Raw genomic sequence first — 115,343 nt, forward strand, 5'->3', positions numbered from 1 at the left:
ATGACTAAAACTGCTCAATCGGTATGGGAAAACTGTTTGTCCTTTATAAAAGACAATATTCAAGATCAAGCCTATAAAACTTGGTTCGAACCAATCAAATCAGTTGAGCTAACCGACAACGCGTTATATATTCAAGTACCAAGTAAATTTTTCTACGAATGGTTAGAAGAACACTACGTAAAATTATTGAAAGTTGCGCTTACCAAAGAACTGGGAAAAAACGCAAAGTTACTCTATAAAATTAAAATGGAGAACACTTATGGAAATAAACAGCCTTTTACCGAGCAGCTGCCAAGTTCCAACAGAGTTCCTATGAAACCGCAAGAGGTTGATGCTCCGTTTAAAAACCTGAATCCTGAACTTAAGAATCCTTTTGTAATTCCGGGAATCCGAAATTTAAAAATTGAATCTCAGTTAAATCCTAATTATAGTTTTGACAATTTCCTTGAAGGAGACTCTAACCGTTTAGCGCGTTCTGCAGGTATGGCAGTTGCCAATAAGCCTGGAGGAACATCATTTAACCCTTTATTGATTTTTGGTGGAGTTGGTTTAGGGAAAACACACCTGGCACATGCTATTGGTGTCGAAGTAAAAGACAAATATCCTGAGAAAACGGTTTTATATATTTCTGCCGAGATTTTCACACAACAATATATTGATTCGGTTAAAAAGAACAATCGTAATGATTTCATTCACTTTTACCAATTAATCGACGTTTTGATTATTGATGACGTTCAGTTTTTATCTGGAAAATCAGGAACTCAGGATGTGTTTTTCCATATTTTCAACTATTTGCACCAAAACGGAAAACAGGTAATTTTGACTTCGGACAAAGCTCCTGTTGACATGCAGGATATCGAACAACGTTTGTTGTCCCGTTTTAAATGGGGATTATCTGCTGAATTGCACCAGCCAGATTATGAAACCAGAATTTCGATCTTAAAAAATATTCTATATCGTGACGGTGTTGAGATGCCGGAAGATATTATTGAATATGTTGCCCGCAACATTAAATCGAATGTGAGAGAACTTGAAGGCGCAATCATTTCGCTAATCGCACAATCTTCTTTCAACAAAAAAGAAGTTACAATCGAGTTGGCTAAAAGTGTTGTAGAAAAATTTGTTAAAAACGTAAAGAGAGAAATCTCTATCGATTATATTCAAAAAATTGTGTCTGATTATTTCCAGTTGGATATTGAAACACTTCAATCTAAAACCAGAAAGAGGCACGTGGTTCAGGCAAGACAATTGGCTATGTTTTTTGCAAAGAAATTTACTAAAGCTTCTTTGGCAAACATTGGTTCACAAATTGGAGATCGCGATCACGCTACTGTTTTGCACGCCTGTAAAACTGTTGACAATTTAGTTTCTACAGACAAACAATTCAAGAAATTTGTCGAAGACATCAACAAAAAATTAACGCTATAAACGCGAATCATGCCAGTAAAAATTTTAATGGTTTGCTTGGGAAATATTTGCAGATCACCTTTAGCCGAAGGTATTTTAGCATCAAAATTACCTAAAAACTTTATAGTTGATTCTGCAGGAACCGGATCATGGCACGTGGGTCATTCACCTGACAAACGTTCGATTGCAGTAGCCCAAAAAAATGGCCTGTGTATTGACGGTCAAAAAGGCAGACAATTTAAAACAGCTGATTTTGACGAATTTGATTATATCTATGTTATGGATAGTTCAAATTACCGGGACGTCATTCAGTTAGCCAAAACTCCGGAACACAAAAACAAAGTACATCTTATTCTAAACGAATTATTTCCGGATGAAAATGTAGATGTTCCAGATCCTTATTACGGAGCTGTAAATGGTTTCGACAACGTTTATCAAATGTTAGACGAAGCTGCCGAAATAATCGCAAAAAAACTTATCGAAAAGCATTCATAATTTTAATGTATTTTAATTACTTAATTGATAATTGAAGTACATTTTTCTTTTAATATTAAACCATCACAAATGAAACTTCTAGGAAAATTATATTTAATTCCAACCACAATGGGCGAAAGCGATCCGATGGATGTTTTGCCACAAACCGTAAAAAGAAGTATCGATTTTATAGATCATTATATTGTTGAAAACGAAAAAACGGCCAGAAAATCAATAAAAGCAGTTTCTCCTGAGAAAAAACAATCAGAACTTATACTTTTTACTCTTAATAAACGAACAGAACCAAGCGAACATTTAGACTTTATAAAACCTTTATTAGAAGGAAAAAATGTCGGATTAATGAGCGAAGCGGGTTGTCCGGGCGTTGCAGATCCGGGTGCTGTAATTGTAAAATTGGCACACGAAAAAGGAATTCAGGTTGTACCTTTAGTAGGACCATCTTCTATTTTATTAGCGATGATGGCTTCTGGAATGAACGGTCAGAGTTTTACTTTCAACGGTTATTTACCTATTGATAAAGACGAGAAAAAATCGGCTTTAAAACATTTTGAAAAATTATCTCAGGATAAAAATCAATCTCAAATTTTTATTGAAACACCTTATAGAAATAATAAATTAGTTGAAGATCTTTTACAAATTCTTAATCCTTCAACACATCTTTGTATTGCGACTGATATTACATTGCCAACAGAATTTATTAAAACAATGCGTGTTAATGACTGGAAAAAATTAAAAGTTGATTTGCATAATCGACCTACGATTTTTATTATTCATAAAATGTAAACTAACTTTAAACCATTATAGAATGAAAAAATTTCTAATTCTTATCTTGATTTGCTTTGCACAAAATACATTTTCGCAAACTATTAAAAAAGATGACATTCTTACCATAGACGAACCTAATAATACCCCTCCACCTCAAGGAGCTATCCCTAATGATGATAATAGCATTTACAACACAGCAGGAATAGATGTAAGACCAGAATTTCCAGGAGGGATAGCTGTATTTGATAAATTTATTGAACAGAATTTTAAAATCCCACAGGAAAACCTCCAACTTAAAGGAAAAGTCTACGTAAGTTTTATAGTTGAAAAAGATGGATCATTAAATGATATAAAAATTTTAAGAGATATTGGTGCAGGAACAGGTGCTGAAGCCATTCGTGTTCTCAAAACATCTCCAAAATGGAGTCCTGGCAAAAAAAGTAATAAGCTTGTAAGAGTACTTTATTCACTACCTATATCTATAAATACTTCTAAAAAATAGATTACATCCAGTATTCAGCTCACAAGTTTTCCCCTAATCAAACTTCATCATGAGTAAACTTCCAAACGTAACGACAAGCATTTTTACTGTAATGTCAAAAATGGCGTCGGAATACAACGCAATTAATCTTTCGCAGGGATTTCCTAACTTCCCGGTTGATGAAAGATTAACAGATATTCTGGCAAGATTATCTAAGGAAAATGTACATCAATACACACCAATGGCCGGTTTTCCGCCTTTGATGAATCAAATTGCAAAACTGGTTCAGAGTTCATACAACAGAACTATTCTTCCCGAAACAGAAATTTTGGTTACTGCAGGCGCAACTCAAGGAATTTTCACTACGATTTTAGCCTTGGTAAAAACCGGCGACGAAGTAGTTATTCTGGATCCAAGTTATGATTCTTATGAATCTCCCGTTTTACTTTGTAATGCAAATCCTGTTCGTGTAGCTTTAAACGATGATTATACGCCAAATTGGGAAATTGTCGAAAAAGCGTGTTCTTCGAAAACAAAAATGATTATAATTAATAATCCACATAATCCGACAGGCAAGATTTTGACGGAAAATGATTTTTTGGAATTAGAAAAATTGATTTCAAAATATCCTGAGATTATAGTTTTATCTGATGAAGTTTACGAATACATTACTTTCGAAGAAAAACATATATCTGCACATACTAAAGATTTCCTTCTGAATCGTTGCATTATGGTTTCTTCCTTCGGAAAATCATTTCATATTACAGGCTGGAAAATTGGTTACACCGTTGCACCAGAACATTTAATGAAAGAAATCAAAAAAGTACATCAGTTTTTGGTTTTTAGCGTTAATAGTATTTCGCAAGCTGCCGTAAGTGAATATTTAAATGTTGTTGATGTCAATTTGCTTGGAAAATTCTATCAGGAAAAACGAGACTACTTCCAGAAACTGCTTCAAAATAGCCGTTTTGAACTAAAACCTTGCGAGGGAACTTACTTTCAGGTTGCTTCTTACGCCAACATTTCAAATGAAGATGATGTTACTTTTTGCAAAAAACTAATTACAGATCATGGCGTTGCTGCAATTCCAATTTCTACTTTTTATTCTGATCATAAAGACCAAAAATTAATACGTTTTTGCTTTGCTAAGGACAATTTTACATTAGAATCTGCAGCAAAAAAATTATGTGATATATAAAGTTTATTAAAATTTTATAACATTATTATGCGTGCATCCTATTTATTTAATTAATATTGTAATAAAAAGAAAAAAATATGAGCTATACAGATAAAATGTTAAGAGATGACGCTTTAAAAGGTAAAGTCATAGTAGTAACAGGTGGCGGAAGCGGTTTAGGAAAAGCAATGACCAAATATTTCTTAGAATTAGGCGCTCAGGTAGCCATTACTTCCAGAGATTTAGAAAAGCTAAAAAATACGGCCACCGAACTTGAAACTGAAACCGGAGGAAAATGTTTACCACTTCAATGTGACGTTCGTCATTATGAAGAAGTAGAAAATATGCTTCAGGAAGTTCTAAAAGCTTTTGGAAAAGTGGATGTTCTTTTAAACAACGCTGCCGGAAATTTCATTTCTCCAACTGAGCGTTTATCTGCAAATGCATTTGATACTGTTATAGATATCGTATTAAAAGGTTCTAAAAACTGTACGCTGGCTTTTGGGAAACACTGGATCGATACCAAACAAAAGTCTTCTACAATATTAAATATCGTTACCACTTACGCATGGACAGGATCAGCTTATGTTGTACCAAGTGCCACTGCAAAAGCTGGAGTTTTAGCTATGACACGCAGTTTAGCTGTAGAATGGGCAAAATACGGAATTCGTTCTAATGCTATTGCGCCGGGACCATTCCCTACAAAAGGTGCCTGGGACAGATTATTACCCGGAGATCTTGCCGAAAAATTCGACATGGCTAAAAAAGTGCCATTGAAACGTGTAGGAGATCATCAGGAATTGGCCAATTTAGCTGCTTATTTAGTTTCTGATTTTTCTGCTTATGTAAATGGCGAAGTAATCACGATTGATGGCGGCGAATGGCTAAAAGGCGCAGGACAATTTAATTTATTAGAAGCCATTCCGGAAGAACTTTGGGATCAGCTTGAAATGATGATAAAAGCAAAAAAGAATAAATAATTACAAGTGCTTACTAAATTCAGAATATTTTATTAAAACTATACTGATTGCACTAAATCCCGATGACAATGTTATCGGGATTTTTTTATTTTTTTTTACCATATAAGTCACAATCTTTTAACCATATAAGTGATATAACTTCAGTTAAGTAGCATTTTGTTTAAAAATCTTGTTACTTACATTTACTTATATCGCTTATATGGTTTAAATAAATAATATGTTCATTCAATTCACTTAAATTATTATTTTTGCCAAAACAAATAATAAAAAAAAAATATGCTCATTATTGGAATTGCAGGAGGAACAGGAAGTGGAAAAACAACAGTAGTACATCAAATTATGAACGAATTACCAGAAACTGAAGTTGGCGTAATTTCTCAGGATTCCTACTATAAAGAAACCCATAATTTGTCGTTCGATGAAAGAGCATTAATCAATTTTGATCATCCGCGCGCGATCGATTTTGAGTTATTGGTAAAACATTTAAAAGCATTAAAAGAAGGCGAAACTATCGATCAGCCCGTTTATTCTTTCATACAACATAACAGAACTGATGATACAGTTTCGACGCATCCAAGAAAAGTGATGATTGTCGAAGGAATTTTAATTTTGACAAATCCGGAGCTTCGTGATCTTTTTGATGTTAAAGTTTTCGTTCATGCCGACTCTGACGAAAGATTAATTCGTCGTTTAAAACGTGATATTTCAGAACGAGGACGTGATATCGACGAGGTTTTAACCCGTTATCAAAACACCTTAAAACCTATGCACGAGCAATTTATCGAGCCATCTAAAGCTTTTGCAGATATCATTATCCCTAACGATAAATACAATACGGTAGCCATCGATGTAGTTCGCGCTGTAATTAATCAACGAATTTCATAATTTTTATCGTAAATTTATTCCATAATCCCGATAGCTATCGGAACCCGCTTTCGCCTCTATCTTTTTATGTCCGCCGCGGCTGATATAAAAGGATAGAGGCTCAAACGAAGTTCACTGAATACAAATGAAAACAGTAAACTAAGTGAAATAATCGGGGCTAGAACACCAATCGAAATTAAAAGAAATAATCAGTTGAAAGAGAAAATGAAATTTAAAAACCCATATAAAGGCAAACGCTGGTTTAAATTACTGAGCAATAAATATGTTTGGGTTTTACTCTTTTTTGTAGTCTGGATGTTATTTCTGGACAATTACTCTTATTTTGATCATCGTTTTCTGGACGGGCAGATTAACGAACTACAAGACAACAAAAAATATTATCAGGACGAAATAAAAAAAGATCAGGAACAGATCAAACAGCTTAAAAATCCTGAACAAATAGAAAAATATGCCCGAGAAAAGTACTTCATGAAAAAAGACAGCGAAGATATTTACATCATTCAATTTGAAGGAGATACTATTCAAGACACACAAGAATAACCAGAAAAAAGTAAAAAAAACCAATGGCTACTACCCTATTCGACGATTTTAATCCGATTTCATCCAAACAATGGAAACAAAAAATTCAGTTTGAATTAGATGGAGCAGATTATAACGAAACCGTAATTTGGAATTCTCCAGAAGACATTCAGGTTAAACCGTTTTATCATATAGATGAATTTTCTAAGGCTGCTTCTGTTAAAACCCAAGCGTCCAATTTTAAAATTTGTCAAAACATCTTTGTATACGACATTGATAAATCGATTCAAAGAGCTATAAACACTATCGAAAGAGGTGCCGAAAGTTTACGTTTTACTATCGAAAACGAAAAAATCGATGTTCAAAAATTATTAGAAAATCTTCCTTTAGAAAACAGAACCGTTTACTTTAATTTGAAATTTATTTCAATCGATTTCGTAAAAGTATTAGACACCATTTCGATTCACAAAAAAGCTATTTTTTATTGCAATATGGATCCTATTGGTCATTTTGCAAGAGAAGGAAACTGGTTTACTACAGCTGATAAAAATAATTTCGAAGCGATCGAAAAAATTGCAAAAGCTACTACAAACCTGACACTTTTAAGTGTCGATTCAGGTTTGTATCAAAATGCCGGAGCTAACATTACACAACAAATTGCCTACAGTTTAGCGCACGCAAACGAATATTTGAATCGTTTACCAACAATTACAAAACCGTTTGTATTTCAAATATCAGTAGGAACAAATTATTTTTTTGAAATTGCAAAACTTCGTGCTTTACGAATGCTTTTCGAATTAATTGCTGCAGAATATCATCCGGAATTAGAATGCCATTTTCTGGTAACACCAACTAAACGCAATAAAACGATTTACGATTATAATGTAAATATGTTACGTACCACAACCGAATGCATGTCGGCAATATTGGGTGGCGCAGATGGTGTGGCAAATTTACCGTATGATTCCTTATACCATAAAGACAACGAATTTGGCGACCGAATAGCGCGCAATCAATTGTTGGTTTTAAAACATGAAAGTTATTTTGATAAAGTAAATAATCCGGCAGACGGAAGTTATTACATAGAAAGTCTGACCATGCAATTGGCTGAAAAAAGTTTGGCTTTATTTAAAGATATTGAAGCAAATGGAGGTTTCTTAAAACTTCTAAACGACGGAACTATCAAAAAGAAGATTCAGGAGAGCGCTGCAAAAGAACAGGAATTGTTCGATTCTAAAAAAGAAGTTTTGTTGGGAACGAATAAATACCCCAACAAAGAGGACAGAATGAAACACGATTTAGAATTGTTTCCTTTCGTAAAAATAAAACCAAGAAAAACATTAATTACACCCATAATTGAAAAACGATTGGCCGAAAAACTGGAACAAGAACGATTAGATCTTGAGTAATCATTTTTCAAAGTAATTAATAAACTACTCAAAAGAGTATTTCCATGATAAGAAAAGACCTTAAACATATTAAGTTAGAAGTTAAAAGTGAGAAGTTAGACGTACTGACAAATAATTCAGAACCTATAACTGAAAATTTTTACACAGCAGAAGGCATCGAGCTCAAAAAAACTTATTCTGAAAAAGATATCGAGGATTTAGAGTTTCTTGATTTTGGAGCAGGTTTTGCTCCCAATTTGAGAGGCCCTTACGCTACTATGTATGTGAAACGCCCGTGGACAATTCGACAATATGCCGGATTTTCTACAGCAGAAGAAAGCAATGCCTTTTACAGAAGAAATCTGGCAGCAGGACAAAAAGGACTTTCTATCGCTTTTGATTTGCCCACGCATCGTGGTTATGATTCTGATCATGAAAGAGTTGTTGGTGATGTCGGAAAAGCCGGAGTTGCAATCGATTCTGTCGAAGACATGAAAGTTTTATTTGATCAGATTCCGCTAGACGAAATGTCGGTTTCAATGACCATGAATGGTGCAGTTTTGCCTATTATGGCCTTTTATATTGTGGCAGCTGAAGAACAAGGTGTAGCAATTGAAAAATTATCAGGAACGATCCAGAATGATATTCTAAAAGAATTTATGGTTCGTAATACTTATATCTATCCGCCAACACCTTCTATGAAGATTATTGCAGATATTTTTGAATTTACGAGCAAGAAAATGCCGAAATTCAATTCGATCTCTATTTCAGGATATCATATGCAGGAAGCAGGAGCAACAGCCGATATAGAATTGGCGTATACTTTGGCCGATGGTTTAGAATATATTCGAACCGGACTTTCTACCGGAATGACAATCGATGAATTTGCTCCCCGCCTGTCTTTCTTTTGGGCAATTGGAATGAATCACTTTATGGAAATTGCTAAAATGCGCGCCGGAAGAATGATCTGGGCAAAATTAGTGCAGCAATTTAATCCTAAAAGCGATAAATCTTTGGCTTTACGAACACATTGCCAGACAAGTGGCTGGAGTCTAACAGAACAAGATCCTTTTAATAATGTCGCCAGAACTTGTATCGAAGCCACTGCAGCCACCTTTGGAGGAACTCAATCCTTACATACTAATGCATTGGACGAAGCTATTGCATTACCAACCGACTTTTCGGCAAGGATTGCCCGTAATACACAGATTTTTTTACAGGAAGAGACTAAAATTACAAAAACTGTTGATCCTTGGGGAGGAAGTTATTACGTTGAAAGCCTAACAAATGAAATTTTAGAAAGTACCTGGAAACTAATAGAAGAAGTAGAAGAATTGGGCGGGATGACAAAAGCGATTGAAGCCGGAATTCCGAAACTAAGAATTGAAGAAGCCGCAGCCAGAAAACAAGCAAGAATTGATAGCGGACAGGATATTATTGTGGGAGTAAACCAATATCGCCTGGAAAAAGAAGATCCATTGCATATTTTGGATGTGGACAACCAAATGGTCCGCAAACAACAATTAGAGCAACTTGAACAAATAAAAGCAACAAGAGATACTGAAAAAGTAAATCAATCACTCGAAAAATTAATACTTTGTGCCAAAACCGGACAAGGAAACTTATTGGAAATTGCTATCGAAGCCGCTCGGAACAGAGCAACATTAGGCGAAATTAGCGATGCTCTGGAAAGTATTTTTGGCCGATATAAAGCCCAAATTAAATCCTTTAGCGGTGTGTATAGTGCAGCAATAAAAAACGACGAGAATTTTGAAAAGGCAAAACAATTAGCAGATGCCTTTGCAAAGCAAGAAGGAAGACGCCCCAGAATTATGATTGCCAAAATGGGACAGGACGGTCATGATCGCGGTGCAAAAGTAGTTGCCACCGGATATGCCGATGTAGGTTTTGATGTCGACATAGGTCCACTTTTTCAAACCCCTGCCGAGGCTGCCAAACAAGCGGTTGAAAATGACGTACATATTTTAGGCGTTTCATCATTAGCCGCAGGACATAAAACACTTGTACCGCAAGTTATAGAAGAACTTAAAAAACACGGACGCGACGATATCATGGTTATTGTAGGCGGAGTAATTCCTGCGCAAGACTATCAATTTTTATTTGATGCAGGAGCTATTGCGGTTTTCGGACCGGGAACTAAAATTAGCGAAGCGGCTATTAAAATTCTGGAAATTTTAATTGACTAAAAAGCATAAAAAAATCCCGAATTGTATCGGGATTTTTTTTGCTTATGCAAATTTTAAATTTGATCGTGTATTGTAGCATCACTATCAGCTTCGATACGAGAAAGATCATAACCTCCAAAGGCTTTCATATAACTTTTTAATGAAGTTCCGTAAGCATCTCTAAAATGCCTGTTCCTATTTTTAAAAAAGTTTTTTACTGAACCAGCTCCTCCAAGGTGTGCGGCGGCTAAAATTCCCGATTCGGTAATTTCAATACCATTGATAATCTTTCCTTCATACTTTTCTATTTCATTACGTAAAATCCATTTGTTTTTGGACAGTAATGCAATAAATGCTTTTTCTTGTAATGCAGGATCTTTTAAAAAGGCTTTGTTGTTTTTAACGCCAACCGCCCTTAATGCTTTAGAACCAAATTGGTATTTTCCCATATAACCTAACGAATTTACCAATCGGTATTTTCCCTGAGATTCTTTAAAGGCTACCGCTTCTTTAAAACTGATAAGGCGCTTTTCTGTAAATACAACATTTACCTTTTTGACTGTAGGATAATCATCCTCTTCCAGCGATGGAAACAAGTATTCAGATCCATCTGTTTTTTCTATTAGAAACCAAGGTTTAGTTTCCAGATTAAAGGGTTTAAAACCCAAACTTAAAAATGTAATAATAACGATCAAACTCGTATAAAAATACCACTTCTTTATCATAAATTGTTTTTCTTCAAATCCCTGTCACCTCTTTGAAATTTCTACGGTGCAAAGATAAGAAATACAAAATAACCCTGTAAATCAATAAGTTACATATTTTTAGAAATATAAATATAGCTACTAATCCCTTTATTGATGCAGATTACGAGGCGAAAACCAAGGTTTTAATTTAGCTTCAAAAGCGCCAAAATATAAATCTGAAAAATGCAATTTTTATCAATTTTTTAGCAAATTAGTTAAAATAGCAAGATTAAACCTACCAAACACTTATGATTTTTAAAGATAATTTATGGCATTTAAATTTGGTTTTTTCATTAAATTTATGTAAACTAGAATATAATATTTTGTAAATTTTAGTTTTTCAGATTAAATAAATTGAGAATTATGATCTGTATTTTTTAATTATTATTTTAAAATTAGAATGAAAAATGAGTAAAAATATTGAATAAAGAATCTTCCTAAATTTCTAGAAAATTATTTATTTTAAATAGTAGTACAACATAAGTAAATAAAAAAACCGAAGAGTAAGTCTTCGGTTTCTTTGTCTTATTTTAATCATTAATAGTGAATAAAATTATCTTGTCACTCCCTGACTAGCGATCCAGTCAGAATATTTTTTTGCATTTATTTGATGCTGCTCATAAGTTGATGCAAATTCATGATAGCCAAAACGATCTATACTTGCACAGAAATAAATATAATCGTTCTTTTCAGGATTTAAAACCGCATCAACAGCTGTGATATCAGGCATTGCGATTGGTCCTGGAGGAAGTCCAATATTTACATAGGTATTGTATGGAGATCTCATAACCAAATCATTATAAAAAACTCTCTTGATAACCTGATCAAAATTATTATCTCTCAATTTTAAGGCATAAATAACAGTTGGATCTGCTTGCAAAGGCATTTCTAAACGCAAACGATTCAAATATACACCCGCAATACGAGGTCTTTCATCTTTTTTAACCGATTCTTTATGAACGATAGAAGCTAAAATGGTAGCCTGAACCGGAGTTAAGCCTTGTTTTTTTGCTTTTTCGATTCTTTCAGCCGTCCAGAAATTATGATATTCCTTAATCATTTTATCGCGAAATTTCTCTGCAGAAGTATTCCAATAAATCTCATAGGTATTTGGGATAAACATCGCAAAAACATTTTCTTCATTAAAACCATTTTCTTTTAGAAAAGCCGGATCTTTAATTGCCTTCATTAAAGATAAACTGTCCGCTTCGATCTCAGCACCCACTCTTCCAGCAAAGTTTTCTAAGCGTTCCTGATTATTAAAAGATAATTTTACAGGAATATTGGCTCTCATTGCGCGAACCAAATCGATATTATTCATGTCTTTTTTAAGTAAAAAGCGACCTGATTTTACATTTTCAGGATAGCTTCTTTTACTGGCTACCATTTCAAAATTGTCGAAATTTTTAATGTAAGGCGCTAATATTTTCTTTACATCTGTATAATTTGCATTTGTAGGAACGTATACATATAGTTCCTTTTCGTCAAATTTAGTATTGGCACTGAATATTTTACTAATTAAAATAAATCCGTAAATCATTAAAACTGAAATTACGGCTACAGCAGTTATTGTGATGATTTTTTTTAAGCTCAAAGTATAAAGTTTAAATTTGTTTATTAATTAACTGAAAAATTGCTTCGTCCTGATAGTGGTTATTAAGCAAAATCCAATCCTTTTTGATTCCTATTTTCTCAAAGCCAAATTTAGTAAAAAGAGCTATACTTGCTACATTTCCTACAGCAATATTTGCATACAGCTGATGTAAATTTAAATTATGAAAAGAATACTTGATTAAAAGTTCTAAAGCCTCAGAACCAATATTTTGATTTCTGTTTTCACCTTTCTGAATAACAATTCCAACACCTGCCCTGTTATTTTTAGGATCAAATTCGAATAAATCAATTAACCCAATCGCCGGAAAATCCTGATCCTGACAGATTGCCAAACGCAATTGTTTGGCTTCGTAAATATCCTGTTGCGCATTTTCGAGATACTGGCGAACTAAAAACCGGCTATAAGGTGTTTGTGTATTACTGACTTCCCAAATGCTTTCATCATTCTCCATTGCATAAACAAACTCCAGATCATTAGGTTCTAATGCTCGCAGATAAATATTTTCTCCTTTTAGTGTAATCATTGTTGATTTAGATTGCAGATTTTAGTCTACAAATTTTGGAATTTGGACTCGAGCTTTAGCGAACAGGCGAAGCAATTTAAAAATTGCATTTTATACCTCTATTGTACCCTTAAAAACAAATTTGGCAGGACCGGTTAGGAAAACATTCGTAAAATGATCTCCCAATTTATCAAAAGAAACAACTAGTTTTCCGCCTTCAACATTTAAGTTAATCGAAGTTTTATCTGTTTGACCTATAGCGTTCATTGCAATTGCAACTGCTGTTGCTCCCGTTCCGCAAGCCAGAGTTTCATCTTCAACACCTCTTTCATAAGTACGAAGTGAAAAAGTACCATCGTCAACCTTTTTTACAAAATTGATATTGCTTCCTTTTTCGCCATACAACTCTCCATAACGAATTGCAGCGCCATTCTCTTTTACATTATAATGTTCTAAATCATCAACAATTTGTACGTGATGCGGAGAACCGGTATCTAAAAAAGTATATGAATCTTTCTTTTGTACTTCATCAACATCAATCATTTGCAGAGAAATAATAGCATCATCACCTACAGAAGCGTGATGCAAACCGTCTGTTGCTATAAATGTAGCTTCATCCTTAATCACTCCTAATTGGTTGGCAAAAGCCACTAAGCAACGTCCGCCGTTTCCGCACATTGAACTCTGATTCCCGTCTGAGTTATAATACACCATTCTAAAGTCAGTTTCGGTATCATTTTCTAATAAAATAAGCCCATCTGCTCCAATTCCGAAACGTCTGTCACACAGGCGTTCAATCAATTTAATATTATCTTTTGGAAAGAAATCTGAACGATTATCAATCATTACAAAATCGTTTCCGGTACCCTGATATTTATAAAATTCTATTTGCATTTTTTTTCCATTAATAATACAAAAGTACGAACAAATAATTAATGAAATGTTAATCAATGTTAAAGAGCGTTAAACCATTTTATTCGTTAATTTTTTGAATTATTTTTACGTGAAATTACATAAACATAAATTATAACAACTTAAACATATAATATAACTATGAAAAGACTTTCAACCTTATTTTTGGTTTCACTACTTAGCGGTGCTACTACACTTGGTGCTTACAAGTTATTATTTGAAAGCAACAATTCTTTTTTTGGAAGACAAAATTCTGTTGTAACTCTTGCCCCTAATTCGTTTGGAAAAAATGTTGCTTTATCTGCTGAAACGGTCGATTTTACAGCTGCTGCAGATAAAACAATTCACACTGTTGTTCACGTAAAAAATGTTTCGCGAAGAACGGTTAGCAATCCTATGTTAGAATTTTTCTATGGCTACGGTGGCCAACAGCAGCAAGAACAAGTTGGAACCGGATCTGGTGTCATTATTTCTGAAGACGGATATATTGTCACGAACAATCACGTTATAAAAGATGCCACAGAAATCGAAATTACATTAAACAACAAAAAATCATACAAAGCAAAATTAATTGGAACGGATTCTAAAATGGACATCGCGTTACTCAAAATTGATGCTGATGAAAAATTACCTTACACCGCTTTTGCCAATTCAGATTCTGTAAAAATTGGCGAATGGGTTTTGGCAGTTGGAAATCCGTATAACTTAACTTCGACTGTAACTGCCGGAATTGTTTCGGCGAAAGCCAGAAATTTAGACACTAACGGAATTCAGTCTTTTATTCAGACTGATGCTGCCGTAAACCCAGGTAATAGTGGTGGTGCACTAGTTAACACGAGAGGAGAATTAATTGGTATTAATACCATGATTTCATCTATGACAGGTTCTTATGTAGGTTATTCATTTGCTGTTCCTTCAAATATCGCCCGAAAAATTATCGAAGATATTATGGAATTTGGAAATGTTCAAAGAGGAATTCTAGGCGTCGAAGGTGGAGAATTAAATAGTACTGCCTCCAAAGAATTAGGTGTTACCGAAACTCAGGGTTTTTACATTAGTAAAGTTTCTAAAAATTCAGGTGCAGAAAAAGCCGGTTTGGGTAAAGGAGATATTATTGTAAAACTTGACGATCAGAATATTGCAACTTATGCTGATCTTTCAGGATATATCAATACAAAACGACCAAATGATGTTGTTAAAGTAACTTATATAAAAGAAGGAAAAACTAAAACAGTTCCCGTAACTTTAAGCAAAAACGAATTTTATAGTACCGAATTTAAAGGAATTGAATTAGAAAACATTGATGCTGCCGACAAAAAGAAATTCAGAATTGATTATGGTGTAAAAATCAGAAATATCAACAATGAAAACTTAATGCAATATCAAAACGAATTACAAGGTAATATTATCCTGAGTATCGATAATGTAAAAGCAACAAATATCGAGACGGTTGCCAAACTTTTAAACAGAAAAGATGAAGCACAAAGTGTTCGTCTGGAAATGATCAATAAAAATGGAGAAATCCTTAGAATTATTATTTAATCACAGTTTACAGTTACAGTATTCAGTCGCAAAAAACTGAACACTTAAACTGACATTGAAAACTCAAAAAAAGCCATCTTAGAAATAAGGTGGCTTTTTATTTTTTTAAAAAAATAAATCACAAAATACTTTACGAAATCGATTGAAATGGATACTTTTGCGCAAAATTTAAAAATATTCGTGTATTTATTTTTTCAATTTAATCAATTATGAGCAAAAAAACATTGTACCAAAAAGAGGTATCATTACAAGTCGACCGAAGAAGAGCTGGTGTCGAATTAATTAAAATCATAAGCGATTTATGGTATGACAAATCCATTGAAATGGTCTTATTCAAAAATCAATTATTGGATAAAAATGTCAGCGATATTATCAATTTACATCAATATGCAGGTGAATTTGTAGGCAAACCTATCACCATTTTTGATTCGGTTGAAATCGCAAAAGTTGTTTTATCTTTAGATCTTCCTCCTGCAAAATTAGATCTTGGAAAACTAACTTATGAATATCGTTTAGAAGATGAAAAATATCCCGATGCGAGATATTTTGTAATCGACAAATTGAAAAAAGCAAAATCATCAGAAGAAATTCAGCCAAAAGATGTTGTATTATATGGATTTGGAAGAATCGGACGTTTATTGGCAAGAGAATTAATGTCTAAAACGGGAAAAGGAAATCAATTGCGTTTGAGAGCAATTGTAACCCGTGATAAAAATGACGCAATTACTTTAGAGAAACGAGCTTCTCTTTTGCGATATGATTCTATTCACGGAGATTTTCAAGGATCTGTGATTGCTGACCCAAAAAACAATGCGCTGATTATCAACGGAACTACTGTACATATCATCACAGCAAATTCCCCGGAAGAAATTGATTATACCCAATACGGAATCAATGATGCGTTAGTGATTGATAATACCGGAGCTTTTACTACCGAGGAAGCTTTAAAAAGACATTTAACATCTCCAGGTACTAGTAAAGTTTTATTGACAGCACCCGGAAAAGGAGTTCCTAATATTGTACATGGCGTAAATCACAATGAATATAATCCTGACGAAATAAATATTTTTTCAGCTGCTTCCTGCACTACAAATGCCATAACTCCTGTTTTAAAAGCTATTGAAGATACCCTAGGAGTTGTAAAAGGGCACTTAGAAACCATTCACGCTTATACAAACGATCAAAATCTGGTCGATAATATGCATAAAAAATACCGTCGTGGAAGAGCTGCAGCTTTAAATATGGTTATCACCGAAACTGGTGCCGGAAGTGCTGTTGCAAAAGCATTACCCTCACTAGAAGGAAAATTAACTTCAAATGCTATTAGAGTACCTGTCCCAAATGGTTCTTTAGTTGTTTTGAATTTAGAAGTTAAAAAAGCGACTTCGATTTCGGCTATCAATAAAATCATGAAAAAATACGCTCTTGAAGGCGAATTGGTTGAACAAATAAAATATTCATTAAATAATGAACTTGTTTCATCTGATATTATTGGTACATCTGCCCCATCTATTTATGACAGTAATGCCACAATAGTATCTCAAGACGGAAAAAACATTGTATTATATATTTGGTATGATAACGAATATGGTTACAGTCATCAGGTAATTAGATTAGCAAAATACATTGCCAAAGTAAGACGTTTTACTTACTATTAATATAAAACCAAAACCAACCATTTATCTAAAACCATCAGGCATTGTCTGGTGGTTTTTTCTTAGGAAATATTCAACAAGATCTGAATCGTTTAAAATAGAATAAAAATTGTCGAATTATATTGGTAAAACAGTTGTACTCTTTACTTCAGAAATTACAAAAACAGTATTGATAAGGGAAACCTCCGGTAATACCGATAATTTTTTTTGATGAAACTGATGATAACTTTCCATATCAGGAATGATAATTTTTAGCATATAATCAAAATTTCCCGAAACATAATTACACTCTACGACTTCAGGCAAATTCAAAATAGATTGATTAAATCCTTCTGATGTGTCATAAGTTTGCTTTGTTAAGGTAACCTGACAATAAACCGTAAGATTATTGCCGAGTTTTTTCTTATTCAAAATCGAAACATATTTCTCAATAACTCCATCTTTTTCAAGACGTTTTACCCGATCATGAACAGGGGTTAAAGACAAATTTATTTTGTTTGCGATGTCTTTTAGCGTGTAGTGCGCATTTTCCTGTAAAAGACGTAAGATTTTTTTGTCAATTTCATCTAAAGCCATAACGAAAACGTTTTCTGTAATTAATAAAAATAAGTCATTTTTTCTTTTTGGACGAGTATAAACACTCTTAAATAGAATATTTTTCTGTAAAAGTATTAAATAAAATAATATTTTCTTATTTATAGGTCCTTAATCCATAATAAATTCTCTATCTGTAGTTTTGTAAAAGAATCTCAACAAAAACAAAAAAATCCAACAAAAATGATAATAGGTGTTCCAAAAGAAATAAAAAATAACGAAAACCGTGTAGCTTTAACTCCTGCAGGTGTTTCTGAAATGAAAAAACATGGACATGTAGTTTATGTTCAGGCAACTGCTGGTTTAGGCAGCGGTTTTAGTGACGAAGAATATGCAACTGCAGGTGCAGTAGTTTTGGCTACTATCGAAGAAGTGTATGCTGTTGCTGAAATGATCATCAAAGTAAAAGAACCAATTGCATCTGAATATCCATTAATTAAAAAAGATCAATTATTATTTACTTACTTCCATTTTGCTTCATCAGAGCCATTAACTCATGCAATGCTTGAAAAAGGTGCTGTATGTTTAGCTTACGAAACAGTAGAAAAAGCAGATCGTAGTTTACCATTATTGGTGCCAATGTCTGAAGTTGCAGGTCGTATGGCTATTCAACAAGGAGCTAAATATCTTGAAAAACCATTAAAAGGAAGAGGAATTCTTTTAGGTGGTGTTCCAGGTGTACCTCCTGCTAAAGTTTTAGTTTTAGGTGGAGGAATCGTTGGAACTCAAGCTGCAAAAATGGCTGCAGGTTTAGGTGCTCAGGTAACCATTATGGATTTAAGTTTGCCACGTTTACGTTATTTAGATGACATTATGCCAGCAAACGTAAATACAGAAATGTCTAATCACTACAATATTACAAAAGCAATTAAAGACGCAGATCTAATTGTTGGAGCTGTTTTAATTCCAGGAGCAAAAGCACCTCACTTAATTACTCGTGACATGCTTAAATTAATGCGTCCGGGAACTGTTGTTGTTGACGTTGCAGTTGATCAGGGAGGATGTATCGAAACTTGTACTCCTACAACACATGAAAATCCAACTTTTATTATTGATGACATTGTTCACTACTGTGTAGCAAATATGCCAGGTGCTGTTCCTTACACATCTACTTTAGCCTTAACTAATGCTACTTTGCCTTATGCAGTGCAATTAGCAAACAAAGGATGGGAAAAAGCTTGCAGCGAAAACGAAGAATTGAAAAAAGGATTAAATATTGCTAACGGAAAAATTCTTTATAAAGGAGTTGCTGAAGCTTGGAATCTTCCTTTTAACGAAGAGTTAGTGTTAGCAAACGCATAGTGCTAACATTAAAATAAGTGCTTACTAAAACACTATTTAAAGGCTTTTCTTAATTGAAAAGTCTTTTTTTTAGACATAAAAAAACCTGTCATGAATTTTGACAGGTTTTTATTTTCATATCAAAAAATGAAAACTATTTTTTCTCATCTAATACTTCTTGTAACACTTTTGCTTCAGTCCCATTTGGGAAAGTAACTTTAATTTTCTGTGCTATTGTTGGAGCAATTTCAGTGATAGCTTTCTTATCGTAAGATTCTCCTTTTTTAATATGCCATCCGTAAAAAATAGCTGGCACATGAGTATCATAGCTATAAGGTGTTCCGTGTGATGTTCCTGTAGTTGAATATTCTATATCACCAGGCTTATCAATAATAACCAAATCGCCATTTTGAGTTACATCAAAACCTTTTGCAACAAAATTTAAATAATAGTCATTTCCTGAATTAGCCAATATTTCTTCTTCAGTGTAAACCTTTTTAACTTGTGGCTGCGAAATTAAAAACTCTTTAAAAGCTTGTTTTACTTTTACCAAGTCTAACCTCTTATCTTTAATAATTTGCTTATTAAAGAAAACATTGAAATTGGAATAATTTAAAATTAAATCAACTCCAAATGTTTTAGTTGAGAAATCCTGTAAACTCTTTTTAACATCTTTAGACGGATAATTATCTACATTATATTTACGGTCTTTCAAATAAATTACATTTTCAGCACCAGCATGATCAGCAGTTAAGAAAAGTAAATAATTTCCTTTTCCAACAGTTTTATCTAAATAGGCCAAGAAATCGGCAATAGTTTGGTCCAGCCTTAAATAAGTATCCTGTAGTTCCATCGAACGTGGCCCAAGTAAGTGACCTACATAATCAGTAGAAGAAAAACTTACAGTTAAAAAGTCTGTAATATTATCTTTTCCTAATTCTTCTTTTTCAATAGCTTTCTTAGCAAATTCAGCCAGCAAATCATTTCCAAAAGGAGTCGCCCTTAAAATCCCTGCATCATTCTTCTCATACATTGACTTTAAATCATATGGGAAAACTGGAGCTGCACTTCCGTACAACTTACCCTCGTAAGGATTATTATCCGGTAAACTTTCGTTATAAGTAGAAGCTGGCTTGTACAAATCCCAACCTTTATTAATGTAAGGCATATAATGTTTCTCATTATTAAACTCAGTAACCCATTCAGGCAATTTTTCTCCGTAAAAAGTACTGGAAATAAAAGACCCGGTTTTACTATACCAAAAAGCCCAATTAGCAAAATGACCTGCTGGTAAAATTGCGCCACGATCTTTAAGGCTAATTCCAATAACTTTTCCTTCAAAATTAGTAGCCATTCTTACTTCGTCAGTAATAGTAGTACTTTGTAAATTCTTAGGAGACATTGCGCCTTCTTCAACTGTGCCATCCCCTACAGTTTTTACACCTGCATCATCTGTGCAATACATTTCCTTACCAAGGGCCCTGCTAAACCATTCATTCCCCACAATTCCATGTGTCGCCGGAGTAGTTCCAGTATAAATAGACGCATGTCCAGGAGCTGTATAAGTAGGCATATAATTATAATGCATATTCTGAAAAGTATATCCATTATTCATTAGTCTCTTAAATCCGTTTGGTGAAAAATCATCTGAAAAGCGATACAAATATTCCATTTTCATCTGATCTACTACAATACCTACCACCAACTTAGGTCGCTGTTGAGCACTTAAATTTGAGATAACAAACAATGTCAACAATACAATACTTTTTTTCATACTTCAATTATAATATTTGATACAAAAATACAGATTAGCATTTAGATAGGCTAGCGCACTATAATTTAAAACTTAAAAACGATTATAATTTAACAGAAAAATAGATTTTAAATTATATGGGCGTTTCCCTCCGGGCCGGGTCCGGGCCGGGCTGTCCGCTAAATCTTTTGCGAGAGAGGTTTTAGGCTGCTTTGCCGGAAGTGTAGTGTGTCGCAAAAGGATATCGCTCCCATCCCTAACGCAGTTTACGGTAAAAAGGAAGTATTATTTTCAAAAGAAATTCCAACTTTTAAAATCCCAAATTCCAGTCCATAGAACCTCATAGTTTTTACTTTCAGAAGAGATCATGTAAATAAACTGTTATTTAACCGCAAAGAACGCAAGGGATTACGCAAAGTGCGCAACGAACAGCCTTTGCGACCTTAATAAAGACAGCAGTACAGACGATAAAAAAAACCTTTGCGTACTTTGCGGTAAATTTCACAAAGTGATATAAACAAAAAATCCCTCCCGATAAATTGGGAAGGATTCTTAAAAGAAAGGCGACGACATACTCTCCCACATAACTGCAGTACCATCTGCGCAGGCGGGCTTAACTACTCTGTTCGGGATGGGAAGAGGTGAGCCCCGCCGCAATAACCACCTTAAGGTCGTTTTGCAATGGGTATTCCGATTTATCGGAACAACATTACAGAATATCTTAACATACTGAGATAAAGAAAAGTATTTTATATTTAGAAAGTTTCTTCTCCCGACCGGAGTCGGGAGAAAAGGGTGTACATAAGCTTACGGATTATTAGTACTACTCGACTATGACATTACTGCCTTTACATCTATAGCCTATCAACGTGGTCATCTTCCACGATCCTTAAAAGAAATCTCATCTTGTGGTGGGTTTCGCGCTTATATGCTTTCAGCGCTTATCCCTTCCAAACGTAGCTACTCTGCGGTGCCCCTGGCGGGACAACAGATACACTAGAGGTTTGTCCAATTCGGTCCTCTCGTACTAGAATCAGATCCACTCAAATTTCTAACGCCCACAGTAGATAGAGACCGAACTGTCTCACGACGTTCTGAACCCAGCTCGCGTGCCACTTTAATGGGCGAACAGCCCAACCCTTGGGACCTTCTCCAGCCCCAGGATGTGACGAGCCGACATCGAGGTGCCAAACCCCCCCGTCGATATGAGCTCTTGGGGGAGATCAGCCTGTTATCCCCGGCGTACCTTTTATCCTTTGAGCGATGGCCCTTCCATGCGGAACCACCGGATCACTATGCTCTACTTTCGTACCTGATCGACCTGTATGTCTCTCAGTCAAGCTCCCTTATGCCATTGCACTCTACGCACGGTTACCAAGCGTACTGAGGGAACCTTTAGAAGCCTCCGTTACTCTTTTGGAGGCGACCACCCCAGTCAAACTACCCACCAAGCAATGTCCCCCGCAAAACGGGGTTAGGCCTCAGATAAACAAAGGGTTGTATTTCAACAATGACTCCACAACGCCTGGCGACGCCGCTTCATAGTCTCCAACCTATCCTACACATCATTTATCCAAGGTCAATACTAAGCTATAGTAAAGGTGCACAGGGTCTTTTCGTCCCACTGCGGGTAAACGGCATCTTCACCGTTACTACAATTTCACCGAGCTCATGGCTGAGACAGTGTCCAGATCGTTACACCATTCGTGCAGGTCGGAACTTACCCGACAAGGAATTTCGCTACCTTAGGACCGTTATAGTTACGGCCGCCGTTTACTGGGGCTTCAATTCAATGCTTCTCCGAAGATAACATCTCCTCTTAACCTTCCAGCACCGGGCAGGTGTCAGGCCCTATACTTCATCTTACGATTTTGCAGAGCCCTGTGTTTTTGATAAACAGTCGCCTGGACCTCTTCACTGCGGCCCCCATTGCTGGGGGCGACCTTTCTCCCGAAGTTACAGGTCTATTTTGCCTAATTCCTTAGCCATGAATCTCTCGAGCACCTTAGGATTCTCTCCTCAACTACCTGTGTCGGTTTACGGTACTGGTACTAATTACCTGAAGTTTAGAGGTTTTTCTTGGAAGCCCTTAGGCGCACTATCTCTTTGTCCGAAGACTCCGAGTACTATCGTATTTCCCCAAGCCGCGTGGATTTGCCTGCGCAGCTTATAGGTAGGTACTTCAACGAACTATTCCGTCAGTTCGCGGCGCTTTCATCACTCCGTCACCCCATCACAGTAATTAGTAGTACGGGAATATTAACCCGTTAGCCATCGACTGTCCCTTTCGGGTTCGCCTTAGGACCAGACTAACCCACAGCTGATTAGCATAGCTGTGGAAACCTTAGTTTTTCGGTGTGCGGGTTTCTCGCCCGCATTATCGTTACTTATGCCTACATTTTCTTTTCCAGCCAGTCCAGCATACCTTACGATACACCTTCAACCCTGCTGGAATGCTCCCCTACCACTTAGAGTAAACTCTAAATCCATAGCTTCGGTAATACACTTATGCCCGATTATTATCCATGCTCGTCCGCTCGACTAGTGAGCTGTTACGCACTCTTTAAATGAATGGCTGCTTCCAAGCCAACATCCTAGCTGTCTGGGCAGACAAACCTCGTTCTTTCAACTTAGTGTATATTTGGGGACCTTAGCTGATGGTCTGGGTTCTTTCCCTCTCGGACTTGGACCTTAGCACCCAAGCCCTCACTGTTAGTGAACATTATATAGCATTCGGAGTTTGTCAGGAATTGGTAGGCGGTGAAGCCCCCGCATCCAATCAGTAGCTCTACCTCTATATAACTTTATAACTAACGCTGCACCTAAATGCATTTCGGGGAGTACGAGCTATTTCCGAGTTTGATTGGCCTTTCACCCCTACCCACAGGTCATCCGAAGACTTTTCAACGTCAACCGGTTCGGACCTCCACTGTGTGTTACCACAGCTTCATCCTGCCCATGGGTAGATCACACGGTTTCGCGTCTAACACTACTGACTAAAGCGCCCTATTCAGACTCGCTTTCGCTACGGATCCGTGGCTTAACCACTTAACCTTGCCAGCAACGTTAACTCGTAGGCTCATTATGCAAAAGGCACGCCGTCACCCCACGAAAGGGCTCCGACCGCTTGTAAGCGTATGGTTTCAGGATCTATTTCACTCCGTTATTCACGGTTCTTTTCACCTTTCCCTCACGGTACTGGTTCACTATCGGTCTCTCAGGAGTATTTAGCCTTAGCGGATGGTCCCGCCAAATTCAGACAGGGTTTCACGTGCCCCGCCCTACTCAGGATACCACTATCTATTACACTCGTTACCCATACGGGGCTATCACCCTCTTTGGCGTCACTTTCCAGTAACTTCCGGTTCCTTGTGCATAAAATCTCGTGGTCCTACAACCCCAATCTTGCCGTAACAACATTGGTTTGGGCTAATCCGCGTTCGCTCGCCACTACTTACGGAATCACTTTTGTTTTCTTCTCCTCCGCCTACTTAGATGTTTCAGTTCAGCGGGTTTGCCCACCTATCGGTGTACTATGTCTTCAACATAGTGGGTTGCCCCATTCAGGTATCTGCGGATCAATCGGTGTGTGCCCGTCCCCGCAGCTTTTCGCAGCTTATCACGCCTTTCATCGCCTCTGAGAGCCAAGGCATCCCCCATACGCCCTTATTTTGCTTATTGTACCAATCATAAAATCAATTATGACCGTTTTTTTTTGTCTTTTATTATTTGTATTGCTACTTATAACAAAAAACGCTTTCTACTTTTTATTATTTTCTTATCTCAATATGTCAATGAACTTTTATTTACTATCTTTATAGTAAACCAGTGGAGAATAACGGAGTCGAACCGTTGACCTCCTGCGTGCAAGGCAGGCGCTCTAGCCAGCTGAGCTAATCCCCCAATCTAATTATGAATTGTGAATTATGAATTATGAATTATTATTCATAACGCCTCAACTCTAGAATTTCCTTTTCAAGTTTACAGTCTCTTTATTTTGTCTTTTTATAATTTACAATTCATAATTTATAATTAACAATTTAAAAAGTAGTCCCGGGCAGACTCGAACTGCCGACCCCTACATTATCAGTGTAGTACTCTAACCAGCTGAGCTACGAGACTCTGTTTTACTTAAAATTTATTATTTGAACTAACAGCAAGAGTAATTGAACTTTAAAATTCAGATCCTTTAGATAAACATCTTTTTTCCCCATCGTGTATTACTACTAACAATTGGGGCTCTAGAAAGGAGGTGTTCCAGCCGCACCTTCCGGTACGGCTACCTTGTTACGACTTAGCCCTAGTTACCAGTTTTACCCTAGGCAGCTCCTTGCGGTCACCGACTTCAGGCACCCCCAGCTTCCATGGCTTGACGGGCGGTGTGTACAAGGCCCGGGAACGTATTCACCGGATCATGGCTGATATCCGATTACTAGCGATTCCAGCTTCACGGAGTCGAGTTGCAGACTCCGATCCGAACTGTGACCGGTTTTATAGATTCGCTCCTGGTCGCCCAGTGGCTGCTCTCTGTACCGGCCATTGTAGCACGTGTGTAGCCCAAGGCGTAAGGGCCGTGATGATTTGACGTCATCCCCACCTTCCTCACAGTTTGCACTGGCAGTCTTGTTAGAGTTCCCGACTTGACTCGCTGGCAACTAACAACAGGGGTTGCGCTCGTTATAGGACTTAACCTGACACCTCACGGCACGAGCTGACGACAACCATGCAGCACCTTGTAAATTGTCTTGCGAAAGATCTGTTTCCAAACCGGTCAATCTACATTTAAGCCTTGGTAAGGTTCCTCGCGTATCATCGAATTAAACCACATGCTCCACCGCTTGTGCGGGCCCCCGTCAATTCCTTTGAGTTTCATTCTTGCGAACGTACTCCCCAGGTGGGATACTTATCACTTTCGCTTAGCCACTGAAATTGCTTCCAACAGCTAGTATCCATCGTTTACGGCGTGGACTACCAGGGTATCTAATCCTGTTCGCTACCCACGCTTTCGTCCATCAGCGTCAATCAATTAGTAGTAACCTGCCTTCGCAATTGGTATTCCATGTAATCTCTAAGCATTTCACCGCTACACTACATATTCTAGTTACTTCCTAATAATTCAAGTCTAACAGTATCAATGGCCGTTCCACCGTTGAGCGATGGGCTTTCACCACTGACTTATTAAACCGCCTACGGACCCTTTAAACCCAATGATTCCGGATAACGCTTGGATCCTCCGTATTACCGCGGCTGCTGGCACGGAGTTAGCCGATCCTTATTCTTACGATACCGTCAAGTCCCGACACGTCGGGATGTTTCTTCTCGTATAAAAGCAGTTTACAATCCATAGGACCGTCATCCTGCACGCGGCATGGCTGGATCAGGCTTGCGCCCATTGTCCAATATTCCTCACTGCTGCCTCCCGTAGGAGTCTGGTCCGTGTCTCAGTACCAGTGTGGGGGATCTCCCTCTCAGGACCCCTACCCATCGTAGCCTTGGTAAGCCGTTACCTTACCAACTAGCTAATGGGACGCATGCTCATCTTTTACCGTTGTGACTTTAATATAATCCTGATGCCAGGGCTATATACTATGAGGTATTAATCCAAATTTCTCTGGGCTATCCCTCTGTAAAAGGTAGATTGCATACGCGTTACGCACCCGTGCGCCGGTCTCTAGTTCCGAAGAACTATACCCCTCGACTTGCATGTGTTAAGCCTGCCGCTAGCGTTCATCCTGAGCCAGGATCAAACTCTTCATCGTATATTGTTTGTCTTAATTACTTAAGACTAATTATTATTCGACGTTTTCTCTATCGGTTTTTCAAATCTCTCGATTCCATTACTCTTATTCTTTTGTTCTAACATCTCTGTTAAAACGGCTGTCAATTCAATATGTCTACGAACGTGTTTCAATTTTGTTTCGCTTGTTTCTCAAAGCGGGTGCAAAAGTAGAAAACTTATTTCAAACCGGCAAATGTTTTTTGAAGTTTTTTTTAAGAAAATTTACTTTCCTTTTTCCTTCCAAACCTTACCAATCTCTCAATGAACTTTCCGTGTTTTGCGGGGTGCAAATGTAACTTCTGTTTTTAAATCTCACAAGCTTTTCTTAATCTTTTTTTGAAAATAAATTTTCAGTTTGATTCGTAATGCTTGTCAGTATTTTAAAGAACGTCTGTCGCTGTTGCGGGTGCAAAAGTAGACCCTTTATTTACATTTACAAGCCTTTTTATTATATATTTTCCATCTTTTTTAAAACTTTTTCTTAACACTCTGATAACACAAAACTTAGCTTTTGATGTTTTTTACCATTTATAGGATTTTACTGTAGTGATTGCACTTGTCTCAATTATTTTATTTAAGAATATGCCATTTTTATGGACTTCACACCGAAATACATTCTTTCCTGAGAACTTTATAACGTACTTATCACTCTCTTTTTTCCTTTGCCACGAAAACACCAAGACAAAAAGACTCTTTCTCCTGCTTTCCTGCCCCACAAAGTTTCTTTCTTTACTTATATATAAGAAGACACCTATTGAAAACAACTACCCTAGCCCCGACAGTAGAAGAAAAGATTGTAGCGGATAGCGGGAAACAGCTCCTTATTAAAATACTAATTCTTCTCTAGAGAGCCCTTCTTACACATTATGGTCCCATTTACCTGCTTAATATATATGTATAAAAAAGCATCAACTTTAGAATAACATTAATTCACTACATATATAATAGTATAAACATGCATATATATATTGTATGTATTTTAGTAATGCGCTATATTTGCATTCACAAAATTATAAACAATGATTAAGATTACTTTACCCGACGGGTCAATTAGAGAGTTTGCTTCAGGTGTAACTCCGATGGAGGTTGCTAAGAGCATTAGTGAAGGATTTGCAAGAAATGTGATTTCTGCGTCTTTTAATGGTACAACAATAGAAACCGAAACTCCATTGACGACCGACGGTAGTCTTATTTTATATACTTGGAATGATGCGGAAGGTAAAAAAGCTTTCTGGCACTCGACTTCGCATGTAATGGCGCAAGCGCTTGAGGAATTGTATCCTGGAATTAAATTAACTCTTGGACCTGCAATTTCTAACGGTTTTTATTATGATGTGGATTTTGAAGATCAAAAGATCACTGATGCTGACTTTAAAAAGATTGAAGATCGTGTTCTTGAAATTTCAAGAGGAAAACATGAATTTAAAATGCGTCCGGTTAGTAAAGCTGATGCTTTAGAACTATATAAAGATAACGTTTACAAGACTGAATTGATTTCGAATCTTGAAGACGGAACTATTACTTTTTGTGATCATGCTACTTTTACTGATTTATGTAGAGGTGGACATATCCCAAATACTGGTATCATCAAGGCTTTTAAAATCATGAGTGTTGCAGGTGCTTACTGGAGAGGTGATGAAAAAAACAAACAGTTGACTCGTGTTTACGGAACTTCTTTCCCTAAACAAAAAGATTTGACTGAATATCTTGAACTTCTGGAAGAGGCCAAACGTCGTGATCACCGTAAATTAGGTAAAGAACTTGAATTGTTTGCTTTCTCTCAGAAAGTTGGACAAGGACTTCCTTTATGGTTACCAAAAGGTGCTGCACTTAGAGATCGTTTAGAGCAGTTTTTAAAAAAAGCACAAAAGAAAGCAGGGTACGAACAAGTTGTTACTCCACATATTGGTCAAAAAGAACTTTATGTAACTTCTGGTCACTATGCGAAATATGGCGCTGATAGTTTTCAGCCAATACATACTCCTGCCGAAGGTGAAGAGTTTTTATTGAAACCGATGAACTGTCCTCACCACTGTGAGATCTACAATGTAAGACCTTGGTCGTATAAAGATTTACCTAAGCGTTATGCTGAATTTGGTACCGTATACAGATATGAACAATCTGGTGAATTGCATGGTTTAACTCGTGTAAGAGGGTTTACTCAGGATGATGCGCATATTTTTTGTACTCCGGAGCAATTAGACGAAGAATTCAAAAAGGTAATTGACCTGGTACTTTATGTATTTGGATCATTAGGTTTTGAAGACTTTACTGCTCAGATTTCGTTGAGAGACAAAGAGAACAGAGATAAGTATATAGGTACTGATGAAAACTGGGAAAAAGCCGAAAATGCAATTATCAATGCTGCTGCTGACAAAGGACTGAATACTGTTGTAGAATATGGCGAGGCTGCTTTTTATGGTCCGAAGCTTGACTTTATGGTTAAGGATGCCCTAGGAAGACAATGGCAATTGGGAACTATTCAGGTTGATTATAATCTTCCGGAACGTTTTGAATTAACTTATAAAGGCGCTGATAATGAATTACATCGCCCTGTTATGATTCACAGAGCTCCTTTTGGATCAATGGAACGTTTTATCGCAATTTTGCTAGAGCACACAGCAGGAAATTTCCCACTTTGGCTTATGCCGGAACAGGCTATAATCTTGTCTTTGAGCGAGAAATACGAAATATATGCTAAAAAAGTTTTAGATTTGCTAGAAAATCACGAAATTCGCGCCCTAATTGACAACCGAAGCGAGACTATTGGTAAGAAAATTAGAGATGCTGAAATGCAAAAAATACCGTTTATGCTTATTGTAGGTGAGGAAGAGGAGAAAAACGGAACTATTTCGATCCGTCGTCACGGGCAAGAAGGAAAAGGGAATATTACAGTTACAATTGATGAATTTGTCGCTATTGTAAACGAAGAAATAAAAAAGACATTAAAAGTTTTTACAGTTTAACTTAAATTATAAAGTCATAGCAATAAGAAGCAACAGAGGTTACCAACCTCGAGTAGAAAAAAAAGATGCACACAGAATAAATAACCTTATTCGTGGTGTACAAGAAGTAAGACTAGTAGGCGAAAACATCGAACCAGGTGTATTTAAGCTTGCAGAAGCTTTACGTTTAGCGGATCAGTTCGAATTGGATTTGGTTGAAATTTCGCCAAACGCTGAGCCGCCGGTTTGTAAAATCATGGATTACAAGAAATTTGTTTACGAACAAAAGAAACGTGATAAGGTATTAAAAGCTAAATCAACGCAAGTTGTAGTAAAAGAGATTAGATTTGGTCCTCAGACAGATGAGCATGATTACGAATTTAAAAGAAAAAATGCTGAGAAGTTCCTAAAAGAAGGTGCTAAACTTAAAGCTTTTGTTTTCTTTAAAGGTCGTTCTATTATCTATAAAGATCAGGGACAAATTTTATTACTACGTTTGGCTACAGATTTAGAAGAGTACGGTAAAGTGGAAGCGATGCCGGTTTTGGAAGGAAAGAGAATGATTATGTTCATTGCTCCTAAGAAGAAAAAATAGTCTCAGTTTATAGTTTCAGTATTCAGTATCTGAGCCTGAAACTTTAAACTTGAAACAAAGATATAAGTAAGTAAGAATAAATTAAAACACTAGGAAAAATGCCTAAAATGAAAACAAAATCTAGCGCCAAGAAACGTTTCAAAGTTACTGGTTCTGGAAAGATTAAAAGAAAGCATGCTTTTAAAAGTCACATCTTGACTAAAAAATCTAAAAAACGTAAATTAGCTTTGACTCACTCAGCGCTAGTTCACAAAACAGATATGAAAAGCATCAAACAACAATTAAGAATTATCTAATAATTCTTTAGGTTAAAAATTATTTATATAACCTTGGAGTATGGCTTTTAAGTTCCTTTGATTTAATTCGGGACGCCTGCTACAAAAACACATTAAAATTATGCCAAGAGCAGTAAATTCAGTTGCCAAAAGAGCAAGAAGAAAAAAAATAATGAAGCAAGCCAAAGGTTTCTTTGGTAGACGTAAAAACGTTTGGACAGTTGCTAAGAATGCAGTAGAGAAAGCAATGTGCTACGCTTACCGCGATAGAAAACAAAACAAAAGAAATTTCCGTGCATTATGGATTCAACGTATCAACGCTGGAGCTAGATTGGAAGGAATGTCTTATTCTCAATTCATGGGTAAAGTAAAAGCTAACGGAATCGAATTGAACCGTAAAGTTCTTGCAGATTTAGCAATGAATCACCCTGAAGCTTTCAAAGCAATACTTAACAAAGTAAAATAAACGTTTTATAAACTCAATTTAGATTACTTACTTATCATAGAAAAACCATCCGCCACGGCGGATGGTTTTTTGCTTTTACGATCATTTTAGTTCCCGTTTTTACGAATTAAATTTAAAAAGTACATTTGTACAGAATCACACATAACATGCACAAGTCACTTTTACAACATATTGAAAAGATCGTAGAACTAGAACCTATAGAAATTGACATACTGGCTTCTTGCTTAAGTGTATCTACTATTAAAAGAAAAGAACTTGTATTAGAAGAGGGTCAGATTTGCAATAAAATTTATTTTATAGTTAAAGGCTGTATGAGGCAGTATATTATTAATACTAAGGGAACAGAACAAACGCTTCAATTTGGCATTGAGAATTGGTGGATTACCGATTACTTAAGCTACCACAACTATATTCCCTCTCATTTTTACATACAGGCTGTAGAGCAATCAGAGGTAATTGCTATAGATAAATCAACTTTAGAATCTATTCTATTTCAGATCCCGAAACTGGAACGCTATTTTAGAATTGTAGCGCAAAAATCCTTTGGCGCTGCACAAATGCGAATCAAGTTTTTATTTACCATGTCGGCAGAAGAAAGGTATCATCACTTTAATGGTTTGTATCCTGAATTTGTTCAACGCGTTCCGCAATACATGCTTGCCTCCTATCTGGATTTCTCTGCTGAATTTATGAGTAAAATTAGAGCAGGCAAAATCTAGATTCATTTCTTGAAGTACTTCAAGTTTTTTAAAACATACATACAAGATCTTTGTATCAAACTTTAAAAACAAGAAAAATGAAACCAAGAATCGTTATCCCAACAGTTGCTCCTGAAGCGTATGAAGCTTTAGTGAATTTAGAAAAATATAATGCAACTACCTCTGTAACTCCCATACAAAAAGAGCTAATAAAAATTCGTGCCTCGCAAATAAACGGCTGTGCATTTTGCCTTAACATGCATACTGCAGATGCGAGAAAATATGGCGAAACGGAAAAACGTATTTATCTCATTAGTGCCTGGCGTGAAGCCGATGTATTTACCGAAGAAGAAAAGGCAATACTAGCCTTAACAGAACAAATTACAATGATTACGAATCATGTTTCTGACGAAGTTTATCAGAATGCTGCACGCCTTTTTGATGACAAATATTTAGCAGAAATCATTATGATCATTATCACTATTAACTCCTGGAACAGATTGGCTATTGCAACAGGAATGAGAGCTGTGTAATTTAAAGAATTTCAATTTTGCATTATATATACGAACAATACCACAAATTAGATTGTATTGTTCGTATATACTTAAAAATCAACAAAAAGAAAGTTTTACAAATTAAACAAAATACCGTATTTCTACTCTTTTTTAAGAACTAAAATTCTTTATTTTTGGCGCATGATACCACGAATGATGCGGAACTTTTTTTTTATTATTTTTACTTTTCTATTTCTTTTTTCCTGCCAAAAGAAAACCAATACAACTCCAAAACAAAAAAGCACAAAACTTCAAATTGAAAAGTTAACTAAAGTTGCTGATAACTTCTATAACACAAATAATTTTGATAGTGCTTTCTATTACTACAACAAAGTAAAATTTATCTGCAACCCCGTAACTGATGCTTTAGATTATGTAAGCACTTTAAACAGAATGGCCGACATTCAGCAAAGTCAAGGTGATTATACGGGTAGTGAATCTACAGTTACTGAAGCATTACTTTATTTAAAATATATAAAAAACCAGCAATATGCATGGAACAGTTATGTCATTTTAAGTATTAATTACTTAAACACATACGACTATAAAAATGCAATATTATACAACCAAAAGGCTTTACAGTTGAAAACAGAGCCATGGAGAAATCTAGCCGCTAAAAATAATATCGCAGTGATTTTGATTGAAGAAGAAAAATACAAAGAGTCGCTCGAAATCTTCCTTTCTTTAATTACAAAAGAAGAAGTAATAAGCGATGATCTGTTTTATGCTAAAGCACTTGATAACGTTGGCTTCTGTTATTTTAAAATAAACCAACCCAAAAAAGCACTTTACTATTTAAATAAAAGCCTTAAAATAAGACAAAAGAAAGGTGATCCTTTTGATTTAGGAAAAAGCTATCTTCATTTGGCAAAATTCTATGAAAAAAGAAATTCTTCTCTGGCAAAAAAATATATGCTGCTAAGCTATAATCAATTTATCATTGCAAATAATACTGATGAAAGATTAACGTCACTAAAACTAATCATTCAGAATAGTTCTGACATAGCATTAAAAAAATATTCTACCAAATATGTCAATCTCGTTGACAGCATTTTTGAAGTGAGACAGAAAGTCAAAAATCAATTTGCACGTGTAAAATACGACTCTAAAAGAGAAAAGAACGAAAATTTAAAACTGAAAACCCATAAGGCCGAAAACGAACTACAACTGGAAAAACAGAAAAATCGAAATATAATTTCGTATATTATTATTGCCATCAGTTTGACTTTAATAATTGTACTCTATTTATACCTGACTTCCAGAGGTAAGAAAGAAAAAATTGAAGCGACTTACAAAAGTGAGACCCGAATTGCAAAAAAACTACATGATGAACTTGCTAACGATATTTACCATACAATGGCATTTGTTGAAAACAAAAACCTTGCGCTAACAGAAAACAAGGAGCAGTTATTAAACAATCTTGATATTATATACTCCAGAACCAGAGACATATCGAAAGAAAATTGCGCTATTATTACCAACGAAAATTATGTTTTAGGTCTAAAAGAAATGATTTTAGAATTTAATACTTCTAACACTAGTATTATTCTAAATGATTTAGAAACAGTTTCGTGGAATACGCTGGATCGAAGTAAAAAAACAACTGTATACAGAGTGCTTCAGGAATTACTTGTAAATATGAAGAAACATAGTAATGCCAATTTAGGCGTAATCAATTTTAAAGAAACGGACAAAAACATTACTATAAATTATAGTGATAACGGAAATGGAGCTGATTTGACACAATTATCTTTTAAAAACGGACTTCATAATGTTGAGAATAGAATTCAATCCATAAAAGGAAATGTCGAAATAGATTCACACCCCGGAAAAGGTTTTAAGGTCTTAATAAAAATCCCTTTATGATGATGAAAAAGATTTTCAGATTATTTCAGAATAAAACGGTTTTAAAATATCTTATGTCCATTCTCATTTTTTTAATAATAGGATGCGTGATTTATTTATTCAAATCTCCAAAATACGAGCCTACTATTAAAAAAAAACATAACAAATCTGAGATAAGAAAAGTTCTCAATAAAGCAGATATCCTTTTTGATTCCTACGAACTCAATAATTCATATGATTACTTTAATAAAGCACAATTGCTTTGCGATACTGATATATATTACATCGAGTATGTTTATGCAATTACCTGCATGGCTGCAATTGAACAAATGCAGGGTGATTTTGTTGCCAGTGAAATATTATTAACAAAGACACTTCCACATTTAAAAAAAATAAAAAAACCAAGGTTCGCAGCAAATGTCTACGAACAATTTGGTGCCAATTATTATTATACTTACGATTACAAAAACTCACTTTTATACTATCAAAAAGCATTACATCTTAAAACCAGTACGTTTAGAAAAATAGTCGTTCTTAATAGTATTTCTCAAATATACCTGAAGCAGAACAAAGTAAAACTGGCAGAAAGCATATTAATTCCCTTATCAAAAATTAAAACGATCTGCAAAGAAAATAAAAACGTAAATGATTATGAATATGCGCGAATATTAGATGATTTAGGATTGTGTTATCATCAACAGGAAAAACCTGAAGCGATTAATTACTATAAAAAAGCTTTGGCAATACAACTAAGATTAAAAAATAACTATGCTCTTTTATATACTTATTTGCACATTGCCGAATATTTTCAATTAAGCAATCCACAAAAAGCACAGCCTTATGCAAAGAAAGCTTACTTTTTATCTAATGAATTAAATGATGCATCGAACAAACTTCAGAGCTTAAAATTACTAACAAAGACTAGCGATGGCCAAAACTTAAAAGTATACACTACTCAATTTATCCAACTTTCTGATAGTATTGAGAAGATCAGAACGACGGCTAAAAATCAATTTGCCAGAATTAAATACTATTCTAAAAAAGATAAAGATGAAAACCTTCAATACAAAGCCGAAAAAGTAAAAAATGAGCTGCAGTTAGAAAGACAAAAAAATCGTAATATAATTTCTTACATCATTCTTTTTTTTACAGCTATATTCAGTTTATTTCTTTTTTGTTATTTAAGTATTAAGGGACGAAAAGAAAAAAATGATGCGATACTTAAAAGTGAGATACGAATTTCGAAAAAATTAAGTGCCGAGTTGGCTCATGATGTTTACAAAACATTAACCTTTGCAGAAAATATTGATCTGACAAAAGAAGATAATAAAGAAAAATTACTGAATAACCTTGATGCAATTTATGCAAGAACAAGAAATATTTCTAAAGAAAATTGCACTATTACTACTGGAAAACAGTATGCAAGCGATTTAAAAGAAATGATTTCCGGCTTTAAAACTCCTGAACTGAACATTTTATTAAATGGTTTTGATTTGATTTTATGGGATGATATTGAAAAAAATAAAAAAATAGTGCTTTACAGGATTTTACAGGAGCTATTTGTCAATATGAAAAAGCATAGAGAATCAACCTTGGTAAGTATTACTTTTAAAATAACCGAAAAAAATCTTATAATCATTTATAATGATAACGGGATTGGAACGAAAAATAGTACACCAAATTTAAAAAATGGATTGCAAAATGTGGAAAACCGTATTAAAACTATAAATGGAAATATTATTTTTGACAACAATTCAGAAAAAGGATTTAGATTAAGTTTTACCTTTCCTTTGTAAACACCATTATATGTACAAAAAAGTTTTAGTTGCCGAAGATTTAGACAGTATAAGCATAGCCGTTATTCAAGTGCTTGAAGATTTACAAGTTCAAACAATTGATCATGTGAAATATTGTGATGATGGTTTATTAAAAATAAAAAAAGCATTGCTCGAAAACGAACCTTATGACTTACTCATAAGCGATCTATCTTTTAAGTCTGATCACCGTAATGTAACTCTTTCCAGCGGTGAAGAACTTATTGAAGCAGCAAATGAAGTTCAGCCTAAATTAAAAAAAATAGTTTTTTCTATTGAAGATAAATCCTATCGTATAAAATCTCTTTTTTACGATTTAAGTATTAATGCCTATGTTTCAAAAGGAAGAAACAGTATTACTGAATTAAGAAAAGCAATTGAAGGTACTTTTAGAAATGAAGAAAAAATACTCTCTTCAGATTTATCTTTTAGTTTTAATGATAAAGCTTTGATTGAAATTGAATCTTATGATATTTCGATTTTAAAACTTTTGGCTAAAGGTTATATCTTGGAAAATATCTCGAGCGAGTTTAAAGCTTCTTCAATAACCCCAAACGGTACCAGCAGTATTGAGAAACGCATCAATAAATTAAAAATATATTTTAAAGCTAATAATAACGTACACCTAATTGCAATTGCAAAAGATTTTGGTTTGGTGTAAATTTTATAACTTTTTTACGGAATCCCGTAAGGAAATGACTTTTTATAGATTTAAGTTTGTGTAGAATTTATTAACCACCTAATGAAAGCTAAATATAAAATTAATTCAGGGAAACGTTTGCAGCAAATGTTTATCTCAAAAATTAATACCACTCAAAATAAAATCGTTATGAAAACTATGCTACTTTGTCTTTTTCTATCATTAAGTTTTGCATTCATTTCTGAAAAAACAGGCTGGCTCGAGATAGACTGGAAAATTATTTTCATACCAGCTCTTCTTGTTTTGCAAATAATCATCATAGGAACTGCTCTAAAGAACAGGTATAAAAAAGAATAATTTGTATTTTATTTAGCCATACAAAATAAGTTTTTTCATCTAAATAAACATCTCGTCTAAAAATTTTAAATGCTTATATTTGAATTTTTATCTTTAGCATGAAATATATTTTAAGTTTTTTTCTTTTATTTTTTACTGTTCTCACCTTTTCACAAACCAAAATTCTATCCTGGAATTTAGAAAACTTTGGAAAATCTAAATCTGAATCTGAATTAAATTTTATTGCCAACACTCTTTTAGAGTATGATATTGTAGCAATTCAGGAAGTTGTTGCAGGTTACGGTGGCGCACAAGCTGTCGCTAAACTTGCCATGTTACTAAACGAAAAAGGAACTAAATGGGATTATTGTATTAGTAATCCAACAAGTGGTACCAGTTACAAAACAGAACGTTATGCTTTTCTTTGGAAAACCAGTAGAATCCAACTAAAAGGAAATCCTTGGTTAGAAAAACAATATCATCTTGAAATTGACAGGGAACCCTATTTTGCTACTTTTGAAATAAATAAAAAAACGGTTACACTGGTTAATTTCCATGCTATTACCAAAAGTAAGCAACCAGAAACCGAAATTAAGTACTTTAAGTTTCTGCCACTCGAATATCCTGCTCTAAATTTAGTATTTCTAGGCGATTTTAATTGCCCTCAATCCCACACGGTATTTAATCCTTTAAAGAAAATGGGCTACTCTCCTATTTTACAAAATCAAAAAACTACATTAAAACAGCAATGCAAAAGCAATATCTGTCTCGCATCTGAATTTGATAATATGTTTTACAAAGCAAGTGCTTTAGAATTTATTAATTCAGGTATACTTCCGTTTCACAAAAATTTTAATTCGCTAAAAGAAGCCAGAAGAATATCGGATCATATCCCTATTTGGTTCGAATTTTATTTGAAGTAATTATGTTTTTAATTTTTTCTTTTTTGCTGCAGGAAATAAAACATTATTCAGGATCAGGCGATATCCCGGGGAGTTGGGGTGCAGGTCTAAAACTGTAGGAGGATCTCCAACCTGATGCTGAAAATCTTCTGGATCATGGCCGCCAAAAAAAGTAAACATCCCTTTTCCTTTTTCGCCATGAATGTATCTTGATTCACCGTTAAGTTCACAGGTTCCCATTACTAAAACATTTGATTTTATTAATGCTGTATCAAATGATGTTGTTTGTCCCATAAAACCTTTTACTAATTGTGTATGATTTTGGCATAACATACTTGGAATTGGATCCCATTTTGCAGAAAATTCCATTAAAGAAAAATAATCTTTTTCCATCGGAATTCTGCGTTTATTGGTCATATCAATATCTGAAAACTCGTATACCTCAGGTTTTCTTTCTAATGTAAAATTTTTAAAAGCAAATGAGTTGCCGTAATCTAATTTAGACTGATAATTAGACTCACTCGCATCTCCATCAAACATAGCTTCGCAAATATCAACACCATCTGCCGAAAGTGCAATATCAAAGCTATCAGTTGCAGAGCACATAGCAAACATAAATCCACCGCCAATAACAAAATCCCGGATCTTTTTCGCAACTGCTCCTTTTTCTTGTGATACTTTGCTATAACCTAATTTTGCAGCAAGAGCTTCGGCATCCCTTTTTTGATCTATGTACCAGGGTGTATTTTTATATGCAGCATAAAATTTACCATATTGTCCCGTAAAATCTTCGTGATGCAAATGCAGCCAATCGTATAGCAGCAATTGATCACTTAAAACTTCTTCATCATAAATTGGTGTAAAAGGAATTTCGGCGTAGGTTAAAACCAATGTCACGGCATCATCCCAAGGCTGTTTTCCTTTTGGTGTATAAACGGCAATTTTAGGTGCTTTTTCAAGAATAACCGATTCCATATTTTGTGACGGACTTGAGATTTCGTTTAAAATCGAAGCTTCTTCAGTATCCGAAAGCACTTCAAAGCTTACTCCCCGAATCTTGCATTCTTTACGAATTTCGTCAGCATCAGGCAACAAAAAAGAGCCTCCACGATAATTAAGCAACCAACTTGCCTTATAATCTTTACTTAAACACCAATAGGTTATTCCGTATGCTTTTAGATGATTTTGCTGTGTGGTTTCGTCCATCGGAATTAAGATAAACGAAGCTTTTGCTGTTAATGAAAGTAGGAATATGAAAATATAAACTAAACTCTTATTCATTATAAAATTATTTTAGTAAAGATATAAAGTAAGCATTTAAAAACACAACAGATACGCTTGTTTTATATTTTTTTAAATATTAATTATGAATTTATGGCAAGCTAATTTCAATTGCAGTTTTCTCAAAATCAGGTAGAAACACCTATTTCATGAAAAATTATTATCATTACATTTGCTTTCCCGAATCATCAAACTAATCAATGAAAAAACCAAAAACCATGAAGTTTAATGATCATAAGAACCAACCAAAGGGAATGAATGTAATGCAAAAAATAGCCTTGTGCTTACTTGTAGTAACGATAGTATTGTACTATGTACTTTCAATTCAGTTTTTAACAAGTTGAATTTTTAAATTGTCAAAACTGCTATTTCGTTTTGAATAGCATATACTACTAATCCTGCAATATTTCTGGACTCTGTTTTTAGCAATAAATTGTTACGATGTCCCTCTACGGTTCGCGGGCTCAAATAAAGATGCTCGGCAATTTCTGTAGTCGTTTTTTGCAGGCAAATAAGCTGAAGAATTTCTATTTCGCGAGGCGATAGAAAACTTGTTTCTAAATTTCCTTTTGAATTTTTAGTAGAAATAATTGTTTCCTGAATTGTTTTCAGAACATTATCACAATAATAAAAACCTTTTTTTGAAACTTGGTTAATGGTGTGAATTAAATCCTTTGGTGTTGTATTCTTGATTAAGTAAGCAACAGCACCAACCTGAATCATATTTGCAATAAACGATTTTGTATCATAACTTGTTAAAGCAATTATTTTAATTTCGGGAAATAATTTTCGGATTATTTTTGTGGCTTCAACACCATTAAGAATAGGCATTTTCAAATCCATAATAATAATATCGGGTTTGATAATACTGTCATTTAAATTAGACAGAAGTTCTTCTCCGTTTGATGCTTCAAAAATAATATCGATATTATCTTCTCTTTGCAATAAAAAAGATATTCCTTTACGGAATAAAACTTCGTCATCTACTAAAGCAATTTTAATAGCGGCACTCATTTTTTATTTGATTTTGGTCGTTTGGTTCGTCGAAATTACAAAATCTCAAACGAAAACAGCCTCAGAATCTTAACATATTAAGCAAAAAGCGTGTTTGTTTATCAATTTTAACTTAAAAAGTGAAAATTACGGCAACTCCATTACCCTTTTCAGAGTTCATTTTTATCGTTCCATTCAAAAAAGAAATTCGGCTGTCGATATTTTTCATTCCTAATCCTTTCTGATTTTCAACATTTTCACTATCAAGTCCTACCCCGTTATCCTGATAATTGCAAGTAATAATCCCGTTTATATTTTTAAACGCAATGTATATTTCGGTCGCTTTTCCGTGACGTAAAGAATTATTCATCAATTCCTGCAAAATTCTAAACACATGCAAATGACGATCTATCTCTTTCTCATCAAAATCAACTTCATTCTCGTATTTTACTTTTACCGATTTACTGCTTTCAAATTCTTCACACAACTCTTCAATACCCGCATTAAGTCCAAATTTCTCAAAAACCGGAGGCAGTAAATTGTGGGCAATTTTTCTGGAATTCTCCAAAGCTTTTGCCGTTAGATTGATAATATTATCTGTAATTTCTTTTGTCTCAGCTTCTGTTAAATTAGGAGCAGAAAGTAAATGTGTATTTAATGAAACAATATTAAGTTTAGAACTGATATCATCGTGTAAATCCTGAGCAATTCTTTTTCGTTCTTCTTCCTGAGTAAAAATCACAGCGTGCAATTGTTCTTTTTGATATTGTAATATTAAATCTCTTTTCTCTAATTCTTTTTGGATAATTTTTTTCCTCGAGAGATAAAAAAATGCAACTAAAAAGACCGCAACCACCATAAAAAAACACGACGTATACAGAATTATGGCGACAATTTCTTTTTCATAAACCGGACTTCCATTCATATTCAAATATTAATTTTATTTTTAGAACTAAAGCTAACTTTCCATTGAAATAAAATAAAAAGATAATACGCCAAAAGCAAAAAAGCATTTAAAGTCCAACTCATCAACTTGAATTCATTACTCAAACCAATAGTTAAATTACCTACCAAAAATAATATTGTGCTAGTCAATAAATAAAAAACTACACCAATTGTAAAATAGTAATACTCTTTATTACTGGTAAGCATATTATAAAAGTGCAATAAGGCATACACAACAATTAATAGTGAAGTAATGCTAATCGCGAACAAATTGAATTTTAAAAACTGAGTAAAATCAATGCAAAACTGAATTCCTAAAATCAAAAGAGTTACCACAAGACTCCATGTTACAAAAGTTTTTTGCTGTCTGTATTTTAAGATGGATCTATAAAACAAACCAAGCAAAATTATTTGGCCAATAAAAAAGATATTAATGGCAAATAAATTATTCATTGCAAAACGATACATCAACTCTAAACTAAATTGCATTATAAAAACAAATGCAAGATAAAAAACAAAAAAAACATTAGCTTTTTCCAAACGGAAAAAGCTATATGTATACAGCACTAAGTTTATTAATAAAACAAAATAGGCCGAATATATTACAAGATCAACCATTATAGAGGACCTGTTGGATCTCCAAAAGGAGGGCATGGCCTAGCTCCATCATACAAAACTGCTGTAACTAAATCACCATCTAAAAAGACGTCTTCATAGATACCTGTTTTTTCATTTAATTTAGCTCCTACAAACATTAAAGTTTGTTCTCCAAGTTCATTAATTCCTTTATAAGCTCTGGTCGCATCAATTTTTAAAGATTCTTTAAGTTTCAAAATTGCTTCTAAGCTTTCTAAAGGTACTAAGTAAGCGTCTACTGAATCTTTTTCTCTACCCTCTGGAGAATCTTTGTACTTTTTTGACCATTCCTGACCAACAGCTAAACTGATTTCAATTTTACCTGGAAATTTTTCTTGTGACATAATCTAAATTTGTTTTTGGTTGTTAATTAATATGCAATTGTTGGAATCAATTGTTTGGCTAAACTACTCAATTTTATCAAAAAAGTTAACATTTAGGTGTAAAAAAAGCCTCATAAAAGAGGCTTAAATATTTTATTAAAACGGAACATCACTGTCATCATCATCGTCATTTAAGTTACTGCCAAATGCTTCATTAGGCGAAGGTAAATTTTTGGTTATGAATGGATTATCTTCATGATTCATTTTTGATGGTAAATCGTCATAACTACCAGAGAAATCATCAAGGTTATCAAACTTACCCAAGTGTCCTATAAATTTCAATCGAATGTTTTCGATACCACCATTACGGTGTTTAGCGATCATGATTTCTGCCTGACCAGCAGTTGGCGACGCCTCATCATCATCCCATTCTTCAATTTTGTAATATTCAGGTCGGTATAAGAACGAAACAATATCGGCATCCTGCTCAATCGCTCCAGATTCACGAAGATCCGATAGTAACGGACGTTTACTGGAACCACGCGTTTCGACCGCACGTGATAACTGTGACAGGGCAATTACCGGTACATTTAACTCTTTTGCCAGGGCTTTTAAGTTTCGGGAAATTGTCGAGATTTCCTGCTCACGGTTTCCTCCTCCTTTATTATTTCCACCGGCAGTCATCAATTGCAAATAATCGATAATGATAATCTTGATACCGTGCTGCGAAACTAAACGACGACATTTTGCTCTTAAATCGAAAATAGAAAGAGAGGGTGTATCATCAATAAACAAAGGCGCTTTTTCTAAGTTTTTTACTTTGGTACTCAGCATTTCCCATTCGTGAGGTTCTAATTTACCAGTACGCAATTTCTCTGATGAAAGTCCTGTTTCTGATGAAATTAACCTGGTAATCAACTGAACTGACGCCATCTCAAGAGAGAACAAAGCCACTCCATGCCCGTACTGAATAGCGATATTTCTCGCCATCGAAAGTACAAAGGCCGTTTTTCCCATCGCAGGTCTCGCTGCGATAATAATTAAATCCGAAGGCTGCCATCCCGAAGTTAGTTTATCCAGATTATGAAAACCTGTTTCAACACCACTTAAACCTTCTTGTTTTGCAATTTCTTCAATCTTCTTTTTAGCCTGAAGTACTAAACTCTGAGCAGTTTCAGAACTACGTTTGATATTTCCTTGCGTTACTTCATATAATTTAGATTCGGCCTGATCAAGCAAATCAAATACATCCGCAGTTTCATCATAAGATGCTTCGATAATTTCAGTCGAAATACGAATCAAACTTCTTTGAATAAACTTTTGAAGAATGATACGCGAGTGAAATTCGATATGCGCCGAAGATGCTATTTTTTGTGTAAGCTGAATTAAATAAAAATCTCCTCCGGCTAATTCTAATTTTCCATTTTTTTTCAACTGAGTCGAAACCGTCAACAAGTCAATTGGCTGCGTTTCTGTAAAAAGCTGAACGATTGCCTCAAAAATATATTTATGTGCTTCTTTATAAAAAGCATCCCCTTGCAAAATATCAATTACATCATCAACTCCTTTTTTATCAATCATCATCGCCCCAAGCACAGCTTCTTCTAAATCAAGAACTTGCGGAGGAAGTTTTCCTTTTTCTAAATTAATAATTGAGGGTTTATTTACCTTTGCGGGGTTTACACTTTTGAAATTTTCCATATGGCGAAAGTAGCGAAATTTAAAAAAAGATCGCTATTGAGTTATAACTATTAATTGTTTATAAATAAGATCATTTTGTTGATAACCAAAAAAAAATCCGAAACTGTAAGGCTTCGGATTTTAAATCGTTTTACATGAATTTACTCTTTATACTCGCCCATATTACTGTATTTGTCCATTCTTTGGGCAATTAAGTCGGCTGTTGATAAGTCTTTCAATTCATTATATCCTTTGGTGATGTATTCTGCTACTGTTTTAAAAGTAGTTTCGCGATCGTAATGCGCTCCACCCAGCGGTTCTGGTATTACATCATCCACTAATTTTTGTTTTTTCATATCAGATGAAGTCAATTTTAAAGCATCTGCAGCACGTTCTTTGTACTCCCAGCTTTTCCATAAAATAGACGAACACGATTCTGGCGAAATTACCGAGTACCATGTATTTTCTAACATGTAAACTTTATCACCAACACCAATTCCTAAAGCTCCTCCAGAAGCACCTTCACCAACGATAATGGTGATAATTGGCACTTGTAAACGAACCATTTCGAAAATGTTTCTGGCAATAGCTTCTCCTTGTCCTCTTTCTTCGGCTTCAAGTCCTGGGTATGCACCCGGAGTATCAACTAAAGTTAAAACCGGAATTCCGAATTTCTCTGCCATTTTCATCAAACGCAAAGCTTTACGGTATCCCTCCGGATTTGCCATACCAAAATTACGGTACTGACGTGTTTTTGTATTAAAACCTTTTTGCTGACCCACGATCATAAACGATTGTCCGTTTACTTTTCCCAGACCGCCCACCATCGCTTTATCATCTTTAAAATTTCTGTCTCCATGAAGTTCTAAAAATGTATCTCCGCAAATTGCTCTGATATAATCTAAAGTATAAGGTCTGTTTGGATGCCTTGATAGCTGAACTCGTTGCCAAGCCGTAAGGTTTTTGTATATTTCTTTCTTAGTTTCTTCTAATTTTTTGTTGATTTCCTTGCAGGTCGGTGTTACATCAACATCAGATTCTTTTCCAATTATAACACACTTTTCTAACTGTTCTTCAAGTTCTTTTATTGGAAGCTCAAAATCTAAATATTCCATGGATTTTTGAATTTTGTTTGTAAATCGAACCGCAAATATAAAAATATTATATCATTGGTGTGATTAAATCGTATTTAAAATGTAAAAATGTAATTTAAAAATAAGGAAATTATTACACTTCTTTCTTATTTTTATAATGTTTAAAAACGCCGTTTAAGATAACTGTAATTACAATTATCAGAGCGCCAATATAAAATTCCGTACTCATTTTTTCCTTTCCGCCCAAGATAAAATAGGCCAGAATAATTCCGTAAACAGGCTCTAAATTAGTCGTTAACATTACGGTATAAGGCGTTAGTTTCTGCATTACTTTTACAGATGCCGTAAATGCATAAGCAGTACAAACTGATGCCAAAACCAATAGCAAAATCCAGTTGTTTAATGACATCGTAAAGAAATCAGCATTGAATTTTCCTTGTATTAAAAAATAAACTGAAATAAAGAAAACTCCTGCTCCAAACTCATAAAACGTAATTACCGACGGTTCATGATCAGAAATTAACTTACCATTCATTAAGGTAAACAAAACTCCCAGAATAATAGAAGCCAGGGCATAATACATTCCTTCCAGGTATTTTACTTCTACGCGCATTATTAATGCTAAACCTGCTATAATAATTAACCCGAAGAAAACTTCATAAAATAAAATTTTTCTTCCGTAAAAAAGTGGTTCCAGTAAAGACGCAAAAAAAGCACCCAACGAAAATATCGAAAGTGTTATTGAAACATTCGAAACATGAATGGCCTTGAAAAAGAAAATCCAATGCATTGCAATTAGCAATCCAACAAAAATTAATTTAGCAAAGGACGTGGCCGAAATCACAAAAGATTGCTTCTTGTAAACTATAAAAGCAGCGAGAAAAACACCTGCAAGAAGCATTCTAAACCATACTAAATTTTCGGCATCAATAGTGATCAAAGCGCCAAGAACAGCCGTAAAGCCCCAAATAAAAACAATTAAATGAAGATTTAAATAACTTTTTAAATTATCGTTTCGCATTACGTAATAGGTAAACTGCCAGAATTCCGAAAACAATATTCGGGAACCAGACAGCAAATAAAGGTGAGAAAGTAGATTTTTCGGCAAGGGTACCGAATATTTTATCAAAAAACACAAATGAAAATGCAATTGCAATACCAATTGCAAGATTGGTTCCCATACCACCGCGTCGTTTCATAGACGAAACCGCTACGGCAATAATCGTTAGAATAAAAGCAGAAACCGGTACGCTGTATTTTTTATATAGTACGACTAAATAAGTATTAATATTTCCTGAACCTCTTTTACGTTCTTTCTCGATAAAATCAATCAGCTTGCCTAACGGAAGCGTCTCGGCAATATAAACCACTGGAGTTAAATCGGCCAGTTCAAATTTGAAAGCCACATTTTTCTCAGGTACTTTTTCTATTTTATCATTCAGTTCGCCAAGAGTTCTTTTGATATAATCGTACAGAATATAGATTTTCTTTTTAGGATCCCATTTAATACGACTTGCAGTAATTTTATATGTTAACTGCTCTTTTTCAAAATGTTCCAATGTAAAATTAAAAGCCGTTTTAGACTCTTCATTAAAACTATTTACAAAAATAAAATCGTTGTCATTAATTTGCCTGTACACATTGGTATTCTCTCCACGCATCAGCTGTTTTCCGTTTCCTTTTAGATAGGTATACCTAAAATTATTAAAACCTTCACTGGCAGCCGGAACAATGAAAAAACCCATTAAAAGCACAAAAACCGATACGATAGAAGCACCAATAATATAAGGACGAAGAAAACGCGTAAATGAAATTCCCGAACTTAAAATCGCAATAATCTCAGTATTATTAGCCAATTTTGAGGTAAACCAAATTACCGATAAAAACAAGAATATCGGAAATAGAGAGTTCGCAAAATAAATCGTAAAATTGTAATAATAGACCGCAATTGCAGTAAAAGGAATCTTGTTCTCCAACATTTTATTCACCTTTTCAGAGACGTCAATTACAATTCCAATCGGAATAAATAATAAGATCATCACTGAGAAAGTGGCTAAATATCTTTTTAAAATATACTTATCTATTATCGTTAACATAGATTTTTAGTTTCAATTTTAACGCTCAGGTTTCAGGTTTCAGGTTTCAAGTTCTATACGGAACCTGAAACCTGAAACTAAAAAAACTTGAAACTTTTTTATAGTCTTTGGCTCATGTTTTTAACCATCATTTCTTTCCATGGTCTAAAATCTCCTGCTAAGATATGTTTTCTGGCTTCACGAACCAACCACATATAAAAGCCAAGGTTATGAATCGTAGCAATTTGTTTTCCTAAATATTCGTTGGCAGCAAATAAATGGCGTAAATAGGCTTTCGTATATTCAGTATCTACAAAAGTATGTCCCATTTCGTCGATTGGCGAAAAATCAGCTTCCCATTTTTTATTTTTAATGTTGATTGTTCCGTTTGCCGTAAACAACATACCGTTTCTGGCATTACGAGTTGGCATCACACAATCGAACATATCAATACCTAACGCAATATTTTCTAAAATATTAATTGGAGTTCCCACTCCCATTAAATAACGAGGTTTGTCTTCGGGTAAAATTTCGCAAACCACTTCAGTCATCGCATACATTTCCTCGGCAGGTTCCCCTACTGACAATCCACCAATTGCATTTCCTTGTTGACCTGAATTGGCAATATATTCTGCAGATTGCTGACGTAAATCTTTGTAAGTACTTCCCTGAACAATTGGGAAAAAAGTTTGCTCATAACCATATTTATAAGGCACTTTATCCAAATGGTTGATACAACGATCTAACCAACGATGCGTCATGTGCATCGAACGTTGTGCGTACCTGTAATCGCAAGGATAAGGCGTACATTCATCAAAAGCCATAATGATATCAGCCCCAATTGTACGTTGAATTTCCATTACGCTTTCCGGTGAAAAAAAGTGGTAGGAACCATCAATATGCGATTTAAACTTTACTCCTTCTTCTTTAATTTTTCTGTTATTCGAAAGAGAATACACCTGATATCCACCAGAATCAGTCAAAATATTACGATCCCAATTCATAAATTTATGCAATCCACCCGCTTTTTCAAGAATTTCAGTCTGCGGACGTAAATATAAATGATAGGTATTCCCAAGGATAATATCCGGATTAATATCTTCTTTTAGCTCGCGCTGGTGTACTCCTTTTACAGATGCAACCGTCCCGACAGGCATAAAAATAGGCGTTTCGATTACGCCGTGATCTGTAGTAATACTTCCCGCTCTCGCTTTAGATTGCGGATCTTTTTTCAATAAATCAAACTTCATCTGTTTCTTTTTTCAGTCGGCAAAGATAGGTTAATTTGAGGAAAATTTAATTAATTAGATAATTTGTCGATTATATAATTAGATAATGATTTTTACTTGCCTAAAAGTTTGAAATTTGGAATTTACAAAAATTGGAATTTATTCTTTTTGGGCGTTCCCTTCGGTCGGGCTATTCGCTACAAGTCCTCGCACTTCCTTCGTCAGGCTCCGGGCTTTTCACTTCTATCCCTAACGCAAATATGCAGCAGCTTTTCGATAAATAACACAAATGTAAAAGTTACAACAATCGCATTATCAAAATGTAACATACCACGCACATTAGTTTCTTAACTTTAATCCTACATTAAAATGAAATTTATAACAATTAAAATATAGTCATCATGATAAATTCAGAAGAAAAAACTCCCGTAGATCTAGATCAAATTAAAGATGATCAGATTGAAAAAAATCTTGAAAATTTAGATTATCCTGCAAACGAAGATATTTACAATCAGGAAGAAAAACTGGAAGACATCGATCCGGAAGGGATTTCAGGTGAAAGAACAGTCATTCAAAACGATAACAACGACAATGAATGGAAACAAAATAGTGACAAACTCGGAAACGATTTAGATATTCCAGGCTCAGAACTTGATGATGAGCAGGAAGAAATTGGTTCTGAAGATGAAGAAAATAATTTTTATAGCGAAGGCGATACGGAATAAGCCCTTTTTTGTCCCAAATTACAAGAATTACAATAGATTTTTGCCACAGATTTCAAGTTAATAGATTTTTCTAAATCAATTTAATCTTGTAATCTGTGGCATTTTTTATGCAAAATGTTATTTTTTTCAACAAATAAGTGGATTGATATTTGGATTTTTTTTCAAATGATTTTAATCGTTTCAACTTCTAACAAACTTTTTTCTTTCAAGAAGTTTTCTTTTTTTTCTAAATCAACAAAAAAAGGTTCAAAATTTAACAATTTCAGCAAACTAAACCCAAAAATCATTTGTCAGCCCGCAAAATAAAAATTACTTTTGCACCAGTTTAACTTTTACACATAAAATGAAGCCTAACACACAACAATTAAGCGATTTAACTATCCAAGTAAGAAGAGATATTCTTCGAATGGTACATGCTGTCAACTCAGGTCACCCAGGTGGTTCACTAGGTTGTACTGAATTTTTGGTAACACTATACCAAAACATTATGGAGCGTAAAGAAGGTTTTGATATGGACGGAATTGGAGAAGACATTTTCTTCCTTTCAAACGGACACATTTCTCCTGTATTTTATAGCGTACTAGCACGTAGCGGTTATTTCCCTGTTTCAGAACTTGCAACTTTTAGATTATTAAACTCTCGTTTACAAGGGCACCCAACAACTCACGAAGGATTGCCTGGAATTCGTATGGCTTCTGGTTCATTAGGACAAGGTTTATCTGTAGCTCTTGGTGCTGCACAAGCAAAAAAATTAAACGGTGATAATCACTTAATCTATACTTTACATGGAGATGGTGAATTACAAGAAGGTCAAAACTGGGAAGCGATCATGTATGCTTCTGCTAAAAAAGTAGACAACCTTATTGCAACTGTTGACGTTAACGGAAAACAAATTGATGGTACAACTGACGAAGTTTTAGCAATGGGAAGTATCCGTGCAAAATTTGAAGCTTTTGACTGGGACGTTCTTGAAATTAAAGAAGGAAACAATATCGATGCTATCATTGCAGGTTTAACAGATGCAAAATCAAGAACAGGAAAAGGAAAACCAGTTTGTATTTTACTATATACTGAAATGGGTAACGGAGTTGATTTTATGATGCACACTCACGCATGGCATGGTAAAGCACCTAACAATGACCAATTAGAAAGTGCTTTGGCTCAAAACTATTCTGCAGATCAAATCGACTATTAAAAAAGTGTTCAGTCTCAGTGCACAGATTTCAGTTTAAACTCAAAATCTTAATCACTTAGAAACTTAGCATCTCAAAAAGACAAAAATGAAAAAATATACAAATACAGGAAGTAAAGATACTCGTTCAGGTTTTGGAGCGGGAATGACTGAACTAGGTCAAAAAAACGAAAAAGTAGTAGCACTTTGTGCTGATTTAATTGGATCATTAAAATTTGATGATTTCAAAAAAAATCACCCGGAGCGTTTTTTCCAAATTGGTATTGCAGAAGCTAATATGATTGGTATCGCTGCAGGTTTAACCATTGGAGGAAAAATTCCTTTTACAGGAACTTTTGCCAACTTCTCTACAGGAAGAGTTTACGATCAAATTCGTCAATCTGTTGCTTACTCTGATAAAAACGTGAAAATTTGTGCATCTCACGCAGGTTTAACATTAGGAGAAGACGGAGCAACACACCAAATCCTTGAAGATATTGGCTTAATGAAAATGTTGCCAGGAATGACTGTAATCAATACTTGCGATTACAATCAGACTAAAGCGGCTACATTAGCATTAGCAGATCATCATGGTCCTGCTTATTTACGTTTCGGACGTCCGGTTGTGCCTAACTTTATGCCAGCTGACGAACCTTTCGTAATTGGAAAAGCAATTTTATTAAACGAAGGAACTGATGTAACTATTGTTGCAACAGGACACTTAGTTTGGGAAGCTCTTATCGCTGCAGAAGCATTAGAAGCAAAAGGAATTTCTGCTGAAGTAATCAACATTCACACTATTAAACCACTTGACGAAGAAGCGATTCTAAAATCATTGGCAAAAACTAAATGTGTTGTAACTGCAGAAGAGCACAATATTCTTGGAGGTCTTGGAGAAAGCGTTTCAAGAGTATTAGCTTTAAACAATCCTGCTCCACAAGAGTTTGTTGCTGTAAACGATAGTTTTGGTGAATCTGGAACTCCGGAGCAATTAATGGAAAAATACAAATTGAACAACCAAGCGATTGTTGAAGCTGTAGAAAGAGTAATCAAAAGAAAATAATTTTTAGATTTTCTTACTTTATATCAAAAACCCCGAAAGTGATTTCGGGGTTTTTACTTTTATACCAATACCAAATATTAGCATAAAAAAAACAGATCAATCGAAACAAAGCTATCGGATTCGAACCTGAATTAACAAAATTCAATATCAGACAAATTTGAGTTCCTGTATCAAGAGACTGAACTGAATATTTGATGATGCTCCCCAAAGCATCACAAGTATAAGTTGACAGAAATCACTACTAATCTTATTAGACTCATCGTTTGTTTCTATTTTGCAGCCTCTTATTTATCAAACATGATCTGTATCGCAATCAGCATCTAACAACTGGCCAAATACTCCTCACTAATCTTTAATTTCAAGAAGTCCTTAAGAACTTTTGTTTATTTCATTTTAACGATTTGATCATTACTCTTACAAATCTACCATTATGATTCAGATATTCATTACGGGAAAACGTAAAACGGTAAATTATTTTCTAAATAAACCACTACAAGTCAATAAATTAATTCCAAAAAACTGCACTTTTCAGTACAAGAGAATTTTTTGAACACAAAAAAACCCCGAAATCACTTTCGAGGTTTTAGGTATTATTAAAATTAAAAAGCTAATTCTTTTTAATTGGATATGTTTTATCAAGATGAATTCTTAATCGTCCTGAAGCTGTATAGTCTTCAGGAACAAAAGTTCCATTCGCCCCTGTTGGTTTTCTAGGAATTCCTCTAGGCTCAAATTCATTTGTATTTGGCGTAGCAGGATTATCTTCTCTAGCATCCCAAGGATAATAAAATCCGGTTCCGTAATTTATATAAACATCACCAACTTTAACCATACCTATTTCATTTGTTGGTTTTGTAATTTCGAATCTTGTAGTAAAACCGTCACCATCATCATCAAAATCTACAAAATCAGCTATTCCATCTCCATCTGTATCATCAATTAAATCAGTTGGCGGTTTCGGATATTTAGTTGTATTTCTAAAATCATAAACATAACCGTCACCATTTACATCTTCCAAATAATCAGGAACACCATCTCCAAGAATAACAATTCCTCCGGTCGACGAAGAAATACTATATTCATTATCCATTCTTTGAAGATCAAACAACTTAAAACTAAATACTATAGATGTATAAGCCGGAATAGTTCCTTTTCCTGACGCGTAATAAGCCAATCCCGATGGTAAGAACATAACTCCCGCACCATAATTCTCATAAGTAATTACACCAGTTCCTGCATTTATTGTAGAAGTGCCTGTTCTAAATTGAGGAAAAATCTCAGACCAACCTTCAATTACACTACCTTCAGGTGAATATGCAAACAAGTTAAAAGTCTCTGCGTTTCCGTAAGAGCTATCAAACACAGTTCCGTTTAATAAATTACCTGAATAAGAAGCAACAATTTTATCTGTATTCATTGGCTTGCTTCCTGTTCCTTCTCTTAAACTTAAAAAATAAACTTCGTAATTAACATCATTGCTGTAAACCTTTCTTGTTTGTAAAGGATATTCCTTTTGATCCCAAATTGAAACATTTCCATCACCAGGAACTATTTTTTTTATCACGACATCCAGATCCTGCGGAGTTCCAGGAGCATGTATAACGGTCATATAATTAGTCTTTAAATAATTAACAATAGAATCATTATCTGCTTTGTATTGTTCTTTATAGTCCCTTAGAGGCACAGTCACAACATCGTCATCATCACTTTTATTACAAGACACAATCGCTATTCCCGCAAGTAATAAAATAAAATAATATTTAAATTTATTCATTATTGTTAATTTTTTAGGTGCGCAAGATACAATATTGATTTATTTTTGTAAAGAATTTAACTTTGAATTTAGAAAAATTATGCGAATAGATAAATACTTATGGTGTGTACGTTATTACAAAACCAGAAATATGGTTACTGAAGCGTGCAAAAAGAACCATGTTACAGTAAATGGGCAGGTTGCCAAACCCTCGAAAGAAGTTTTTCCAACCGATAAAATCACTTTTAGAAAAGATCAGATCACACAAATTATAACGGTTCTCGATATTCCTGAAAGCCGTGTTGGTGCAAAACTGGTAGATATATATAGAAAAAATGAAACACCAGCTGAAGCTTATGCACATTTAGAATTATTAAAACTATCTAAAGAGCATTATCGCAAAACCGGAACCGGAAGACCAACTAAAAAAGACAGAAGAGATATCGACGAATACGGAAATGATATTATTGATGATGAAGAAACTGAGTAAATTCCAAATTTTACAAATCCCAAATTCCAATCAAAAAATCTGAAATCTAAATTCTAATATCTAAAATTCTAGTTGTATTTTAGCAAAAAAATAAATCATGAGCAAAAACATCATCTTAACAAATCAGGAAATCGAACATAAAATAAAACGTATCGCCTATCAGATATACGAAACATTTGTTGACGAAGAAGAAGTTGTTATTGCCGGAATCGCATCTAACGGATCTATTTTTGCGCAAAAAATTGCTTTGGCACTAAGTACAATTTCGACACTTAAGGTTTCTCTTTGCGAAGTGAAAGTCGACAAACAAAATCCGCAGTTGCCTATACAGACTTCTTTAACAAAAGAAGAATACGAAAACAAAGGATTGGTACTTGTAGACGACGTCTTAAATTCAGGGACTACTTTAATTTATGCTGTTCGTCATTTCTTAGACGTTCCGTTAAAGAAATTCAAAACAGCAGTGCTTGTAGATCGAAATCATAAAAAATATCCCGTAAAGGCCGATTTTAAAGGAATCTCGTTATCTACCTCTTTATTAGAGCATGTTCAGGTTGTTTTTGATGACAACGGTGATAATTATGCTTTTTTAAGCTAAGATTTCCAGAATATCCTGAACTGTTTCATCGACAGCTTTATTATCAACCGAAACTTTATGTTGTGCGTGATTATAATAATAGCTTCTGTCGAACAAATGCTTTGCGATAAACTCTCTCATTTCCTCTTCATTCATATTAGCAATTAGCGGACGTTTGCTTTTGTTATGAATTAATCTATTATATAAAGTGTCTATTGAAGCTTTTAAATAAATCGAAGTAACATCATCTCTTTTTAATAATTCATGATTATTGGCATAACAAGGCGTTCCTCCGCCTAGGCCTATGATGCTGTTTTCTGAAGACTGAAGTAATTCCAGCAACATTTCGTGTTCTAATCTCCTAAAATGGATCTCTCCAAATTGCTCGAAAATCTCGTTTATCGATAAATTTGCTTTATTTTCGATACATTTATCTAAATCCAGAAACGGAATATTTGTAATTTTTGACAAGTTTTGGGCAATTGTTGACTTTCCGCAGCCCATATATCCTAATAATATAATCTTTTTCATTTTAATAAGAACCTAAAAATTAAGGTGTTGTAAATTTTGATTAAAAAAAGACAAATTTATAATAAATAAGCTTGCAAATATCAAAAATAACTCCTTATATTTGCACCCGCATTCAAGGAAAGAATATGACTCGATAGCTCAGTTGGTAGAGCACATCACTTTTAATGATGGGGTCCTGGGTTCGAGCCCCAGTCGGGTCACAAAATTTGTGATTTACAAAATACTTTTCTTGATAGCATGACTCGATAGCTCAGTTGGTAGAGCACATCACTTTTAATGATGGGGTCCTGGGTTCGAGCCCCAGTCGGGTCACAAAAGGTCGAGTATTTATTTACTTGACCTTTTTTTATTTTAGGCCACGTGGAGAAACGGTAGACTTGCCATCTTGAGGGGGTGGTGCTCGTAAGGGCGTGTGGGTTCAAATCCCACCGTGGTCACAAAAAAAACACTCGAAACGAGTGTTTTTTTTGTTTTGTATTAAATTATTTTTTGAATATAGGATTAGCAGGATAGGTTTTTACCACGAGAATATCATTTTATTTAAAAAATTGTATTCTATATTCTTTAGGGGTGATTCCTGTAATTTTCTTAAAAAGTTGCGTAAAATGTGAAGCTGTGTGAAAATTAAGCTGGTAAGCAATTTCAGCAATATCTCTACTGGACTGAAGAAGCGCTTTGCTGTAATTGATATCCATTTCGTTGATCCATTGTTTGGGTGATTTCTGAGTTATATTTTTCACACATTTATTAAGGTAATTTTCTGTAACAGATAGTTTATCGGCATAAAATGTTACTCTTTTTTCATCTCTGTGATATTTGAACAGAATATCCCGGAACTGAAGAGACAACTCCATAGGACGAGTAGCTGATTTATGATGGCTATTAGTATCTGTACTTAATATTTTCACCAAAATAAGATGAAGCATAGTAATAATTATCTCGTTTAAATTCAATTCATTAAGCCATAATTCCTGCTCCATAATGGTAAGCAATTGTTTAATCGTTTCGTAAGTAAGACTATCCAAATTTAGGAAAGGAGGCATAAAAAAAATGCTGGTTTTATGTTTGGGTAATTCCTGTTCGGATACAATATTATTTTCATAGGCTAAGAAAAAACCTTCGGCATCATCTGATAATTCTATGGTCGCCGTAATTGTTCCTTGTTTGATAAAAATAACATTTCCTTTTTCTACATTATATTCTTTATTCTCCAGATATTGTTTAATATGTCCGTTGGTGATAAACAGAACAAAATTAAAAGTAGTACGGTATGGAACTACGGGCATAAGAATACCTTTTAGATAATCTTCGAGCCTGTAAAGTTGTATATCGGCATTATTAGAAAGTATTTTTTCTGTAATATTAGGAAGAAAAAGTTTCTTATATTGAAAATTAGAAAGTGTTTCCATATTAATATACTATTGAAAATCGTGTAAATTTAATACTTAGTTTCATTTAAAATTTATAAAATAGTCCCATTTTTATTCCAAAAGGGTTTCCCGGAGTATAAGTAATATCAGTAATTGGTGCAGCTTCATTTTTCAGTTGCGTTTCTGTAGCGAATTGAGCTTCATTCCATTTTACATTAAACAAGTTATTGATTTGCAAATTAGCCCCCCATTTTGCACGGTTGTAGGAAAGTATTAAATCATTTACAAGGTAAGGTTTTGTTTTGAGACTATTATCCTCAACTGCAGGTCTTTCACTCAGATAGCGATACTGTAATCCTACAGAAAAGCTTTTCAGGAAATCCCAATTTAAAGATCCGGTACTCGTAATTACGGGTGCTAACGGAATATAATCTTCTCCTTTTGGCTCCTCCATTAATCGGGCATGAGAATAATTAATGTCAGCATTTAAATATAGATTTGGTAATGGCTGGTAGCGAATACCTAAATCAAATCCATAACGTTTTGATTTACCAGACGGTTCTACTACAGCATCATCACCTACGTAAACAAATTCCTGTTGTAGAAATAAATACCATATCGTTGGTGTAATAATCAATGATTTCAAAGGATGAAGTCTCGTTCCCAAATCAGCTCCTATAGAATATGGTAATGTATTAAGCCCGTTTTGTGGAATTACAACCCTCATATCATTAGAGTGAAATCCCATGCCTGTTTTTAATAACCACACAACTTTGTCACTGGAAGCATAAGAAAAATTAAGCTTAGGACTCAGTCTGGTTGCTTCTGATGATTGTCCAGATGGCAATTGCTCCTGATCCAGTAAACTATGCATATTAAAAATAAAATGATCCAGTCTTAGCGCTGGAGCAATAGTCCATTTTCCCGTTTTCCATATCAATTCTGAATAAGCGTGCAAATTGGTTTCTACGCCGGTAACATCCATTTTTTTATCCAACAATAAATCTCTGTGATAAACATGATTCAGCTGCAAAGTTTGAATATCGTCATTTCGGAATCCAATTCCGGATATCAATTCTAAAGAACTATTAGAAAGGATGAAATTTTTGACATGTTTAAATTCACCGCCATAAATATTTCTGCCGTCTTTTTGTTGAATTTCATCTCCGTGAATAGGATCATTTAAGAAAAATGTAAAATCAGAATAAAGATTAAAATTATACTTAGAATACCAAGCCATCGCTTCAATATGCTCTGATGGAGAAATGATATGTTTAAAATTCATCTGAACATTGCTGCGAGAAGTGCTTCCGCCTTCGGTAGGATCAATACTTTCCCAACGATCAATAATTCCTTGATTAATGGCGCGTTCCGGATTTTGTCCTGAAGCATTCCAGGAAGAATTGAACGTAGAAAATTGAATGTTGAAATAATCATTATCTGTTATCCACTGGTTATATTTTCCAAAGATATTAACTCTGTTAAAATTTTGTTTTACATCAAAAGGCCCATCGGTGTAATTGTATTCTGTTGCTAAATAGAAATTTTTCTTGTTGTCGGGATCGTTTATGATATTGAACATTCCCAGAATTCTTTTCGTATTAAAAGAACCTGCTTCGAGTTTAATCATACTGTTCTTCAAAGCCCCATAAGTTTTAAAATCTACATAACCCGCAGTATTAAAATCTCCTCTGTCAGCGAAGTAGGCTCCTTTTCCAAAATCGATATTGTTGATGGTTTCGGGAATCACAAAATGCAGATCTGAGTATCCCTGACCGTGAGCATGTGATACAATATTTACAGGCATTCCGTCTACATTTACACTAACGTCCGTTCCGTGATCTGCATCAAAACCTCTTAAAAAATTTGTTCTGCCTTTCCACCACCGGCATGTTGGGCAATAAACAAACCAGGAACTTTGCGCAATAAATCCTGAGCTGAGTTTACCGGAAATTTATTAAGATCAACTTTTGTGATATCTGAAAGAAATGAATTGTGGTTAATAATTATTTCGGAAATTTCAATAGGCTTGCGCTGAAGAAAAATGACTTTGTTTTCATACTCAATATTACTATTAACAGCCAATTTCTGCTGATCATATCCCTGATGACTAATTACAAGTGTATCCGGAAAGGATTGAAAGTGCAACTTGAATGAACCATCTGGTTCTGAATGGGTATGTGTGTTTCCGTGATTGTATTCTATCAAGACATTACCTATTGGAAATTTACTGTCTGTATCTTTAAGGAAAGCTTTCATTTCACTTTCTTTCTTCTGTGCTACAGCTGCTACACTTATCATTAAGAGAAGGAAAACTATGGTATTTTGAATTCTTGTCATTTTGTTTTTTTAATATAATCCACAAAATCTGCTTGCAAAAGCTTCAAGCAGATTTTTTAGATTTTTATGTTTAATGTGACTCAAAAGTCTATTATCAGTAAAAGCTAGAATCCAACCATCATACCTACAGCAATACGATTAACTGTAGAAGTTTGTGTATTGGTATTAATGATTTGTTTGGCGCCGGCATCATATTCTAAACCTATTAAGAAGTTCTTTGTTATATCATACATAGCATTGATAGAAGCAGAAGGTAAAGCAATTCGTGTATTCGAATTGGTATTATTGGTAACAAAATCTGCAGATGAATTATCATTTATAACTTTGCTGTTTACAAGCGAAACAGGAGTTGCATTATACGTCATGGTGGTATAACCCAGAACTAAATTAGAATGCAGCCTTTTCTTTTCTCCAAAGTAATATTCTATGCCTGCAGAACCTCCATAAATAGGCACTGTTTTAAAATTGCCATTTTGGTCATAAATGGCGTCATACATATTTCCTGCACCTCCATTACCAAACAAGGCACCGGATAAAGTATAAGAGCCTCCTATACCGTAACCAGCAACAGCCTGAGCCATAAAATAACTCTTTTCATTAAGCATGGTTTTGTAATTGGCATTCACACCCCATCCCATTGTCATAGCATTTTCATTTGTATCTTTTTCATAACGAAGCGTACGTCCCATAAAGGCTAAACGCAAGTAACCTGTCTGGTCATCCAGTTTTTTGGTAAATGCTACAATTGGATCTACAGAAAACTGACCTGGAGTAACTCCACCGGCGATCTTAAGATATTCAGAAGAACTTTCGACACCACCTTCAAACTTCCATGATTTGTCGGCACCAAAATCATTGTAATATTTGACCTGTAGATGACGCGCCCATGTTCCACTATTAGGTCCTTCCCAATCCAGCGTATTGTACCAACTTGGAACACCATTACCAAAGAAAGTCCAGTCCTGACCAATATGCCAATGATTGTAATCGACGTAGGCTACCCTTAATTGTAAGTTACCGCCTGCGCCGGGAGCGCCCCACCATTGCGCTTCCACATAAGTAACTAAAGGACCTTTTGAGAATCCATTATAGATAGTCTTCCATGCCAACTGTGTTTGATACATATTAAAACCTGCATTTTTCTGATCGATTTTATTGTAAGGATCAGCTGAATTTAGGTTGATTGACTGAGAATTCATGTCATTACCTCCCAAATTTAAGTATCCATTTAATTTTAAACGAGGAGAAAACTCCATTTCATAAAGCGATTTTCCATCATCTGTTTTTTGTTGAGACGGAAAATTAATTTGTGCTTGTGCTGTGTAACAACCAGTAACAACCAAAAATAAAAATGCGAATTTACTATTTTTCATAATTGTTTTATTTTAAGTATAAGGTGATTTGATTTCTGAATTCAATAAGAAAAAACCGTACTTGCCCGATGCTAAATACTTTTTTAGTTTTTTTTTGAATAAAAAATTACTAAAGAAATAAAGCAGAAGGGTAAGGGGGATAATACCATTATCGCCCTTTTATAAATTATATTTTGAGTTGAATGTTACGCTTTTAGAGGTGTTCCTTCTGCATTTGATACCACTACATCAATTTGGATTAATGCATCGTTTTGTAATGCTGACACGCCAACTGTTCTTCTTGCAGGAATACCCCCTGGGAAAAATGTTGTATAAACCTCATCTACAAGTTCGCTATCTGTGATATTTTTAAGGAAGATATTAACCTTAACTACATCTTCCATACCATGTGAAATACTTTCTAAAATTGCTTTGATGTTTTTTAAACATTGTTCTGCCTGCTCTTTTACACCTCCGGCTATCATTTTACCCGTTTTTGGGTCGATTGGCAATTGAGCTGAAATGTGATTATAATGAGAGAATGCTACGGTTTGCGTAGAAAGAGAATTTTTTGGCGCATTTTCAGTATTGTTTGCGTTGATGACAATTCCATGTCTGTCTTCGATAGCTTGAGGAGGTGTTCCGTCTCCGTGTGATACTACTGCTTCAATTTGCACCAAAGCATGCATAGATAAATCCGAAACGGCCACGATTGTTCTTGCAGGAACATAAGCTACAGCCCTTGCAATAGCAGAATCAGGAAAAAACGTTGCATAAACCTCATCTACAGCTTCAATGTCTGACAGGTTTTTAAGAAAGATGTTAATCTTAACAATATCATCAAAAGGAACATCAATACTGTTTAAAATTGCTTTGATATTTTTTAAACATTGTTGAGCTTGCTCTTTTACACCTCCTGTTATCAATCTGCCCGTTTTTGGATCGATTGGTAATTGAGCTGAAAGATTATTATAATGAGAGAATGATACTGTTTGTGCAGACAAATTACTCAAAGGTGCACTTGCCGTGTTATTGATAAGTTTTATAAGATTTCCTGCCTGTGGTGCATTAGGAATTGTACCCTCGCCATTTGAAACAAGTGCTTCAATTTGCACTAAAGCATTCAAAGGTAAAGCAGCAACTGCAACTGTAGTTCGTGTTGGAACATAAGTAGGGAAGAATGTTTTATAAACTTCGTCTACAGTATCAAAATCCTTAATGTTTTTTACGAATACAGTGATTCTAACGACATCATTCATAACATGATCGATGCTCTCTAAAATGGCCTTGATATTTTTAAAGCATTGTTTGGTCTGTTCTTTTATACCGCCAGCTACTATCTTACCAGATTTTGGGTCGATTGGTAATTGAGCTGATAGATTATTATAATGTGAAAACGCTACAGTTTGTGAATATGGTCCGATATTTTTTGGAGCATTCTCGGTATTTCTTGATAGTAATGAGTTTATTTTATTTGATGCCATTTTGTTTATTTATTTTAATAATTTGAGTAATTTTTAGCTGATGCATTCTGCTATCAAAGCAAGAAATGCATGATTATTTTGAATTTAATGATGTTGTAAAGAGGATGATTTTAGTTTTGTTTTTTAGTAATAAAAAATCTCTGAATAAGCAGTGTAATACACGTTCCTACCACAAACGGAAAAGTCAATACTCCGCCTACCTCAGTCAGGATGTTATGATCAATCAGGAAGTCATCAATAGCAACTGTAATCAAGACTGCGATTAATACCCACAACCCGTCTGTTTTTTTGAAACCTGAAAAAACAATAGCAGAAAGTACCGCGTTAAAACCGAATAATCCCATATGAATACCTTCAATTGATTCGCCATCCATATATGAAAAATAAGCTCCCAATAAAGATCCTACAAGGCCATACAAAGCTGCTGCGGGAGAACTGATAAAAATTGCGATAAAGAAAATAACTCCAGATAATAATCCTCCTTGAAAAATGACCTTCCCAAAGCCATTTATGGGTGTTATAAATTCGCTATAGGCAACATTTTCCGGTTTTGCGCTAATCATTTCCGAAGGTGGGATATCTGTAAAGTGATGCAATACAAAAACACATACCCAAATAATAACAATGAATGGAAATGTAAACGCCGGAATTTTTTTGCTAATAAAAAAATGCTGAATTATACTTGCCAGTGCGCCACCTAAAACAATAAGAATCCAAATTAATATTGTAGTCTGAAAGAAAAAAGACAAAGCCACTCCCACCAAAGCTGCACTAAAACCATATAATCCGGCATTAATTTCGGATTTGTCATAATCCAGTTTCATCGCTGTAAATGTTCCAGCACTTGTAGACAACAAAATAGCAACACCCCCTTGCCAGCTTCCTAAAAAAATACCAATAAGAAATAAGATTCCTGTCCATCTGTTTTCCTGAAGCATAATTTGCCCTATTCCCTTTAATACATTATCGATAAAAGGAATTTTTGTGAAAATTTTATCCATTTTGAATTGTTTTTTGTTTTGATTTTACCATCCTAAAAAGACCATTCCAATGCCGCATATAGTGACTACAGCACCACTTACAACACTCATATAGCGTTCTAGTTTGTCGGTCTTGAAAAAAGTTGAATATCCGTATCGTCCAAGTAAAACCATGCCCAGCATCGTTGCGACAGTTGTAAGTGCAAATGGTACTACTAGTGCAACAATTTCGGTCACGGAACGATTTAATCCCGAATAAAAAAGAAGTGGTGTAAGTGGTTCACTTGGTCCCATCACAAAAATCATGAACAGCACAAAGGGTGTTACTTTTATTCGGCTTTGAGGCATAACGACTTCGCCGTGATTGTGTTCATAAACATAAACATCACCTCCCAGTACATCAAAATGTTTGTGAGGTTTATTTTTTATGGTCTGAATCACGCCATATAGGAGATAGATTACGCCAAAAAGAAGCAATGCCCAACCCGAAATGTTGCCTCTGATTTCCTGAAACCATGAAAATTTATTAAGCTGCCATCCCATAAAAACCCCGATAGTTCCTAGAACCAAAGAACTAAAAACGTGGCCAAAACCACAGACAATTGTAAGTAGAATTGTTTTGCTTTTGCTCCATTGTTTAGATTTCGACAAAACAATAAATGGCAAATAATGGTCTGGTCCTGATGCGGTATGTATAAAACTTATAGATACAGCACTCAGTATTAATGCCCAAATAGTACTATTCATAACTTATTTTTATTCTAATTCCCAAAGGATTTCCTGAACCTTGAGGAAAAAATTATACATTACTTCACCACCATTTCCCAGTGTTCTAATAACGAATCCGTTATCTTCCATTGCCGAAATGCCGATTTCCATCTCACTTTGAGATTCTATAATAGAATAGATAGTTTCTACTAAGAGATTTTTATCCACATTTTCTTTCGTACTATAAAAGATAAGAGTTCCCTGATGCGTAAATTCTTCCAGATTTCCTATGCCGTTTATCGGAATCAGGTCAGGTTGGATAAGTACATTGTCCTTTACAACCAATTTGTTTTTGTGATAAATCTCTGTAAGATTCTGAAAACGTCTCAATTTAAAAAGCTCACCATAATGCTTTCTTCCACAGGTGATAATCTCACTGATGATTACCTGACTGTTTGTACCAATACGGATTTCGGCTTTACTTTTGAAATCAGAATTTTCATGAGGAACTACCGGATGTGGGACATAAGCAAAAGAAGTATCATCCTCCATCGAGATAGTAAGCTTTTGCACAGCGTCATTTTTCATATTAAATAATCTTTGATATGATTGTGACTGTAGTTGCAATGCGGCTCCTTTTTCTAAATCAATATCCAATTGGTAACGGTCACCGCATAAAATTCCCGGTGAGGTACTCATTACAATTTGATAAAGCTTATTGTCGGTTTTGCGTTGTCCTACTGATACTACACGAAAGGGAGGAGATACATAGAGGTCTTTTACATAGGAACTTCCTTGTTTATAACCTGCTATAATATGTAAGCGACTGGTCATTATCTTACTAAATTCGGTTCTTCACAATCTTCCAGTAAAGCATATTTTTTAATCCAGCCTATAATTTCCGACACACCAACATCTGTTTTAAGATTTGAAAATATAAAAGGAGCTCCTTTTCTCATTCTCCTTGCGTCATTTTCCATCACCTCAAGGCTTGCACCCACATAAGGAGCCAAATCGATTTTATTGATCACCAGTAAATCTGATCTTGTGATACCTGGTCCTCCTTTTCTTGGAATTTTTTCACCTTCGGCAACATCAATTATAAAAATGGTCACATCAGCAAGATCCGGGCTAAAAGTTGCTGACAGATTATCTCCGCCACTTTCGATAAAAATCAGTTCAATATCTGAAAAGCGGTTTGCCAATTCATCTACTGCTTCAAGATTCATACTTGCATCCTCGCGAATAGCGGTGTGAGGACATCCTCCTGTTTCTACTCCAATTATGCGTTCATGAGGCAAAAGACTGTTTTTGGCCATAAATTCTGCATCTTCTTTCGTATAGATATCATTTGTAATTACGCCAAGATCATATGTTCCGTATAAGTGTCTGCTCAATCGTTCTAATAAAGCAGTTTTTCCAGAACCTACAGGTCCGGCAACTCCTACTTTTATATATTTTCTATTTTTCATTTTTTTATAAATTATTTTTCATTTTTAATTAAGACATGTATAGTCTTGAATACAGTCTTTCGTGCTGCATGCAACGAATGTCAAAAGAGGTATTGCATAGCCCTACATACTCTCGTTCTAATGTTATGGTTTCCTGAGCCGTTTTTTCCATTGTCGGATACAGACGGAATAAAATATCCTGTCCATCCAATTGTCCCAGTGGTACTAATTTTACAGCATTGGTAATCATTCCGGCAGTAGAAGTGTAGTAAAATCCAAAAAGAGCTTCTTGCAAAGGGATTTTTAACAGGCAGCAATACATTCCAAAAACAATAGAATAATGAGAATTTGCATCACCATTTCGAACCGCTTCTTCATAAGCTTCCATCAACTGAAAATTCTCGTGTCTTTTGAAGATTTTGATCAAACGCAATCCCAGTTTCTGACTTGCCTGACGAATTTCTCTTGGGCACTTTAAAGCGTTACATTCCTGATCCAGATCTAAAATGGCTTTTAAATCATTAGATGCAGCAGCTTCGTAGGCCAATTTTACAAAAGCACCGTCGTTGTACTTGAGATTATACTTCAGCATATTTTCTACAAACTCCTGCGCAGTTGCTGCGTTGTGTACAATTTTATTTTGTATAAACGTTTCAAGTCCGTTAGAATGAGAATATCCTCCAATAGGCAATGTAGGATCTGAAATATGCAAAAGGCTGGCTAAAAATTTTATATTATTCATCTTTTGGAGCTGCCATTTTTAGGATTTTAGTAAAAATTGTTGAACCCAAACTTCCATGTCCATGGGGTTCTACATTCGATTTTAACAAATTCAGTAATTTCACGGATTGTTTTTCGGGTTTAAAACCGCTCACTTCCAGCCATCTGAACATTGGCATTTCAAAAGGCAGCAACACTTTGTCTTCTTGTATAAAAAGCGGAATATGTTTGTTTCCAATTTCATAACACACTGTTCCCATTTCGAGCATTGAAGACGGAGAAATAACAATAGTTTCTGTTTCCAGAATATTGACCGCAATTATTTTCTCTTCATTTTCAAAAAGAATATCTCCTTCTCGAAGGCGTTGTCCTTCTCTAAGGAATTTAATGGCAATATCTTCTCCCTGACGTGTTTTTTTACGTTGAATCCTCTTTGTCGATTCGAACCATTCTAAGTCGAGATAATCTATTGATCGCCCGTTAATTGTACTATTCGAAATAGTCCCTAAAGTTTCACTGATGGTCATCGTTTTTTATTTTTAAATAAGACCTAACAATTTTTAAAAATCTGTTAGGTCTTAAATTTTTACTACTATTAAAATAAATAATACAATTGAGTCAACGGAAGCGTTTCTGCCGGCTCACAAGTAACATGTACACCATCTACCGTTACATGATAGTTTTCAGCATTTACTTCAATTACCGGTGTTTTATCATTATGGATAAGATCTTTTTTAGAGATGTTTCTGCAATTTTTTACAGGAAGAATCATTTTTTCCAGCTTGTAATCAGCAATAGATCCATTATCAATCGAAGCCTGAGAAACAAAAGTTGCACAAGTGGTGAATTTAGCACGACCATAAGCTCCAAACATATTTCTGTAAATCACAGGTTGCGGCGTAGGGATAGACGCATTTGGATCGCCCATTTTTGCAGCAATTACAAAACCTCCTTTTACAATCATTTCAGGTTTAACACCAAATAATGCTGGTTTCCAGATCACTAAGTCAGCTATTTTACCTGGCTCAATAGATCCAACATAGTTAGAAATACCGTGAGCAATAGCAGGATTAATAGTGTACTTGGCTACATAACGTTTTGTACGGAAGTTATCATTTTGTGTATTTTTATCTTCCTCTAACTGACCACGCTGATCTCTCATTTTACTTGCCGTTTGCCATGTTCTGGTAATTACTTCTCCGGGTCTTCCCATAGCCTGAGAATCAGAACTCATAATACTGAATACTCCCATATCATGTAAAATATCTTCGGCAGCAATAGTTTCAGGACGAATGCGGGAATCAGCAAATGCTACATCTTCAGGGATATTTTTACTTAAATGGTGACAAACCATAAGCATATCAAGATGTTCATCTATCGTATTAACCGTATAAGGACGTGTAGGATTTGTAGAAGCAGGCAATACATTTGGATACATTGCAGCTTTGATAATATCCGGTGCATGTCCGCCACCGGCACCTTCAGTATGGAAAGTATGAATTACTCGTCCATTGATAGCTTTCATGGTGTCTTCCAGAAATCCACCTTCGTTTAAAGTGTCAGTATGAATAGCCACCTGAACATCATATTTATCCGCTACTTTAAGTGCAGCATCAATTGTTCCCGTTGTAGCTCCCCAGTCTTCGTGAATTTTTAAACCTAAGGCTCCTGCTTCAACTTGTTCTTCAAGTGGTGCTTCTGCTGAGCAATTTCCTTTACCAAAGAAGCCTAAATTCATAGGAAATTCTTCTGCAGATTCCAACATTCTCTGAATATTGAATTTACCCGGCGTACAAGTCGTTGCGTTTGTTCCGTCATTTGGTCCCGTGCCTCCGCCAATCATGGTTGTAATACCACTATAAAGAGAAGTTTCAATTTGTTGTGGGCAGATATAATGAATGTGTGTATCTATTCCTCCGGCAGTTACGATGTAACCTTTACCACCATGAACTTCTGTAGATGCACCGATAATCATATTAGGAGATACTCCATCCATTGTGTCTGGATTTCCTGCCTTGCCTATAGCTATGATTTTACCATCTTTGATTCCGATATCTGCCTTTACAATTCCCCAGTGATCAATAATAGTTGCTCCGGTGATACAAAGATCTAAGACATCCTGATCTCTTGTACGTTCAACATTTTGCCCCATCCCGTCTCGAACCGTTTTTCCACCTCCAAAAACAGCTTCATCGCCATAATGGGTAAAATCTTTTTCGATTTCGATGATGATGTCAGTATCTCCTAATCTTATTCTGTCTCCAGTAGTTGGACCTAATATATTAGCATATTGCTTTCTGTCTACATTTAAGCTCATGTTATGAATTTTTAAAATTTAATTGATTCGCTTTAGCTAAACTTTCTTTTTTCGTAGTATCAGAATCTACCAATCCATCAACAAGATTATTAAAGCCCATTGCTTTTTTGTTTCCGCCAATTGCGACAAGTATTACTTCTTTTTCCTCTCCCGGTTCAAAACGAACAGCCGTACTGGCAACAATGTTGAGCCTTTTTCCAAAAGCCTTTTCACGATTAAAACTCATCGCTTTATTCACTTCAAAAAAGTGAAAATGAGAACCTACCTGAATCGGGCGGTCTCCTGTATTGGTTACTGTTATTTTTACAGTCTCTCTGCCTTCATTGCAGATGATTGTACCTTCTTTTACAAAAATTTCTCCTGGTGTCATAATAATTGGGAATTAACGAATTGGATCATGTACGGTTACTAACTTGGTTCCATCAGGAAAAGTGGCTTCAATCTGAACATCATGAATCATGTCAGCGACTCCCGGCATTACATCATCTATTGTTAGAATCTGAGCTCCTTCGCGCATTAGCTCGGCAACCCTTTTGCCATCTCTTGCGCCTTCCAGTAAAAAATGACTAATTAAAGCCACCGCTTCCGGGTAATTCAATTTTAGACCTCTGGCCTTTCTTTTTAGAGCAAGTTCTCCTGCTGTGTGCAACATGAGCTTCTCAATTTCTCTTGGTGTTAAGTGCATAATTGTTTTTATTTAAAATTAGATTTATCGTATTATTTATCTTGTTAAAAATTTAAAAAAGATACAATGAATGTGTAAGCGAATATTTAATTCATAAGCGATTCATTTATAGTTTGATACTAGTAATAAAAATTACAATGAGTACTACCAATAATAGTTTTTGGTTTTGACAGCATATTCGGCAAATTAGTCGTAAAACGCTAACGCTTGAATAAACTTAGCAACTTGCTCTTTAGCAAAAGCAAAAGTTAAATTTTACCAGTTATTGTAAACTTATAAATGAAGTCTGCAAGAAATTAACAACTTGGAATTCGTAGAGAATGAAATAATATATATCGGGGTAAAGTGATATACGAATAGTTATGAGCGGCTATAATAGCCGGCTGCGTAGAATAAAAATGAAGATTTAAAGTATGACTACTCCATTCTTCCGATACTATATTAATATCAAATAGTGGTTGATTCAAATCATCATCGATTGCAAGTCTTTCTTGAATATCGAGCAAATCAAAAACACCAGCCGAAATTTGATTATTAGTTTTTTGTGAATATGTACTACTATTAGATTTTACTAGCAGATGATTTTCACTTTTAAGCATAAAGAAAACACCACAAAAAATTGTGAAAAAGTAAATGGCATAAAGCCCAATTGATCTTTTTTTTGCTCTCATTATCATAGACGCAAAGTTATATCGATAGATCTTTTTGTTACTATCAAAAAGATCACTTAAAATAGTCAAAATCGGGACAAAATATAAAAATATAGTTTTTAGCCACAGGGCATGACTTTTTGAATCCTAAAACACCTATAACCTATTTTTAATTTATTGATTATAAAAATGTATGCTGTTCTCAAATATCTATTATTTTATAATTTTTGAGTTGTGATTCTGAACATAATTATCCGTTTGGAGTAAAGCTCCGTCAAGTTTATTATAATCTTACTTAAAGATGCTGTCTAAAAAATAAAGATTTAAAAAAACAAGAAGGAATGATTTAAAATATTTTATACAAAGCACAATAGAAGAAATAAATTTGCGTGAAAAAAGCAGAAAAGTAAACCTCTAAAATTTTCCCTGGAAACTTTAAATCTTTCGATAAATGATTTAAAACCTACACCAGCAACGTAACAAAAAATTAAAAACACTAAAAAACATTTTATTTTATTTTGTTTCTTCCTCTATTTCAATCCATTAATTCAAAACAATACATTTACATTAAATTAACTTGAAAAAAGGTAGTGCTATTTAAAAAATAACTCCCTATATTTGCACCCGCATTCAAGAAAAGAATGACTCGATAGCTCAGTTGGTAGAGCACATCACTTTTAATGATGGGGTCCTGGGTTCGAGCCCCAGTCGGGTCACAAAAAGGTCAAGTATTTATTTACTTGACCTTTTTTCATTTTAGTTCAGGTTGAAAATAGCCGAATTGAAATCAACTTAAAGAGGATCAACACGAAAAGCTGTGGATATAGAAAAAATTACCACGGAGAACGCAAAGTTTTTTAAATATACTAAGTTTAGAAAAAACACAAAGTTCACAAAGCTTTGTGGACTTTGATTGTGTAAACACTACTTAAATCTTAGTGAACTTTGCGAATCCCGATAGCTATCAGGATTGCGTCCTCTGCGTTAAAAAATAATTAGGGAATATAAAATTTTTAATGTTTCTCCACAACATTCAGTGTTGATACGTCAATCCTAAAACCTCTGAAGCAAAAAAATTACGGCAAAGATCGCTAAGTTTTTATACTCTTAGCTTTTTATAAAAAGGCAAAGTTCGCAAAGCTGTATATTGATTTAGCTTTGCGAACTCTGTGTTAAGACATTATTAGATAAAATCTTTGTTTCTCTGCGGTAAAAAACAGTCAGCACTTGTAAGCTGCTCCACAACATTTAGCGGTGATCCCTTAAAGACTTCTAAAATAGAAATTGCAGGCGTAATATTGATTATACGATCAATTCCTATTACCTTGCGCCTTCAATCTATCCTGTTTCAATTTATTGAGCTATAAATAATTACCCCCCACACAACAAATGACTGTTTAGCTAAATTGAACCCACTTAAAATTCAACAATTTTTGTAACTTTTTGCAATTAAGTTCTTCTAATTAAGGAGAATCTTTCCTTTTTTAATTCAATATGTTTTAATTCAATTGAAATATTTCAGTCCCGAAAAAAGAAGTTAATACAATTAATTATGAAACAGCTACAAAAAGGCACATTTTACGGACAAACCAATGAAACCATTGCACTGGACGGAATAACATTGACAGATACCGTTTACACCCATAGTAAAGTAGACTGGCATTATCATGAGAATGCTTATTTTACGTTTATTCTTGAAGGCAATGTTATAGAGGGAAATAAAAAAGAAGTCTACAATTGTACTCCGGGAAGTTTGCTTTTTCATAATTGGCAGGAACCACATTACAACATAAAACCTGACGGATTTACGAGAGGTTTTCATCTCGAAATCGAAAAACATTGGTTTGACACTATAGCACTATCTGATGATAATTTGCAAGGAAGCATTAATATCTCAAAGCCGGAAATCAAGTTTTTAATGTATAAAGTTTTCAGGGCGGCAAAAATTGAAGGTACTGCGGTAGATTTTTCAACCCAAACTTTACTGATCGAGATTTTATCAAAACTAAGCACACATAATAATTCTTTACTACACAAAAATCCAAAATGGGTACAGATTATCGATGAAATCCTTCATGACCAGATTGGAGACACAATTTCATTAGATTATTTATCTAAAATAGCCGGAATACATCCTGTTCACTTGTCAAGAGATTTTTCTAAATATTTTCACTGCACTTTAAGCGAATACATGAGAAAATTGAAAGTCGAAAAAGCACTTTCCCTTCTTTCTTTACAAAAACAATCCTTAACTGAAATTGCTTACGAATGTGGATTTTCTGACCAAAGCCATTTTACAAGGTGCTTCAAAGAGGTAAACGGATTAAATCCTTCTGCACATTTAAAATTACTTTTAATGAAATAATGCAAATGTTAATCTGGTTCAATTTTTAATGCTGGCGGCTGAATAATTTTACACCTCAATCAAATCAATCAAAAAATATGATACGAATATTATTTCTCTTTGCAATCAGCCTTTCCAGCTTTATTGGTTTTGGCCAGAACGCCGATCTTTTTAAAACCGAAGGAATTACCGGAGAACTGCATCAAGCAAACCTGGGGAAAGTTACTTTTATGGATGGCAATATCCCATTAGATCAATACAAAAAAAGCGATTTTCTTGAGTCATTCAATCTTACGTACAAATCAAATCTTAATATCAGGATTGTTCTGGATAACTCGATAACAAACTACTTACATCAATTAGCTCCTAATTTATCAGCGGAAGAACTTGTAGAAATGGGCAATCTTCAGTTTTCTTTTTTTATTGATAACAAATTCATCTATAAAGACAATATTAACTCAGGCTGCAATTTTGGATACGGCAGCAGCAAAAACACCTCAACAATATTAAGAATCCCGCTTACCAGTTCTAAAACCGAAAATCTTTGGGCTTTGCACATGTGGGACCGTTTTAAACTTAATGGCGGCGAAAAAGCACTCACAAACGGAACTCACAATTTAAGAATTGAAGTTAGACCTTATATTATCACCAACAAAAATACCGAAGCAATAGTTGGAACTTTAATCGCCAAAGGACAAATTAAACTGATCATAAAAACTCCTGAAGTGACTGCTAAACAAATGGAAATACAGCCAATATTGCCCAACAGCGGATGGGAAGTTTCTGATTTTCAATTCGACAAAAAGAAGATTGAATTACTAAATAAGGAAATTGCTTCATACAATCTAAAAGAAATAACAAGCGTTGTCGCCATTTATGATGGTAAACTTTTGATAGAAGAATATTTTAATGATGCAGCCAGAAATACCTTGCACGACACTCGTTCGGCAGGAAAATCTTTTGCTTCGACACTTATGGGTGTAGCCATAAATGATGGATATATTAAAAATGAAAATCAACCACTTAGTTCTTTTTATAACTTAAAAGACTATGCAAATTATAACGTAAAAAAAGACAGTATAAAAATAAAAGACCTGCTCACTATGAGCTCTTCATTTGAAGGATCTGATGCCCATAGCGAGTCACCGGGAAACGAAGAAAACATGTATCCCACAGACAACTGGGTCAAATTTACGCTGGACTTGCCTACTGATCCTACTAAAACTAATGGAGCCAAATGGGATTATTTTACAGCAGGCGTAGTGCTTTTAGGAGATATTCTGGATAAAAGTGTTCCGGGCAGACTAGAAAAATACGCCGATGAAAAGCTTTTCAAGCCCTTAAACATTACCAATTATCAATGGCAATATACACCACAAAAAGTACCAAATACCGCGGGCAGCCTTCAAATGACTTCGCTGGATTATGCTAAATATGCACAGTTATATAAAAATAATGGTGTATGGAATGGCAAACAAATACTTCCCGTAAATTGGGTCGAAAAAACCTTTACAAAACAAATTCAGATTTCTGAGCGAGACAATCAATTCTACAGTTATTTGTTTTGGAATAAAACAGTCAATTACAAAGGTAAAAATTACGAAACCTATTACTGCGCCGGAAATGGCGGAAACGAATTTATAATTTTTAAAGATTTACCGCTTGTAGTAATAATTACTTCAAAAGCTTTCAATAAACCTTACGGACATGCTCAGGCAGACAAAATAGTTCACGATTATTTATTGCCGGCGATTTTAAAATAAAAATCATCGGTTTGATTTTATAATTCACATCAAATAGCATAAAGAATTAAAAAAGGTAAAACATACAATCTGTTTTACCTTTTTTTAATGCCATCAACAAGTCAGGCAAATTATAAATATTCAACATAAAAGCCTTACTCCTGCTTAAATGCTTTCAAACTTCCGTCATCATTAAATTGTATCGAATATCTTTCCCTACTCCCATTTATGCTCGAAGGATACCAGCGCATCTTATTATCCCAAATAGAAACATAAGCACTCGTAAGAGGTTTTGCTCCTTCTATTTCTTTTACTTTCTCATTGTAAGTAGCCGTTACTTTGACAACATTTACAAACTTAATTTTATTAAGTGAAACCAAACGCTTTTGAACTTCGTCCCTAACAGATAACTGAAGAGGTTTTGGTTCAGACCACTGACCTTCTTTATAATTATAAATATCCACATATTTGGGATTTGTTGGATGCTGAAGCATAACATTAATGAGTCCATCATTATAAAAATACAGCGTCGAATAAATAAAAATTTCTTTTCCGGCATATTGAGGCAATTTTCTCAAAGCCTCTTCCGCTTTTTCTAATTCCTTTGTATCAGTCAAAAGATCAACACTCTTACCTTCAGTATGCGTATGGGTTACAGAATGTGTTTCGAGTGCTGTTTGTATAATTTCCTGAACATCAATCTGAGTGTTTACCGTCGTTTCAGGCACAGGACTTTCTTTTTCTTTTTCCTTTTCAACTAAAGTATCATTCGGCTTAAAGGTCTCATCGATAGTTTTAGTTACCTGCTCACAACTTAACAAAAGCTGACAGCAAATTATTAGTATAGTTAATTTTCTCATTGCTAATCTATAGTATTTAAATCGCTTGCAAAAGCAATTTTATTTGGATTTTCCGGCAGATAAAAAATTTCTATTTTTTCCTGTTTGGTAATATCGAGTTCAAGAAGCCTGATTACTTTTTTCAGACTATTGCGATGAACATGATGTTTGTTATCTGTGTACTCGAGTTGAAAAAGAATCTCGGGCTGATCATTAATATAAGTCCCCGTCTGACTCACCTTAACCAGTTTAGCCCAGGTTTTTATTCCCTTAAACTTGATCATTGATGAACTGCCATTTAATACTGTAAGCTTACTATAAATAAATTTCAAAAGATATCTAAAAAACAAAAGCACCATTGGACACAAAATCAGCGGATGACCAAAACTTATAAAACGCCAGCCCATACCATAACTTTCGATTCGGTACGAATAAATATAATAACCAATTACTAGAGCCACAAATACCAGCCAGCCTAATACAATAAATGCTATCCTCGCTATATTTAAACCCACTTCGGTATTGGTAATAATAAAGTGCGGAGCCTCTTTGGCATCTCTGTCGAGTATTAAACTTAATTTTTTTCCCGCTTCAAAACGACGTTGATGAGGTTTAGCATCCGTAATAATGGTCTTGCTTGTAATTTCTGTATCGGCCAGATTTTTAAATGATAATTCAAGTTCATAGGTATTGAATTTTTCAATTGGCTTAGATGTTTTTACAGCGCTTAAAATTTTTGCTTCGCGCGATACTCCGCCCGACTTTAGTTTTTCTATATTTCTTTTTGAAATAAAAATCTGAAGAATCCATTTATGGAAATAGCCAATTAAAACAATCAACCAAAGAATTATAGAAATCGAAACTATAGCCAAAGCCAGCCACGGATTTTTATCTTTCAGCGTAGTTACATCAAATTCACTATTAACGCTATAATAGATAAGCATTGGAAACGGAATTGTAAAAAACAACATATAGAGCGCACCAAAAGCAAGGGCAAAATTTTTTCTCATTCCTTTTAATTATTATTGGGGTTACTAATTAAAACGTTTATTTTTAGAAAAAAACATTCCTTTTTCTGAGTATATCTATCTATTACAACATTGTTGCACAAATAGATACCAATCAAATTTACATAAAAAATTATAGCAGAAAAGAAATTAGAATAAAATCTCAACTAAGAAATGGCTCCCTTTTTAAATAAAATTATCGTTTTATAAAAACAAATAGAATAACTCTAAAACACATTTTATTTACATTAGATTATAAATTTTGTAACTAAAATCAATTCATTACGTCTTATTTTTAACCGCTGTAAACCTTTTTAATCGGTTTTTCTAAAATACTAAGAGGCCTTATTTTCCGTTTGACATCCTAATGAAATTATATTTTTCTTTTTTGCTCTTTTTTATCCTTCCTTATTTTTGCGAGGCGCAGATTGACACAACGTATATTAAACCTTTTGACCATAAAGTCTCTCTAAGAACTTATCTATCGATGAAATTTATTTCGATGGAAAAGGAAACAGATGGAGAAATTAAAAATTTCATGCCCAATACACCAATGAGTTTAGGTTTTGGAGTTGCTATAAAAAACACCATAATCGATTTAAGCTATGGTCATAGTTTGAGTTTCCTGAAAGATGATGAAAAAGGAAAAACCAAAGCACTTGATTTTCAAATTCACCATTACGGGAAAAAGTTCATTATAGACCTTTTTATACAAAAATATCATGGCTTCTATACTTCAGATCAATCGGATAAAAACACACAATTATATCCCGACTTAAATATTCAGCAATATGGCGCTTTTGGCCAATATGTTTTTAATAATAAGAAATTCTCCTATAAAGCCGCTTTTAATCAAAACGAAAGACAATTAAAATCAGCCGGAAGCTTTTTGCTTGGCGGAGGAGTATATTTTACCAAAATAGGTTCTGACAGCTCTTTTGTACACAAATCTAAAAATTCATTACGCAATTTCCAATTCGGAGTAAGTGGAGGTTATGCTTATACCTGGGCAATTAACAAAAGATGGTTTACCAGCGGATCAGCAACTATGGGGGTAAACTTTGGTACTGAAAGAATAAACGATTTTGGCAAACAAAAGATAGAAATCTACCCTACATTTTTCCCAAGAATATCTGTTGGCTATAATAAAGAAAATTGGTCTCTTGGTCTATCATATATCAATAACCTTATATTTTCTTCTTTCTCAGGCAATGACACTAACAACATTGCTTTATCGTCAGGAAATTTACAAATTGGATATATCTGGAGGCTAAATTCCAATCCGTTTGTTCGTAATAAGAAATGAGATTAAATAATCTTTTTCTAACAGAAATAAAAATCTAATTTCCAATGCTTTACCACAACAAAAAACAAATTATCCAAAAAGAATAAATTAAATAATAGTTATTTCACAAAAGAACTTTCCCAACAAAACAAAACTTTACTAAATTCGTTTCCAGAATTATTTAACCTACTAACCTAATCCCAAATTGGTTTATGAAACACTTTTTAATTGCATCATTTATTATGATCACCTGCTCTGCGTGGGCACAATCTGCAACGGCCTATTTTGATAAAGCCATGAAAAAAGCCGAAGCCGGCAACACAAAAGGCGCAATTGCTGATTACACAAAAGCCATCAGCATGAATTCTAAGTTCGTCGAAGCTTACCAAAATCGTGGTGTAGCAAAATTTAAACTCAACGATCTAAAAGGCGCACAGGCAGATTTTAGTAAAACAATCGAACTGGACACCATGAACGCAGATGCTTTTACCGGCAGAGCCAATGTAAATTACAAATTAAACAACTTTAAAGAAACCGTAGATGATTGTACCTCATCACTTGGTTTAAACCCAAAAGATTATATTGCTTACAACTTAAGAGCATTGGCTTACAATAAAATGGGCGATAAAAAAAATGCGTGCAAGGATTTTACAAAAGCAATCGAATTAGGCAGTCAGAGTGCCATAAAAAACAGAGCTACTTTTTGTAAATAAAACAGCATCAAACGCATTCAATACTAAAGCAATCTGTAAATATCAATTTTACAGATTGCTTTTTTTATTCAAAAAAACCGGACCCAATTTCATCTCAAAGTTATCCTTACATTTGTCCTTTAAACCCAACTTTTAATGGCACTTTTAAAAAAGATAAATCACAAAGCACAAACCGATAAAAACTCCGGTTTTGGAGCCAATGCAAACAGTTACGGAGGAAGATTTGTAAACAAGGACGGTACTCCCAATATCGAAAAAAGGGGCATGCATTTTTTTCGCCGCATTAGTTGGTACCATACCATGATCGACATGCCCAACTGGAAATTCATGTCGATTTTGTTTATTTTTTATATTGTGCTCAATTTTATTTTTGCCATTATTTACTACGTCATTGGTATCGAACATCTGGACGGAATCGAACAATCTCAAAGTGTTTTAACCCAATTTGGTCAGGCCTATTTTTTCAGTGCGCAAACTTTTACCACGGTAGGTTACGGACACATTAGCCCAACAGGTTTTTTAACAAGTGCATTATCAGCAGCCGAAGCTTTAATAGGTTTATTAAGTTTTGCCATTGCAACAGGTTTATTTTTTGGAAGATTCAGTAAACCAACAGCTTTTTTAAAATTTGCAGATAATGCCCTAATAACACCTTATGGAGAAAGCAAAGGATTAATGATACGACTTGTACCTTTTAAAAATACCAATTTTACAGATGCAACAGCAAAAGTAACACTGGGAATGAGCTTGGAAGAAAATGGCGTACAAACCAATAAATTCTACAACCTGAATCTTGAATTAGACAAAATCAATGCACTATCATTGAGCTGGACTTTGGTACATCCCATTACAGAAGACAGTCCGTTATATCATTTTACCGAAGATGATTTCAAAAAAGTCCACGGCGAAATATTAGTATTCATTACAACATTCGATAATATGTATAGTAATACGGTTGCTGCCAGAACATCGTATACTTTTAATGAAATTGTTTACGGAGCCAAATTCGAAACCATGTACAACAGAAGTAAAAACAACTCTAAAACAATCCTGCACTTAGACAAATTAAACCATTATAAATTAGTAGACCTTTCGTAATTTATCATTTTAGCGAAGTTTTAAATCTTTTTTCAGATTTTATTCTATTTTTGTTCACCAAATAGCCAGTAATGATAAACAATATTAAGACTGTTTTCAGCATAAAAGACCTCGAAAACTTATCAGGAATAAAAGCACACACCATTCGTATCTGGGAGAAGAGATACAACATCCTGGAGCCAATGCGAACTGACACCAACATTAGACTCTATAACCTACAAAATCTACAGAAGCTTTTAAACATTACTTTATTACACGAATACGGATATAAAATCTCTAAAATTGCCACCTATCCCGAAGAAAAAATCCCGCAATTGGTTCGCGAAATTATTTCGAAGAAAAATTCTCAGAATTACGCCATAACTTCATTCAAGATGGCGATGATGAATTTTGATCAGGAAATATTCTTCAATACTTTCGATTGGCTGATCTCTGAAAAATCATTCAAAGAAGTTTTCAAAGATCATTTTCTTCCTTTATTGAAAGAGCTGGGACTATTATGGCAATCAGAAACCATAACTCCTGCAAATGAACATTTCATGAGTCATTTGATCAAACAAAAAATATTAATCTATACCGAAAGTCTTCAAATATTAAAACCAAGTAAAACCAATAGAATTTTTGTGCTTTCGTTACCGCTAAACGAAATTCACCAAATAGGTTTGTTGTACCTGCAATATGAAATTTTATCCCATGGCTACAAAACCATTTATTTGGGCGAAAGTATGCCAATTGAAAACCTTCAGGATTTAACCAAACATTTTGAGAATATTACATTTATATCCTTCATGACAGTGCAGCCGGATCGCAGTGTTATCAATCAATATGTAAAATCTATGGGACAAAAATTACTTCAAAAAAACAACGAAATTTGGCTTATGGGTAATATGGTCGAAAGCATTGATCAGGGACTTCTACCGGAAAGAATACGAATTTTTGATTCTATGGAAGAAACAATTAGTATGCTATAATCTATTTTGTTTAAAGTTTTTGTACATTTGTTAAACAAATGAAAAAAACAATAGCAATAATAGGATCAGGCTTCTCTGCTTTAGCCGCTTCATGTTACCTGGCACAACAAGGGAACAAGGTGACTATATATGAAAAAAATGAATCTATTGGCGGCAGGGCAAGACAGTTTAAAAAAGAAGGTTTCACCTTTGACATGGGACCAAGCTGGTACTGGATGCCAGATGTTTTTGAACGTTTTTTTAATGATTTCAACAAACAAACAACTGATTATTACGAGCTTATCAAACTAAATCCAGCTTACAGGGTTTATTTTGGAGTAGATGATTTTATTAGCATTTATGATAATCTCGAAGAAATAAAAACCACTTTTGAAAGCATAGAAAAAGGAAGCGGTCACGAACTTGAAACTTTCATCAAACAGGCCAAAAGCAATTATGATATTGCAATTAAGGATTTGGTATATCGTCCCGGAGTTTCTCCTCTGGAATTAATCACTGTTGAAACCACTTTAAAACTCAATCAGTTTTTTAGCACCGTAAGTAACGATATCCGTAAGAAATTCAAAAACCAAAGACTGATTCAGATTTTGGAATTTCCCGTGTTGTTTTTAGGAGCAAAACCAACCAAAACACCCTCTTTTTATAATTTTATGAATTATGCCGATTTTGGTTTAGGAACATGGCACCCCAAAACCGGAATGTTCGACGTAGTTCGCGGTATCGAAAAACTAGCTCTGGAACTTGGAGTTACAATAGAAACCAATGCTGCTATCGAAAAAATAATAGTCGAAAACAAAACTGCAACAGGAATTGTCATTAATGGAAAAACGATACAAGCCGATATCATTTTAAGCGGAGCAGATTATCATCATACCGAAACTTTATTAGATATCGAACACCGCGCCTATTCTGAAAAATATTGGGAAAGCCGCGTTTTTGCTCCATCATCACTTTTATTTTTTGTGGGTTTTGACAAGAAAATAGAAAACATTTCGCATCACGCTTTATTTTTTGATGTCGATTTTAATCAGCATGGAGCAGATATTTACGATGAGCCAAAATGGCCAGATGCCCCTTTGTTTTATGCCAACTTTCCATCAAAAACAGATCAGACTGCAGCACCGGAAGGAATGGAAAGCGGATTTTTTCTCGTTCCGTTAGCGCCGGGAATACATGATAGTGAAGCACTTAGAGAAGAATACTTCGAAAAAATTATTACTCGTTTTGAGGAGCTTACACAACAAAAAATTAAAAATAACATTATCTTTAAGAGATCATTTTGTAAGAATGACTTTGTAACCGATTATAACGCTTACAAAGGAAATGCTTACGGAATGGCCAATACCTTATTGCAAACGGCTTTTTTACGACCAAAACTAAAAAGTAAAAAAGTTCGTAATTTATATTTTACAGGACAATTAACCGTTCCTGGCCCAGGTGTTCCGCCTGCTTTAATTTCAGGAAAACTAGTAGCCGAGTTAATTCAAAAATCTTTTAGATCTTAAAAAATGAAATCACTATTCGACACCGTTTCTTTCAAATGTAGCAAATTGGTCACCCAAAACTACAGTACATCTTTTTCGTTAGCGGTAAAAATGCTTTCACCAAGCATTCGTGAAGCGATTTACAGCATTTACGGATTCGTTCGTTTTGCTGACGAAATTGTCGATTCATTTCATGAGTACGACAAAGAAAATCTTATCAATGATTTCGAAAAAGAATATTACAAAGCCGTTGAGTTTGGCATTAGCTTAAATCCTATTCTCAACTCTTTTCAGCATACCGTAAAAGAATACAATATTACCGACGATCTTGTGCAGGCTTTCCTTAAAAGCATGAAACTAGACCTCATCAAATCCACCTACAACTCCCAAACTGAGTATGAAGACTATATTTACGGCTCTGCAGATGTTGTGGGTTTAATGTGCCTTAAGGTTTTTGTAAAAGGAAATGAACAAAAATACGAGCAGCTAAAAAACGAAGCCATGAGTTTGGGGTCGGCATTTCAGAAAGTCAATTTCTTGCGGGATCTTAAAGATGATAATTTGGTTTTAAACCGAAACTACTTTCCCGGAGTCGATTTAAATTCTTTTGATGAAAATGCCAAAACCACGATCATCAACGAAATCGAAGAAGATTTTAGGATTGCTTATCAGGGAATTGTAAAATTGCCTATTGAAGCACAATTTGGGGTTTATACCGCTTATATCTATTACAAAAAGTTACTAAAAAAACTAAAAAACACACCGTATTACGAAATTGGAAGTTCCAGAATCAGAGTTTCTAATTATACAAAAGCCGGGCTTTTAGCACAATCTTTTGTAACTTACAAGTTGAAACTGGTTTAGATTCACAGCTTGTATGTCATTGCGATGAACGAAGCAACCACATTTGCTAAATCAAACTTTACATCTATAATAGTTAGATTCCTCGTTACTCGACCAGAACAATAAGTTTAATAACTCAAAACATAAAAAATGATTTCTTTTTTAATCTTTTTAGGCGTTTTTCTCTTCATGGAATGTGTTACTTGGTTCACGCACAAGTACATCATGCACGGACTTATGTGGTATTTTCACGAAGATCATCATCAACCCAAATACGAAGATACTTTTGAGCGCAACGATATTTTCTTTGTCATTTTCGCCATTCCCAGTATTGTTCTTTTTTATTTTGGCGTTCAGGGCGGATTCAATTATTTATTTTTCATCGCTTGCGGCGTCACCACTTACGGAGCTTGCTATTTCTTAATTCACGATGTTTTAATTCATCAGCGTTTTAAATGGTTCAAAAACACCAAAAATAAATACTTAATTGGCCTCCGAAAAGCGCATAAAATACATCACAAACATTTAGGAAAAGAACACGGAGAATGTTTCGGGATGTTATTCGTGCCCTTTAAATATTATAAAATGTAACATTATTTGGGCGTTCTTCGCCGCGGCGAATCGGGCTTTCCTTTCCCGCTTTTTTGTGTCAGGCAAAAAAAAATCCTGACACAAAAAGAGTTCCACTTCAAACGAAGTTCACTGAACTCCGCTTAAATTATTAACCAGTGAAGTAATCCCTAACGCAAACGCATCTCAAGAACCATTCGTAATAATCGATTTTATGAAAGTATATAAACTAGAAACTGTACAACACTTAAACTCCAGTATCGAAAAATGTTGGGACTTTTTCTCGAGTCCACAAAACCTGCAAGAGATAACACCTGACGATATGAGTTTCGTAATTGAGGATTTTGATGGCAAACGCATGTATCCCGGTCAAGTGATTACTTATACATTAAAACCACTTTTGGGCATCAAAATAAATTGGATGACCATCATAACAATTTCATCAGAAAACCAATATTTTGTAGACGAACAGCGTTTTGGGCCTTATACATTATGGCATCACAAACACTTTTTTGAAAAAACTGAAACCGGCACAAAAATGACCGATGTTGTACATTATGCTCTACCATTTGGTTTCTTAGGCCAACTCGCCAATAAGATAATGGTAAAAAATAAACTGAAATCTATTTTTGAATATCGTCACAAAAAAATTGAAGAACTATTCAATTCAAATAATTTTATTCCACAGATTCCATAGATAAAAAAATCGCCACGAATTCACGAATCATAATATTAAATTCAATTGATTGGTTAAAAAAATCGTGAATTAGTCCCGAACAAAAAATAGCATTTCTTATAATGACAAAACAAAAAGTTACTTTTTTCTGGTTTCGACGTGACTTGCGTCTTGATGATAATATCGGGTTATTCAATGCCCTGCAATCTGATTTTCCGGTAATTCCGTTATTTATTTTTGACGACGATATCTTAGAAAATCTTCCTGAAAATGATGCGAGAGTCAGTTTTATTTACGATTCACTTGAAGCAATAAACAAACAACTTCAACTAATTGATTCATCAGTCTTAATAAAAAAAGGAAAAACTTTTGAGGTTTGGAAATCACTTGTTTCCGAATTTGACATTCATCAAGTATTCTTTAATAAAGATTACGAACCATACGCTATTACACGTGATTTATCAATTCAGGAATTATTAAGAAAAAATGACATTGAATCTTTTTCATTCAAAGATCATGTGATTTTTGAAGAAAAAGAAATCACCAAAGCTGATGGACTTCCTTATACCATTTATACGCCTTATAAAAATAAATGGCTGGAAAAATACCATCTTTCAGGACAAGCTATTGAATACGATACAAAACCTTTGTTCGTAAATTTTGCTAAGAACAATTTTAACTTTCCTGAATTATCCCAAATTGGTTTTGAAAGAAGCAGCATAAAAGTATTGCCCCACAACTTAACGCAAATAGGCAATTATAAAGAAACGAGAGATTTTCCAGCATTAGACAGTACATCTTATCTTTCTCCACATTTACGTTTTGGAACTGTTAGTATTCGAAAATTAGTGAATTGGGCCAACAAGAAAAACCAGACTTTTTTAAGCGAATTAATCTGGAGAGAGTTTTTTATCCAGATTCTGTTCAATTTCCCTAATTGCGTGAATCACAATTTCAAGTCGGCTTATGATGGCATTCAATGGCGCAATAATGAAGACGATTTTAAGCGCTGGTGTTCCGGAACTACGGGTTACCCAATGGTCGATGCAGGAATGCGTCAGCTTAACGAAACCGGTTATATGCACAATCGTGTTCGTATGGTTGTCGCCAGTTTCTTATGCAAACATTTACTTATTAACTGGCAATGGGGCGAAGCTTATTTTGCCGAAAAATTACTGGATTTCGAATTGGCATCCAACGTAGGCAACTGGCAATGGGCAGCAGGAACAGGTTGCGATGCTGCACCATATTTCAGGGTTTTTAATCCGGAAATTCAACTAAAGAAATTCGACGAAAAAGGTATCTACATTCGTAAATGGATTCCTGAATTTGATTTAGGATATAATGAGCCAATGGTAGATCATGCTTTTGCCAGAGATCGTGCAATTGCGACATATAAGGCGGGCATCTTGAAATAGTTTGTTATTATAATAAAAACGAATTTCTAATCTTTGACGAGTTACAAGTGTGATCCTTCCTTCGTCAGGATGACAAAATTGTAATATTAATCGATAAAACTTCTAATGAAAACTGCATCCCTAGCCCTGATAGAAGCGACATCCTTTTGTGGCGGGGTTCGCCACAAAAGATATAGCGGATAGCAGGAAACAGCTCCTAAAACTACTTAATCAATTTATTAAGCATTCCGTTGAAAATAAAACCATGAAACGGTAAAACAGAATACCAATATAGTTTTCCTAAAATACCTTTGGGTTTAAAGGTCGCAGCCTGATATAAAGTATTGTGTATGATTTTAAATTCGAGCCAGGCTTCCCCGGGCAATTTCATTTCGGCATATAAGATCAATTTTCCTTCTTGTTTATTGGCGTATAAAACGCGCCAAAAATCTAAAGCATCGCCGGAATGAATGTCGTGTTTATTGGTTCGGCCACGGCGCAAACCTACGCCACCAAAAAGCTTATCAATGAAGCCTCGTAAACTCCAGAGCCAATCGCCGTAATACCAACCTGTCTCGCCTCCTATTGACCAGATTCTATCTATGGTATAATCGCGATTTTTGATTTCTTTTTTTCTCCGGTCGATGTAACAATTTTTTTTAGGCACTTTTAGATGTGCTGAGATATTGCGATTAAAACGTCCGCTTACCAGGGAATCTTTCCAGCTTGAAGCCACTTTATCTTCTTCGACTTTGATTAAAGCTCTCGAAAGCGCTTGTTTATACGTCATGGGCTTCACTTGCAAAAGCTCATTAATGCGATGATCGTTGCAAATAACCTCGACTTTCATACTGCTTACCAAAGCCGATGCGAGTTTATATGACGTTGAGGTAACAAAATACAGCCAATATGATGACAATTTAGGTGTCATTACGGGAATAGTAAAAATGTACCGTTTGAGATTTTTTGCTTCGGCGAAAGCCAATAACATTTCTTTGTAAGTGAGTATATCCGGACCTCCAATATCAAAGCTTTGGTTGTAAGTTGACGGATTTAGAAGTGATTTTGAAAGAAACTCTAACACATCGTTTATCGCAATGGGCTGGCACTTTGTATTGAGCCATTTGGGCGTAATCATTACCGGAAGTTTATTGACCAAATCGCGGATGATTTCGAAAGAAGCACTGCCCGATCCTACTATAATTCCGGCTCTTAAAGTGGTTAACGGTACTATTGATTTCGCTAAAATACTTTCGACATTTTTGCGGGACGACAAATGTTTAGAAAGTGACTTATCATTTACAATTCCGCTTAAGTACAGGATTTGTTGTGCCTGAGTCTGATTTATTCTTTCGGTAAAATTAGTTGCCGAAATACTTTCTAACTCATCATAATTGGTATCAGAACCTGACATGGAATGAATGAGGTAAAAAGCAGCATCAATATCGGCAGGAATTGCTGTCAGCGTTTCTTTTTCAAGAAAATCGACTTCAATGACCTGTACTTTTTGCAGAAAATCTGCGGGTATGTAAAACCTGTTTTTATCTCTTACACAGCAAATCACCTGATGTCCTTGCGCCACTAAAAGCGGCAAAAGACGTTTACCAATGTAACCTGTTGCACCTGTCAGGAGAATTTTCATAGTGTCTAGATTTTAAAAGTCACTAATCCATAATCCATTTCGAAAATTTGACCTGAAATAGAATTCGCTCTTTCAGAAATCAGGAAATCAACCATATTAGCAACTTCGTCAGGTTTTAAATAACTTTTCATAGGATGGCGATCGACCATGTTTTCTTTCATGCGATCGTTTCGCAAGATCGAAGCCGAAAGTGAAGTATCTGTAATAGTAGGCGCAATGGCATTAACACGAACTACAGAAGCCAATTCAGCCCCAAGTGATTTTGTCAAGCCTTCGACACCTGCTTTTGCAGTTGCAATACTGGCGTGAAAAGGCATTCCTAATTTTACGGCTACGGTACTGAATAAAACGATCGAAGGTTCATCTCCTTTTTTTAAAACAGGCAAATATTTTTGAATCGCTTTTACAGCGCCAATGACATTTATTTCGAAATCTTTTCTAAAATCATCAATACTTAAATTCGAGATAGGCTTTAGCGTAATAGAACCCGGACAATAAACTAAAGAATCTATTTCGTCTATAGCAGGAAGTTCATCCTGCAATACATCTAAACCAAAATGAGTAAGATTAGGATGCGTAAGTTCCGGCGCGCTCCTGCTGATATTATATACTCGATTGCTTTCGAGCTGTTGCAATAAAACAGCACTTCCGATTCCTTTGCTTCCTCCGATAATTAGAATATTTCTCATTTATTTAAGTTTAATTTTATTATCGGAGTACTGTTTTACCTCCTAATATTTTATATAATTCGAAACCACAATCTTCGCTTTCAAATCAAACATTAAATTATACAAACCAAAGAAAGTACGGTTCATATAAATAAAATGTTTAGAGCCACGATTTCCGTTCATTTTTTTGAGATTGGTATCGTTAGAGAAACGTTCTCCTAATTTGGCAATGCTGTCAAAGAAAGTTTCATCGGCAAAATCGAAGATTTCGTTCTGGAACGGTTTCGTGAAAAGGGATAATAAATCATGAAACATCTCGGTAAAATATTCAATTTCTGCCGGAGTATCATCCGGACGAAGAATTTCTAATTCGAACAATTTTTGATTGAAAAGCGCTTTATCTGTAATTACATTTTTATTGATTAACTCAAAATACGGCACATAAAATTCTTCGGGAATTATTTTCATACAACCAAAATCTAAAGCAATTAGATTGTTCTGATCATCGACCAAAAAGTTTCCGGGATGCGGATCTGCGTGTACTTTTCTAAGAACATGAATTTGGTACATATAAAAGTCCCAAAGTGCCTGCCCTAGTTTATCGCCAACTTCTTTGTCTGTATTGATGGCGGTGAACTCAGAAAGATGAACTCCGGTCATCCAGTCCATCGTGATGATTTTCTCTGATGAAAACTCAGGATAGTATCTCGGGAAAAGTAAATTCTCGATTTTATTACACGCTTCTACTACTTCTTCGCTTTGTTTTAATTCGAGTAAGTAATTGGTTTCTTCGATCAGTTTATCTTCGACTTCTTTAAAATATTTATCAGAATCTTTTCCTTGTAGATTAAACATTCTGATTGCGATGGGTTTTACCAAAGCCAAATCAGACGAAATACTATTGGCAACACCTGGATATTGGATTTTAACGGCTAACTTTTTACCGTCTTTTACCGCCAAATGAACCTGACCAATACTTGCTGCATTGACAGAATTGGCATTGAATTCATCGAAAATTTCGTAAGGTGTTTTTCCAAAATTAGTTTTAAACGTTTTTAAAACCAATGGCGCCGAAAGAGGTGGAACAGAAAACTGTGACAACGAAAATTTCTCGACATAGGCCTGAGGCAAAAAGTTCTTGTCCATACTTAGCATTTGGGCAACTTTTAGCGCGCTTCCTTTCAGGCTTTTTAGTCCGTCGTAAATGTCTTCGGCGTTGTTTTCGTTGAGTTTATCGCGTGTCAAATCAGGATTCACCATTTTTTCGGCATAATGCTTTACATAGTTTACACCTATTTTCGCACCGGTTTGCACCAATTTACTGGCTCTTTCTATTTTTGACGTTGGTATATAGTCGATTGTTTTCATTGTTTGCTGTAGATTTTTTCTTTAAAAAGAAATTTACCTAAATCTATCAAGTGATTTAGTGGTGTGACATTCATTAACTCAAATGAAGCATTTACAGATTTTTCGATAAAAATATCTGTTTTCTCAAAAGCTGCTGATTCATCATCGACCCAGAATTTTATGGTAAGCATTAATTGCAACCAGGCCGATTCCTGAATTCCTTTTTCCTGAAACTTTTGCAACTTTTCCTGTTCTAATCTGTAATCGTCGGTTAGTATTTCTGAAACATATTCTTTAAAACTATTGCGAAGCGTAGTAAGCTGCACTAAGTTTTTTAACGGATTTCGGTCGAATTTTAAAGATTGTAAAACATAACTTCTGTTGGCTGTCAGGATTTCAAAAAAAGTGAAATAGAAACTCAGCATTTTGTTTTTCATATCGTATTCCAGATAATCTGCATTTTTATGAAGCAAATCGACTGTATTGACAAAAAACAATCTGAAAATTTCTTTTTCTAAACCTTCAAGTGTACCAAAAAAAGCGTAAAACTCGGCTTCGGTAAAATTATTTTCTTTTGCGAAATGATAAACCGATTTTGGCTTTTGTCCTTTTTCCAAAACCTCTTCCATATATATTGAAACGATGTCTTCCTTACTGATTATCTTATTTTTAGCTTCCATCTTATTAATTTTTTTAATTTGCCTTAAAGGTAATCAATGTTTAAGTATCTTTACTTATCGTTAAACAGAATACGCTGTTAAATAAATTATAAACTATTATGGCAAAAAATATTTTACTTACCGGAGGAACTGGATTTATAGGCAAACACTTAACCGATTTACTTATTGATAATGGTTTCGAAGTCTCTATTTTAAGCCGTTCTGACAGAAAAAATACTTCATCGATCACCTATTACAAATGGGATTTGACGCGCAATTATATTGATGAAGAAGCGATAACAAAAGCTGATTACATTATTCATTTGTCAGGAGAAGGAATTGTTGAAAAACGATGGACTAAAAAACGTAAAAAAGAAATTCTGGAAAGCCGCACACAACCTATTGATCTTATTTTTTCTGTTTTAGAAAAAACGAATAAAAAGCCGGATGCATTTGTTTCGGCCTCCGCGGTTGGAATTTATGGTGCTTATACTAACGAAAATATCTGTACCGAAAATACTCCGCCGGCAAATGACTTTTTAGGCATCACTTGCCAGGAATGGGAAAAAGCGGTCGATAAAATAAATGCATTAAACATTAGAACCGTAAAAATAAGAACCGGAATTGTATTGGGAAAAGACGAAGGTTTTCTGAAAAAAATTGTTCCAAGTTTTAAGTCAGGTTTTGGTGCCATTTTAGGCACAGGAAAACAATACGTTCCCTGGATTCACATTGAGGATTTATGCAATATTTACCTAAAAGCTATTACAGACCAGCAAATGCATGGCCCTTATAATTCCTGCGTTACAGACAATACCACAAATGCGAGTTTATCTAAAACACTGGCCAATTTATTTGGATACAAGATTTGGCTCCCAAAAGCACCTGCATTTGTCCTTAAAATAGTTTTAGGTGAAATGAGTGTGGCGGTTTTAGAAGGTCAAAGAGTTTCATCTGAAAAAATACAAAAAATGGGATTTGATTTTCAATTTACTGATTTAGAAACTGCGCTTGCAAGCTGTCTGAATTAAATATCATTTTAAAGTAAGATACATTGAATCATTGGTTTTAACTACTCCAATTAATCCGGTGTTGGCTGTTTTTGAAATTTTAGCAGCAATTTCATTCGGAATCTGGATATTAAAATCAGAAACAGAAATTGGGAAATCAGAAATAATCTGAATTCCGTCGCCCACTTTTTTAATTAAAGCACTTACCATAACATCTTTAGATTTTCCTCGCAAAACCAATTTCCCCTTTATTTGATATTCTTTCTCCGTTTCATTAATATCCTTTAAGTCAAATTTTTCGATTTTTCCTTTAAAAACAGCTTTAGGATAACGACGGCTTTGCATATAGTTTTCGTTAAAATGTTCCTGCATCATGTCGAGCTTAAAACGAAAATCTTTCACAATCACTGTACAAATAAATGTACTGGTTTTAGGTTCCAAGACAATTGCAACCTGTCTGTTTACAGCTTTTACTTCTTCGAAGAAAGGTACAGAAGCTTCAAAATTGACAGTTCCTGTATTGGTAAAAAATTTATCCTGAGCAATAACAGAATAGGCTGTAAATAGCAAAATAAAAAAAGTAGTTTTTTTCATAATCGTCAATAATTAAACAATTATGTCATTCGATTTTTTTTATTTTAAGAAGAGAAAAAAACTGGACTTAATATAAGTTTTTAAAAATTGAATGGCAGTACTCCGTGAAAACGTGATAACCAAATGTTTATACTTAAAGTTACGAAATTTTCACGGACACAGTTGCCGATTTTTGCCAAATATTTGTGAAATATTTTTTGTTTGTAAATGTGAAGTGGAGTTGGTAAAAAAATGTTTTTTTGTTTGTCGAATATTGTCCTTACTTGCAATGTCATTAAGTTAAGTTTTTTTAACGCAATCTTTGTCAGGCTGAGTAAAGTCGAAGCCCATAAGTAACTCGACAAAGAAAATTTTACCGCAAAGTTCACAAAGAATTACGCAAAGTTCGCAAAGTTTTGTGAATTACGCTTTGCTCTAAGATCACAGAGGGATTGTGTTTAAGGCATAACTTAATGACATTGCCCTATGTGACATACTCTGTGTTCTACAATTTATTCTACCAATATATAATCTCTAGAAGATATTCTGTTAGGAATTAAATATTGGTAGAGAAAAAAAATAATTTCGTTTTCAATAATAACAAAATCTACCCCTGCACTTCTGTACAAATCTCAATTAAAAAACCATCAAGATCCCTGACATACGCTACAATTTGTCCCCACGGTTTTTGCGTTGGCTCTTTTATTAAAACTGCGCCAAAAGAAGTTGCTTTTTGTACCAACTCGCCAACATTATCGGTAATAAAACCCAATTCAATTGCAAAAGGTTTATCTTCAAGATTACTTTCGATAAAACCATCTTTTAAATTTTGAGCGGCTAATTTTTTTGACGCAAATGAAATCGTTGTTTCACCTGTACTTAATTCTCCGTAATCATTCTCGGGAGTTATGAATTTTCTTGAAAAACCAAATGTGTTTTCATAAAACTCAATTGACTTTTGTACATCTTCTACATATAATATTGTGTATCCAAACTTTACCATTTTTGTTTCTTTTTAATTTTATAAACTATTCTAGCTAATTTCTAACAACACATTGTATTTCGCTAAACCTGCGAGATCTTCGATAGAACTTACATTGGTTATTTTTTCATGTTCTTCGACCTCTTTTCGAAGTTCAATATGTTTAATTGCTTTTCTAAAACGACGCACTTCGTCAAGATTCGACAAGATTAATCCCGGTACCGGAACACTTTTACCTTCTTTATCTTTAGCTACCATTGTAAAATAAGAGGAGTTGCAATGTTTGATTGCACCTGTCTGAATATTTTCAGCTTCTACACGAATACCCACAACCATCGAACTTCGACCTACATAATTTACAGAAGCTTTCATCGTTACTAATTCGCCAACCTCGATTGGTTTTAAAAAATTTACCGTATCAACAGAAGCCGTTACGCAATAATTTCCTGAAAATTTTGAGGCAGAAGCAAACGCAATCTGATCGAGTAATTGCAGAATGTAACCTCCGTGGATTTTTCCGCTAAAGTTCGTGTGCGATGGCAGCATTAATTCTGAAATACTGATTTTTGATGAGGATACCGGCTTAAAGTCTGTTGTCATATTTTTATTTTTGGATATAATTGATGGTGGTATTTTATTTAGTTCAATAATGAATTATCATCTTCATTAGAGGCTCTTGCAATAATATTTTCGGGCAGCGACTTCTTAGCCTTTGCTCCCATTTTCTTTAATTTTTCGACACTGGAAATTAAATTCCCTCTGCCATCAACCAATTTGCTCATCGCATTTTCGTATTCGGTTTTGGTGTCTTTAATTTTATTTCCAATTCTAACCAGATCGGTTACAAAACCTTCGAATTTATCATATAATGCACCGGCTTGTCTCGCAATTTCAAAAGCATTTTCCTGTTGTTTTTGATTGGCCCACATACTGTCGATGGTTCTTAAAGTAGCCAATAAAGTACTTGGGGTAACTATTACGATATTACGATCGAACGCTTTATTGTAAAGAGCCGAATCTTCGTTTAATGCAATGGCAAAAGCCGGCTCTATGGGGATAAAAAGCAAAACAAAATCAGGACTTTCTATTTGATATAGATCATGGTAGTTTTTGTTGCCAAGTTGTTCTACGTGTCTCCTTATAGAATTTACGTGTTCTTTGAGATAATCAATTTTAAGAATTTCAGATTCTTCGTTGATCCATTTTTCATAGGCTACTAAAGAAACTTTAGAATCTACAATCATTTTTTTACCATCCGGCAGATTGATCACGACATCCGGAAAAACGCGATTTCCTTCGTTATTAGTAAAACTTTGCTGCACCTCGTATTCACGGCCTTTTTCTAAACCTGATTTTTCTAAAACACGTTCCAGAACCAGTTCGCCCCAATTTCCTTGCATCTTACTATCTCCTTTTAAGGCTTTTGTCAGGTTTAGGGTTTCTTTGCTCATTTGAGCGTTCATTTCGCTTAAACCTACAATCTGTTGGCGCAACGCTGCATGATAATCGATGCTTTCTTTATGGGTTTGCTCTACTTTTTGCTCGAAACCCTGAATTTTATCCTGCAAAGGCAACAGGATATTTTTCATGTTTTCGCTATTTTGCTCGGTAAATTTTGCCGATTTTTCTTCGAGGATTTTATTGGCCAGATTTTCAAATTCTTTAGTGAATTTTTCCTGTAACTCTGTTATTTCGTTTTTTTGCTCTTTATGACGTTCCCACAAATTTTCGAAATCTACTTCTTTTTTAGATAACTGAATTGCTAAACTGTCTTTTTCTGTTCGAATGTTTTCCTTTTCTACAGCAGCCAGCTGAACCTGTTTTTCAAAATTATTTCTTTCCCTTTCAAATTGCTCTCTTTGCAATTGTAATTGATTTACATGCGAATTTAATCGCTCTTCGAGACTCACTTTTTCTGACTGAAACCTAGCCGAAAACAGCAGCTTACCCAAAAACACGCCTAAAAACAAAGCCACAACAAAAGCTACTAAATAGGGAAGAAAATCGAACATAAATAAATTTGTTTTAAAAAAAGTAAAAGTAATCAATAATACGAAGTGCATAATTTTAAAATCGAAATTTCACATATTAATGCTCTTTCTGAATAAAAAAAATCCTAAAAATTATTCTTCTTAAAAAAAACTTATTTTTTAACGCAACCATTTCAAAACATGCACATCTACAGTATATATAACCTATTAAAAATTTATCATGAAAAAATTAATGTTAAGCTTATTTATAGCTTTTGGATTCAGCGCATGCTCTCTTAATAATGACGATATAAAAACTGATTGCGGACCAACAGAAGAATCAGCATTTATAGGAACTCCTCTTTTATGTGCATACAATGTAAAAACCTACCCAACTGTTCCTACTTATATATTAGTAAATACAGATGAAAAATTACAAGGTTTCTTTACTAAGCGTGATAACGCCAGCACTTGTCCAAACGCAGGTGATCTAACTATCGATTTTACTAAAAACTATTTGGTTGGTCTTTTCTCCGGTCTTAAAACTACCACAGGTTATAGTATAAAAATAACAAGCATGGTAGAAAACAAATGCGAAATTCTGATAAACTATTATGAAAAAGCACCGCAACCGGGAGAGCCTATCACTTCGACAGTAAACTACCCAAGCGATTTTATCTTAATCCCAAAAACATTAAAACCAATTCTTTTTAATAAAACAAATGAGAACCCTGACAACATTGTAATAGGAAGCTATTTCAATCAATGTACAGGTGGAGCTGATTGCAGAAAATTTTATCAGTTAAATGATTTTAATATTTTAAAATTCCAAAATGTTGCTGCTAATGGTTTTGATTTTAATCAATATAAATACACTACAACAACTAAAAAAGGTGATTATACTTTGTTCCTGAAAAGTGTACCTGCAGAAATTTTAAGTTTAAAAGGACAAACCAAAACTTATGGTTCGCCGGATGCAGCTGATCAGGGTGGAACTTATTTTGAGCTTCGTCAGGCAGGAATTGTAACTAAAATCTTTATTGACAATAACGATACGAGTGATCAGAGTGCTGAAATAAAAGTGTTCAAAAAAGCCATTCAGGATAAAATTGCAGCTCAAAAATAATCAATCATGAAAAAGCAATTTTTATTATTTATTGTTGTGTGTTGTCTTTTTTCAACTGCGTATTCGCTGGAATCAACTACGCTGAATTCCGGATCTATTGTAAACACCTGGATCTGGCAAAAATCGATTGGAGGAGGCAGCAATCCATACCTGGCTACTCCTAAAACTATCGGTTTTACAAAGAAGGTTGTTTTTACTCCTGACGGAAGAGTGATCACTTACAAAAACAATATAGAAATTAGAAATAGTGCTTATCAAATGGAGAAAGGCAGTAGCTTTTTTGACCAGTCAGAAAATGACTTAATTACTTTTGAAGGGAAGACTTATATTATAGAAAGTCTTGACAATCAAAATTTAACGATTGTCAGCAATAACCAGGATGCAACCCGTACTATTTTTAAAAGGTAGTTTTATAAGCTTATAAAAACTATTTTTGCAAAACCAAACAATACCACTTTTTTTGAAAGACGATTTAGAAAAATACATTCTACTGTGCATAAAAAATGACAGAGAGGGACAACTGAAAATTTATCAGTTGTTCTCTCCTGTTTTATATGGTATTTGCCTAAAGTACATGAAGAATGAGGATGATGCAAAAGATGTTTTTCAGGAAGCTTTTGTGATTGTATTTCAAAAAATAAGCCAGTATAAATTTGAAGGAAGTTTTGAGGGCTGGCTAAAACGAATCTTTATCAATAAACTAATCGAAACCTTAAATAAAAAGAAAAAAGAAAGCTTTTTTTTAGATGTTTTTGATCCTGATACGGATTTTGTTGAAGAAGAAGAATTGGACATTCTCCCCATTGAACAAGAAAAACTATTAGAATACATCCGGGATTTGCCTGACCAATACCGAACGGTTTTTAACTTATACGTTTTTGAGAAAATGAAACATCGGGAAATTGCAGCATTATTAAAAATTTCGGAAGGAACTTCAAAATCAAATTTAAACAGGGCCAAGCACATTTTGCAAAAAAAAATACTGAGCATAAAAAATTTTAAAATAGCATGAAAAAGCAAAATATAGAAGATATTTTTTCATCAATGGAAAACTTTTCGAGTGTTCCGCCGCCTGAATTATGGGGCGAAATTGAGAAGAAATTAGACAAACCAAAAAAGAAGAAAAGGGTTATTCTTTGGTGGTCGGCTGCGGCATGCTTATTATTGGGCTTGCTACTCCCTTCTGTTTTACATTTTAGTTCTACTTCAGGAATTAAAACTATAAAAATTGATACTCCGCAAAACAATAGTGTTGTTCTTGATGATCAAAAAAATGATGGCAATACTACAAATGCTACACGATCTACTGAAAACAAATCAGAAGAGGTTGTAAGTAAAAAAGAATCTGATGGTATTAATGAAGTTTCATCTCTAAAAAACAAGGCCAATCAACCTAAACATTTTCAAAAAAATCAAAATCAAAAAACAGCAGTTGCTCATACCGAATCTAAAAACAACAATAATGATGCTTTTAATTCAAAAACAAATACCGGAAAGCTTAATAATAATCAGGCTGTAGCCGAAAAAACATTTGTATCCGATCAGAAAAACGGATTTAACTCAGATTCGCAACACCAAATTGCCAATGCTGATAAAAACATTGCAAATCAGTCAACAGAAAAAACTATTGTTTCAGGTCAAGCGGGTTCATTCAATCCAAATTCGAAAATTCAATCTTTAACAGATAAGAAAATTTCGAATAAAACCCTGGCTGAAAAAAGTTTCGCTACGGGTAAAACAAACGGATTTAATTCAGCATCTAAAAATCAGATTGTAAGTGCAGATAAAAAAGCCAGCAATAAAATTTTAGCCGAAAAAACATTTTCTGCGGGTAAAGTCAATCCGTTTCATCCAAACTCAAAAAATCAATTATCGAAATCTATCTTTGAAGATCAATACACTTCAAAAAACAATAACAATGTTGCTTTCAATTCTTCCACTTTAAATGAAAATAAAAAAGTTTTAAATGAAGTTAGAGCAAATGAAAAAACCGGAAGTGTAATAGCTGAAAAACAACTTGCGGACAATCAAAAAAGCAATTCAAAATTTAATGATGTTTTGACCAGAAAGGATTCTGCTCAGTTAGCAGAACTTCAAAACTTAGAAAAAGGAATTGTAACTCCGGAAGAGAAAAAAGAAAAGGAAAACAAAAATCTTACTAATGCCGAAAAATGGGCTGTTGAAGTTTTTGCAGGAGTGGCCAGTTCTGAAAATTATAAGAACGAAAAAACGCTTGGTAACACAAATGATTCCAGACAAAGTAACAGTTACGGAGTAAAAACCAAATACAAAATCAATAAGAAATGGGCGGTTGCTTCCGGATTAAAAATTAACGAATTAGGGCAGAGTGTTGCAAACGTTTCGTATTTAAGCGCAAAAAACAATGCTTTTTTTAGTTCCAACGACTATTTTAATCAAACTGCTTCGGCGGCATTATCTGCTCCTATTACAGCCAATGATAATTATGTATTTGTTCCTAATTCGACCAGTGACGCATTCAAACAAAATAATATAGAAAACAACAATCTTAAAAATGGTAATCTGGATCAGAATTTACGATATCTCGAAATGCCCTTGGAAGTTTCGTATGTTGTTTTTAGTATGAACAGAGCAAGTATCAATTTGAACACCGGCGGTTTTGTTGGAAAACTGATTTCTAATAATGTAGCATTAGACGGCAATTCGATTGGACAAAATGTAAATGCCAATGATTATATTTATGGTTCTACATTAAGCAGTACGCTGCAATACCGTGTTTACAAAAAAACGAATGTTTTTGTTGAACCTGCAATGAATTATTATGTAAATCCTTTAAATAATCAATCCTTTAATCAGTTTCAATGGGGATTTAATTTTGGGTTAAATGTTTCTTTTTAAAGTTCTTTTTGTGGTAATTTTACCCAAATAACGCAATAGAAATATCTCCCAAAATGGCCATCAAAAATAATTGGAACGATCAAAAATTATTACCTAAAGATTTAATCATTGCCAAAGAAACAGTTTACGATTGTTGCAATTTTGAAGTTACTCAGCCGCTGGCAGCACTTGAAAGTGCCGATTATGATGCATACCATTTTGATTTGAACGGAAAGCACATTTGTTACAGAACGGCAAAAATTACCCCAACAAAAACAGGACAATTTGTAACCTTGTGGAAACGGAATAATAGCGGAATTATCGAGCCTTTTGATGCTGCAGACTTAATTGATTTTGTAATTATTAGTGTTCGAAAGGATGATTTATACGGACAATTTATTTTTCCGAAAAGTATTTTATTAGCAAAAGGAATCTTTTCGACAGCAATTAAAGAAGGCAAAAGAGCTACAAGAGTTTATCCGCCTTGGGATGAAACCACCAGCAAACAAGCACAGAAAACACAACAATGGCAATTGGATTATTTTCATGAAATATTTCCTAACGCAAATTTGGATAGGTTTAAAGCACTGTTTTAAATAGAAAAAGCATCCGTCGTAAAAAACGGATGCCTTTTTTATATTAAACCAAAAAAATCACATTTTAGATTGCGGTATATCCGCCATCGGCAATAATGTAACTTCCGGTTGTGAAAGAAGATTTTTCTGAACTTAGAAATAATACCAATTCTGCAATTTCTTCGGCAGTTCCTAAACGGTTCATCGGTGCTTTTGCTGCTATAGAACTCATGGCATCGTTGTTTAAATTATCTTTTAGCAAAGCAGTTTCGATATAACCCGGACCAACTGCATTACAACGAATATTTTTTTGTGCATACTCTGCTGCAATATTTTTAGTTAGTCCTACAACGCCATGTTTTGATGCTGTATAAGCAGGACTAAGCGGAGCTGCAACCTGACCGTGAATAGATGCTATGTTGACAATACTTCCTCCTCCATTTTTTTCCATTTGCTCCAATTGATAACGACACGCATAAAAAACACCGCTCAAATTCAGCGCAATTACTTTATCCCATGCTTCCGGTTCGTATTCGCCGGTTGGTTTTGCCGGACCTCCCATTCCTGCATTGTTACACGAAATGTCTAGTCGGCCGTATTTAGAAACGGTTACTTCAACCATGTGTTTATTGTCGCTTGCGCTTGATGAATCTCCTTTTACAAAAAAAGCTTCACCACCTTGATCCTTTATAAATTTTACGGTTTCTTCACCGTGTTCTACGTTAATATCTGAAAGTACTACTTTTGCTCCTTCACGGGCATAAGCTTCTGCTACTGCGCGACCAATTCCTGAACCGCCACCGGATACAAAAGCTACTTTGTTTTCTAAAAGTGCCATTTTTAATTTTATTTAAAATTTGTACTACAATTTACGAAGATCTACAGGGAAGAGCAATCTCAAAACCAAGTTTAGAATAACATTAACGCCATTTGCCAATCAAATGTTATTTTAGGAAAAAAGGATTTAATTCAGCAAAATATTTACTATTTTAAAGATAGCACTTACTCCTCATCTAATTTCATGTTTCCTCGATCTTCATGACTTTCGGGATTAGAATTAGGATAACGATTAGGTGTAATATCAGAATTTCTGTCTTTATTCTCTACCGTTTTTTTGGCCTCTTCATCTGATGACACTCCTCTATTGGCATTAGCACCTTTAGCTTTTCCATCATCCTTTACGTTAATATCTTCGTTCTCATTTCGCGCTCTGTCAACCACTTTTTTATCACCATCTTTATCGGCAACTACCTCTTTTTTAAGTTTTGCATCATCTGATTTTCCATCGTGAGAAATGTTTTTTCCTTTAGTTTCATCGATATCTTTTTGTACTCCATTTATCTTTTTCGTTCCTAAATTATTAGTTTCCATAATTTTGTATTTTAGTGTTAGTCTTATAATATTACGAATTCTACAGCGGATTTCTAAACCCTTTAACATTGCATTTGGATTATTGCATCAATATTTTAATTCCATCTCAAACAAAACTATCTTTGCAGTCTAAAAATACGGCATGCATCAACATTTTATTCTTTTTAAACCTTACGGATATCTGAGTCAATTTATTTATGAATTAAAAAGAAAGAAAAAGCTTTTGGGAGAATTATACGATTTCCCCGAAGGAACTATGGCTATTGGCAGGCTTGACGAAGATTCTGAAGGATTGCTTTTATTGACAACTGACGGAAAAGTGAGCGAACAAATACGAAGCAAAAAAGTCGATAAAGAATATTATGTTCAGGTTGACGGTGTTATTACTCCGGAAGCGATTGAAGAATTGCAAAAAGGTGTAGAAATAGGTTTTGATGGCGGCAAATACAAAACGAAACCCTGTTCTGCTTTTATCATTACTGAAATTCCTGATTTTGGACCAAGGGCGAAAAAAATACGGGATGAACGTCATGGACCAACTTCTTGGGCATCGATAACGGTAAACGAAGGAAAGTTTCGTCAGGTTCGAAAAATGACAGCTGCTGTTGGTTTTCCGACTTTAAGACTGGTTCGTGTTCGTATAGGAAATGTATATTTGCAAAACCTGAAAGCCGGTGAAGTTTTAGAAGTTCCGGATTTTTTTACATTAGATAATGAGTGAATTTGAAAATTAGATAATTCTTAAAACTCATAACTTATAATTCATAACTCATAACTAAAAAAAATGCTAAACGTTGTTCTTGTCGAACCTGAAATACCAAATAATACTGGAAATATTGGACGATTGTGTGTGGGTACCGAAAGTAGATTGCACTTAATTCATCCGTTTGGATTTGTAATTAATGATAAAAACCTAAAACGTTCCGGTTTGGATTATTGGGTACATCTTGATGTTACCGAATATCAGAATATTGAAGAATGGATCAATCAAATTCCTGATCAGTCACGTGTTTTCCTGATGAGTTCTCACGCCGAAAAATCGTATCTGGAAACTGTTTTTCAGGATGGAGACTGGCTGGTTTTTGGAAAAGAAAGTGTTGGATTAAGCCAGGAAGTTTTAGCTCGTTTTGAAAACCATTTAACGATCCCAATGTCGAAATTAATCAGAAGTTTTAATATTGCGAATTCTGTTGCTTTTGTAATTGGTGAAGCTAAGAGACAAATTGGGCTGAAGGTTTAAAATGAGACCTTTAATAGACGCAAATAATCTAAGCTACTCTAAGGAAATCTTAATTTACTACACAAGAACAAATATTCTTTTGAGGATATTGCTTTTAACAGGACTTATTGTGGCTGCAATATATTTTCTAAATCAAGACCAATCTCTAGTTTCACTTGTTCTATCAGGTATTTTTCTATTTCAAATTCCTTATTTAATTAAAGAAATAAAGAGAATTGATGAAATTCAATTTAGAATTAATTCTAAAGGAATTCAGTATAGAAATTTAATTCTGGTTCCCTGGAGTAATATTGAAAACGAAAGAGTTGTTACTGAATATAAAAACGAAAAAGATACCCGTTATTATTTCGTTTATTATATTATTGATTCAGGACAGATAATGAAGTTTGATCTTGCCGATTTAAGCACTGATATCAATGAATTAACAATTACGCTTACCATACAAAGAAATAGATATAAGAGAGAAAATAATATCTCATAATCCCCCTTTTCAAGATAGCGTGAAAGTTTAAATCAATTTGAAATTTTGGTCAAAAGCTCCAGCGGAGCGTAATATTTATAGCCAAAATATTAGACAATATATTAAAGCTCCAGCGGAGCGATATATAATTCTTCTTTTTTATAAATATTTCACCCCTCTGGGGTTCCGCCTAAAATGTGATAACTTTTTCTATAAATATAACGCCACGCTGGGACTTATAAATAATGCGATTTTTTAACTTATGAAGAATCCTAAGTAATTACAAACTTCCCTTTTTCGGCATCAAAAACAATATGTTCATCTTTGAATAAAGTTGCAAAACTTCCTTTTGAAATTAAATTACAAGGTTCGTCCTGAACAATTAATTCCGGTGTCATAATAATCATTTCGTCGCTTAGCTGAATCGCCAGATCAATGTCATGAGTCGAAAACAAAATACATTTTTGAGTTTCCTGTGTTAGCTTTTTCAGTAATTTAAACAACGAAACTTTGTGCAGTAAATCAAGATGTGTTGTGGGTTCGTCCAGAATAATAAGCGGGGTATCTTGTGCCAAAGCTCTTGCAATTAGGACTTTTTGCAGTTGTCCGTCGCTAATTTCGAAATGTTTTTTATGTGCCAAATGTTCGATTTGGGTTAGCTCTAAGGCTTCCTCAACTTTTTCGATATCGGTTTGGGTTAAAGTGCCAATCCAGTTGGTGTATGGCTGACGGCCTAACGCCACTAATTCGAAAACAGAAAGATTGCTTGGCGGTAATTTTTCGGTTAAAACCAAACTTAAATTTTGGGCTAAATCCAGAGGTTTATAGCTGTTTATATTTTTATCATTCAGAAAAACAGTTCCTGATAATGGCTCCTGAATTCCTGTAATCGTTCGTAATAAAGTCGATTTTCCAATTCCGTTTGCTCCTATTAATGAAATGAGTTTTCCTGAAGTTAAATTCAAATTTAGATTCTCGGCAATAACCACAGTTGCTTTCTTGGATTTGTAGCCAATACTTAAATTTGAGGTTTCTAAAATAGTTGTCATCTTTTAAAGTTACTAAGGTTCTGAGAGGCTAAGTTGCTAAGTTTTTTTTGCCACAGATTAAATGATTAAAATGATTTTAAAATCTGTGAAAATCAGTTTTATCCGTCGAATCCGTGGGCCATTATTTACTGAAAATTTCTTTTTCTCATTAATAAATAAACTACAACCGGTGCTCCAATTATGGATGTTATGGCATTAATAGGCAATGTTGTGTCTAATCCCGGTAGTTGAGATGCCATATCACAAAATAACATGATAATGCCGCCGTAAAAAAATGTGCTCCAATATAAAACAGCGTGATTACTGGTTTGAAATGTTAGCTTTGCAATATGCGGCACTGCTAAACCTATAAATGCTATTGGTCCGGCAAAAGCGGTTACACTTCCGGCTAAAATACTTGTGGCAAATATAATAATGAGTCTCGCTTTTTTATAATTCAATCCCATACTCTTAGCATAATTTTCGCCAAGAAGCAATGCATTTAGCGGTTTTATGCTGCTGGCGCTTAAAAGCAACCCCAAACCAACACAAACTGCCAATATCGAAATAGATGTCCACGAAAGATTGCCCAGACTTCCTAACGACCAAAATGTAAATTTTTGCAATTGTTCAGCCGAACTAAAATAAGTTAAAACGCCTACAATAGCGCTGGTAAAACTACCAAACATAAGTCCTACAATTAAAATTGCCATTGTGTTTCGTAAACGCTGCGCTACTAATAAAACCAATAGTAAAACCAAAACGCTTCCTAATGTTGAGGCAAACACAATTCCGTATGGTGATAATAAGATTGAGTTTAAAAATGATGGTAAAAAACCTGCTCCTAAAATCACAATGGCTACGGCTAAAATTGCTCCGGAACTTAATCCTAAAACATCCGGCCCCGCCAGCGGATTCCTGAATAAGGTTTGCATTAATAGTCCGCTAATAGCCAAACCTACGCCAACTAACATTGCCGTAATTGCTTTTGGCAAACGATAATTAATAATGATATATTCCCAGGTCGATTTACTTGCTTGACCACCTGTTAAACTCGTATATACTTCTTTGAACGGAATGGTAACAGACCCCAAACTAATGTCCAGAAAAAACATAAATAAAAGTGTTAAAGCAAGTACCGAAAACAGGATTATATTTCGCTTTTTATTGATCAATACGTTTAGTTTAATTTTGATGCAAAAGTAAATTCATAGCTTGGCAATAAATCAGGATGAAATATTTTGATATAATCTTTCAATACTAAATCCGGACGGCTTGGAGCCGATTCATAATAAACAGTTCCTCCTGTTGCTCCGTATTTACCTTCGAATGTATACACATTTTTATTTTTAAAGGCATCAAACTGACTGTAATGCGGGTTGGTTTTTTCTATTTCTGCCAAAGTTTTAAACGATCCGGAAGCAATCCAGAAATTAGCCGTTTTGGCTTTTACCAAGACTTTTTCAAAAGATAAGCCTTCACTTCCCGTTCCTTTTAAATCTGCCCATAAATAATTAGCGTGAGCATCTTTCATAAACTGGGCTACCCAGCTGTTTCCTTTGGCTACATACCAAACATCTTCATACATCGAACCATATAAAACAGATGAGGCTGCAGGTTTATCGGCTACTAATTTTTTTGCCTGATCATAACTGGTAACAATTTTATCAAATAATTCTTTGGCTTTGTCTTCTTTACCAAATAAAGCTCCGTAAAGTTTGATCCATTCTGCTTTTCCTAGTGGAGATTGCTCCATCCAGTCGGCCTGAATTAAAACATTCAAACCACTTTTTTTCAAATTATCCAACGCTGAATTATTGTTGTCTACACCAAAAGTTACAATCAAATCCGGAGACAATTCGATTAATTGCTCGATATTTAATTTTTCGTTTTCACCTACATTTTTAACAGATCCTTTGTCGATTAAAACTCTGGTTTTTTCTGATGAAACATAATCTGTATGCGGAAATCCAACTAATTTATCTTCGACTTCGAGCATCTCGAGAAACGGAATATTGGTGGTTGAAGTTACCACAACAGACTCTAAAGGAATTTTTATTGTGGTATATTTTTGTAAACTATCCGGAACCTTGGCTTCTTTTTCTTTTAGAATATAAGTAAATTTTGCATTGGCATTGGGCCAGGGCTCAGAAACTGTTACAACTGAATATCCATCGTGCTTTACTATAGAAAGTCCCGATGCGTATTCGATACTGTTTTTCGCAATTTCATTTTTTACAACGGCTTCTGTTTCATTTTTTTTACATCCAACAAGAACAAAAAAGGGTAAAATAAAAATCAGTTTTGGTAATAAATGTTTCATATATGGGTTATCTTATTTTTAAGGAATAGTTTTTGCATTCTTCATTTTATCTCGTAATTTAAACTATTACGGGACAAATTTTACTCTTTCGAGAGTTACAAAGGTAACGCAATTTCTATTTTTTTTGTTTACCTTTATTCTTACAAAACCAAAAAAACACCATCTTTAACCTATGAATAGCATAAAAACGAAACTTTGCTCAAGTTGTGAATCTTCTTTTAGTTGTGGAGATATTTCAGAAGAAAGCAAATGTTGGTGCAATGACTTCCCTCCTATTTTTAACCTTTCTGAAGGAGGCGATTGCCTGTGTCCGATTTGCTTTAAGGAAGCTTGCGAAGACAAAATTGATGCTTATGTAGAAACAATTACCCCTCAAAAAGCACTTATTAACAAAGCAATATCGTTACCTAAACAAGAAAAACTAATTGAAGGAATCGATTATTATATCGAAAATGACAAGTACGTTTTTAAAACCTGGTTTCATCTAAAAAGAGGAACTTGTTGCGGAAATGATTGCAGACATTGTCCTTATTAGTTATGGGTTATTAATTATGAGTTTTGAGTGCATTATTAATTTACAACATTGAGTATAAATCATTAAGATTTTAAATAAAGTAAACTCTCAAAATCTAATTTCACCATCTAAATCTTAACATCTAACTCATAATTCATAACTTATAATTCATAACTCAAAAAATGGTTTACTTAATTACCGGAGGCGAACGATCAGGAAAAAGTAGTTATGCTCAAAACATGGCTTTACAGCTTTCAGATTCACCAATTTATATAGCGACGGCCAGAAAATGGGATGCCGATTTCCAGAACAGAATCGATCGTCATCAGCAGGAACGTGACGAACGATGGACGAATATTGAAGAGGAAAAATATTTAAGTAAAATTGATTTTACCCAAAAAGTAGCGCTGATCGATTGCGTAACACTTTGGTTAACCAACTTTTTTACCGATCATAAATATGATGTGAATTTAAGTTTGGAAGAAGCCAAAAAAGAGTTTCTTTCGATAGTAAATCAGGAAAATACAACTTTAATAATTGTAACTAACGAAATTGGAATGGGCGTTCATGCCGAAACTCATATTGGCAGAAAGTTTACCGAATTGCAAGGCTGGATGAATCAGTTTCTGGCTTCAAATGCTGATGAAGTGGTTTTGATGGTTTCGGGAATTCCGGTTAAGATAAAAGGCTGACAATTTCAAAAATCAATGTCAAAAATCAATGTCAATGTCAAAAATCAATGTCAATGTCAAAAATCAATATCAATGACAATTGCAATTTGAAAATCCAAAATTTCAAATTTCAATTTTTAAATTCCAAATTCCAACCTTATACTTTATCTTTACTTTAATCTTTAAATTTTCAAATTGCCATTTGATTTTTGCAATTGATATTGTAATTGCCGTTGAATTGGAATTTAGAATTTAAAAATTGTAATTTAAAGAATTTATGAGCTATTTAGATGATATTTTAAAATCGCGCCGGGATACCAGACATTTTACTGCTGATAAAGTTCCCGATGAAGTGATTGAGAAAGCTTTGCAAGCCGGACATTGGGCACCATCTGTTGGATTGACCGATGCTACGCGCTATTTTATAATAAAGTCTGATGAAGTTAAAACGGCTGTAAAAAATCTATTTTTAGATTACAATAAAAAGGCAGAAGAACTTACCGATAATCCCGAACAAAAAGAGCATTACAAATCGTTGAAACTTGAAGCGATTGAAGAAGCTCCAATTGGACTTATTATTGCGTACGATCGATCGGTTTTAAACCAATTTACTATTGGGACTGTAGGCAGTAATGAAGCGGTAAAATTTAGTTCGGTTTGTGCGGCACAGAATATCTGGCTTTCGCTTACAGAACAAGGTTACGGCATGGGTTGGGTTTCGATTTTAGATTATTACCAGTTTAAAAAAATTCTCGATTTACCTGAAAATATCGAGCCTTTGGGGTATTTCTGTATTGGAAAACCTGCAACGAATTATGACAATCAACCGATGTTGCAGCAATTGCATTGGAAACAAAAATCTGAAGCTCCAATTTGTAAAGAGATTAAAAATGTTGCTGAAAATTTTATTACAGATTTTAATCTAAAAGTTGAAAACGAGGTCGAAACTAAAAATGATTTCAGTACAATTTTACAGGAAAAAATAGATTCTAAAACGAAACCTATTGGTTCTTTAGGAAGTCTCGAAAAGCTGGCTTTTCAAATGGCAACGGTTTTTGAAACTCTGAATCCAAAAATAACAAAACCAAATATAGTAGTTTTTGCAGCTGATCACGGGATTGCAAATCATGGCGTGAGTGCTTATCCGCAAGATGTTACGCGACAAATGGTGGGTAATTTTCTTGATGGCGGTGCGGCAATCAATGTATTTTGCAATCAAAACAAGATTCAATTATCGATTGTGGATGCCGGAGTAAATTATGATTTTCCCACCAATGCGAATTTGATTCATGCAAAAATCGCCAAAGGAACACAGTCTTTTTTGCACATTCCCGCTATGAGCGAAACCGAATTGCAATTGTGTTTCGAAAAAGGAAAGTCGATTGTTGAAGACATTGCTAAAACCCGTTCTAACTGTATTGGCTTTGGTGAAATGGGAATTGGAAATACTTCTACGGCTTCGGTTTTAATGAGTCTTTTAACGGGTTTACCTATCGAAGATTGTGTTGGAAAAGGCACCGGAGTTGAGGATGACAAACTGCTTCAGAAACAAAACTTACTCAAAAAAGCAATTGAAAATTATTCCGGTCAAGCCGAATTAAAACAGCAGCTGGCTTATTTTGGAGGTTTTGAAATTATACAAATCGCCAGCGGAATGTTGACCGCCCTGGAGAACAAAATGCTGATTTTGGTTGATGGTTTTATTTGTAGCGTGGCTTTTTTGATTGCTTCAAAAATAAATCCCAATATTAAAAACAATGCTTTTTTCTGTCACTGTTCTGCCGAGAAAGCACACCAAAAACTTCTTGATTATTTAGATGCAAAACCTATTTTAAATCTGGATTTACGTTTGGGCGAAGGAACGGGTTGTGCCATTGCTTTTCCTATTTTAAAATCGGCTGAAACTTTTTTGAATGATATGGCAAGTTTTGAAAGTGCAGGGATTAGTAGGAAGTAATTTTAGTGCTATTTTTTCGTTAAGTAAGAAAAACATTATAATTATGCCATTAATAAAAGTGTACATCCATTTTGTTTGGGGTACAAAAAATAGATTTCCATTTTTAGATTCATTAGAATTAAGACAAAAGGTTTGGAATCATATTAGAGAAAACGCAAAGGAAAAAGGAATTTATGTTGATTTTATAAATGGATATTCAGATCATTGCCATTGTCTAATTTCTTTGGGAGTTGATCAAAATATTCAAAAAATAATACAATTACTTAAGGGCGAATCTTCATTTTGGATTAATAAAAATAAATTGACAAAAGAAAAATTTGAGTGGCAAGATGAATATTTTGCGGTTTCAGTTTCAGAATCTTTAGTAGATAAAGTAAGGGATTATATTAAAAACCAAGAAAGTCATCATAAGAAAAAAACTTTTCAGGAAGAATACAATGAAATTATTAGCAAATTTGGGTTTCAAAAAAAATAAATAACAAGAATTTGGCTAAAGCCTTTGTAGCACTAAATAACAATACCCCAGATAAATCTGGGGGCTATTCAGAAAAAATACATTCAGATTAATAATGAAAATTATCAGCAATCTAAATTGAATAGACAACATCTTTAGATGTTGGTTACATAATTGACAATCAAAATGGCTTTAGCCGAATAACTCTACATTTTTTAAATGAAAAAAGAACTACATATTTTCTTTACCTCTTTAATGTTCTACACCAGAATTCCTTGTCCAAAAAACATCGACCATCATCCTGATTATTTAAACAAGGCCACTCGGTATTTTCCTTTGATTGGCTGGATTGTTGGCAGTATTTCTTTTCTAACTTTTTATCTTTTTTCTCTTTTTCTTTCTGTAGAAACAGCGGTAATTTTTGCTCTAATTATTTCTGTACTTACGACGGGAGCTTTTCATGAAGATGGTTTTGCAGATGTTTGTGATGGTTTTGGCGGTGGCTGGACCAAAGAAAAAATCCTGATCATTATGAAAGACAGCGCGATTGGCGCTTATGGAGCCATTGGTTTGGTTTTATTGTTTTTAGTGAAATTCAAATTACTTTCAGAATCAATTTCTCTTTTCAAAGGAGATATTACTACATCGATTATTCAAGTATTTCTTTTATTTGTTTCAGCGCACGCTTTAAGCCGTTTGGCTGCGATCTCTATTATTTTTACGGATGAATATTCAAGAGACGACGCTTCGAGCAAAAGTAAACCTATTGCTAAAAACCATTCCTGGAAAGAAGTTTTAGGTTCTTTTTTCTTCGGATTGCTTCCTCTTTTTGTTTTCTCTTATTTTCAATATAAATTCCTTTTAGCTTTAGTTCCGGTTTTTATAACACGATTTTTTCTGGCGCGCTATTTCAAAAAATGGATTGATGGATATACCGGTGATTGCCTTGGCGCAACACAACAGGTTTGCGAGGTTGTTTATTATTTAAGTCTACTTTTGATATGGAAGCTTATCTAGTTCGTCACACCGAAACAATTTGCGAAAAAGGAGTTTGCTACGGACAATCGGATGTGGGATTGGCAGAACCTTTTGAATCTGTTTTTGAAAATATCGTTTCGCAATTACCTTCTGAAGCAATAATTTTTTCCAGTCCGTTGAAACGTTGTGTGATTTTAGCAGAATACATTCAAAAAAATATTAAAACGATTGCATTTGAAAAAGAAGATCGTTTGATGGAAATGCATTTTGGCGATTGGGAAATGAAAAACTGGAATGAGATTCCGCCTGAACAACTTAATCCCTGGATGGAGGATTTTGTAAATAGTAGCGCCTCCAATGGCGAATCGTTTATAAGATTACATGAACGAGTTGGCGATTTTTTATCTCAAATTTCAAAAGAAATAACAAAACCTATCATTATCGTAGCACATGCTGGAGTGATTCGTAGCATTTTATGTCATCATACTTCATTGCCGCTAAAAGATGCCTTTAATAACAAAGTAGATTTTGGACAAGTTATCAAAATCGAACTCTAATTATCATTTTGTTTCCATTTTAGTTTTAAAAGTCAAACAAATTAGAAAAATCGACATTTTTAACTTTATCTTTGCAGCCAATTAAGGTTGTGTTATTTCAAACACATTAAAAGGGAATCAAGTAATAATCAAATCTTGAGCTGTACCCGCAACTGTAAGCTTAGTTCTAAAAAAGAATGATTGTTGTTATCTACAAACCACTGCTCGCCCCCGCGAACGGGAAGGTAAACAACAAGACGCAAGCCAGGAGACCTGCCTTTGTAACAAATATCGAGCTCTCGGGAAAAAGAGTGTAGAAATTATGACTTTGAAAAAACTTTTTGCTTTTTGTTTATTCTTCTTGTGCCAGATTATTGTAGCGCAGAGCGATACTATTAATAACTTAAAAGAAGTTGTGGTTTCTGATGCGAATCTTAAAAACTCTTCTAATACCCAATCTCTTCAACGGCTAAATGATTCCATTATTACTAAAAACCAGTCTTCACTGATTTCTCTTTTAAATTATAATACTGTTATTTATTTTAAAGAGAATGGCCTTGGCATGACTTCCTCTCCTTCTTTTAGAGGAACTACCGCCCAACAAACTGTAGTAGTCTGGAACGGAATTAATATTAACTCTCAACTTTTAGGACAAACTGATTTTAATACAATTTCAACACGTGGCTTTAGTTCTATTGATGTAAAAGCAGGCGGCGGAAGTATCGTTTACGGAAGCGGTGCCATTGGAGGAACGATTCATTTGAATAATGATTTGAAATTTACTGATACTTTTAAAAACGATTTTCAGATATACTACGGCGAATTCAATACCATAAGTGCAATTTATGGTATTACAGCCGCCACAAAAAAGTGGAGTTTTGATGCTAGTTTTACCAGAAACAGTTCAGACAATGATTTTAAATTTGTAGGTCAGAAAGTCTGGAACAAAAACGGACAATATTACAATAATACGCTGGATGCTGCCATTGGATATAAAATAAATACTAATAACAGTATCAAGTTTTATAGCGAAATTTACGATGGAGAACGTCATTTTTCGCTCACTTCTCCAAATGAAACTAAAACAAAATATCAGGATTACAATACCCGAAATTTATTAACATGGAGCAGCGCTTTCGACAAATTCGAATCGAACTTAAAATTAGCTTATATCACCGAACATTATAATTATTTTGAAGATATTAACAGGGATGGATTTACTTCGGGAGGAGTTAAAAGTTTTATTGGAAAGTACGATCTTGATTATTCCTTATCTTCTAGAATGAAAATTAGTGCGATTGCAGATTACACAAAAAATGATGGAGTTGGCTCAGGAATTGGAAAAAACAATCGCGAAATTGGCGGGCTAAGTCTTTTATGGAAACATAGTCTTACAGCCAAATGGAATTATGAAATGAGTGCCCGAAAAGAGGTTTCGGATGTGTATAAAAGTCCTGTGCTTTTTTCTTTTGGTTCCAGATATAACTTTTCAGATTTCTATCAGCTTAAATTTAATTTTTCAAGAAATTATAGAATTCCAACATTTAATGATTTATACTGGGAAGGAAGTGGAAATCCTGATTTAAAACCGGAAAGTTCTTTTCAGGCAGAAATAGGAAATGAATTTAAATATAAAGATTTCAGGCTGACCATTACAGCATACGGAATGAAAATTAATGATATGATTCGCTGGCTGCCCAACAACACAGGAAACTGGTCACCTGAAAACACAGACAAAGTAACTATTTATGGTGCTGAAGCACTTTTAGGATGGCGAAAAAACTTTGGCAAACATACTTTTGATTTTAGCGGAACGTATGCTTACACTGTTTCATTGGATGATAAAACAGACAAACAATTATTTTATGTGCCTTATCATAAATTGACTGGTTCATTCTCTTATAACTACAGGAAATTATCTGCCTATTACCAAATTATGTATACGGGAGAAATCTTCACCACATCAGACAACAATCCAAAATATATTCTTGATGCATATAATGTATCTAACATAGGTATTGATTACAATTTTAGCAAAAAAAACACTTTTAAAGTAGGCGTCAAAGCTGCTAATTTATGGAACGAAAATTACGAAGCGTTGCCAAATCGCTATATGCCGGGGCGAAACTTAACTATTTACTTAAATCTTAATTATTAAAACATGAAACTAAAAAATCTTTATTTAGGAATTATTGCATCTGCATTTTTATTTGCTTCTTGTAGCAGCGATAATAATGACAACGAAGAAGTTATTCCGTTAGGAGACTATCAAAATGGAATCCTTATTTTAAATGAAGGAAACTACAAGGACGTAAATGCTTCTGTATCCTTTCTTTCAAATGATTTGGCTACTTTTCAGAATGATATTTTCAAATTGGTAAACCCTTCAGCTGTATTGGGTGACGTAGCACAATCTTTAACGTTTAGTAACGAAAAAGCTTTTATTGTATTAAACAATTCTAACGAGGTAAGAATTATAAACCGTTATACACTAAAAAGTTTAGGAACAATTACTGAGAAACTTGAAAACCCTCGTTTCAGTGTTGTTTTAAATGATAAATTATATGTAACTAATTCACTTTCTAACGCAGTTACGGTTTATAATGCAAAAACTTATGTTTACCTAGCGTCTATTCCTTTAGGTAAAACAGCAGAAAAAATTATAGCTGCAAACGGAAAGTTATATGTAACAAACGCCGCTTTTGGAAGCGGAAGTGAAGTAACAATAATAAACCCTGCAAATAATACTGTAGCAAAAACACTGACTCTTGAAGACGGAATAAACTCTGTTGAAGAAAATAATGGCAGCGTTTATGTTTTAGCCGGAAACAAAACTAAAAGTAAATTATTTAAAATCAATACTACCAGCGATGTTGTTACATCTATAGAATCGACTACGCTAAAAGGCGCTTTGAATATGGATATTGATGGAGATAAAATTTATTATACTCAAGGAACGGGTGTTTATGTAATGAATTTAACAGCAACAACTTTTTCTGAAAAAGCTTTATTTTCAGTTACAGATAATAGTTGGTCTACTTTTTATGGTTTTGGTGCAATTGACGGTAAAATATATTCAGGAGATGCAAATGCGTTTACTAAAGATGGTACAGTTACAGTATATTCTTCTACAGGAACTGTATTAAAAACATTAACTGTTGGTTTTGGACCAAACGGTTTCTACCCGAACAATTAGAATTAGTTTTTGGATTTCTCTAGTTCATTAAAAAAAGGCTTTCAGAAATTGAAAGCCTTTTTTATGTTTATTATGTCTTGTCCTGAAATAGCGATACACAAAAAGTATCATTATGGAAAAAGATCAAGAATTGCGCTATGTTAAGCGTACACAGAAAGATTACAGTATGTCTTTAAAACTTCAAATTGTTCAAGAAATAGAACAGGGAAAAACCTCAATTTCTCAAGTTAAGAAAGATTATGCTATTCAATCACGTTCAACAATTGTTCAATGGCTTCGAAAATTCGGTAACTTTGATTGGGACAATCAAACACCTTCTCTTATGCAAAAATCTCCTGAACAGAAAATAATGGAACTTGAAGCCAAAGTGAAGTTATTGGAAAAACAAAGAGCATTTTTAGAACAGCAGGCTTTCGTTGCTGATAAAAAAGCTATTATTTTCGATATGATGATTGATATAGCAGAAAAAGAATATCAAATTGACATTCGAAAAAACTCACCACCCGAACAATCGACCATTTTAAAAAAGAACAACAACAAACAATAATGTTTGCCTGTACTTTGTTCGGGATTGACAGACAGGTTTACTATCGTCGAGTAAAAAAAAGTTGCGATAAGAAGCTTTTGGCTTCAAAAGTTGTTAATATGGTTTTGGAAATTAGAAATACAATGCCTCGAATTGGAGCAAGAAAATTGTATTATCTTTTAAAAAGCGAGTTGAATCAACTTAAAATAGGCCGAGATAAATTTATAGATATACTTAGAGCAAATCATTTATTGATAATATCAAAACGTTCTTACCATATAACAACAAACTCTCATCATAGATTTAGAAAACATCAAAATCAAATATTAGAGTTAGAGATTTGTAGACCAGAGCAAGTCTGGGTATCAGATATAACCTATATTGGAAAAAGAAAGAATCCATGTTATTTAAGTCTAATAACTGACGCTTACTCTAAAAGAATAATGGGTTTTAATGTGGCAGATAATATGAATGCTCATAGTAGTTTAACAGCTTTAAAAAATGCAATAAAAAAACGCAGAGATAAAGGCAAAACATTAATACATCATTCAGATAGAGGAATACAATATTGTTCTGATGAATATCAAAAACTATTACATAAAAACAATATAAAATGTAGTATGACCCAAAACTCTGATCCCTATGAGAATGCAGTAGCTGAGAGAATAAATGGAATTTTAAAACAAGAATTTAATATTGATAAGTTTAATCTAAAACTTGCTGTAATGAAGGTTTTAGTGAAAAATGCAATTGATATTTATAATAACAAAAGACCACATTACTCTAATTATATGCTCACTCCAAGTCAAATGCATCAACAAAGTGTAGTAAAGATGAGAACTTATAAAAGAAAAACACCTGCAATAAAAAATATTACAGGTGTCTAATTAAATATATTTGTCTAATAATCTGTATCGATTATTTAGGACTAGTCATTATTTTAATGCTCTTAAAAGTCCTTCCGGAGCATCTTTAACATACATCTGATTTCTGATGCCGTCCATTGCTTTGGCATCTGTAAAATTCTTTAAAGCTATACCTTCATCGAGTTGTGCTTTTTTAGCAGTTGCTCCTGTAATTTGCGAAATGGCAACATTTAATAATGGCTCTGATGTATCACCTAAAACGCCAAGATTGCTAATACGTTCCAATTGTTCAAAAGTTGGTTTTAAACCATCTGTATATTCTCCAAAATCAGCGGCATTTACTATTTTAAGCACCAAGGGCTGCATCGCGTACTTATGATTTAGATTTCTTTGTGCTTTGCCAAAAGTGGGAGAATCGTATAAAGTAACAGAACCAACGTTTTTACCAACTGTTGTTTCTCCAATCTGAACTACTGAAATATAGGGCACCAAACCATTTATCACTAACTCACTCGCAGAAGCCGTACCGTCTGTTGTCAGAATATATATTTTGGATAATTTTAAACTATTTATTGCCGATCCGTCTATTTTGTCTACAAAACGATTATTTAAAAATTCCGGATTATCAATTTCAAAAGCTGCATTTATCTTAGCATTCCATTTTTCTTTAGAAAAAATCTGATTCGTAAACTGACCTGTAATCATACTTGCCAAACGCGTTGCGGTTTGTATAGAACCACCGCCGTTATATCGCAAATCTAAAACAAGATCTGTAATTCCCTGCGATTTCAATTCACCAAAAGCAGCATTTAATTGCGCATCATAATTGGCATAAAAACCATTATACATTAAATAACCAATTTTATGACTTCCTGAAGTTATTACTTTATTAATAAAAATAGGGTTTTCGTCTAAAGTTGTTTTTACTAACGAAATTGTTTTCCCGTTAGACTCAAAACCAGTACCATTAAAAACAACCATATTTAAGGTATAGCTATCCGCAGCCAAAAGAGATCGATAGTTTGAAACTGTAAGTTGGGTTCCGTTTATTGCTGTAAAAAGATCACCACGTTTGATTCCTTTTCCTGAAGCATCAGAATTAGGAATAATATAACGTACGTAACCTATCAAATCTGTTGTACTATTAGGTTTATAACTTAGACTAAAATCGACACCATTATTTTTTGTCGTTCCCTGAAGTTCCTGCTCTAAAACAGTATAATCAGGAACAATCCAGCTAAAGCGATCAATTGCCTGACCTTTTGGGAATTTGCTAATAGGTTTATTTAATAAAGCCTGAAATAAATCTTCAGGTTGAGAATATCCTCTTAAAAAAGAATTTAATGCTTCCTGACTATTAAAACGATCATCGGCTAAATTGGGCACATCGGCTTGCCATAAATAAAACTGATTTAGCCCTTTCCAAATGAAATCTTTCACCTGTAAATCGGCCGGAGCCGCAACATCATCCTGATCTTCACAAGATTGCAAAGAAAATGCGAGAAGAAATAATAACAGTACGCTCTTTAAAATTGTTTTCATATAGTAGGTATCTATGTAGTATTAACGTAAAAATAGTATCTTTAGTTTTAACAATGATATTTTTAAAGTATTTTTTTATTATAAAATTTCCACGCTCTGTGTAACAAAAATAATAGTGCCTCGTCTTGACTATATAAGCTAACGAATAACCAACCAATTTTATGAATCAGAATGTGTTTATAGAATTAATAAATCCTTTTAAAGACAAAGTTTTTCGTCTGGCAAAAAGATTATTAACCAGTACAGAAGAGGCCGAAGATGCTACACAGGAAGTAATAGTTAAATTATGGAATAAAAAAGAAAGTCTGGATAACTACAATAGTGTTGAGGCATTAGCAATGACAATGACCAAGAATTATTGTCTCGATCAACTAAAATCAAAAAGAGCCGGAAATCTTCAAATTGTACATAATAACTATACTGACAGGGAACCTCAACTGGATAAGAAACTAGAGGATTCGAATAGTTTAGAATGGGTGGAGAAAATTATAAGTCAGTTGCCCGAACAATTACAAATATTAATTCAGTTACGCGATGTTGAACAATATGAATTTGATGAAATTGCGAAAATTGTCAACATGAATGAAACGGCTATTCGGGTAGCACTTTCAAGAGCGAGAAAAAAAATTAGAGAATCAATGCTTAACACACACAGTTATGGAATTCAATAAAATAGAAGATATATTAGAAAAATACTTTCAGGGAGAAACCAGTATTGCAGAGGAAAAAGAACTAAAAGACTATTTTTCTTCACCAAATGTTGCGCAGCATTTAGAGCAATACAAACCTATGTTTGGTTATTTCTCTCAGGTAAAAGAACAAAAATCGACGCAAACAATACCACTAAAAACTAAAAAACAAAATGTGGCGTGGTTATCGATTGCAGCTTCGGTTGTTGTTTTACTAGGAGTTGGAACCTATTTTTATGTGAGCGAAAAAAATGCAGCTC

110 protein-coding genes, 6 tRNA genes, 3 rRNA genes and 1 riboswitch (1 of these 120 running past the window's edge) are annotated in these 115,343 nt (G+C 34.3%); of the genes, 65 read left to right on the top strand and 54 right to left on the bottom strand.

Features of this window, described 5'->3' with window-relative positions; all coding sequences use genetic code 11:
• The 10 genes from dnaA to scpA all read left to right on the top strand — a co-directional run bounded on the left by dnaA (position 1) and on the right by scpA (position 10,304).
• Positions 1-1,428: a chromosomal replication initiator protein DnaA gene (gene dnaA, locus B0M43_RS00005; protein ID WP_065451227.1), complete on the top strand. Its 1,428-nt coding sequence runs from the start codon at positions 1-3 to the stop codon at positions 1,426-1,428.
• Positions 1,429-1,437: 9 nt separating this feature from the next.
• A complete protein-coding gene (locus B0M43_RS00010) occupies positions 1,438-1,902 on the top strand; it encodes a low molecular weight protein-tyrosine-phosphatase (protein ID WP_078005754.1) in 465 nt (154 codons plus the stop codon).
• A 69-nt stretch (positions 1,903-1,971) separates the two neighbouring features.
• Positions 1,972-2,685 carry an SAM-dependent methyltransferase gene (locus tag B0M43_RS00015; protein ID WP_078005755.1) on the top strand — a complete coding sequence of 238 codons (714 nt, stop codon included), beginning with the start codon at positions 1,972-1,974 and terminating at the stop codon, positions 2,683-2,685.
• A 22-nt stretch (positions 2,686-2,707) separates the two neighbouring features.
• A complete protein-coding gene (locus tag B0M43_RS00020; protein WP_078005756.1) occupies positions 2,708-3,169 on the top strand; it encodes an energy transducer TonB in 462 nt (153 codons plus the stop codon).
• Between the two features lie 49 nt (positions 3,170-3,218).
• Positions 3,219-4,346: a methionine aminotransferase gene (locus B0M43_RS00025; protein WP_078005757.1), complete on the top strand. Its 1,128-nt coding sequence runs from the start codon at positions 3,219-3,221 to the stop codon at positions 4,344-4,346.
• 77 nt (positions 4,347-4,423) lie between these two features.
• Positions 4,424-5,305, top strand: coding sequence for an SDR family oxidoreductase (locus tag B0M43_RS00030; RefSeq protein WP_065451222.1), 882 nt, complete (start codon positions 4,424-4,426; stop codon positions 5,303-5,305).
• A 276-nt stretch (positions 5,306-5,581) separates the two neighbouring features.
• Positions 5,582-6,190, top strand: a complete 609-nt coding sequence (udk, locus tag B0M43_RS00035; RefSeq protein ID WP_078005758.1) for a uridine kinase — start codon at positions 5,582-5,584, stop codon at positions 6,188-6,190.
• A 204-nt stretch (positions 6,191-6,394) separates the two neighbouring features.
• Positions 6,395-6,730: a septum formation initiator family protein gene (locus tag B0M43_RS00040; protein WP_078005759.1), complete on the top strand. Its 336-nt coding sequence runs from the start codon at positions 6,395-6,397 to the stop codon at positions 6,728-6,730.
• Between the two features lie 23 nt (positions 6,731-6,753).
• Positions 6,754-8,118, top strand: a complete 1,365-nt coding sequence (locus B0M43_RS00045) for a methylmalonyl-CoA mutase subunit beta (RefSeq protein WP_078005760.1) — start codon at positions 6,754-6,756, stop codon at positions 8,116-8,118.
• A 44-nt stretch (positions 8,119-8,162) separates the two neighbouring features.
• Entirely contained in the window at positions 8,163-10,304 is a 2,142-nt protein-coding gene (scpA, locus tag B0M43_RS00050) for a methylmalonyl-CoA mutase (RefSeq protein WP_078005761.1), read from the top strand.
• A gap of 53 nt (positions 10,305-10,357) precedes the next feature.
• Here scpA and B0M43_RS00055 read toward each other — a convergent pair whose 3' ends face one another.
• The 4 genes from B0M43_RS00055 to dapF all read right to left on the bottom strand — a co-directional run bounded on the left by B0M43_RS00055 (position 10,358) and on the right by dapF (position 14,040).
• Positions 10,358-11,008 (bottom strand): peptidoglycan-binding protein LysM, encoded by a 651-nt coding sequence (locus B0M43_RS00055; protein WP_078005762.1) that lies wholly within the window; start codon positions 11,006-11,008, stop codon positions 10,358-10,360.
• A gap of 574 nt (positions 11,009-11,582) precedes the next feature.
• Positions 11,583-12,623, bottom strand: a complete 1,041-nt coding sequence (mltG, locus tag B0M43_RS00060; protein ID WP_065451216.1) for an endolytic transglycosylase MltG — start codon at positions 12,621-12,623, stop codon at positions 11,583-11,585.
• 10 nt (positions 12,624-12,633) lie between these two features.
• Positions 12,634-13,167: a GNAT family N-acetyltransferase gene (locus B0M43_RS00065; RefSeq protein WP_065451215.1), complete on the bottom strand. Its 534-nt coding sequence runs from the start codon at positions 13,165-13,167 to the stop codon at positions 12,634-12,636.
• Positions 13,168-13,257: 90 nt separating this feature from the next.
• On the bottom strand, positions 13,258-14,040 hold the full coding sequence (gene dapF / locus B0M43_RS00070; RefSeq protein ID WP_078005763.1) for a diaminopimelate epimerase: 783 nt from the start codon (positions 14,038-14,040) through the stop codon (positions 13,258-13,260).
• Between the two features lie 159 nt (positions 14,041-14,199).
• Between dapF and B0M43_RS00075 the strand changes: the two genes are divergently transcribed.
• Both B0M43_RS00075 and B0M43_RS00080 read left to right on the top strand, forming a co-directional pair.
• Positions 14,200-15,600 carry a trypsin-like peptidase domain-containing protein gene (locus B0M43_RS00075; protein ID WP_078005764.1) on the top strand — a complete coding sequence of 467 codons (1,401 nt, stop codon included), beginning with the start codon at positions 14,200-14,202 and terminating at the stop codon, positions 15,598-15,600.
• 209 nt (positions 15,601-15,809) lie between these two features.
• A complete protein-coding gene (locus tag B0M43_RS00080; RefSeq protein WP_078005765.1) occupies positions 15,810-17,258 on the top strand; it encodes a glyceraldehyde-3-phosphate dehydrogenase in 1,449 nt (482 codons plus the stop codon).
• A 114-nt stretch (positions 17,259-17,372) separates the two neighbouring features.
• On the opposite strand, the gene B0M43_RS00085 is transcribed toward B0M43_RS00080, so the two are convergent.
• Positions 17,373-17,831 carry an Lrp/AsnC family transcriptional regulator gene (locus B0M43_RS00085; RefSeq protein WP_078005766.1) on the bottom strand — a complete coding sequence of 153 codons (459 nt, stop codon included), beginning with the start codon at positions 17,829-17,831 and terminating at the stop codon, positions 17,373-17,375.
• A gap of 201 nt (positions 17,832-18,032) precedes the next feature.
• Between B0M43_RS00085 and ald the strand changes: the two genes are divergently transcribed.
• Complete coding sequence (gene ald / locus B0M43_RS00090) at positions 18,033-19,151, top strand: alanine dehydrogenase (RefSeq protein ID WP_078005767.1); 1,119 nt, start codon at positions 18,033-18,035, stop codon at positions 19,149-19,151.
• A 133-nt stretch (positions 19,152-19,284) separates the two neighbouring features.
• Here ald and pafA read toward each other — a convergent pair whose 3' ends face one another.
• From pafA to B0M43_RS00120, 6 genes are all read right to left on the bottom strand, one after another.
• On the bottom strand, positions 19,285-20,904 hold the full coding sequence (pafA, locus tag B0M43_RS00095) for an alkaline phosphatase PafA (RefSeq protein WP_078005768.1): 1,620 nt from the start codon (positions 20,902-20,904) through the stop codon (positions 19,285-19,287).
• Positions 20,905-21,441: 537 nt separating this feature from the next.
• A 5S ribosomal RNA gene (rrf, locus tag B0M43_RS00100) occupies positions 21,442-21,551 on the bottom strand.
• A gap of 129 nt (positions 21,552-21,680) precedes the next feature.
• A 23S ribosomal RNA gene (locus B0M43_RS00105) occupies positions 21,681-24,564 on the bottom strand.
• A 148-nt stretch (positions 24,565-24,712) separates the two neighbouring features.
• Positions 24,713-24,786 (bottom strand) — tRNA-Ala (locus tag B0M43_RS00110).
• A 145-nt stretch (positions 24,787-24,931) separates the two neighbouring features.
• Positions 24,932-25,005, bottom strand: a tRNA-Ile gene (locus B0M43_RS00115).
• A 123-nt stretch (positions 25,006-25,128) separates the two neighbouring features.
• Positions 25,129-26,642 (bottom strand): 16S ribosomal RNA (locus B0M43_RS00120).
• Together the 16S, 23S and 5S rRNA genes with 2 tRNA genes alongside form the textbook arrangement of a ribosomal RNA operon.
• 1,039 nt (positions 26,643-27,681) lie before the next feature.
• Between B0M43_RS00120 and thrS the strand changes: the two genes are divergently transcribed.
• From thrS to B0M43_RS00175, 11 genes are all read left to right on the top strand, one after another.
• Positions 27,682-29,628, top strand: coding sequence for a threonine--tRNA ligase (gene thrS, locus B0M43_RS00125; RefSeq protein WP_065451172.1), 1,947 nt, complete (start codon positions 27,682-27,684; stop codon positions 29,626-29,628).
• A gap of 16 nt (positions 29,629-29,644) precedes the next feature.
• Positions 29,645-30,202: a translation initiation factor IF-3 gene (infC, locus tag B0M43_RS00130; RefSeq protein WP_371296044.1), complete on the top strand. Its 558-nt coding sequence runs from the start codon at positions 29,645-29,647 to the stop codon at positions 30,200-30,202.
• Between the two features lie 98 nt (positions 30,203-30,300).
• Positions 30,301-30,498, top strand: coding sequence for a 50S ribosomal protein L35 (gene rpmI, locus B0M43_RS00135; protein WP_022827375.1), 198 nt, complete (start codon positions 30,301-30,303; stop codon positions 30,496-30,498).
• A gap of 100 nt (positions 30,499-30,598) precedes the next feature.
• Positions 30,599-30,943: a 50S ribosomal protein L20 gene (gene rplT, locus B0M43_RS00140; RefSeq protein WP_041515545.1), complete on the top strand. Its 345-nt coding sequence runs from the start codon at positions 30,599-30,601 to the stop codon at positions 30,941-30,943.
• Between the two features lie 146 nt (positions 30,944-31,089).
• On the top strand, positions 31,090-31,662 hold the full coding sequence (locus B0M43_RS00145; RefSeq protein ID WP_078005769.1) for a Crp/Fnr family transcriptional regulator: 573 nt from the start codon (positions 31,090-31,092) through the stop codon (positions 31,660-31,662).
• A gap of 77 nt (positions 31,663-31,739) precedes the next feature.
• Complete coding sequence (locus tag B0M43_RS00150) at positions 31,740-32,174, top strand: carboxymuconolactone decarboxylase family protein (protein WP_065451169.1); 435 nt, start codon at positions 31,740-31,742, stop codon at positions 32,172-32,174.
• 174 nt (positions 32,175-32,348) lie between these two features.
• Complete coding sequence (locus B0M43_RS00155; protein ID WP_078005770.1) at positions 32,349-34,061, top strand: tetratricopeptide repeat-containing sensor histidine kinase; 1,713 nt, start codon at positions 32,349-32,351, stop codon at positions 34,059-34,061.
• Positions 34,062-34,114: 53 nt separating this feature from the next.
• Complete coding sequence (locus B0M43_RS00160; protein WP_210418039.1) at positions 34,115-35,836, top strand: tetratricopeptide repeat-containing sensor histidine kinase; 1,722 nt, start codon at positions 34,115-34,117, stop codon at positions 35,834-35,836.
• Positions 35,837-35,846: 10 nt separating this feature from the next.
• Entirely contained in the window at positions 35,847-36,515 is a 669-nt protein-coding gene (locus B0M43_RS00165; protein ID WP_078005772.1) for a response regulator transcription factor, read from the top strand.
• Between the two features lie 126 nt (positions 36,516-36,641).
• Positions 36,642-36,851 carry a hypothetical protein gene (locus B0M43_RS00170; RefSeq protein ID WP_262496248.1) on the top strand — a complete coding sequence of 70 codons (210 nt, stop codon included), beginning with the start codon at positions 36,642-36,644 and terminating at the stop codon, positions 36,849-36,851.
• Positions 36,852-36,949: 98 nt separating this feature from the next.
• The gene (locus B0M43_RS00175) at positions 36,950-37,753 is read left to right on the top strand and encodes an endonuclease/exonuclease/phosphatase family protein (RefSeq protein ID WP_065451165.1); all 804 of its coding nucleotides are present in this window, start codon (positions 36,950-36,952) and stop codon (positions 37,751-37,753) included.
• Here the strand turns inward: B0M43_RS00175 and B0M43_RS00180 are convergent, their stop codons facing one another.
• The 10 genes from B0M43_RS00180 to tgt all read right to left on the bottom strand — a co-directional run bounded on the left by B0M43_RS00180 (position 37,754) and on the right by tgt (position 48,009).
• On the bottom strand, positions 37,754-39,013 hold the full coding sequence (locus B0M43_RS00180; protein WP_065451164.1) for an asparagine synthetase B: 1,260 nt from the start codon (positions 39,011-39,013) through the stop codon (positions 37,754-37,756).
• Between the two features lie 348 nt (positions 39,014-39,361).
• The gene (locus B0M43_RS00185) at positions 39,362-40,027 is read right to left on the bottom strand and encodes a response regulator transcription factor (RefSeq protein WP_065451163.1); all 666 of its coding nucleotides are present in this window, start codon (positions 40,025-40,027) and stop codon (positions 39,362-39,364) included.
• A 112-nt stretch (positions 40,028-40,139) separates the two neighbouring features.
• Positions 40,140-40,931 carry a sensor histidine kinase gene (locus tag B0M43_RS00190; RefSeq protein ID WP_078005773.1) on the bottom strand — a complete coding sequence of 264 codons (792 nt, stop codon included), beginning with the start codon at positions 40,929-40,931 and terminating at the stop codon, positions 40,140-40,142.
• A 2-nt stretch (positions 40,932-40,933) separates the two neighbouring features.
• Positions 40,934-41,440, bottom strand: a complete 507-nt coding sequence (locus B0M43_RS00195) for a hypothetical protein (protein ID WP_246860177.1) — start codon at positions 41,438-41,440, stop codon at positions 40,934-40,936.
• Positions 41,441-41,568: 128 nt separating this feature from the next.
• Positions 41,569-41,931 carry a hypothetical protein gene (locus B0M43_RS00200; RefSeq protein WP_078005775.1) on the bottom strand — a complete coding sequence of 121 codons (363 nt, stop codon included), beginning with the start codon at positions 41,929-41,931 and terminating at the stop codon, positions 41,569-41,571.
• Between the two features lie 135 nt (positions 41,932-42,066).
• Positions 42,067-43,611 (bottom strand): replicative DNA helicase, encoded by a 1,545-nt coding sequence (gene dnaB, locus B0M43_RS00205; protein WP_065451159.1) that lies wholly within the window; start codon positions 43,609-43,611, stop codon positions 42,067-42,069.
• Positions 43,612-43,751: 140 nt separating this feature from the next.
• On the bottom strand, positions 43,752-44,705 hold the full coding sequence (locus tag B0M43_RS00210) for an acetyl-CoA carboxylase carboxyltransferase subunit alpha (RefSeq protein WP_065451158.1): 954 nt from the start codon (positions 44,703-44,705) through the stop codon (positions 43,752-43,754).
• Positions 44,706-44,817: 112 nt separating this feature from the next.
• On the bottom strand, positions 44,818-45,705 hold the full coding sequence (locus tag B0M43_RS00215; RefSeq protein ID WP_078005776.1) for a DMT family transporter: 888 nt from the start codon (positions 45,703-45,705) through the stop codon (positions 44,818-44,820).
• Positions 45,692-46,780, bottom strand: coding sequence for an LptF/LptG family permease (locus tag B0M43_RS00220; protein ID WP_078005777.1), 1,089 nt, complete (start codon positions 46,778-46,780; stop codon positions 45,692-45,694). The genes B0M43_RS00215 and B0M43_RS00220 overlap by 14 nt, the downstream gene beginning before the upstream one ends.
• Before the next feature lie 98 nt (positions 46,781-46,878).
• Positions 46,879-48,009, bottom strand: coding sequence for a tRNA guanosine(34) transglycosylase Tgt (gene tgt, locus B0M43_RS00225; RefSeq protein WP_055091740.1), 1,131 nt, complete (start codon positions 48,007-48,009; stop codon positions 46,879-46,881).
• A gap of 380 nt (positions 48,010-48,389) precedes the next feature.
• Between tgt and B0M43_RS00230 the strand changes: the two genes are divergently transcribed.
• From B0M43_RS00230 to B0M43_RS00240, 3 genes are all read left to right on the top strand, one after another.
• Positions 48,390-48,713 carry a hypothetical protein gene (locus B0M43_RS00230; protein WP_065451156.1) on the top strand — a complete coding sequence of 108 codons (324 nt, stop codon included), beginning with the start codon at positions 48,390-48,392 and terminating at the stop codon, positions 48,711-48,713.
• 343 nt (positions 48,714-49,056) lie between these two features.
• A complete protein-coding gene (locus B0M43_RS00235; RefSeq protein ID WP_065451155.1) occupies positions 49,057-49,908 on the top strand; it encodes a transketolase in 852 nt (283 codons plus the stop codon).
• Positions 49,909-49,993: 85 nt separating this feature from the next.
• A complete protein-coding gene (locus B0M43_RS00240) occupies positions 49,994-50,947 on the top strand; it encodes a transketolase family protein (RefSeq protein ID WP_065451154.1) in 954 nt (317 codons plus the stop codon).
• A gap of 607 nt (positions 50,948-51,554) precedes the next feature.
• Here B0M43_RS00240 and B0M43_RS00245 read toward each other — a convergent pair.
• On the bottom strand, positions 51,555-52,721 hold the full coding sequence (locus B0M43_RS00245) for an FKBP-type peptidyl-prolyl cis-trans isomerase (RefSeq protein WP_078005778.1): 1,167 nt from the start codon (positions 52,719-52,721) through the stop codon (positions 51,555-51,557).
• A 79-nt stretch (positions 52,722-52,800) separates the two neighbouring features.
• On the opposite strand from B0M43_RS00245, the gene B0M43_RS00250 reads away from it, so the two are divergent.
• Both B0M43_RS00250 and B0M43_RS00255 read left to right on the top strand, forming a co-directional pair.
• On the top strand, positions 52,801-53,190 hold the full coding sequence (locus tag B0M43_RS00250; protein WP_065451152.1) for an RNA-binding S4 domain-containing protein: 390 nt from the start codon (positions 52,801-52,803) through the stop codon (positions 53,188-53,190).
• Between the two features lie 97 nt (positions 53,191-53,287).
• On the top strand, positions 53,288-53,788 hold the full coding sequence (locus B0M43_RS00255) for a phosphoribosyltransferase domain-containing protein (protein WP_065451151.1): 501 nt from the start codon (positions 53,288-53,290) through the stop codon (positions 53,786-53,788).
• Here the strand turns inward: B0M43_RS00255 and B0M43_RS00260 are convergent.
• Positions 53,780-54,298: a shikimate kinase gene (locus tag B0M43_RS00260; RefSeq protein ID WP_078005779.1), complete on the bottom strand. Its 519-nt coding sequence runs from the start codon at positions 54,296-54,298 to the stop codon at positions 53,780-53,782. The genes B0M43_RS00255 and B0M43_RS00260 overlap by 9 nt on opposite strands.
• A 127-nt stretch (positions 54,299-54,425) precedes the next feature.
• Between B0M43_RS00260 and B0M43_RS00265 the strand changes: the two genes are divergently transcribed.
• From B0M43_RS00265 to B0M43_RS00275, 3 genes are all read left to right on the top strand, one after another.
• Positions 54,426-54,498: transfer RNA gene (locus tag B0M43_RS00265), tRNA-Lys, on the top strand.
• A 39-nt stretch (positions 54,499-54,537) separates the two neighbouring features.
• Positions 54,538-54,610 (top strand) — tRNA-Lys (locus B0M43_RS00270).
• Positions 54,611-54,652: 42 nt separating this feature from the next.
• A tRNA-Leu gene (locus tag B0M43_RS00275) sits at positions 54,653-54,735 on the top strand.
• A gap of 99 nt (positions 54,736-54,834) precedes the next feature.
• On the opposite strand, the gene B0M43_RS00280 is transcribed toward B0M43_RS00275, so the two are convergent.
• The 15 genes from B0M43_RS00280 to B0M43_RS00345 form a co-directional block, all read right to left on the bottom strand.
• Positions 54,835-55,707, bottom strand: a complete 873-nt coding sequence (locus B0M43_RS00280; protein WP_078005780.1) for an AraC family transcriptional regulator — start codon at positions 55,705-55,707, stop codon at positions 54,835-54,837.
• A gap of 46 nt (positions 55,708-55,753) precedes the next feature.
• A complete protein-coding gene (locus tag B0M43_RS00285) occupies positions 55,754-57,475 on the bottom strand; it encodes a TonB-dependent receptor (protein ID WP_246860178.1) in 1,722 nt (573 codons plus the stop codon).
• A gap of 50 nt (positions 57,476-57,525) precedes the next feature.
• Positions 57,526-58,008 carry a TonB-dependent receptor gene (locus tag B0M43_RS24690; protein WP_246860179.1) on the bottom strand — a complete coding sequence of 161 codons (483 nt, stop codon included), beginning with the start codon at positions 58,006-58,008 and terminating at the stop codon, positions 57,526-57,528.
• Positions 58,009-58,112: 104 nt separating this feature from the next.
• Complete coding sequence (locus B0M43_RS00290; protein ID WP_078005781.1) at positions 58,113-59,381, bottom strand: hypothetical protein; 1,269 nt, start codon at positions 59,379-59,381, stop codon at positions 58,113-58,115.
• Between the two features lie 185 nt (positions 59,382-59,566).
• Positions 59,567-60,844: a RidA family protein gene (locus B0M43_RS00295; RefSeq protein ID WP_078005782.1), complete on the bottom strand. Its 1,278-nt coding sequence runs from the start codon at positions 60,842-60,844 to the stop codon at positions 59,567-59,569.
• Between the two features lie 110 nt (positions 60,845-60,954).
• Positions 60,955-61,845, bottom strand: coding sequence for an urea transporter (locus tag B0M43_RS00300; RefSeq protein ID WP_078005783.1), 891 nt, complete (start codon positions 61,843-61,845; stop codon positions 60,955-60,957).
• A gap of 24 nt (positions 61,846-61,869) precedes the next feature.
• Complete coding sequence (locus B0M43_RS00305) at positions 61,870-62,571, bottom strand: hypothetical protein (RefSeq protein ID WP_078005784.1); 702 nt, start codon at positions 62,569-62,571, stop codon at positions 61,870-61,872.
• 9 nt (positions 62,572-62,580) lie between these two features.
• Positions 62,581-63,366 carry an urease accessory protein UreD gene (locus tag B0M43_RS00310; protein WP_078005785.1) on the bottom strand — a complete coding sequence of 262 codons (786 nt, stop codon included), beginning with the start codon at positions 63,364-63,366 and terminating at the stop codon, positions 62,581-62,583.
• Entirely contained in the window at positions 63,366-64,004 is a 639-nt protein-coding gene (ureG, locus tag B0M43_RS00315; protein WP_065451142.1) for an urease accessory protein UreG, read from the bottom strand. Before ureG ends, B0M43_RS00310 begins: the two co-directional genes overlap by 1 nt.
• 28 nt (positions 64,005-64,032) lie before the next feature.
• The gene (locus B0M43_RS00320) at positions 64,033-64,725 is read right to left on the bottom strand and encodes an urease accessory protein UreF (RefSeq protein WP_078005786.1); all 693 of its coding nucleotides are present in this window, start codon (positions 64,723-64,725) and stop codon (positions 64,033-64,035) included.
• Positions 64,718-65,230, bottom strand: coding sequence for an urease accessory protein UreE (gene ureE / locus B0M43_RS00325; protein ID WP_078005787.1), 513 nt, complete (start codon positions 65,228-65,230; stop codon positions 64,718-64,720). Before ureE ends, B0M43_RS00320 begins: the two co-directional genes overlap by 8 nt.
• A 68-nt stretch (positions 65,231-65,298) precedes the next feature.
• The gene (ureC, locus tag B0M43_RS00330; RefSeq protein WP_065451139.1) at positions 65,299-67,020 is read right to left on the bottom strand and encodes an urease subunit alpha; all 1,722 of its coding nucleotides are present in this window, start codon (positions 67,018-67,020) and stop codon (positions 65,299-65,301) included.
• Between the two features lies 1 nt (position 67,021).
• Positions 67,022-67,390, bottom strand: coding sequence for an urease subunit beta (gene ureB, locus B0M43_RS24695; RefSeq protein WP_078005788.1), 369 nt, complete (start codon positions 67,388-67,390; stop codon positions 67,022-67,024).
• Positions 67,391-67,402: 12 nt separating this feature from the next.
• On the bottom strand, positions 67,403-67,705 hold the full coding sequence (gene ureA / locus B0M43_RS24700) for an urease subunit gamma (RefSeq protein ID WP_078005789.1): 303 nt from the start codon (positions 67,703-67,705) through the stop codon (positions 67,403-67,405).
• A gap of 296 nt (positions 67,706-68,001) precedes the next feature.
• Entirely contained in the window at positions 68,002-68,382 is a 381-nt protein-coding gene (locus tag B0M43_RS00345) for a hypothetical protein (RefSeq protein WP_078005790.1), read from the bottom strand.
• A gap of 616 nt (positions 68,383-68,998) precedes the next feature.
• Here B0M43_RS00345 and B0M43_RS00350 point away from each other — a divergent pair.
• The 3 genes from B0M43_RS00350 to B0M43_RS00360 all read left to right on the top strand — a co-directional run bounded on the left by B0M43_RS00350 (position 68,999) and on the right by B0M43_RS00360 (position 72,462).
• A tRNA-Lys gene (locus B0M43_RS00350) sits at positions 68,999-69,071 on the top strand.
• An 836-nt stretch (positions 69,072-69,907) separates the two neighbouring features.
• Positions 69,908-70,720, top strand: coding sequence for a helix-turn-helix domain-containing protein (locus B0M43_RS00355; RefSeq protein ID WP_078005791.1), 813 nt, complete (start codon positions 69,908-69,910; stop codon positions 70,718-70,720).
• A 77-nt stretch (positions 70,721-70,797) separates the two neighbouring features.
• Positions 70,798-72,462, top strand: a complete 1,665-nt coding sequence (locus B0M43_RS00360) for a serine hydrolase (protein WP_078005792.1) — start codon at positions 70,798-70,800, stop codon at positions 72,460-72,462.
• Positions 72,463-72,596: 134 nt separating this feature from the next.
• Here B0M43_RS00360 and B0M43_RS00365 read toward each other — a convergent pair whose 3' ends face one another.
• Together B0M43_RS00365 and B0M43_RS00370 are read right to left on the bottom strand one after the other, a co-directional pair.
• A complete protein-coding gene (locus B0M43_RS00365; RefSeq protein ID WP_078005793.1) occupies positions 72,597-73,301 on the bottom strand; it encodes a hypothetical protein in 705 nt (234 codons plus the stop codon).
• Between the two features lie 2 nt (positions 73,302-73,303).
• Positions 73,304-74,290, bottom strand: coding sequence for a hypothetical protein (locus B0M43_RS00370; RefSeq protein WP_078005794.1), 987 nt, complete (start codon positions 74,288-74,290; stop codon positions 73,304-73,306).
• A gap of 364 nt (positions 74,291-74,654) precedes the next feature.
• Between B0M43_RS00370 and B0M43_RS00375 the strand changes: the two genes are divergently transcribed.
• The 9 genes from B0M43_RS00375 (at position 74,655) to B0M43_RS00415 (ending at position 83,345) form a co-directional block, all read left to right on the top strand.
• Positions 74,655-75,593: a DUF4421 family protein gene (locus tag B0M43_RS00375; protein WP_078005795.1), complete on the top strand. Its 939-nt coding sequence runs from the start codon at positions 74,655-74,657 to the stop codon at positions 75,591-75,593.
• A 191-nt stretch (positions 75,594-75,784) separates the two neighbouring features.
• A complete protein-coding gene (locus B0M43_RS00380; protein ID WP_246860181.1) occupies positions 75,785-76,285 on the top strand; it encodes a tetratricopeptide repeat protein in 501 nt (166 codons plus the stop codon).
• A 135-nt stretch (positions 76,286-76,420) separates the two neighbouring features.
• Positions 76,421-77,383, top strand: a complete 963-nt coding sequence (locus B0M43_RS00385; protein WP_078005796.1) for an ion channel — start codon at positions 76,421-76,423, stop codon at positions 77,381-77,383.
• Positions 77,384-77,454: 71 nt separating this feature from the next.
• The gene (locus B0M43_RS00390; protein ID WP_078005797.1) at positions 77,455-78,354 is read left to right on the top strand and encodes a MerR family transcriptional regulator; all 900 of its coding nucleotides are present in this window, start codon (positions 77,455-77,457) and stop codon (positions 78,352-78,354) included.
• Positions 78,355-78,392: 38 nt separating this feature from the next.
• Positions 78,393-79,859 (top strand): NAD(P)/FAD-dependent oxidoreductase, encoded by a 1,467-nt coding sequence (locus tag B0M43_RS00395; protein ID WP_078005798.1) that lies wholly within the window; start codon positions 78,393-78,395, stop codon positions 79,857-79,859.
• A gap of 3 nt (positions 79,860-79,862) precedes the next feature.
• Positions 79,863-80,702 carry a phytoene/squalene synthase family protein gene (locus B0M43_RS00400; protein WP_078005799.1) on the top strand — a complete coding sequence of 280 codons (840 nt, stop codon included), beginning with the start codon at positions 79,863-79,865 and terminating at the stop codon, positions 80,700-80,702.
• A gap of 129 nt (positions 80,703-80,831) precedes the next feature.
• Complete coding sequence (locus B0M43_RS00405) at positions 80,832-81,272, top strand: sterol desaturase family protein (protein WP_065451125.1); 441 nt, start codon at positions 80,832-80,834, stop codon at positions 81,270-81,272.
• A gap of 193 nt (positions 81,273-81,465) precedes the next feature.
• Positions 81,466-81,948 carry an SRPBCC family protein gene (locus B0M43_RS00410; RefSeq protein WP_078005800.1) on the top strand — a complete coding sequence of 161 codons (483 nt, stop codon included), beginning with the start codon at positions 81,466-81,468 and terminating at the stop codon, positions 81,946-81,948.
• A 101-nt stretch (positions 81,949-82,049) separates the two neighbouring features.
• Positions 82,050-83,345 carry a deoxyribodipyrimidine photo-lyase gene (locus tag B0M43_RS00415; protein ID WP_078005801.1) on the top strand — a complete coding sequence of 432 codons (1,296 nt, stop codon included), beginning with the start codon at positions 82,050-82,052 and terminating at the stop codon, positions 83,343-83,345.
• 202 nt (positions 83,346-83,547) lie between these two features.
• Here B0M43_RS00415 and B0M43_RS00420 read toward each other — a convergent pair whose 3' ends face one another.
• From B0M43_RS00420 to B0M43_RS00435, 4 genes are read right to left on the bottom strand one after another with little or no spacing between them, the layout of a single operon-like run.
• Positions 83,548-84,966 carry an SDR family oxidoreductase gene (locus tag B0M43_RS00420; protein WP_078005802.1) on the bottom strand — a complete coding sequence of 473 codons (1,419 nt, stop codon included), beginning with the start codon at positions 84,964-84,966 and terminating at the stop codon, positions 83,548-83,550.
• Positions 84,967-84,971: 5 nt separating this feature from the next.
• On the bottom strand, positions 84,972-85,655 hold the full coding sequence (locus tag B0M43_RS00425; protein WP_078005803.1) for an SDR family NAD(P)-dependent oxidoreductase: 684 nt from the start codon (positions 85,653-85,655) through the stop codon (positions 84,972-84,974).
• A 42-nt stretch (positions 85,656-85,697) separates the two neighbouring features.
• Positions 85,698-87,002, bottom strand: a complete 1,305-nt coding sequence (locus B0M43_RS00430; RefSeq protein WP_078005804.1) for an AarF/ABC1/UbiB kinase family protein — start codon at positions 87,000-87,002, stop codon at positions 85,698-85,700.
• Complete coding sequence (locus tag B0M43_RS00435) at positions 86,999-87,661, bottom strand: TetR family transcriptional regulator C-terminal domain-containing protein (RefSeq protein WP_078005805.1); 663 nt, start codon at positions 87,659-87,661, stop codon at positions 86,999-87,001. The genes B0M43_RS00430 and B0M43_RS00435 overlap by 4 nt, the downstream gene beginning before the upstream one ends.
• Before the next feature lie 98 nt (positions 87,662-87,759).
• Here B0M43_RS00435 and B0M43_RS00440 point away from each other — a divergent pair, with 98 nt between their 5' ends.
• Positions 87,760-88,671, top strand: a complete 912-nt coding sequence (locus B0M43_RS00440; protein ID WP_078005806.1) for a TIGR01777 family oxidoreductase — start codon at positions 87,760-87,762, stop codon at positions 88,669-88,671.
• 3 nt (positions 88,672-88,674) lie between these two features.
• On the opposite strand, the gene B0M43_RS00445 is transcribed toward B0M43_RS00440, so the two are convergent.
• The 4 genes from B0M43_RS00445 to rmuC all read right to left on the bottom strand — a co-directional run bounded on the left by B0M43_RS00445 (position 88,675) and on the right by rmuC (position 92,217).
• Positions 88,675-89,244, bottom strand: a complete 570-nt coding sequence (locus B0M43_RS00445) for a YceI family protein (RefSeq protein WP_065451118.1) — start codon at positions 89,242-89,244, stop codon at positions 88,675-88,677.
• A 586-nt stretch (positions 89,245-89,830) separates the two neighbouring features.
• The gene (locus B0M43_RS00450) at positions 89,831-90,226 is read right to left on the bottom strand and encodes a VOC family protein (protein WP_065451117.1); all 396 of its coding nucleotides are present in this window, start codon (positions 90,224-90,226) and stop codon (positions 89,831-89,833) included.
• A 30-nt stretch (positions 90,227-90,256) separates the two neighbouring features.
• Positions 90,257-90,805, bottom strand: coding sequence for an acyl-CoA thioesterase (locus B0M43_RS00455; protein WP_065451116.1), 549 nt, complete (start codon positions 90,803-90,805; stop codon positions 90,257-90,259).
• Between the two features lie 38 nt (positions 90,806-90,843).
• On the bottom strand, positions 90,844-92,217 hold the full coding sequence (gene rmuC, locus B0M43_RS00460; protein ID WP_065451206.1) for a DNA recombination protein RmuC: 1,374 nt from the start codon (positions 92,215-92,217) through the stop codon (positions 90,844-90,846).
• Between the two features lie 199 nt (positions 92,218-92,416).
• Here rmuC and B0M43_RS00465 point away from each other — a divergent pair, with 199 nt between their 5' ends.
• Genes B0M43_RS00465 through B0M43_RS00485 form a run of 5 tightly spaced genes read left to right on the top strand, consistent with a single transcriptional unit; the run spans position 92,417 to position 96,753 of the window.
• Positions 92,417-93,301 carry a protease complex subunit PrcB family protein gene (locus B0M43_RS00465; protein ID WP_078005808.1) on the top strand — a complete coding sequence of 295 codons (885 nt, stop codon included), beginning with the start codon at positions 92,417-92,419 and terminating at the stop codon, positions 93,299-93,301.
• Positions 93,302-93,307: 6 nt separating this feature from the next.
• Positions 93,308-93,709, top strand: coding sequence for a hypothetical protein (locus B0M43_RS00470; RefSeq protein WP_078005809.1), 402 nt, complete (start codon positions 93,308-93,310; stop codon positions 93,707-93,709).
• Positions 93,710-93,761: 52 nt separating this feature from the next.
• Complete coding sequence (locus B0M43_RS00475; RefSeq protein WP_065451113.1) at positions 93,762-94,313, top strand: RNA polymerase sigma factor; 552 nt, start codon at positions 93,762-93,764, stop codon at positions 94,311-94,313.
• Positions 94,310-96,178, top strand: coding sequence for a hypothetical protein (locus tag B0M43_RS00480; protein WP_078005810.1), 1,869 nt, complete (start codon positions 94,310-94,312; stop codon positions 96,176-96,178). The genes B0M43_RS00475 and B0M43_RS00480 overlap by 4 nt, the downstream gene beginning before the upstream one ends.
• 53 nt (positions 96,179-96,231) lie before the next feature.
• Positions 96,232-96,753 carry a MepB family protein gene (locus B0M43_RS00485; RefSeq protein WP_078005811.1) on the top strand — a complete coding sequence of 174 codons (522 nt, stop codon included), beginning with the start codon at positions 96,232-96,234 and terminating at the stop codon, positions 96,751-96,753.
• A gap of 64 nt (positions 96,754-96,817) precedes the next feature.
• On the opposite strand, the gene B0M43_RS00490 is transcribed toward B0M43_RS00485, so the two are convergent.
• On the bottom strand, positions 96,818-97,570 hold the full coding sequence (locus tag B0M43_RS00490) for an SDR family NAD(P)-dependent oxidoreductase (RefSeq protein WP_065451110.1): 753 nt from the start codon (positions 97,568-97,570) through the stop codon (positions 96,818-96,820).
• A 164-nt stretch (positions 97,571-97,734) separates the two neighbouring features.
• Positions 97,735-98,103, bottom strand: a complete 369-nt coding sequence (locus B0M43_RS00495; RefSeq protein ID WP_065451109.1) for a hypothetical protein — start codon at positions 98,101-98,103, stop codon at positions 97,735-97,737.
• Positions 98,104-98,245: 142 nt separating this feature from the next.
• Here B0M43_RS00495 and B0M43_RS00500 point away from each other — a divergent pair, with 142 nt between their 5' ends.
• The 3 genes from B0M43_RS00500 (at position 98,246) to B0M43_RS00510 (ending at position 99,824) form a co-directional block, all read left to right on the top strand.
• Positions 98,246-98,824: a pseudouridine synthase gene (locus tag B0M43_RS00500; protein ID WP_078005812.1), complete on the top strand. Its 579-nt coding sequence runs from the start codon at positions 98,246-98,248 to the stop codon at positions 98,822-98,824.
• Positions 98,825-98,887: 63 nt separating this feature from the next.
• Positions 98,888-99,343: a tRNA (cytidine(34)-2'-O)-methyltransferase gene (locus B0M43_RS00505; protein ID WP_078005813.1), complete on the top strand. Its 456-nt coding sequence runs from the start codon at positions 98,888-98,890 to the stop codon at positions 99,341-99,343.
• Between the two features lies 1 nt (position 99,344).
• Positions 99,345-99,824 (top strand): hypothetical protein, encoded by a 480-nt coding sequence (locus tag B0M43_RS00510; RefSeq protein ID WP_078005814.1) that lies wholly within the window; start codon positions 99,345-99,347, stop codon positions 99,822-99,824.
• Positions 99,825-100,075: 251 nt separating this feature from the next.
• Here B0M43_RS00510 and B0M43_RS00515 read toward each other — a convergent pair whose 3' ends face one another.
• The 3 genes from B0M43_RS00515 to B0M43_RS00525 all read right to left on the bottom strand — a co-directional run bounded on the left by B0M43_RS00515 (position 100,076) and on the right by B0M43_RS00525 (position 103,154).
• The gene (locus tag B0M43_RS00515) at positions 100,076-100,852 is read right to left on the bottom strand and encodes an ABC transporter ATP-binding protein (RefSeq protein WP_078005815.1); all 777 of its coding nucleotides are present in this window, start codon (positions 100,850-100,852) and stop codon (positions 100,076-100,078) included.
• A gap of 125 nt (positions 100,853-100,977) precedes the next feature.
• The gene (locus B0M43_RS00520) at positions 100,978-101,946 is read right to left on the bottom strand and encodes an iron ABC transporter permease (protein WP_078005816.1); all 969 of its coding nucleotides are present in this window, start codon (positions 101,944-101,946) and stop codon (positions 100,978-100,980) included.
• A gap of 65 nt (positions 101,947-102,011) precedes the next feature.
• Entirely contained in the window at positions 102,012-103,154 is a 1,143-nt protein-coding gene (locus B0M43_RS00525) for an ABC transporter substrate-binding protein (RefSeq protein ID WP_078005817.1), read from the bottom strand.
• 172 nt (positions 103,155-103,326) lie between these two features.
• Between B0M43_RS00525 and B0M43_RS00530 the strand changes: the two genes are divergently transcribed.
• From B0M43_RS00530 to B0M43_RS00570, 10 genes are all read left to right on the top strand, one after another.
• Positions 103,327-103,689, top strand: coding sequence for a DUF5522 domain-containing protein (locus B0M43_RS00530; protein WP_078005818.1), 363 nt, complete (start codon positions 103,327-103,329; stop codon positions 103,687-103,689).
• A 161-nt stretch (positions 103,690-103,850) separates the two neighbouring features.
• On the top strand, positions 103,851-104,360 hold the full coding sequence (gene cobU / locus B0M43_RS00535) for a bifunctional adenosylcobinamide kinase/adenosylcobinamide-phosphate guanylyltransferase (protein WP_078005819.1): 510 nt from the start codon (positions 103,851-103,853) through the stop codon (positions 104,358-104,360).
• 256 nt (positions 104,361-104,616) lie between these two features.
• The gene (gene cobT / locus B0M43_RS00540) at positions 104,617-106,296 is read left to right on the top strand and encodes a nicotinate-nucleotide--dimethylbenzimidazole phosphoribosyltransferase (protein ID WP_078005820.1); all 1,680 of its coding nucleotides are present in this window, start codon (positions 104,617-104,619) and stop codon (positions 106,294-106,296) included.
• Positions 106,253-106,771 carry an IS200/IS605 family transposase gene (gene tnpA, locus B0M43_RS00545; RefSeq protein WP_371295975.1) on the top strand — a complete coding sequence of 173 codons (519 nt, stop codon included), beginning with the start codon at positions 106,253-106,255 and terminating at the stop codon, positions 106,769-106,771. Before cobT ends, tnpA begins: the two co-directional genes overlap by 44 nt.
• Positions 106,772-106,969: 198 nt before the next feature.
• Positions 106,970-107,767, top strand: a complete 798-nt coding sequence (locus B0M43_RS00550; protein WP_078005821.1) for an adenosylcobinamide-GDP ribazoletransferase — start codon at positions 106,970-106,972, stop codon at positions 107,765-107,767.
• Entirely contained in the window at positions 107,752-108,285 is a 534-nt protein-coding gene (gene cobC / locus B0M43_RS00555) for an alpha-ribazole phosphatase (RefSeq protein WP_078005822.1), read from the top strand. The genes B0M43_RS00550 and cobC overlap by 16 nt, the downstream gene beginning before the upstream one ends.
• A gap of 67 nt (positions 108,286-108,352) precedes the next feature.
• A riboswitch (cobalamin riboswitch) is annotated at positions 108,353-108,560 on the top strand.
• 26 nt (positions 108,561-108,586) lie between these two features.
• On the top strand, positions 108,587-110,422 hold the full coding sequence (locus tag B0M43_RS00560) for a TonB-dependent siderophore receptor (RefSeq protein ID WP_078006158.1): 1,836 nt from the start codon (positions 108,587-108,589) through the stop codon (positions 110,420-110,422).
• A 3-nt stretch (positions 110,423-110,425) separates the two neighbouring features.
• On the top strand, positions 110,426-111,460 hold the full coding sequence (locus B0M43_RS00565) for a YncE family protein (protein WP_078005823.1): 1,035 nt from the start codon (positions 110,426-110,428) through the stop codon (positions 111,458-111,460).
• Between the two features lie 112 nt (positions 111,461-111,572).
• Positions 111,573-112,007, top strand: coding sequence for a transposase (locus B0M43_RS24595; protein WP_210418026.1), 435 nt, complete (start codon positions 111,573-111,575; stop codon positions 112,005-112,007).
• Positions 112,007-112,873 carry an IS3 family transposase gene (locus tag B0M43_RS00570; RefSeq protein WP_210418029.1) on the top strand — a complete coding sequence of 289 codons (867 nt, stop codon included), beginning with the start codon at positions 112,007-112,009 and terminating at the stop codon, positions 112,871-112,873. The genes B0M43_RS24595 and B0M43_RS00570 overlap by 1 nt, the downstream gene beginning before the upstream one ends.
• 48 nt (positions 112,874-112,921) lie before the next feature.
• On the opposite strand, the gene B0M43_RS00575 is transcribed toward B0M43_RS00570, so the two are convergent.
• Complete coding sequence (locus B0M43_RS00575; RefSeq protein WP_078005824.1) at positions 112,922-114,394, bottom strand: S41 family peptidase; 1,473 nt, start codon at positions 114,392-114,394, stop codon at positions 112,922-112,924.
• A 161-nt stretch (positions 114,395-114,555) separates the two neighbouring features.
• Here B0M43_RS00575 and B0M43_RS00580 point away from each other — a divergent pair, with 161 nt between their 5' ends.
• Together B0M43_RS00580 and B0M43_RS00585 are read left to right on the top strand one after the other, a co-directional pair.
• Positions 114,556-115,065, top strand: coding sequence for an RNA polymerase sigma factor (locus tag B0M43_RS00580; RefSeq protein ID WP_078005825.1), 510 nt, complete (start codon positions 114,556-114,558; stop codon positions 115,063-115,065).
• Positions 115,052-115,343, top strand: partial view of a hypothetical protein gene (locus B0M43_RS00585; RefSeq protein WP_078005826.1) — the 5' portion only. Its footprint extends 167 nt past the window's final position; 292 of the gene's 459 nt are visible here — the first part of the coding sequence; the start codon lies at positions 115,052-115,054; the stop codon falls past the right edge of the window. Before B0M43_RS00580 ends, B0M43_RS00585 begins: the two co-directional genes overlap by 14 nt.

This window comes from Flavobacterium sp. KBS0721 (assembly GCF_002007065.3).
Taxonomy (GTDB): Bacteria; Bacteroidota; Bacteroidia; order Flavobacteriales; family Flavobacteriaceae; genus Flavobacterium; species Flavobacterium piscis.

Coding starts and splice junctions, on each gene's coding strand:
- B0M43_RS00260 (WP_078005779.1), bottom strand. CDS start 54,298: ATGAAAAAGATTATATTATTAGGATATATGGGCTGCGGAAAGTCAACA.
- B0M43_RS00510 (WP_078005814.1), top strand. CDS start 99,345: ATGAGACCTTTAATAGACGCAAATAATCTAAGCTACTCTAAGGAAATC.
- B0M43_RS00375 (WP_078005795.1), top strand. CDS start 74,655: ATGAAATTATATTTTTCTTTTTTGCTCTTTTTTATCCTTCCTTATTTT.
- cobU (WP_078005819.1), top strand. CDS start 103,851: ATGGTTTACTTAATTACCGGAGGCGAACGATCAGGAAAAAGTAGTTAT.
- B0M43_RS00500 (WP_078005812.1), top strand. CDS start 98,246: ATGCATCAACATTTTATTCTTTTTAAACCTTACGGATATCTGAGTCAA.
- B0M43_RS00250 (WP_065451152.1), top strand. CDS start 52,801: ATGCGAATAGATAAATACTTATGGTGTGTACGTTATTACAAAACCAGA.
- B0M43_RS00480 (WP_078005810.1), top strand. CDS start 94,310: ATGAAAAAGCAAAATATAGAAGATATTTTTTCATCAATGGAAAACTTT.
- B0M43_RS00440 (WP_078005806.1), top strand. CDS start 87,760: ATGGCAAAAAATATTTTACTTACCGGAGGAACTGGATTTATAGGCAAA.
- B0M43_RS00485 (WP_078005811.1), top strand. CDS start 96,232: ATGGCCATCAAAAATAATTGGAACGATCAAAAATTATTACCTAAAGAT.
- B0M43_RS00575 (WP_078005824.1), bottom strand. CDS start 114,394: ATGAAAACAATTTTAAAGAGCGTACTGTTATTATTTCTTCTCGCATTT.
- B0M43_RS00420 (WP_078005802.1), bottom strand. CDS start 84,966: ATGAAAATTCTCCTGACAGGTGCAACAGGTTACATTGGTAAACGTCTT.
- udk (WP_078005758.1), top strand. CDS start 5,582: ATGCTCATTATTGGAATTGCAGGAGGAACAGGAAGTGGAAAAACAACA.
- ald (WP_078005767.1), top strand. CDS start 18,033: ATGATAATAGGTGTTCCAAAAGAAATAAAAAATAACGAAAACCGTGTA.
- rplT (WP_041515545.1), top strand. CDS start 30,599: ATGCCAAGAGCAGTAAATTCAGTTGCCAAAAGAGCAAGAAGAAAAAAA.
- B0M43_RS24595 (WP_210418026.1), top strand. CDS start 111,573: ATGGAAAAAGATCAAGAATTGCGCTATGTTAAGCGTACACAGAAAGAT.
- B0M43_RS00360 (WP_078005792.1), top strand. CDS start 70,798: ATGATACGAATATTATTTCTCTTTGCAATCAGCCTTTCCAGCTTTATT.
- B0M43_RS00080 (WP_078005765.1), top strand. CDS start 15,810: ATGAGCAAAAAAACATTGTACCAAAAAGAGGTATCATTACAAGTCGAC.
- rmuC (WP_065451206.1), bottom strand. CDS start 92,217: ATGTTCGATTTTCTTCCCTATTTAGTAGCTTTTGTTGTGGCTTTGTTT.
- B0M43_RS00290 (WP_078005781.1), bottom strand. CDS start 59,381: ATGAAAAATAGTAAATTCGCATTTTTATTTTTGGTTGTTACTGGTTGT.
- B0M43_RS00365 (WP_078005793.1), bottom strand. CDS start 73,301: ATGAGAAAATTAACTATACTAATAATTTGCTGTCAGCTTTTGTTAAGT.
- B0M43_RS00255 (WP_065451151.1), top strand. CDS start 53,288: ATGAGCAAAAACATCATCTTAACAAATCAGGAAATCGAACATAAAATA.
- B0M43_RS00580 (WP_078005825.1), top strand. CDS start 114,556: ATGAATCAGAATGTGTTTATAGAATTAATAAATCCTTTTAAAGACAAA.
- B0M43_RS00410 (WP_078005800.1), top strand. CDS start 81,466: ATGAAAGTATATAAACTAGAAACTGTACAACACTTAAACTCCAGTATC.
- B0M43_RS00240 (WP_065451154.1), top strand. CDS start 49,994: ATGAAAAAATATACAAATACAGGAAGTAAAGATACTCGTTCAGGTTTT.
- B0M43_RS00185 (WP_065451163.1), bottom strand. CDS start 40,027: ATGAGTGCCGCTATTAAAATTGCTTTAGTAGATGACGAAGTTTTATTC.
- B0M43_RS00415 (WP_078005801.1), top strand. CDS start 82,050: ATGACAAAACAAAAAGTTACTTTTTTCTGGTTTCGACGTGACTTGCGT.
- B0M43_RS00065 (WP_065451215.1), bottom strand. CDS start 13,167: ATGATTACACTAAAAGGAGAAAATATTTATCTGCGAGCATTAGAACCT.
- pafA (WP_078005768.1), bottom strand. CDS start 20,904: ATGAAAAAAAGTATTGTATTGTTGACATTGTTTGTTATCTCAAATTTA.
- B0M43_RS00300 (WP_078005783.1), bottom strand. CDS start 61,845: ATGGATAAAATTTTCACAAAAATTCCTTTTATCGATAATGTATTAAAG.
- B0M43_RS00570 (WP_210418029.1), top strand. CDS start 112,007: ATGTTTGCCTGTACTTTGTTCGGGATTGACAGACAGGTTTACTATCGT.
- B0M43_RS00285 (WP_246860178.1), bottom strand. CDS start 57,475: ATGCCTGTAAATATTGTATCACATGCTCACGGTCAGGGATACTCAGAT.
- B0M43_RS00345 (WP_078005790.1), bottom strand. CDS start 68,382: ATGATAATGAGAGCAAAAAAAAGATCAATTGGGCTTTATGCCATTTAC.
- B0M43_RS00530 (WP_078005818.1), top strand. CDS start 103,327: ATGAATAGCATAAAAACGAAACTTTGCTCAAGTTGTGAATCTTCTTTT.
- B0M43_RS00425 (WP_078005803.1), bottom strand. CDS start 85,655: ATGAGAAATATTCTAATTATCGGAGGAAGCAAAGGAATCGGAAGTGCT.
- B0M43_RS00010 (WP_078005754.1), top strand. CDS start 1,438: ATGCCAGTAAAAATTTTAATGGTTTGCTTGGGAAATATTTGCAGATCA.
- B0M43_RS00040 (WP_078005759.1), top strand. CDS start 6,395: ATGAAATTTAAAAACCCATATAAAGGCAAACGCTGGTTTAAATTACTG.
- B0M43_RS00155 (WP_078005770.1), top strand. CDS start 32,349: ATGATGCGGAACTTTTTTTTTATTATTTTTACTTTTCTATTTCTTTTT.
- dnaB (WP_065451159.1), bottom strand. CDS start 43,611: ATGGAAAATTTCAAAAGTGTAAACCCCGCAAAGGTAAATAAACCCTCA.
- tgt (WP_055091740.1), bottom strand. CDS start 48,009: ATGAAGTTTGATTTATTGAAAAAAGATCCGCAATCTAAAGCGAGAGCG.
- B0M43_RS00200 (WP_078005775.1), bottom strand. CDS start 41,931: ATGTCACAAGAAAAATTTCCAGGTAAAATTGAAATCAGTTTAGCTGTT.
- B0M43_RS00020 (WP_078005756.1), top strand. CDS start 2,708: ATGAAAAAATTTCTAATTCTTATCTTGATTTGCTTTGCACAAAATACA.
- B0M43_RS00445 (WP_065451118.1), bottom strand. CDS start 89,244: ATGAAAAAAACTACTTTTTTTATTTTGCTATTTACAGCCTATTCTGTT.
- B0M43_RS00320 (WP_078005786.1), bottom strand. CDS start 64,725: ATGAATAATATAAAATTTTTAGCCAGCCTTTTGCATATTTCAGATCCT.
- rpmI (WP_022827375.1), top strand. CDS start 30,301: ATGCCTAAAATGAAAACAAAATCTAGCGCCAAGAAACGTTTCAAAGTT.
- B0M43_RS00465 (WP_078005808.1), top strand. CDS start 92,417: ATGAAAAAATTAATGTTAAGCTTATTTATAGCTTTTGGATTCAGCGCA.
- tnpA (WP_371295975.1), top strand. CDS start 106,253: ATGATATGGCAAGTTTTGAAAGTGCAGGGATTAGTAGGAAGTAATTTT.
- B0M43_RS00235 (WP_065451155.1), top strand. CDS start 49,057: ATGAAGCCTAACACACAACAATTAAGCGATTTAACTATCCAAGTAAGA.
- B0M43_RS00435 (WP_078005805.1), bottom strand. CDS start 87,661: ATGGAAGCTAAAAATAAGATAATCAGTAAGGAAGACATCGTTTCAATA.
- B0M43_RS00550 (WP_078005821.1), top strand. CDS start 106,970: ATGAAAAAAGAACTACATATTTTCTTTACCTCTTTAATGTTCTACACC.
- B0M43_RS00180 (WP_065451164.1), bottom strand. CDS start 39,013: ATGAATAAGAGTTTAGTTTATATTTTCATATTCCTACTTTCATTAACA.
- B0M43_RS00210 (WP_065451158.1), bottom strand. CDS start 44,705: ATGGAATATTTAGATTTTGAGCTTCCAATAAAAGAACTTGAAGAACAG.
- B0M43_RS00085 (WP_078005766.1), bottom strand. CDS start 17,831: ATGGCTTTAGATGAAATTGACAAAAAAATCTTACGTCTTTTACAGGAA.
- B0M43_RS00455 (WP_065451116.1), bottom strand. CDS start 90,805: ATGACAACAGACTTTAAGCCGGTATCCTCATCAAAAATCAGTATTTCA.
- B0M43_RS00295 (WP_078005782.1), bottom strand. CDS start 60,844: ATGGCATCAAATAAAATAAACTCATTACTATCAAGAAATACCGAGAAT.
- B0M43_RS00175 (WP_065451165.1), top strand. CDS start 36,950: ATGAAATATATTTTAAGTTTTTTTCTTTTATTTTTTACTGTTCTCACC.
- B0M43_RS00380 (WP_246860181.1), top strand. CDS start 75,785: ATGAAACACTTTTTAATTGCATCATTTATTATGATCACCTGCTCTGCG.
- B0M43_RS00170 (WP_262496248.1), top strand. CDS start 36,642: ATGTTTATCTCAAAAATTAATACCACTCAAAATAAAATCGTTATGAAA.
- scpA (WP_078005761.1), top strand. CDS start 8,163: ATGATAAGAAAAGACCTTAAACATATTAAGTTAGAAGTTAAAAGTGAG.
- B0M43_RS00490 (WP_065451110.1), bottom strand. CDS start 97,570: ATGGCACTTTTAGAAAACAAAGTAGCTTTTGTATCCGGTGGCGGTTCA.
- B0M43_RS00525 (WP_078005817.1), bottom strand. CDS start 103,154: ATGAAACATTTATTACCAAAACTGATTTTTATTTTACCCTTTTTTGTT.
- B0M43_RS00305 (WP_078005784.1), bottom strand. CDS start 62,571: ATGAATAGTACTATTTGGGCATTAATACTGAGTGCTGTATCTATAAGT.
- ureB (WP_078005788.1), bottom strand. CDS start 67,390: ATGACACCAGGAGAAATTTTTGTAAAAGAAGGTACAATCATCTGCAAT.
- B0M43_RS00230 (WP_065451156.1), top strand. CDS start 48,390: ATGATAAATTCAGAAGAAAAAACTCCCGTAGATCTAGATCAAATTAAA.
- B0M43_RS00370 (WP_078005794.1), bottom strand. CDS start 74,290: ATGAGAAAAAATTTTGCCCTTGCTTTTGGTGCGCTCTATATGTTGTTT.
- B0M43_RS00190 (WP_078005773.1), bottom strand. CDS start 40,931: ATGAATGGAAGTCCGGTTTATGAAAAAGAAATTGTCGCCATAATTCTG.
- B0M43_RS00280 (WP_078005780.1), bottom strand. CDS start 55,707: ATGGAAACACTTTCTAATTTTCAATATAAGAAACTTTTTCTTCCTAAT.
- B0M43_RS00075 (WP_078005764.1), top strand. CDS start 14,200: ATGAAAAGACTTTCAACCTTATTTTTGGTTTCACTACTTAGCGGTGCT.
- cobC (WP_078005822.1), top strand. CDS start 107,752: ATGGAAGCTTATCTAGTTCGTCACACCGAAACAATTTGCGAAAAAGGA.
- B0M43_RS00045 (WP_078005760.1), top strand. CDS start 6,754: ATGGCTACTACCCTATTCGACGATTTTAATCCGATTTCATCCAAACAA.
- B0M43_RS00560 (WP_078006158.1), top strand. CDS start 108,587: ATGACTTTGAAAAAACTTTTTGCTTTTTGTTTATTCTTCTTGTGCCAG.
- B0M43_RS00450 (WP_065451117.1), bottom strand. CDS start 90,226: ATGGTAAAGTTTGGATACACAATATTATATGTAGAAGATGTACAAAAG.
- B0M43_RS00430 (WP_078005804.1), bottom strand. CDS start 87,002: ATGAAAACAATCGACTATATACCAACGTCAAAAATAGAAAGAGCCAGT.
- B0M43_RS00385 (WP_078005796.1), top strand. CDS start 76,421: ATGGCACTTTTAAAAAAGATAAATCACAAAGCACAAACCGATAAAAAC.
- ureG (WP_065451142.1), bottom strand. CDS start 64,004: ATGAAAAATAGAAAATATATAAAAGTAGGAGTTGCCGGACCTGTAGGT.
- B0M43_RS00495 (WP_065451109.1), bottom strand. CDS start 98,103: ATGGAAACTAATAATTTAGGAACGAAAAAGATAAATGGAGTACAAAAA.
- B0M43_RS00505 (WP_078005813.1), top strand. CDS start 98,888: ATGCTAAACGTTGTTCTTGTCGAACCTGAAATACCAAATAATACTGGA.
- B0M43_RS00015 (WP_078005755.1), top strand. CDS start 1,972: ATGAAACTTCTAGGAAAATTATATTTAATTCCAACCACAATGGGCGAA.
- B0M43_RS00150 (WP_065451169.1), top strand. CDS start 31,740: ATGAAACCAAGAATCGTTATCCCAACAGTTGCTCCTGAAGCGTATGAA.
- cobT (WP_078005820.1), top strand. CDS start 104,617: ATGAGCTATTTAGATGATATTTTAAAATCGCGCCGGGATACCAGACAT.
- B0M43_RS00470 (WP_078005809.1), top strand. CDS start 93,308: ATGAAAAAGCAATTTTTATTATTTATTGTTGTGTGTTGTCTTTTTTCA.
- B0M43_RS00395 (WP_078005798.1), top strand. CDS start 78,393: ATGAAAAAAACAATAGCAATAATAGGATCAGGCTTCTCTGCTTTAGCC.
- dapF (WP_078005763.1), bottom strand. CDS start 14,040: ATGCAAATAGAATTTTATAAATATCAGGGTACCGGAAACGATTTTGTA.
- B0M43_RS00055 (WP_078005762.1), bottom strand. CDS start 11,008: ATGATAAAGAAGTGGTATTTTTATACGAGTTTGATCGTTATTATTACA.
- B0M43_RS00025 (WP_078005757.1), top strand. CDS start 3,219: ATGAGTAAACTTCCAAACGTAACGACAAGCATTTTTACTGTAATGTCA.
- B0M43_RS00145 (WP_078005769.1), top strand. CDS start 31,090: ATGCACAAGTCACTTTTACAACATATTGAAAAGATCGTAGAACTAGAA.
- ureC (WP_065451139.1), bottom strand. CDS start 67,020: ATGAGCTTAAATGTAGACAGAAAGCAATATGCTAATATATTAGGTCCA.
- B0M43_RS00165 (WP_078005772.1), top strand. CDS start 35,847: ATGTACAAAAAAGTTTTAGTTGCCGAAGATTTAGACAGTATAAGCATA.
- B0M43_RS00310 (WP_078005785.1), bottom strand. CDS start 63,366: ATGACCAGTCGCTTACATATTATAGCAGGTTATAAACAAGGAAGTTCC.
- thrS (WP_065451172.1), top strand. CDS start 27,682: ATGATTAAGATTACTTTACCCGACGGGTCAATTAGAGAGTTTGCTTCA.
- B0M43_RS00390 (WP_078005797.1), top strand. CDS start 77,455: ATGATAAACAATATTAAGACTGTTTTCAGCATAAAAGACCTCGAAAAC.
- ureE (WP_078005787.1), bottom strand. CDS start 65,230: ATGACCATCAGTGAAACTTTAGGGACTATTTCGAATAGTACAATTAAC.
- B0M43_RS00405 (WP_065451125.1), top strand. CDS start 80,832: ATGATTTCTTTTTTAATCTTTTTAGGCGTTTTTCTCTTCATGGAATGT.
- B0M43_RS00355 (WP_078005791.1), top strand. CDS start 69,908: ATGAAACAGCTACAAAAAGGCACATTTTACGGACAAACCAATGAAACC.
- B0M43_RS00160 (WP_210418039.1), top strand. CDS start 34,115: ATGTCCATTCTCATTTTTTTAATAATAGGATGCGTGATTTATTTATTC.
- ureA (WP_078005789.1), bottom strand. CDS start 67,705: ATGCACTTAACACCAAGAGAAATTGAGAAGCTCATGTTGCACACAGCA.
- B0M43_RS00220 (WP_078005777.1), bottom strand. CDS start 46,780: ATGTTAACGATAATAGATAAGTATATTTTAAAAAGATATTTAGCCACT.
- B0M43_RS00515 (WP_078005815.1), bottom strand. CDS start 100,852: ATGACAACTATTTTAGAAACCTCAAATTTAAGTATTGGCTACAAATCC.
- B0M43_RS00565 (WP_078005823.1), top strand. CDS start 110,426: ATGAAACTAAAAAATCTTTATTTAGGAATTATTGCATCTGCATTTTTA.
- dnaA (WP_065451227.1), top strand. CDS start 1: ATGACTAAAACTGCTCAATCGGTATGGGAAAACTGTTTGTCCTTTATA.
- B0M43_RS00215 (WP_078005776.1), bottom strand. CDS start 45,705: ATGCGAAACGATAATTTAAAAAGTTATTTAAATCTTCATTTAATTGTT.
- B0M43_RS00400 (WP_078005799.1), top strand. CDS start 79,863: ATGAAATCACTATTCGACACCGTTTCTTTCAAATGTAGCAAATTGGTC.
- B0M43_RS24690 (WP_246860179.1), bottom strand. CDS start 58,008: ATGACAAGAATTCAAAATACCATAGTTTTCCTTCTCTTAATGATAAGT.
- B0M43_RS00030 (WP_065451222.1), top strand. CDS start 4,424: ATGAGCTATACAGATAAAATGTTAAGAGATGACGCTTTAAAAGGTAAA.
- B0M43_RS00195 (WP_246860177.1), bottom strand. CDS start 41,440: ATGCAATTTAGTTTAGAGTTGATGTATCGTTTTGCAATGAATAATTTA.
- B0M43_RS00520 (WP_078005816.1), bottom strand. CDS start 101,946: ATGTTTTTTCTGGACATTAGTTTGGGGTCTGTTACCATTCCGTTCAAA.
- B0M43_RS00245 (WP_078005778.1), bottom strand. CDS start 52,721: ATGAATAAATTTAAATATTATTTTATTTTATTACTTGCGGGAATAGCG.